Here is a 114,724-nt window from a genome sequence, read left to right as displayed (position 1 = left end):
AACCAGTGGTACGTCGCCGCCTACAGTCACGAGGTCGGGCGGGAGTTGCTCGGACGGACGATCCTCGGTGAGACGCTCGTGCTCTACCGGACGGCGGAGGAGGGCACGCCGGTCGTGCTGCACGACCGGTGCGTGCACCGCCGGTACCCGCTGTCCGAGGCACCGACGCGCCTCGACGGCGACCGGATCGTGTGCGGGTACCACGGGTTCACGTACGACACGACCGGTACGTGCGTGTACGTCCCCGGGCAGAAGCGGGTGCCGCGCACGGCCCGGGTCGCCTCCTACCCCGTCGTCGAGCAGGACTCGTTGATCTGGGTGTGGATCGGCGACCCGGCGCTCGCCGACCCGCAGGGCATCCCGCGGGCCAGGCACCTCGACTCCCCCGGCTGGGTCACCGTGCGCGGCATGGAGCCGATCGACTGCGACTACGGTCTGCTCGTCGACAACCTCCTGGACCTGTCCCACGAGACGTATCTGCACGGCGGGTACATCGGCACCCCGGAGGTCGCCGAGACGCCGATCACGACCGAGGTCGACGAGGGCGCCGGGATCGTCCGGGTGAGCCGGCACATGGACGACGCCGAGTGCCCGCCGTTCTACGCCAGGTCCACCGGCATCGAGGGCCGGATCACCCGCTGGCAGGACATCGAGTACCACGCCCCCTGCCTGTATCTGCTGCACAGCAGGATCGCTCCGGCCGGTGTGCTGCCGGAGGCGGACGGCAGCGACCCGAACGGCTTCCACACCGAGATCACGTACGCGATCACGCCCTCCGGCGACGGCGAGGTGTACGACTTCTGGGCGGTCTCGCGTGACTGGGCGACGGACGACGCCGAGGTCACCGAGTTCCTGCGGGGCAACAACCACACGGTCGTGATGCAGGACGTCACCGCTCTCAACCTGCTCCAGAAGACGCTCGGCACCGAGCGCACCGGCTACCAGGAGCTGAGCATCAACATCGACACCGGCGGTCTGGCCGCCCGCCGTATCCTCGCCCGGCTGGTGGAGCAGGGCGACAAGCCGGTGGAGAAGGTCCAGTGACGAGGCTCGGCTCATCGGCAGGGCCGCGCGAGATCTACCGCATCGACTGGCTGCCCGGCACCGACGTGCTGCACGGCACCTGCCACTGCGGCCGTGAGCACACCGCGCAGGACCCGGTCGAGATGTGGGAGTGGATGCTCGCCCACCCGCAGGGGCACCACGTCGAGGAGCCACGAGGGAACAGCTCATGAGCGGGTACGAAGAAGAACTGGTGGTCGAGCGGAGGGAGTTCGCCGCCGACGGTGTGCTGGCCCTCACCCTGCGCCACCCGCTGGGCGAGGAGCTCCCGGTCTGGGAGCCGGGCGCCCATATCGACGTCGTGCTCGGCCCCGGGCTGGAGCGGCAGTACTCGCTGTGCGGAGACCCGGCGGACCGGTCGGCCTGGCGGATCGCGGTGCTGCGCGAGCCGGACGGGCGGGGCGGCTCGGCCCATGTGCACGAGCAGGTGGGACGGGGGGACAAGGTCCGGGTGCGCGGGCCCCGGAACAACTTTGCCCTGGAGCCGGCCGCCCGCTACCGCTTCGTCGCGGGCGGCATCGGCATCACCCCGATCCTGCCGATGCTGGCGGCGGCCGAGGCGGCGGGCGCCGACTGGACGCTGCTGTACGGCGGGCGCACACGCCGGTCGATGGCGTTCGGCGAGGAACTGGGACGGTACGGGGACCGGGTGACGATCACGCCCGAGGACGAGTCCGGGCTGCTGGACCTGCCTTCGGTGCTGGACGACGTCCCCGACGGCACGCTCGTCTACTGCTGCGGCCCGGGGCCGCTGCTGGACGCGGTCGAGGAGCGCTGCCCGTCCGGAGTGCTGCGCGTCGAGCGGTTCCGGCCCAAGGAGCAGGAGGCCGGCGACACCACGGAGTTCGAGGTGGAGCTGGCGCGCAGCGGCAGGACGGTGACGGTCGCGCCGGACGTGTCGGTGCTCGACGCCGTGCGCGCCGCCGGGGTCGAGGTGCTCTACTCCTGCACCGAGGGCACCTGCGGCACCTGTGAGACGGACGTCCTGGACGGCGAACCGGACCACCGCGACTCGGTGCTCACCGACGACGAACGCGCGGCGGGCGAGACCATGCTGATCTGCGTCTCCCGCTGCCGTGGGAAGCGGCTGGTGCTGGACCTGTGACGGTGGGTCAGGGCGCCGCCCACAGGCCCCGGACATGCCCGAGGTGCCGGGTCATCACGGACCGTACGGCCTCCTCGTCGCGGGCGAGCAACGCGTCCAGGATCTCCAGGTGTTCCTCGGCCGACGCCTCCAGCCGCCCCTGTTCCACCAGCGCGGTCAGCCCGTACAGCCGGGAGCGGCGCCTGAGATCGCGGACGACGTCGACGAGATGGTCGTTGCCGGCGAGGGCCAGCAGGCCCAGGTGGAAGCGCAGGTCGGCCTCGACGTAGGCGATGAGGTCACCGGCCGCGGCGGAGGTGACGATCTCCCGGGCGACCGGGCGGAGCGCCTCCAGCGCCACCGGGTCGGCCGTGCGGGCGAGGGCCGCCGTCGTGGGGATCTCTATCAGCGCCCGGACGTGGGTGTACTCGTCGAGTTGCTTCTCGGAGACGGCGGTGACCCGGAAGCCCTTGTTGGGCACGGTGTCGACCAGGCCCTCCTTGGCGAGGTCGAGCATGGCCTCGCGCACCGGGGTGGCGGAGACGCCGAACCGGGCGGCGAGGCCGGGGGCCGAGTAGACCTCGCCCGGGCGCAGTTCACCGGCGATCAGGGCGGCCCGCAGCGCGTCCGCGACCCGCTCCCGGTGGCTGGGCTTCCTGCTGCCCAGCCGGGGCAGGGCCGGGGTGTGCTGCGGGGCCATGGCGGTCGGGGTTCCTCTCTGGTGCGCAGGGTCCGGCTCACAGGACGAACCCCGCGGGGAAGGGGTCCTCGGGGTCCAGCAGGTACTGGGCGGTGCCGGTGATCCAGGCGCGTCCGGTGAAGCTGGGCAGCACGGCCGGGCGGCCGGCCACCTCGGTGGTGCCGAGCAGTCTGCCGGTGAACCGGGTGCCGATGAAGGACTCGTTCACGAACTCGGTGTGCAGCGGGAGTTCGCCGCGCGCGTGCAACTGTGCCATGCGGGCGCTGGTGCCCGTGCCGCAGGGCGAACGGTCGAACCAGCCGGGGTGGATGGCCATGGCGTGCCGGGAGTGGCGGGCGTCCGAGCCGGGGGCGGCCAGGTAGACGTGGTGCAGGCCGTGGATGGACGGGTCCTCCGGGTGGACGGGCGGCTCCTCGGCGTTGACGGCGGCCATGAGGGACAGGCCGGCGTGGAGGATCTCGTCCTTGCGGGACCGGTCGAAGGGCAGGCCGAACCGCTCCAGCGGCAGGATGGCGTAGAAGTTGCCGCCGAAGGCGAGGTCATAGGTCACCGTCCGCCCGTCGGCGAGGGTTGCCTTGCGGTCGAGGCCGACGGCGAAGGAGGGGACGTTGTGCAGGGTGACCGCCTTCGCGGCCCCGTCCTCCACCGCCACCTCGGCGACGACCGGCCCCGCCGGGGTGTCGAGCCGGATGGTGGTGACCGGCTCGACGGCCTCGACCATGCCGGTCTCGACGAGGACGGTCGCGACGCCGATCGTGCCGTGCCCGCACATCGGCAGATAGCCGGAGACCTCGATGTAGACGACGCCCCAGTCGCAGTCGGGCCGGGTCGGTGGCTGGAGGATCGCGCCGCTCATGGCGGAGTGCCCGCGCGGCTCGTTCATCAGCAACTGCGCGATGTCGTCGCGGTGTTCGCGGAAGTACAGCCGCCGCTCGTTCATGGTGGCGCCCGCAATGGTGCCGATGCCCCCGGTGATCACGCGGGTCGGCATGCCCTCGGTGTGCGAGTCGACGGCGTGGACGACGAGTCTGCTGCGCATGGTCCCTACGCCAATCCGGCCGCGACGGCCTTCTCCGTGGCTGCCCGCACCGCCGCCTCCTGCTCGGGCAGCAGGGGCACGCGCGGGGGGCGGCACGGGCCGCCGTGGCGGCCGACGATGTCCATCGACAGCTTGATGGCCTGGACGAACTCCACCCGCGAGTCCCACCGCAGCAGCGGATGCAACTGCCGGTACAGGGTCCGTGCGGTGTCGAGGTCGCCGTCGACGGCCGCGTGGTAGAGCTCGACCGACGCCTGCGGCAGGGCGTTCGGGTAGCCCGCCACCCAGCCCTTCGCGCCCGCGACGGCCAGCTCCAGCAGGACGTCGTCGGCGCCGATCAACAGGTCCAGTTCCGGGGCGAGTTCGGCGATGCGGTAGGCCCGGCGGACGTCCCCGGAGAACTCCTTCACGCCCTGGATGTGTCCCTCGCCGTGCAGCCGGGCGAGCAGTTCCGGCACGAGGTCGACCTTGGTGTCGATCGGGTTGTTGTACGCCACGACCGGCAGGCCGGCCTTCGCGACCTCGGCGTAGTGGGCGACGACGGACCGCTCGTCGGCGCGGTAGGCGTTCGGCGGCAGCAGCATCACCGCCCGGCAGCCCGCCTCGCCCGCCTGCTCGGCCCAGCGCCGGGACTCGGCGGATCCGTACGCGGCGACGCCGGGCATGACGCGCTGCCCGCCGATCGCGGCCACGGCCGTCTCCACGACCCGGGCGCGCTCCTGCGGGGTGAGCACCTGGTACTCGCCGAGGGAGCCGTTCGGCACGACACCGTCGCAGCCGTTCTCGACCAGCCAGGCGCAGTGCTCGGCGTACCTGTCGTGGTTCACGGAGAGGTCGTCGTTCAGCGGGAGCGCGGTGGCGACGAGGACGCCGCGCCAGAGGCGGTGATCGGTCATGACAGTCCCTCCTGGGGGTGGTGCCGGGCGAGGACGCCGAGCGGCACGGGACGGGCGAACGGCCTTCTGGACGGGGTGGGCGGGCATCCGGTGAGCCCCGCGACCGCGGTGGCGCACATCCGGCCCTGGCACCAGCCCATCCCCGCGCGGGTGAGCAGCTTCACGGTGCGCGCGTCGCCCGCTCCGAGGTCCAGGGCGTCGCGCACGGCACCGGCGGTGACTTCCTCGCAGCGGCAGACCACGGTGTCGTCGGTGACCTGCTCGGGCCAGTGCGCGGGCGGCGCGTAGGCGGATGCGAGGGCGGCGGCGCTCCTGCGGAGCCCGGTGCGGGCCTTGAGTGCGGCGGGGGCCGGGGCGGGTTCGGTGCCGTGCAGGCGGGCGGCGACGGAGCACCCGGCGATGTGTCCCTCGGCGAGGGCGAGGGCAGCGCCACCGATGCCGGTGGCCTCGCCGGCCGCCCAGACACCGGGTACGTCGGTGCGCTGCTCGGCGTCGACGGCGACCGTGTGCCCGTCGAGGCGGCAGCCGAGCCCCTCCGCCAGGTCGGTGTGCGCAAGCATGCCGTGGCCGACGGCCAGGGTGTCGCAGGGCAGGTGCCGCTCGCTTCCGGGCCGGACGCGTCCGGCGGCGTCGGGGGCGGCGACCGTGACGCCGGTCAGCCGGTCGTCGCCGTGGCGCGGACGACGGTGTGCCGGGCGAGGAACGGCACGCGGTGGCGCAGCAGCCGGGCGGCTTACGCGGCGCCCTCGGGAAGTTTGCCGGCAAGGCCGGGCCGTGGTCGTGGGGGGCGAGGCGCCCCGGGCCGGTGAACTCGACGAGCGCGGCGACCTCGACACCGGTTGCCGCGAGCCCGGTCGCCACGGGCAGCAGCAGGGGCCCGGTCCCGGCCACGACCGCCCGGCGCCCCGGCACCACGAGCCCGCCCTTGAGCATGGACTGGGCTCCTGAGGCGGTGACGACGCCGGGGAGGGTCCAGCCGGGGAAGGGCAGGACGTGCTCGTAGCCGCCGGTGGCCAGGAGCACGGCGTCCGCGTGCACCTCGGCCGGCTCCTCCTGCTCCGGGCCGAGCAGGGCGTGCACGGTGAAGCCGCGGGGTCGTGGTTCCACGCACCACACGTGGTGATCCGTCAGCACGCGTACGGCACTGGCGGCGAGTCCGTCGCGCAGCCGTTCCCAGGTGCGCCACCCGTGGTGCAGCGCCTCGGGGCGCCCGGCGCCGAGCCCGGCGGCGGGCTGCCGGTAGAACTGCCCGCCCGTCTCCGTCGCCCCGTCCACGAGCGCGACCCCGGCGCCGCGTGCGGAGGCCGCCAGGGACGCGGCCAGCCCGGCGGGCCCGGCCCCGATCACGACGAGGTCAGTCCGCACGGCCCGTCCCCTCCTGCGTGCCGATCACGTCGCCCGGCCGCGCCGGCACCAGGCAAGCCCGCTGGCCGGTACGGCCGTTGACGGTGACCAGGCAGTCGAAGCAGACGCCGATCCCGCAGAACACCCCGCGTGGGCGGCCCTCGCCCCGGGTGGTGCGCCAGGCCGTGACGCCCGCGGCCCACAGCACGGCGGCGATCGTCTGGCCGGGCAGGGCCTCGACCGGCCGGCCGTCGAACGTGACCGTGAAGGCGGGGCCGGGCCTGGCGCGTGCGAGTTCCAGCGGATTCACGCGGCCTCCTCGGGGAAGCGGTCGGGCCGGAACGGGGTGAGGTCCAGGTCGGGTGCCCGGCCGGTCAGCGCCTGGGCGATCAGGTGCCCGGTGCCGGTGGCCAGTCCGATGCCCGCGCCCTCGTGCCCGCAGGCGTGCAGGAGGCCGGGCGCCCGGGGGTCGGGACCGATCGCCGGCAGGTGGTCCGGCAGGTACGGCCGGAAGCCGGCGTACGACCTCATGGCCCGGACCCCGGCGAGGAACGGGAAGAGCCGTGTCGCGCCGGCCGCGAGTGCCCGCAGCGCCGGGAGCGACACCGTCCGGTCGAACCCGACCCGTTCGCGGCTGGCGCCGATGAGGACCGGCCCGGCGGGCGTGCCCTCCACGACCGGGGAGGTCTGCAGGCCCGCCGAGTCGCTCGCGACGTCGGCCACGTAGTCCGCGGCGTAGACCTTGTGCCGGACGCGCGGCGGCAGCGGCTCGGTGACCAGGACGAAGCCGCGCCGGGGCAGCACCGGCAGCGACACCCCGGCGCGGGCCGCCATCTCGCCGCCCCACGGACCGGCCGCGTTGACGACCGCCGGCGCGTGGATGTCGCCACGGGCCGGGTACGCACCCCGCGCACCGCGCCGCCGGTGCCGGTCAGCACCCCGGTCACCTCCCGGCCGGTGAGCAGCCGTGCCTTCGAGGCGCGCAGCAGGTGCGCCGCCGCGAGGGCGGGCATCACCTGGGCGTCCTGCGGGTAGTGCATGCCGCCCGCGAGGCCGGGCGTCAGGTACGGCTCGAGATCGGGGAGACGGTCGGGCGGCACCGGGACCGCCTCGACGCCCGCCGCGCGCTGCCCGGCCGCGAGTCCCTCCAGCCCTGCCAGCGCTCCGTCGGTGCCGGCGACGACGAGACCGCCCTTGGCCTCGTACTCGACCGCCTCCCCCAGCCCCTCCCGGGCCAGCTCGGCCCACAGCCGGGCGGAGAGCAAGGCCAGTTCGAGCTCCGGTCCGGGTTCCTTGTCGGAGACGAGGAGGTTCCCCTCCCCCGCGCCGGTGGTGCCGCCGGCCACCGGGCCCCGGTCCACCACGACGGCGTCCAGGCCCGCGCGGGCCGCGTACAGGGCGCATGCGGCGCCCACCACTCCGGCTCCGATCACCACGACATCGCAGGTCAGCGACTCGCTCACAGTAGTACTATGTCACACACCACACCCGGTGGGAATGGGACGGACAAGGGTCGGACGGAAGCGCGGATGCGGTCAGTCGACCGCCGGGACGACCCTCAGATGAGAGGCGGTACGGCGCGGGCGGCGATCGCGGGAGAGGGCGCGGCGGGTCTCGCGCAGGACGAACGTGAGCCGGGTGCAGCCCAGTTCGCCGAGTGTCCTGGACGTCTCGGCGACGATCCGGCAGTCGGTGGCTCCCCAGCGCGGGTCCGGGTGCAGCAGCGGCCGTACGGCGCCGTCCTGCTCGACGGCGGCCTCGCCGACCGAGCGGATCCAGTGCGGCAGGCCGTGCCGGTAGGCGGCCTCCATGATCGGGTCCTGGGCGATCTCGCGGCGGATGGCCTGGAGCCCGTGGTCGGGACCGTGGCTCTCCACGGTTCGCGCGAGGTGCGCGAGCATCGGCAGGCACCAGCTCGACTCGTGCTCGCCGAGTACCGCGGGCGCTTCGGGGTGGAACAGTACGAACCTGAGGAAGTTGTCTCCCGGCATGGCCGTCGGGTGCGGGCCGACGCCACCGAAGAGTGACCGGAAGGCGCTGTTGGTCAACACCACGTCCCAGCAGCGGTCGACGACGAGCGAAGGGGAGGACACGGCCTCCATGAGCGCGGCGTAGTCCTCCAGGTAGGCCTGGACTTCGGGAGTCTCGGGGACGGGCCGCGGTGCCGGCCGCTGCCCTCCTGCCTGAAATGCCATCGGGAGGTCACCCCTCTTGCCTGTGCGGCCTTGACGCGGCGCCCCGATCCTGCTGCCCGGGGCTGAGGCGTGTCAACTATCGTGGCATTCTGAGGCTGTTGACGGCTGAAATTGGCCACAGTTGTGGCGAGACCTGGATGTGAGTTCGAAGCACCGGCTACGCTCCGGGAAGTTCACGCCGGGGTAGGTCACGGCATCCACTTGTGAGAAGCCTGTGAGAGACGTAGGAGATCTGTCGGTGACGGGTGGCTTCGTCGAGGGTCCTGGCGCCACGCCGACGGCCGTGCTACTGGCCGTCGTCGCCCGTGTCACCGCACTCACCGACCGGCTCGGCGTGCCGCACGCCGAGGTCTTCGACACCGGGCGTCTGTCCGTCGCGTCCGGGGTCCCGGAACCCGTGGTCAAGGCCCTGCTCGGCGGCCGGCCGGCGGGCGAACCCGACGTGCAGGCCCGATTCCTGCAGCGCCTGGACCTGCTGCGCAGGACCCGGCTCAAGCCCAACGGCCGCAGATACACCCAGCAGGAGATCGCCGACGGCGCGGGCATGTCCCGGCAGCAGGCCGGCGCCCTCATCAACGGTGACCGGCGGCCGACCATGGAACACTGCGACGCGCTCCAGCGGTTCTTCCGGGTCCACGCCGGTTTCCTCACGGCCGAGGACCCCGAGGCACTCGTGAGCGCCCTCCAGCACATCGAGCAGGAGCTGCTGCAGCAGCTCGCCGACCGCGAGCGGGAGGCGGCCGCGGCGGCCGACGACCCGCTGGAGCGGCTGCTGCAGGACCACGGCGTGCGCGGCATCGCCTGGCGGGCCGCGCAGCTGCCCACCGACCAGCACCGCGACAAGGTCGCGGAGTGGCTGGACATGCTCCTGGAGAGCGTCAAGCGGCCCGAGTCGTGACCGTGGGGAGAACTGTGGGCATCGGTAAGGAAATGCGCCGCCTGTGCGGCGAGCTGGTCGCGGAGCTGACCCTTCCCGTGCCGGCGCGGCCCGACGAGCTGTACGCCGCGCTGTGCGACGCCATGAGCAGACGCCGTGGCCGCCCCGTCCGCTTCCGTACGGCCGCCTTCCCGCCCGGGACCGCGAGCGGGCTGTGGCTCGACATGGCCGATCAGGACCTCGTCGTCATCGAGGAACGCACGGCTCCCGATCACCAGTTGGTGATCCTTGGACACGAGCTGTGGCATATGAAGGCCGGGCACTGCTCCCACCACGTCGAGGGCGCGGCCGTCGCGGCCCGGCTGCTCGACGACGACGCCGATCTCCAGGCCACCGTGCTGAAGGTCGCCGCCCGCACCCGCTTCGACCTGGACGACGAGAAGGAGGCCGAGACCTTCGGCCTGCTGCTCGCCAGCAAGTGCCGGGCGTGGCTGGCGGGTTCGACGGCTCGGGGTCCGGTGCAGCGGGACCATCTGGCCGGGCGGATCGAGGCGTCGCTGGGGTATCCGGGGCCGCAGAGCTGACCGGCCGCCCGCAGGGGCTGACGTGCCGTTCCGTGTGCGCCGAGCGGGCGAACCGCACGGCGCCGGGGCCGGATTGTCAGTGGTGGGCGGCAAGCTGGGGGTGCGCCCTCTCTGTGCGGGGGTGTGCGCGCCGCGAGGCGCGGGACCGACGACGCCGACACGGGGAGAGCCGACCGATGCCCACCGCCGTACTGACCGACCGTGAACGCACCGCCGTCCAGGCCTATCTGCGCCTGCTGCACACGGTCCGGGCCGCCTTCGACCTGGAGACGGGCCCGTCCGGCTCCGGGCGGCCCCCGGTCGTCCCGCCCGCCGTCCTCGCCGAGGCGGAAGCGGCCCTCGAACAGGCGGGCCTGACCGGCAACGAGGAGGCGTTCTTCCGGCTGTTGCGGAGCTGGTGTCCGGAGCCGGGGCCCTGAGCCGGCGGAGAACCCGGGTGCTGCGGGTGGCCGTCCGTCCGCGGCTTGCCCGTGGCTGTTCGCGCCGTTCCCCTCGCCCCTTCGGGCGCGGGGTCCGCGTCAGGCGTGCGGTACGGCGATCGCCGTCGCGACCAGGCCCCGCTGCGCGGTCCAGCGGCCGGCGAAGTGGTCGAGGCGGCGGCCGCCGACCAGCGGCCCGGGGACGAGGAGCGCGGCGCGGAAGGCGCCGTCCTCGGTGAGCTCGATGTCGGCCTCCATGAAGTCCAGCCACTGCCCGGTGAGGGGGAACCACGCCTTATAGACGGACTCCTTCGCACTGAACAGCAGCCGGTCCCAGTGGATGTCGGGGCGCCGGGCCGCGAGCCGGCGCAGGCGTTCCGCCTCCGACGGCAGGGACACCGAGGGCAGGACGCCCTCGGGCAGCGGGCCGTGGGCCTCGGCGTCGATGCCCAGGGAGGCCAGGTCGGCGGCGCGGACCAGCGCGGCGGCGCAGTAGCCGTCGCAGTGGGTCATGCTGCCGGCCAGCCCGGGCGGCCAGCCCGGGGCGCCGCGCTCCCCAGGCAGGATCGGCTGCGGCGGCACGCCGAGCTTCTCCATGGCACGGCGGGCGCAGGAGCGGACGACGGCGAACTCCCGGCGGCGTTTGTCGACCGCCCGCGCCACGAGCGCCGCCTCCTCGGGGAACAGCGGTGTGTCCGCGCCGTCGTGGCCGAACGCCTCGACGGCGACCACGGACTGCGGCAGCAGTTCCTCGATCACTGCTCCTCGTCCTCCCTCGGCAGGATGCGCCGCAGCCGTCCCGGCTCCCCGGGCCGCTTGCGCCACTCGCGGGGGTAGCCCACCGACACCTCCTCGAAGCGCACGCCGTCGTGCCACGTGGTGCGCGGGATGTGCAGATGGCCGTAGACCATCGTGTGGACACGGAACCTGCGGTGCCAGTCGGCGGTCAGGTCGGTGCCGCACCACATGGCGAACTCGGGGTGCCACAGGACGTCCATGGGGTGCCGGTCCAGCGGGTAGTGGTTGACCGGGATCACGGGCAGGTCCCCGGGCAGTTCGGCGAGTCTGCGTTCGGTCTCGGCGATCCGGGCCCGGCACCAGGCCTCCCGGCTCGGGTACGGGTCGGGGTGCAGCAGGTACTCGTCGGTGCACACGATGCCCGTGCCGTGGGCGTACTTCAGACCCTGTTCCTTGGTGGCGCACCCGGCCGGCAGGAACGAGTAGTCGTACAGCGTGAAGAGCGGGGCGACGGCCACGGGGCCGCCGGGGCCCTCCCAGACCGGGTAGGGGTCCTCGGGTGTCGTCACGCCGAGTTCCCGGCACAGCTCGACCAGGTACTCGTACCGGGCGACGCCGCGCAGGGTGACCGAGTCGCTCGGATGGGTCCACAGCTCGTGGTTGCCGGGCACCCAGACGACCTTGCGGAAGCGGCCCGCGAGGGTCTTGAGCGTCCAGCGGATGTCGGCGACGGTCTCCGCGACGTCACCGGCCACGAGGAGCCAGTCGTCCTCGGTCCCGGGCCGCATCCCCTCGACGAGGGCGCGGTTCTCCGGGTAGCCGATGTGCAGATCGCTGATGGCCAGCAGCTGTCCGGCTCCCCCGGCCGTCGACGTCACCTCTCGCCCCCTCCGCCCCTCCGCGCGCCTGCGCGAACGCACCCACGAGATCACATCCCCGCGTCGGGGACAAGGCGGCCCCACGGGGGTCCCCCCGAAATCCGTAACCCCCGCGTTGCACGAGACGGCCCGCCGAAGCCGTATGATCTGCCCCACCACCACCGCTAGGAACTTCCCCTTTTTCAGGGGCGGTTTGGTGACCCTCCATTTTCCTGCCCGGGCACGGGCTGCTCAGCCCTGCCCGCGAACCGTGAAAGGCGGCCTGCATGGTCTCTCGCGTACGCGTCTGGCTCAACCGCACGTACGCGGAGAACGTGTTCTTCATGGATCAGCTGCGGAGAAATCCCAGCGACCGGGCCGTCGAGATCCATGCCACCCACGGCGACCCCGACTCCCCCGTGCTCGCCGCCGCGGACACCGCCGAGCTGGAGCCCGAGGGCCTGTCCCCGGCCGGGTACGTCGAGTACGCGCTGGACCAGTGCGCGCGGCGGGGTATCGACGTGTTCGTGCCCCGGCTGCACCAGTCGGCGGTCGTGGCCCACCGCGCCGAGTTCGAGGCGGCCGGTACGGCGGTGCTGGCGCCGCCGCCCGAGGCGGTGGCCGTCTTCCACGACAAGGTGATCGCCTACGAGGCGGTTCAGGCGATCGGCGTGCCGGTACCGCCGTGGTACCGGGTCCGGTCGGGCGAAGAACTCGTCGCCGCTGTCGAGGAGCTGGAGGCCGACGGGCACAGGGCGTGCTTCAAACCGGCGTCCGGGGCGGGCGGGGTGGGCTTCCGCGTGATCACGCGCACGCCCTTCTCGCTGACGCAGCTGAGCGGGTTCCCCAGCCCGTACGTGCCGCTCGACCTGGTGCTTCAGGCGCTGCGGCAGGCCGAGGAGCCGGTCGACTGGCTGGTGATGCCGCGTCTGGAGCAGCCCGAGGTGTCGGTGGACTGCCTGACCGGTCCGGACGGCCGGGTCCGGCTGGCCGTGGGCCGCACCAAGAACGGGCGCCGCCGGGGCTTCACGCTGCACGAGCAGTGGCTGGACCCGGCCCGGCGGATCGCGGAGGGCTTCGGCCTGCACTACCTGTCCAACATCCAGTTCCGGATGTTCGGCGACCGGCCGGTCCTCATGGACGTCAACACCCGCCCGGCCGGCGGCCTGCACCAGCTGGCGCTGTGCGGGGTCAACGCCCCCTGGGCCGCCGTGCAGCTGGCGCTCGGCGAGGACCCCGGCGAGATGGCGCCGCCGTTCCTCGGCCAGGACTACACGGTGGTGTCGGGGCTGCGTCCGGTGCGGCCGGTGTCGCTGCCGCAGCAGCGGTCGGAGCCGACGGAGCCGCTGCCGGCGATGCCGGTCGACTCCGTCGGGGCCGCCGTGCGGGGCGCGGTCGAGGCCGTGCGGCTCTAGGCGCCGTAGCCCCACGCCCGGGCCAGTTCCTCCAGGCGTGGGGGCAGGTCGACGTCCGGGGCGGCGGTGCGGGCCGACTGGATGCGGCCGGACTTGATGGTGCTGGACCAGTCGCCGAGCTGGGGGCGGAACGTGCCGTGGTCCTTGCTGCCGTAGTCGAGCATCCCGGGCTCCCAGGGGACGCCGAGGTACTCGCAGACGCCCCTGGTGGCCCGCTCCGGTGCGGCGGTGAGCTCCTCGTACGTCATCACGTGGGGGTCGAGGTTCTGGCGGGCCTCCTCCAGCTTCTCGCTGTAGTCGAGGACCTCGGCGCGCACGGCCTCGTGATCCGGGTCGGTGCGGCGGGCGGTCAGGGACGTGACGACCGCGCCGGGGTGGCGGAGCAGCAGGATGTAGCGGGCGTGCGGCCAACATCGGCGCAGCCGGGGCCAGATGAGGGTGTTCGGCGGGGTCTTGTCGACGATGAGGTCCTTGCCGCTGCGGATGAGTTCGAGGTGCAGCACCCGGTCCCACAGCACGTGTTCCAGCTCGTCCTTGTCGAGGTCGAGGGCCCGCATGGCCTCCGCGGTGAAGTCGCGGGACAGGTTGACGTGCACGGTGCGCAGGTGCATCTCGTGCGGGGCGCGGATGCGGCTGTGGCTGTTGAGCAGGACACGCAGCAGGGTCGAACCGGAGCGCACCGACGACAGGACGAAGACCGGAGCTTCCACCAGCCGGGGGGCGAGCGGGGCGGTGTAGGTGTCGGGGGCCGGGCGGGGGCCCGGGATGGCGTCGAGATCCCGGCGCGGTGGACTGACCGCCTGCATCACCAGCCTTCCGCGACGCTTCAGTCCCTTGCCGATCGCAGCCATACGCGGGTCTCGCACGGTGACACCTTTCTTTCGAGTTGTGCGTTCCGCATCCCAGGGGGACCGGGCGAACTGAAGGTGTCGGGAAGGCGAACCGGCCTGCTCACGGGCGTCCACATACCGCCGTGAGCAGGCCGCTTACCGCTTTCCTAAACTTTCGTCAGAACCGTCCGGCTCCGCGGTACAGCTCCAGCTCCCCTTCCAGTTCGACGGCCAGGACCGTGGCGTGCGGGTCGAGGTCCGGCGCCGCCGGCGGGTCGATCCAGAGGATGCCGGGGGTCTCGTGGAGGCCGCCGGTGACACGGTGGCCCAGTTCCGTTCCGCTGCCGAGGACCGAGACCCTGCGGACCTTGCTCAGCAGGCCGCGGACGTTGATCTCGGCGCGCGGGGCGTCGAAGAGCACGAGGTAGAGGGTGCGGCGGTCCTTCGACAGGGTGCTCGGGCCGTAGTGGTGGCCCTGCGGGAGTCCCCGTACCGTGCCGTACACCGCCTCCGCGTGCTCGGCGATCCAGTCGCCGAGCCCGTGCAGCCGCTCCGCCTGCTCGGCCGGGATCGTGCCGTCCTCGCGCGGGCCGACGCTCAGGAGCAGGTTGCCTCCCCCGCCGATGGTCTCGGTGAAGTAGCGGATCAGCTGGTCGGCCGACTTGTGGTTGTGGTCGTGGTGCTGGTGGCCCCAGGAGTCGTTGATGGTCAGGCACAGCTCCCAGGGGCCCTCGGGCGGTATGACGGGCGCGCCCTGTTCCGGCGTCGCGTAGTCGCCCTCGCTGAGCATCCGGGCGTTGAAGACGACGTCGGGGACCTCGGAGCGGATCATGGCGGCCAGCTCGGGGATCCGCCACTGCTCCTCGCTGCGGTCCCACTCGCCGTCGAACCACATCAGGTCCGGCTTGTAGCGGGAGGTGAGTTCGCGGATCTGGCCGTCCCGGTAGGCGAGGAACCTCTCCCAGGCTTCCAGGTCCTCGTGCTCGGCGGCGACCTCCGAGTAGCGGTTGTCCTCCAGCTCCGGCGGGCGGCCGGGCTTGCGGGTGGAGGCGTAGTCGGGGTGGCTCCAGTCCGAGTGCGAGTAGTAGAGGCCGACCTTCAGGTCCTGCTCGCGCAGGGCCTCGGCGTAGCCGGCGATCAGGTCGCGGCCCACGTTCAGGTCGCCGTGGGCGGTGTCCCACAGGGCGACGCCGTCGTGGTGACGGCTGGTCAGCACGGCGTACCGGGCCCCGGCCCGCGCGAAGAGCTTCGCCCAGTCGCGCGGGTCGTAGCGGGATGCCGTGAAGCGGTCGAGCTGGGACATGTACTGGTCGTAGGGGACGATGTCGTCGTAGAACGACCAGGACTCCTGCACGCCGTCGACGGCGTAGACGCCCCAGTGGATGAAGATCCCCAGCTTGGCGTCCTCGAACCACGGTTGCACGGCCATGGGTCAGCCCCTGCGCAGACGCAGCGTCAGGATCTGGAAGGGCCGCAGGGTGACGCGGACGCCGCCGTCGGCGATGTCGGCGTCCTCGAGCGGTCGTTCCAGCAGATCGGTGATCTGCGCGCCCGCGAGCGGGAAGCCGGTGCGCAGGACGCCCCGGGCCCGGCCGCCGCGTGACTCGTAGAGCCGTACGACGACGTCGCCGGAGGTGTCGTCGGCGAGCTTGACCGCCTCGACGGTGATGCCGTCGCCCTCGACGGAGACCACGGGCGCGGGCGCGCCCGCCGCTTCGGCCGTTCGGAGCGGGAGGTTGAGGGCGTAGCCCTCGGCGACCGCGTCCTCGATCGTCGCGCCGGGCAGCAGCGCGTAGGTGAAGCGGTGGCGGCCCTGGTCGGCCTCGGGGTCCGGGATGCGCGGGGCGCGGACCAGGCTGAGGCGGACGGTGGTCGTGGTGCCGCCGTCCTCACGGACCGTGCGGGAGACGTCGTGGCCGTACGTGGAGTCGTTGATGACGGCGACGCCGTAGCCGGGTTCGCCGATGTGCACCCAGCGGTGGCCGGAGACCTCGAAGCGGGCCGCTTCCCAGCTGGTGTTGGTGTGGGTGGGCCGCTGGATGTGGCCGAACTGGATCTCGGCCGAGGAGTGCGGGGCGCGGATGTCGACCGGGAAGGCGGCCTTGAGGATCTTCTCGGTCTCGTGCCAGTCGATGTCCGTCTCGATGTCGATCCGGGGGCTGCCCGCGCGGACCGTGATCGTCTGGGTGATCTTCGAGCCCTTGCCGAAGTCCCGCTCGACGCGGATCGCGCCGATCAGCGGGTCCTGCTCGACGACCGTGACGGACGAGGCGTCGAGCAGGTCCGTGTAGCGGTTCTTGTAGTGCTTGTCGATGTCCCAGGCGTCCCAGTAGTTGGGCAGGTCGGTGTGCAGGCGGAGCAGGTTGCCCGGCTCGGCCAGGACCTCGCGGCCGGCGCGCAGGTCGCGGACGGAGGACAGGGTGCCGTCCTCGGCGATCTCGACGCGGACCAGCCCGTTGTCGAGGACCCGGCCGTTCACCGTCACCGGCTGCGGGGGCCGGGCGTCGGCGAGGGGCGCGGAGCCGCTCGCGGGCACCTCCACGAACACCGGTGCGCCGTCGGCGGTGCGGAGCACTTCGGCGCGGTCGTAGGGGCTGGTGTTGAAGACGTGTGTTCCGCCGTCGCCCAGCGCCGCCACCGCCGCGTCCGTCAGCTCCTTCAGCTCGCCGGCCACGCGGGCGTACTCCGCCTCGGCCTCGCGGTGCACCCAGGCGATGGAGGAGCCGGGCAGGATGTCGTGGAACTGGTGCAGCAGCACCGTCTTCCAGAGCCGGTCCAGCTTCTCGTACGGGTACGCGTAGCCCGGCGCGTGCAGCGCGGCCGTGGTCGCCCACAGCTCCGCCTCGCGCAGGAGGTGCTCGGAGCGGCGGTTGCCCTGCTTGGTGCGGGCCTGGGAGGTGTAGGTGGCGCGGTGCAGCTCCAGATAGAGCTCGCCGACCCAGACGGGGGCGTCGGGGTACTCCTCGCGGGCCTTGGCGAAGAACTCGTCGGGGTGTTCGACGACGACCTTCGCGGAGCCCTCCAGGTCGGCCAGCCGGCGGGCGCGTTCCATGATCTCGCGGGTGGGGCCGCCTCCGCCGTCGCCCCAGCCGAAGGGGGCCAGGGAGCGGGTGGCGCCGCCCTTCTCCTGGTAGTTGCGGACCGCGCGGGACATCTCCTCGCCGCTGAAGCGGGCGTTGTAGGTGTCGACCGGCGGGAAGTGGGTGAAGATGCGGGTGCCGTCGATGCCCTCCCACCAGAAGGTGTGGTGGGGGAACCTGTTGGTCTGGTTCCAGGAGATCTTCTGGGTGAGGAACCACTCGTTGCCGGCGAGCTTGGCGATCTGCGGGTAGGCCGCGTTGTAGCCGAAGGAGTCCGGCAGCCACACGCCCTTGGTCTCGATGCCGAAGTGGTCCATGAAGAACCGCTTGCCGTGGATGAACTGGCGGGCGACGGCCTCGCCGCCGGGCAGGTTGCCGTCGGACTCGACCCACATGCCGCCGACCGGCGCCCACTGGCCCTTCTTGACCGACTCCTGGATGCGGGACCACACCTTGGGGTAGTTGTCGCGCACCCACTCGTACTGCTGGGCCTGGGAGCAGGCGAAGACGAAGTCGTCGTACTCGTCGGCCAAGGACGTGACGTTGGAGAAGGTGCGGGACGTCTTGCGCTTGGTCTCGCGGATCGGCCAGAGCCAGGCGGAGTCGATGTGGGCGTGCCCCACACCGGAGACGGTGTGCGCACTGGCGTGCGCGGGGCGGGCGAGGACCGGCTTGAGCGCCTCGCGGACGGCGGGGGCGGAGCCGGAGACGTCGTCCAGGTCGAGCAGGTCCATCGCCCGGTCGAGGGCGTGCGCGATCTCGTGCCGGCGCGGGTCGTGTTCGCCGAGCTCCAGCATCAGCTCGCGCAGCACCTGGACGTCGAGGTCGAGGTGCCAGACCTCCTCGTCGAGGATGGCGATGTCGGCGCCGCGGAAGGTGTAGAGCGGCTTGTCGCCGGCGGTCAGCTTGTCGCCGAGCGGGGTGACCTTCGAGAAGTTGTCCGCGAGGATGTCCGGGTTGGAGGCGGCCTCGACCAGGTAGTCGACCGTCTCCCCGCCCGTCGCCGCCTTGGCGATCGCCACGTACTGGTTGAGCGGGTTGACGGCCTTCAGCGGGGTGCCGTCCGGGAGGTGGACCAGCGCCTCGGCCTGGTTGCCGGGCCAGTCGCCGACGAAGCCGAGGTCGATGACGGCCTCGACGCGCCGGCCGGCCCAGTCCTCGGGCACCCGGCCGCGCATGCGGAACCAGGTGGTGCCCCAGGGCGGGCCCCACGGGGTGCCCATGGCGAAGGGCTCGTAGGAGGCCGCCGCCGCTTCCTCGAAGGGCACCGGCTCTCCGGGAGCCTGCCATGCCTCTACCTCGAAGGGGACGGTGGCCGCGTAGATCGCGGTCTTGATGCGCTGGTCGTGGAGGCGCTGTACGCGCTCTTCGATCCGGCGGCGTTCGTCGTGCATGAAGAGTCTCCAGGAAGCGGGAAGAGCGGGGGAAAGCGCTTACCGATCGGGGCTCACCTAAGGTACGCCAGCCCAGGATGGACGTCGGTGTAGCCCTCGACCAGCCTGCGGGCCACGTGGACGGAGTCGACGAGCGGATGCAGGGCGAAGGCCTTCACGGCGGTCGTGCGGGAGCCGGAGTCGGCCGCCGCCAGCACCTCGCGCTCGACGGCCTTGACCGCGCAGACCAGGCCGGTGGCGTGGCCGGGCAGCGGGTCGACGGTGACGGGGTGGGCGCCGTTGGCGTCGACGAGGCAGGGGACCTCGATCACGGCGTCCGCGTCCAGGACCGACAGGGTGCGCTGATTGCGGACGTTGAGGATCAGGGTGGTGCGTTCGTCCCGGGCGATGGCCCGCATCAGCGCGAGGGCGACCTTCTCGTAGCCCCCGGACAGGTCGTCCTCGTCGCGTTCGCCGGCGCCGGCACTCTCGCGGTTCTCGGCCATGTAGGTGGCCTCGCGCTCGGCCCGGGTCTGGTCCCAGACCTTGAGGGCGGGCGCGTCCGGGTTGCTCATCTCGGCGTAGAAGCGGGCCTGCTGGTCGTGCAGGAAGGCGCCGCGGGTCTTCTCAGCCTGCTGGTAGGCGCGGACGGCCTCCCGGTTGAAGTAGTAGTAGTGCAGGTACTCGTTGGGGATCGCACCCAGGGACCGCAGCCAGTCGACGCCGAAGAGCTTGCCCTCCTCGAAGGAGCCGAGCAGGTCGGGGTCGGCGAGCAGGCGCGGGAGTTCGTCCCGGCCGGCGACCCGCAGCCCGCGTACCCAGCCGAGGTGGTTGAGGCCGACGTAGTCGATCCACGCCTCCTGCGGGTTCGCGCCGAGCACCCGGGCGATGCGGCGGCCGAGGCCGACCGGGGAGTCGCAGATGCCGATGACGCGGTCGCCGAGGTGGCGGGACATGGCCTCGGTGACCAGGCCGGCCGGGTTGGTGAAGTTGATGACCCAGGCGTCGGGCGCGAGGCGGGCCACCCGCCGGGCGATGTCCACGGCGACCGGGACGGTGCGCAGGCCGTAGGCGATACCGCCGGCGCCGACCGTCTCCTGGCCCAGCACACCCTCGGCCAGGGCCACCCGCTCGTCGTCCGCACGGCCCTGGAGGCCGCCGACGCGGATCGCGGAGAACACGAAGTCGGCGCCCCGCAGTGCCTCGTCGAGATCGGTGGTGGCGGTGACCTCGGGGGCGTCGAGGACACCGTCCGCCTGCTCGGCGAGCACACGCGTCACCGCCGACAGTCGCCCGGCGTCCAGATCGTGCAGGACGACACGCGTCACCCGGCCCTCGGCGTGGTCCTGGAGGAGAGCCCCGTACACCAGCGGCACGCGGAATCCTCCGCCGCCCAGAATCGTCAGCTTCACCGGGTTCCTCCGAATCGGAAGGTCGCGCTCAGAGCATTGCGAGAACCAGGCACGCGCCACCTCCTTGAACGTGCTTCGAGACCCGGGCTGGTTCCGGCCCGGCTGGTGTCGAGGGTGTGGGACCTTGCTGTGCGCCGGGCGGCGGGGCGGCCCGCGCCGGGAATCCCCGCGCCCCGGCCGGAGGAGGGTTCATGTCCGCACCCTTCCCGCCACGACGACCTCGACGCCCGCCTCCGTGAAGGAGGCCCGCGTCGCCGGGTCGACCGGCTCGTTCGTCACGACCGCGTCCAGGTCCTCGGGACCGCAGACCTTCGCCATCCCGTGTCCGGGGAACTTCGCCGCGTCCGCGAGCAGCACCACCTTCTCGCTCGCATTGATCATGGCGCGTTTGACCGGCACCTCCACGACCGTGGTGTCCATGACCTGGCCGCCGGGGCGCACGCCGCTGGTGCCGAGGAAGAGCCAGTCGGCGTGCAACTGGCGCAGGTTGTCCTCGGTGAGGAAACCGACGAGGGAGCGGTACTCGCGGCGGACCATGCCGCCGAGCAGGACCAGCTCGATGCCCTCGTCGTCGGCGAGTTCCTCGTAGACCACCAGGTTGCTGGTGATCACCGTGAGGCGGCGGCCGTGCAGCTGCCGGGCCAGGCGGTAGGCCGTCGTCCCGATGTCCAGCAGCACCGACTGACCGTCCCTGATCATTTCGGCGGCGCGTTCGGCTATGGCGTCCTTCTCGGAGACCCGCACCTCGGCGACCTCGGCGAAGGGCTGGTCGCCCTCCTCCACCACGGCGCCGCCGTGGACACGCGTCAGAAGGCCGTCCTCCTCGAGTTTCACCAGGTCACGCCTGATGGTGGCCGGGCTCACGCCCAGCTGTTCGGAGAGGTCGGTCACAGCCGCGGGGCCGCCGGAGCGCAGGGCCCGGAGGATGAGTTGGTGTCGTCGTTCTGCCAGCACGGCCGGAACACTACTCGTCATCTTCAATCATTTCCATGCTCAGTTCTGCTCGGGTATTGACCAATCTCTCGGAGCAGCGCACGATTCCGGTCACAGAAATGAAGAGTTTTGACGATCTCCGTCAAACTCGAGCGAGAGGACACCTCCGTGGACGACGACCGGCCCGATGTGCTGCTGACCGGGCTGCTCTTCTACGACCTCGTCCTCACCGGGCTCGGGAAGCCGCCGACACCCGGCGAGGAGATCTGGACCCGGGGCATGGGCTGCGGCCCCGGCGGCATCGCGAACCTCGCGGTGGCCGCCTCCCGCTTCGGCCTCAGGACCTCACTGGCCACGGTATTCGGCGACGACTTCTACGGCGAGCACTGCCGGGACGTCCTGTGCGACCAGGAGGGCGTCGACCTCTCGCTCTCCCGTACGGCGGACGACTGGCCGACCCCGGTCACCGTCTCCGTCGCCTACGGCCACGACCGGGCCCTGCTCACCCACGGCCAGGAGCCGCCGTACTCGCAGGACGTGCTGATGGGCGACCCGCCCGGGGCGCGTACCGCCCTGGTCCACCTGGAGGCGGAACCGCGCGAGTGGCTCGCGAAGGCCGCCGCGAACGGCACCCGGGTCTACGCCGACGTCGGCTGGGACCCCACCCAGGAGTGGTCGACGACCCTCCTGGAACAACTCGCCCTGTGCCACGCCTTCCTCCCGAACGAGGCGGAGGCCATGGCCTACACCCGTACGGACAGCGCGCTGGCCGCGCTCGGCACGCTGTCCGAACTGGTGCCGGTCGCGGTGGTGACGCGGGGCGGGGACGGTGCCCTCGCCGTCGACCAGATCACCGGCGAGTACGCGGACGTACCCGCCCTCGACGTCGACGTGCTCGACGCGACGGGTGCCGGGGACGTCTTCGGCGCCGCGTTCGTCACCACCTCGCTCGGCGGCTGGCCGCTCGTGGAACGGCTGCGGTTCGCGGTGCTCGCGGCCGGGCTGTCCGTCGCCCATCACGGCGGGGCCCTCGCGGCTCCCGGCTGGTACGGCGTCGACCGCTGGTGGCGCACCCTGACCGACCCCGAACTGAAGCGGGCGTACGGCTTCCTGGCCCGCCGGCTCCCGGAGAACCCCGGGCCGGCTGTCGCGTACGCCCCCGTCACCCCGCCGGCCCCTCACACGTCCGTCGGCCCACGCGCCTGCGAACGGCGGCACTGACCCTCGAACCCCTCGGCACGTCGAACAGCAACAGCAGGAGTGACCCGTGGACCTTTCCCGTAGAGGCTTCCTCCAGGCCGCCGCGCTCACCGCGGCCGCCTCCGGTCTGACCGTGGCCTGCGGCAGCGGCTCAGGATCGGCCGGCAGCAAGAACGGCAAGAACCTCACCTTGTGGTACTGGGGAGGCGCGCTCAGCGACAAGGTGGTCGCCGAGGCGAAGACGCACTTCAGCAAGGACGTGAAGCTGACCGTCGCCTCCATCGGCGGCGACTTCAAGTCGAAGCTCACCACCACCCTCGCGGCGGGCACCTCGGTCCCCGACATCACCGGCATCAAGGGCGAGGACATGGCGTCCTTCCTGCCCAACGCGGGCCGCTTCCTCGACCTGAACGACCTGGGCTTCAAGGACATCTCGTCCCAGTACCTGGACTGGAAGACCAAGCTCGCCCGGACCGAGGACGGCAAGCAGATCGGCTTCCCGATCGACATCGGCCCCACCGCGCTCTTCTACCGCGCGGACCTGTTCGACAAGGCCGGGCTGCCCACCGACCCCGACAAGGTCGCCGAGCGGGCCGGGACCTGGGAGGACTACTTCGCGCTCGGCACCGAACTGAAGAAGCAGGTGCCCGGCACCTACCTGGTCAACAACATCGGCTCGGTGTTCAACATGGCGGTCGGACAGGGCACCGAGCGGTTCATCGACAGGGACAACCACTTCATCGGCGACCAGGACCACATCCGCAAGGCGTGGACCACCGCGGTCCGCCCCTACACCCTCGGCCTCGACGCCAAGATCAACGACAACAGCTGGAACGCCGCCGTCGGCAAGAGCCTGAGCACCGAACTCGGTGCGGCCTGGCACGCGCTGGACATCGAGCAGGCGGCCCCGAAGACCAAGGGCAAGTGGCGGGTCTGCGCGATGCCCGGCGGACCGGCCAACCAGGGCGGCTCCTACCTGGCCCTGCCCAAGCAGTGCCGGAACCCCGAAGAGGCGTTCAAGATCATCAGCTGGATCCTGAGTCCGAAGAACGACGCCCGCGGCTTCGCGGACGCCGCGATCTTCCCCGCCGCACCGGCGGCGTACTCCGATCCGGCCATGACCGGTGGCGACCCCTTCTTCGGCGGGCAGAAGATCATCGACGTGTTCGGCCCGGCCGCCAAGTCCATACCGGCCGCCTACGAGGCACCCGCGGACGCCGCCGTCATGGCTCCTTTCATGACCGAGCTGACCAACATCGAGGCCAAGGGCAAGAAGCCCGACGCCGCCTGGCACGACGCGGTCGGCCAGGCCAAGCAGATCGCCCGTCGCCAGGGGGTGAGCTGAGACATGTCCTCACCTCCGGTCACCGGTCCCGCCGCGGTGCCCCGGCACCACGGCGGGCCCGGCCCGGCCCGCCTCCGCCCCCGGCGCACCCCGCCGGCGGGCGCCGTGCGGCCGAGGCGTCGTGGGGTGCTGGCCCACTGGCGGCAGTACCTGGCGATCTCGCCCTTCTTCCTGATCTTCGGCGCCTTCTCGTTCTTCCCGGTCTTCTACTCGCTGTATCTCGCCTTCCAGCGCTGGGACGGCATGGGCACCGTCCAGTTCGTCGGTTTCCAGCAGTTCCGGTTCCTGTGGGACGACCCGGTCTTCTGGATGTCGATCCGCAACACCCTGGTGATCTGGGTCCTGTCCACCGTCCCCACGCTGTTCGGCGCCCTGGTGCTGGCGACGCTGCTGCACTCGGTGCGGCGCTTCAGGGGCTTCTACCGCATCGCCCTCTACATACCGAACGTCACCTCGATCGTCGCCGTGTCGATCTTCTTCGGCGCGGTGTTCAGCAACAACTTCGGCCTGGTCAACGCGATCCTGGGCACGGTCGGCATCTCACCGGTGCCGTGGCTGAGCAACCCGTGGCTGATCAAACTGGTCATCGCGCTGCTGATGACCTGGATGTGGACCGGCTACAACATGATCATCTACCTGGCCGGCCTTCAGGCCATCCCCACGCAGATCTACGAGGCGGCCAGGCTGGACGGGGCCGGGCCCATCCGCACGTTCTTCCAGATCACCATGCCGATCATGCGGCCCATCATCCTGTTCACCGTCGTCATCTCGACCATCAACGGCCTGCAGAGCTTCAGCGAACCCCAGGTCCTGTTCGGCAGCAACGCCGCCAACCCGAACCTCGGCGGTCCCGGCCAGGCGGGTCTGACCACGCTGCTGTACTTCTACCAGTCGGCCTTCGTCAACAACGACTACGGCTACGGCGCGGCCATCGTGTGGGCCTTCTTCGTACTGATCATGGTGCTGGTCGTCGTCAACTGGCGCGTCGTCCAGCGCGGGAGGAAGTCATGACCGCAGCGGTCAAGAGGCGGTCACGGCGTCCCAAGGGCCTGACCGCGCACATCGTCCTCGGCCTGGCCGTCCTGATCTCGGTCTTCCCGTTCGTGTGGACGGTCGTCATGGCGACCAACACCACCGAGGACATCTACAAGAGCCCGCCGAAGCTGACCTTCGGTTCCCATCTGCTGGAGAACGTCCGGCACGTGTTCGACACCATCGACTTCTTCGGGTCGATGCTGAACACGCTCGTCGTCGCGTGCGTCACGACCGTCCTGGTCCTGTTCATCGACTCCCTGGCGGCGTTCACCTTCGCCAAGTTCGACTTCCCCGGACGCAGGGTGCTGTTCGCCATGCTGGTCGGGTTCATGATGCTGCCGCTCCAGCTGGCCGTGCTCCCACAGTTCATCCTCATGTCCGACATCGGCTGGGTCGGCACGCTCAAGGCGCTGGTCCTGCCCGCCCTCGCCAACGCCTTCGGCATCTTCTGGCTGCGGCAGTACATCCACAACGGTGTGCCGGACGAACTCCTCGACGCCGCGCGCATCGACGGCGCCGGGTTCTTCCGCCAGTACTGGAACATCGTGCTGCCGATGATCAGGCCCGCGCTGTCCTTCCTCGCCATCTACGCCTTCGTCGGTGCCTGGAACGACTACATCTGGCCGCTGGTCGTGCTCACCGACCCCGGCCACCTCACCCTCCAGGTGGCGCTCGCCCAGCTCCACGTCGGGCACACCACCGACTACAGCATGGTGATGGCGGGCGTGCTCATGGCGTCCGTGCCGCTGGTCGTGGTCTTCACCCTCTTCGCCCGCGGGTTCATCGCGGGCGCCACAGAGGGAGCTGTGCAGGGAACCTGACCGGGACAACCGCGCCCCGAAAGGGGGCGCGGGGCTGTGCCGATATGCGGCTCCGCCGCGTGGGCGCGACCAGCCACAGGGGACGCGCAGCCGAGAGCGGCCGGTCCCGGCCCGAGCTCGTAGCAGCCACACAAGAGAGGCACCCAGTGACGGACGTCAATTCCGAGGCCCCACGCGCCAAGGTGCTCGTCGTCGGCATGGACGGGCTGCGCTTCGACCGGCTGGTCCTCTCTTCGTCCGCGGCACCCGTGCTGCACAGCCTGATGGCCGCGGGCGCCGTCGGCACCAGCCTGCTGCCTTACGGCGAGGCGGACGGCCAGGCCGCGAACGGTCCGTCGACCAGCATGGCCTACACCGACTCCGGGCCCGGCTGGTCGAGCATCCTCACCGGGGTGTGGCCCGACCGCCACGGGGTGACCGGCAATGACTTCAAAGGCGCCGACTACACCCGCTACCCCGACTTCCTGACCCGTGCCGCCACCGCCCGGCCCGGTCTGCGCACGGCGGCCGCGGTGTCCTGGCCGGCGCTGGTCCGCCGCGGCACCCTCAGCCGGGCCATCGGCCGACGGGTGCGCCACAACGGCGAGTCCAGGGGGTATGAAACCGCGGACCGCCGCGTCGCCCGCACCGCCCTGCGCTGGCTCACCACGTTCGACCCGGACGTCCTGTTCGCGTACTTCGGCGCCACCGACGAGGCCGGCCACGCCACCGGGCCCCTCTCCCCCGCCTACGACCAGGCCCTCCTCGCCCAGGACACCCACCTCGGGCGGCTGCTGGATGCGATCGACGCCCGGCGCTCGGATCCGCGGCGCGCCGAGGAGCGCTGGACCGTGCTGGTCACCACCGACCACGGTCATCTCGACTCCGGTGGCCACGGCGGCGACTCGCGTGCCGAGCGGGAGGTCTTCGTCGTCCTCGCCGAGCCCGGCATGCCCGGGGGCCTCCGGCTCGACGCTCCCCGCCTCATCGACATCGCCCCCACCGTCCTGGACCGTCTCGGCATCCCCGTCGACCCCGACTGGGGCCTGCCGGGCCGTGTCCTGCCCCGCCCCACCCCACCGACTTCGGAATGGTCATGACCGACGCACCCTTCGACCCCCTGACCGCCCTGCGCCCCTGGGAGGCCCCCGAGGTGACCTCCTGGGGGCGGCTGCCGATGCACGCCGTCGACCGGCGGGCCGGGGCCGTATCCCTGGACGGCGACTGGCGCTTCCAGCTGCTGCCCGCGCCGGACGCCCCGCTCGGGGAGGTCTGGTCGTCGTCGTACGTGCCCGGTGTGTGGACCGTGCAGGGCACGGACGATCTCCCGCGGTATCTGAACATCCGGATGCCGTTCGCCGAGTTCCCGCCGGAGGTGCCCGCCGCCAACCCGACGGGCGTCTACGAACGGGCGGTGGACGTGCCGGCCGAGTGGGCCGAGCGGCGGATCGTGCTCCAGGTCGGGGCCGCCGAGAGCGTGCTGCTGGTGCATGTGAACGGGCGGCCGGCCGGGATCTCCAAGGACTCCCACCTGGCCGCCGAGTTCGACCTGACGCCGGTGGTACGCCCCGGGGAGCGGGCCACGGTCCGCCTGACCGTCGTGAAGTGGTCGGACGCCTCGCACATCGAGGACCAGGACCACTGGTGGCACGGCGGGATCACCCGCTCGGTACTGCTGTACGCGCGGGATGCGCTGCATCTCGCGGACGTGACCGTGCGCGCCCGGCGCGACGGCGACCTGAGGGTGGACTGCCGGGTGCGGGACGCCGGCGGGGCGCTGCCCGAGGGCTGGTACGTCAGCGGGGAGCTGGACGGACACCTCCTCACGCAGGACGCGGAGTTCGACCGGACCAACGCCGAGGACGAGCGCGTCTCCGACTTCCTCGGTGAGGCCCGGCTGCGGGCCGCCGTACCGGATGTCCGCGCCTGGACGGCCGAGACGCCCGAGCTGTACGGCCTGACCGTCCGGCTGCACCGCGCCGACGGCACCGTCGCCGACACCTCCCGGCACCGGATCGGCTTCCGCGACGTCGAGATCGACGGGCGGGACCTGCTGGTCAACGGTGAGCGCGTGTTCATCCGGGGCGTCAACCGGCACGACTTCCATCCGCTGACGGGTCGCACGGTGTCGTACCACGACATGCGCGCCGACCTCGTCCTGCTGAAGCGGTTCGGCTTCAACGCGATCCGCACCGCGCACTACCCGAACGACCCGGCCCTGTACGACCTCGCCGACGAGCTCGGCTTCTACGTCGTCGACGAGGCGGACATCGAGTCCCACGACCACGCCCACGAGATCGCCGACGACCCGCGCTACCTGAACGCCTTCGTCGACCGGGTCTCACGGATGGTGCTGCGGGACAAGAACCACCCGTCCGTCATCATCTGGTCGCTGGGCAACGAGTCCGACTACGGCGCGAACCACGACGCGGCGGCGGGCTGGGTGCGCCGGCACGACCCGACCCGGCCGGTGCAGTACGAGGGCGCCGCCAAGCGCGGCTGGGCCGATCCCGGCGTGGCCTCCGACATCGCCTGCCCGATGTACGCGCCGCTGGAGGAGTGCCTGGCGCACGCCATGTCCGGCACCCAGACCAAGCCGCTCATCCAGTGCGAGTACTCGCACGCCATGGGCAACAGCAACGGCACGCTGGCGGACCATTGGGAGGCCATCGAGACCACCCCGGGTCTTCAGGGCGGGTTCATCTGGGAGTTCTGGGACCACGGCATCCTGCAGCGTGTGAACGACGGCAGACCGGCCGGGCGTGGGGGCGCCGGGCTGTATGACAACGGTGTCGCCGCGCCCGGTCATCGCTGGGCGTACGGCGGCGACTTCGGGGAGACGGACCACGACGGCGCCTTCATCGCCGACGGTGTCGTCTTCCCCGACCGCACGCCCAAGCCGGTGATGTTCGAGCACCGGGAGATCGCCGCGCCGGTGCGGATCGACTGCTTCCGGCACGAGGGCGTCGTCCTGAGCAACCACCAGCACTTCCGGGGCCTGGACTGGCTGGCCGGCGAGTGGGAGCTGTCCCTCGCCGACGGCGCCACCCGGACGGCTCCCGCCGAACTGCCCGATCTGCGCCCCGGTGAGACGGCCGCGGTGCCGCTGCCGTTCGAACTGCCGGAGGACGGTGGTGAGGCATGGCTGACCCTGCGGGTCACGACGGCCGGGGACGAGCCCTGGGCGCCGCGCGGCACGGTCGTGTGCCTGCCGCAGGTCCGGCTGCGGGCGGCGCCCCCGGTCAGGCACACCCCGGTCCCGGGCCGTCCGGTGGAGGTCGGCGAGGACGGACTGCTGGTCCATCCGCTGCTGACGGCCGCGCCCACGCTGTCCCTGTGGCGGGCGCCCACCGACAACGACGAACTGGGCGGCATGGCGGCACGCTGGCGGGACTGGGGGCTTCACGCACCCGCCCGGAAGGTCGTCGCCGTACGGCGTGACCCGGGACGGGTGGCCGTGGTGTGCGACTACCTCTGCACGGGCGGGGCCGTCCGTCACGAGCAGGTCTTCACGGCGGTCGAGGGCGGACTGCTCGTCGAGGAGTGCGCCGAGCTGCCCGAGGCGCTGCACGACGTGGCCCGGGTCGGTTCGGTCTTCGAGACGGCCGCGGGGCTGAATCTGCTGGAGTGGTTCGGGCAGGGTCCCTGGGAGTCGTATCCGGACCGGGAAGCGGGCGCGCCCGTGGGGCATCACTCACTGCCGGTGGACGAGCTGTTCACCCCGTACCTGCGGCCTCAGGAGAGCGGCGGGCGGCACGGCGTGCGGCGGTTCACGCTGTCCGCTCCGGACGCCACCGGCCTCGCGGTGCGGCTGGACCGGCCCCGCCAGGTCTCCGTGACCCGCCATCGCGCTGCCGATCTCGCCGCTGTCACCCATCACGACGAACTGGTGCCGCGGGCCGGGTGCGTGGTGCACATCGACGCGGCGCACCGCGGGCTGGGCACGGCGTCGTGCGGGCCCGACACCTTCGCTTCCTACCTCGTCGCGGCCGGCGTCCATCGCTGGAGCTGGACGCTGCGCGTCCTCTGAGTCCCTCCCCTCTCAGCCACCCCGTTCTCAGTCACCCCATGGAGCACCCGTGTGCATTGCGCATGACCACGACCTGGGCGAGGCGCCCCAGGCCGGTGCCGGAAGACGCGGTTTCCTCCGGGCCACCGCGCTGCTCGGCGCCACCGCCGCCGCCGTGACCGCGCTGCCGGCCGTCACCGCGGAGGCGGCCTCGATGGCGAGGTGGCGTCCCGACCCGCGCAGCCGCCGCTTCACGCTCGCCGTGATGCCGGACACGCAGTACCTCTTCGACGGGCCGAGCATCGACAGGGCTCCGGTCGAGGCGTCGCTGCGCTATCTGCTGGAGCACGGCCGGGAGGAGAACATCGTCTTCCTGTCGCATCTCGGGGACCTCACGCAGAACGGCGCGAAGGAGGAGTTCGCGGCGATCGGCGAGGCGTTCGGGCTGCTGGACCGGCGGGGCGTCGGCTACAGCGTCCTGGCGGGCAACCACGACGTGAGGCCGTCGACGACCGACCAGCGTGGCGCGACACCGTACCTGGACGCCTTCGGGCCCAAGCGGTTCGAGGGGAAGCCGACGTTCGGCGGTGCCTCCCCGGACGGCTACAACACCTTCCACCGGTTCGCGGCGGGCGGGCGGGAGTGGCTGGTGCTCGCGCTGGACTGGCGGCTCTCGCCGCAGGGGTACGCGTGGGCGAAGGAGGTCCTGGCGAAGCACCCGAAGACGCCGGTGATCCTCACGACGCACGAACTGGTCGTCGAGGACGACACGTTGTCGGACTACGGGCAGCAGCTGTGGGACCAGCTGATCGAGGACCACGACCAGATCTTTCTGGCCCTGGGCGGGCACTACTGGCCCGCCGGCCGCGCGACGCGGAAGAACGCGGCGGGGCACGACGTCCAGCTGCATCTGACGAACTACCAGAACCGCTACTTCGGTGGCGCGGCGATGATCCGCCTGTACCGGTTCGACCTGGACCGCGGCGTCATCGACGTGGAGACGCTCTCGCCGTGGATCCTGGGCCGGGCGTCGAAGGGGCTCAACGAGCTGGAACGGCAGGAGATGGAGCTGAGCGGCGACGCCGACCGCTTCTCCGTCGAGATCGACTTCCAGAAACGATTCTCCGGCTTCGCTCCCGTGCCCGCCCGGCCGTCCCGGCCCGTCTCGACGATGCTGCTGCCGGGCACGGTGGCGTACTGGCGCTTCGAGAAGCCCGTCGACGGCACGAAGGGAACGGTCCGCGACCTGTCCGGGCGGGGCAACGACCTGTCCCTGGTCACGGTCGGCAAAGGCACGCTGGGCTGGTCGGCGGACCACCACCCCGACCAGCCGGGGCACGGCAGCCTGGAGTTCCAGGGCTTCAAGTCGCCGCTGAAGGGCGCGTACCTGCGCACGGTCGACGGCGCCCCGCTCAGCAAGGCCACCTTCGAGGACGGCTACACCATCGAGGCGTTCTACCGTCTGCCCGCCGACTGGGACCCGGACCACCACGCCTGGTCGGGCCTGGTCGGCCGCACCGGCACGGGCGGCGCCGCGGGCAAGACCGCCGACGACCCCGACGAGCCGCTCGCCACGCTGTCATTGTCCAACGACCGCGAGCCGCAGTGGGCCGTGCGCCCGCTCAACCAGGAAGGGATCGCGACCAACTGGGGTCAGGAGACCCCGCTGGAGACGTGGTGGCACCTCGCGGTCGTGAACGACGGCACGCACACCACGCTGTACGTCGAGGGCTGCCCCGTGGTCCGCAACCCGAAGGCGGCCGCCGTGGGCCTGACCTCGGTGGGGCTGCCCTGGCTGCTGGGCGGCTACGAGTACGCCGGCAAGATCGACCAGATCCTGCACGGCCGGCTCGGAGACGTCCGGATCGTCGCACGGGCGCTGCCCGTCACCAGCTTCATGAACCACTGACCCAGTGAGACCCAGAGGATCGTCATGACCGAACAGCAGCTGCCCGCCTGGGCCGACCCGGCCGTCTCCCCCGCCCTCCTGGACGCCCAGGGCGTCTCCCGCCGTCAGCTCCTGCGCCGGGCAGGTCTGTTCGGCGCCGCGTTCGCCCTCGGCTCGGCGGCGATGCCCGAGGCGGCCGCTGCCGGCGGCTACGGCGGCACCGATCCGAAACTCGCCTACCTCGTCGGCGACCACCACGTCCACAGCGTCTACAGCCACGACGCGAAGTACACCTTCTCCCAGCTGGCCACCGCGGCCGCCAAGTACGGCCTTGACTGGATGGTGTTCAACGAGCACTCCAACTTCGGGCACGCCTACCACGGCGCCGCCATGGAGCACAAGGAGATCCTCAAGGCTCGCGCCGAGAACCCTCGTCAGCTGATCTTCCAGGGCCTGGAGTGGTACATCCCGGCCGCCGAGCACTGCACGATCTTCGCCGCGCCCGGTGCGCACGAGGTCGACCTCCTCACCCGGTTCGAGCTGGCCTACGACGGCAAGCTGTTGGGCTACACGGACGGTGCCCCGGACAACCCGAACACGGCGCGCAACGAAGCGCACGCGGTCAAGGCCATCCAGTGGCTCGCCGAACAGCGCCGTACCGGATACGTCGACGACGTCCTCGTCTTCGCCAACCATCCGATGCGGCTGGGCATCGACTCCCCCCATGAGATGCGCAACTGGCGGGACGCGGCACCCGAGATCATGATCGGCATGGAGGGCGCGCCCGGCGCGCAGGGCGGTGGCATCCCCGGCTGGGAGGGTCCTGACTCGCAGCGCGGTGAGTACACCAACAAACCGTCCGTGAACTCCTGGGCCGGCTACCCGGAGAACGCGTACGTGCTGTACGGCGGCTTCGACTGGATGACGGCGACGGTCGGCGGCATGTGGGACGCGATGCTCGCCGAGGGCAAGCTGTTCACGATCACCACCAACTCCGACGTTCACCGGGTCGTCTTCGACACGTGGAAGAACGGCGACTGGCTGCCGGGGCAGAACTTCGACAACACCGGCAAGATCCCCGACCCGGTGAACACGGACTCCCCGCAGCCCGGCGGCGACTTCTGGCCCGGCCAGTTCAGCCGCACCCACGTCGGCGTGACCCGCTACGGCTATCGCGCGGTCATGGCGGGCCTGCGCGCGGGCCGGGTCTGGCTCGACCACGGGCATCTGCTCGACGGGCTCGACGTCCGGCTCAAGCGGGACCAGGACCAGGGCCGGGGCGTGGCCCTCGGCGGTCAGCTGCGGGTCCGCAAGGGCGAGAAGCTGACCCTGGACATCACCGTGACGACCGCCTCGCGGCCCAATCCGCAGGGCATCCTGCCCGGACTGGCGCACGTGGACGTCATCCGCGGCGCGGTGCGCGGCCCGGTCACCGACCGCGACACCTGGAAGGCCCCCGACACCCGGGTCGTGCGGTCGCAGAACGTCTCCGGCCGCACGGGCACCTACACCCTGCGCGTCCCGCTGACCGCGGGCGGCGAGTCCTTCTACGTCCGGCTGCGCGGCAGCGACGGCAAGCGCAACGGCACCGGTTACCTGGGAGCCTCGGTCGACCCGCACGGGCCGATCCCGCACGCGCCCGGGGACGGCGACCCGTGGGCGGACACGTGGTTCTACACGAACCCGGTCTTCGTCGACGTGGAAGGCGCCTGATCGGGCGGAGGTACGGTGGGCCGCGTGACCGGTGAAGAGTCGCTGCGGCCCCAGTCCCTCATGCTGACGTTCCTGGGCGACCAGGTGCTCGGGCGTGACGTGTGCGTGTACTCGGGCAGCGTCATCGACGTGTTCGCCCGCGCCGGCGTCGGCGAGCAGGCGACCCGCTCGACACTGGCCCGCATGGTCAAGCGCGATCTGCTGCGCCGCCAGCGGGAGGGCCGCCGCATGTACTTCGGGCTGACCGAGCGCTCGGAGGCGGTGCTGCGCGACGGCGAGCGGCGCATCTGGCAGGCCGGTGCCGTCAACCGGCACTGGGACGGCACCTGGACCCTGCTCGGCTTCTCCCTGCCGGAGTCCTGGCAGCGCCAGCGTCACGACCTGCGCTCCCAGCTGACCTGGAGCGGTTTCGGCCCGCTGTTCAACGGCCTGTGGATCGCCCCGGGCGAGGTCGACGTGTCGGCGCTGGTGGCCGAGCTCGGGCTGTCCGCCCACGTGAAGGTCTTCCGGGCGCACGCGGACGTCGGCATGGACATCGGCCAGATGATCGAGGAGACCTGGGAACTGTCCGACCTGGCGGGCCGCTACGAGGGGTTCGTACAGCGTTGGCAGCCCTGGGAGGAGGACCTGCCGGACGCCGACGACGCCCTCGTGCTGCGCCTGCGGCTGCAGACCGAGTGGCTGCGGATCGTCCGGCGCGATCCGCGCCTGCCGGTCAAGCACCTGCCGGACGACTGGCCGGCGGAGCAGGCCGAGAAGACGTTCCGGACCGTGCACGACCGGCTCTCGCCGCTCGCGCACGCCTCGGCGCAGCGCCTGCTCGACCTGGTGCCGGCGCGGTCTCAGACGTAGAACCGCGACAGGCTCTGCAGCACCGCGGCCGGCTTGGTGCCGCCCTCGATCTCGATGGCTCCGTCGACCGTGATCTGCACGCCGCCCGGCACGTCCTCGACCTCGGCGAGCTTCGCCGTCAGCCGGATGCGGGATCCCACCTTCACCGGGGAGGGGAAACGCACCTTGTTGAGACCGTAGTTGACCTTGGTCGTCACGCCCTGGACGTCCAGCAGCTCGGTGAACAGCGGGATGAAGAGGGAGAGCGTGAGATAGCCGTGCGCGATGGGGGCGCCGAAGGGGCCCTCCTTGGCCCGCTCGGGGTCCACGTGGATCCACTGGTGGTCCCCGGTCGCGTCGGCGAAGGTGTCGATGCGCTCCTGGGTGACCTCGATCCACTCGCTGGTGCCGAGGTCGCCGCCCGCGAGCTTCCTGAGTTCGTCGAGACCGTTGACGGTGATGCTCATGCGGCTGTCCTTCACTGGGAGTCGGACCCGTAGCGCTTGCGCACACGGGACTTGAGGAGCTTTCCGGAGGCGGTGCGGGGCAGTGCGTCCGCCAGCACGACCGACTTCGGGATCTTGTACTTGGCGAGGCGGCCCGCGAGCGACGCGAGCACCTCGTCGGGGTCGAGTGCGGCGCCCTCGCGGGGCACGACGACCGCGCGGGGTACCTCGCCCCACTTGTCGTCCGGGACCCCGATCACCGCGCACTCGACGATGTCCGGGTGGGCGAGGAGCTGGTCCTCGATCTCGGCGGGGTAGATGTTCTCGCCACCGGAGATGATCATGTCCTTGATGCGGTCGACGATGTGGACGTAGCCGTCCTCGTCGACCTGGGCCGCGTCGCCGCTGCGGAACCAGCCGTCCGCGAAGGACGCGGCCGTCTCCTCGGGCAGCCCCCAGTAGCCGGGCATGACGTGCGGCCCGCGGACGACGACCTCTCCGACCTCGCCCACGTCGACCGGCGCGAGGTCCGGCCGGACGACCCGTACGTCGCTGAAGAAGTGCGGCACTCCCGCCGACCCCGCCTTGCCGACGGCGTGTTCGGCGTCGAGGAAGAGCGTGCCGGGGGCGGCCTCGGTCATGCCGTAGCCCTGGAGGAAGGTCAGGCCGCGCTCCTGGTACGCGGCGATCAGCGGGGTCGGGACCGGGGAGCCTCCGCAGGTGAGGATGCGGAGCGAGGAGAGGTCCGCGTCCGGCCAGCGCGGGTGCCTCGCCACCTGGTCGAACATGGTCGGCACGCCGAACATGAAGGTGATGCGGTGCCGTTCGACGAGGTCGAAGGTGGAGTCCGGGTCGAAGGCCTCGACCAGGACGCAGGCGCCGCCCTTCAGCAGGACCGGGAGCGTCAGCATGTTCAGGCCGGCGGTGTGGAACAACGGGGCGCAGACCAGGGCGCGTTCGTCGGCGATCAGGTCGGTGTCGACGAGGACGTTGATCGCGTTCCAGGTGAGGTTGCCGTGGGTGAGCATGGCCCCCTTGGGGCGGCCGGTCGTACCCGAGGTGTACATGATGATGCAGGTGTCGTCCGGGGCGACCGGCGCGTCGACGGGCTCCGTGCCGGCCGCGGCGAGCGCCTCCTCGTACTCGGCGCCCACCTCGACGTAGGTCCGGACGTCGGTGCTGCCCGGCAGTCCCGCGACCAGGCCGGCGTGCGTGGGTCCGTAGACGAGGGCCTTGGCTCCGGAGTCGGCGAGCTGGTAGGCGATCTCGGGCCCGGCCAGGCGCGTGTTGAGGGGGACGAACACCGCGCCGAGGGTCCCGGCCGCGAACAGGGTCTCCAGGTAGGAGGGGTGGTTCGGGCCGAGGTAGGCGATGCGGTCGCCGCGGCGGACGCCCCTTTCGCGCAGCGCGTGGGCCAGGCGGGTGGTGCGCTCGTACAGGTCGGCGTAGGTGCGGGTGGTGTCGCCGTGGATCAGGGCGGTGCGGTGCGGGGTCTTGCGGGCCCGGCGTGCGGGCCACGACCCCAGTCCCTCGTTGCGCATGTCACGCCCCTTACGGTTTCGTCAGCCCGAGCAGGCGGGCGGCGTTCTCCTTGAGGATCTTCGGCCGGACCTCCTCCTTGATCGTCAGCTTGCCGAAGTCGGCGAGCCAGCGGTCCGGGGTGAGGACGGGGAAGTCGGAGCCGAAGAGCACCTTGTCCTTCAGCAGGGTGTTCGCGTACTGCACGAGCTGCGGCGGGAAGTACTTCGGGGACCAGCCGGACAGGTCGATGTGCACGCCCGGCTTGTGCGTGGCGACGGCGAGGGCCTCGTCCTGCCAGGGGAACGACGGGTGGGCCAGGATGATCTTCAGGTGCGGGAAGTCGGCCGCCACGTCGTCCACGTGCAGAGGGTTGGAGTACTTCAGCCGGATGCCGCCCCCGCCGGGGACTCCGGCGCCGATGCCCGTCTGGCCGGTGTGGAAGAGGGCGATGGCGCCCGTCTCCTCGATCACCTCGTACAGGTCGTACGCCACCGACCGGTCGTTGGGGAAGAACCCCTGGATGCTGGGGTGGAACTTGAAGCCCTTCACCCCGTACTCCTCGACCAGGCGGCGGGCTGCTTCACGCCCGCCTTCCCCGGAAGGGTCGATGAGCGAAGGGGATGAGACGTCGCGTGCGCGCGCCTCGGCGACCTCCTCGTTGGGGACGGGCGGGGTGCCGGTGGCGGACTCGGCGTCCACCGTGAAGATCACGGCGGCCATCTTCCGCTCGCGGTAGTACGCGGCGGTCTCCTCCAGGGTCGGCTTCCGCTTGCCCTCGACCTTGAAGTAGGCGGAGGAGGCGTCGTGGAGATCGTCGTCCAGGGAGGAGTGTCCCTTGGAGGACACCTCCGCATGGGTGTGGACGTCGATCGCGACCAGCGACTCCAGGTCCATCACGGGGTCCATCACGCCTCCGGGAGCTTCGGCGCCGGGATGCCGACCGACTGGGGCTCGGCACCGACCGAGGTGGGCCAGGCGTCGGCCAGGGCGGCGGGGGTCCAGCCGCCGTCGGCGTACGCCGTCCTGATCTCCTGCGGATGCGACCAGAGTGCCACCTTGTCGCCGCCGATGCCGATGGCCTGGCCGGTGACACCCCGGGCGGCCTCGGAGGCGAGGAAGGGGACCAGGGCCGCGCAGTCCTCCGGGGTGCCGAAGCCCTCACCCTTGCGCAGGAGGTCCGGCAGCGGCTCGCCGCCGCGCATGGCCTCGACGTACGGGGCGAAGGCCGGGATCGTCTCGGTCATCGCGGTGGCGGCGACCGGCACGATCGCGTTGACGGTGATGTTCGCGCGGCCCAGCTCCATGGACCAGGTGCGGGCCATCGCGGCGATCCCGGCCTTGGCGGCGGCGTAGTTCGTCTGGCCGAAGTTGCCGCGCTGGCCGGCCGGGGAGCCGACCAGGATCAGCGAGCCGCCCTCGCCCTGCTCGCGCATCCGGACGGCGGCGGCGCGGGCGCAGGTGAAGGTGCCCCTGAGGTGGGTGGTGATCACCGCGTCGAAGTCCTCGTCGGTCATCTTCCACAGGACCTTGTCGCGCAGGATGCCCGCGTTGGTGACGAGGACGTCCAGTCGCCCGAACTCCTCGACCGCGCGGTTCACCAGCCGCTCGGCGGCCTCGGTGGTGCCGACCGGGACGACCTCGGCGACGGCCCTGCCGCCCGCTTCCTCGATGGACTTCACGGCCGCTTCGGCCACGGCCTCGTCGACGTCGTTGACGACCACGGACGCCCCGTGGGCGGCCAGGGCGTGGGCGTAGGCGAGGCCGAGGCCCCGGCCGCTGCCGGTGACGACGGCGACCTTGCCGGAGAGATCGATGCTGGGCACGGGTGGGTCCCTTCACACGGGGTTCGGCTGCGAGATCGAAGCTAAGAGCAATAATTGTTGACGTCAATAGTTGTTGATGGCCCACGGGTACGAGATGCTGGAATCTCCAGCCGTACCGAGCGCAGGACGCACCGAGCACAGGGAGCCCGCCATCACACGCCAGAACGTCACCCCGAGGGCCATGGACGCGGACGAGCCGTGGATGCGAGGGCTGCACGCGGACACGGGCTACCTCCTGTACCGCCTGGGCCTGCGCTCGGGACAGCTCTTCAACACCTTCCTCCAGGAATCGGGGCTGCGCCTGCGCCACTACGCCGTGCTGCGTTTCCTCGCCACCTCCGAAGGGGCCCTCCAGCGCGAGCTGAGCGCCCGGCTGGGCTACGACCCGAGCGCGATCGTCGGCCTGGTCGACGACCTGGAGAAGCAGGGCTTCGCCGAGCGCCGCCCCGCCCCCGACGACCGCCGCAGCCGGATCGTCGTCCTGACCGAGAGCGGCCGCGCGTTCCTGCGCGACACCGACGAGGCCGGCCAGCGGGTCACCGGCGAACTGGTGGGCCCACTGGACGCGGCCGAGCGGGAGTCGCTGCACGCGCTGCTGCTGAAGATCGCGGCCGACGGCCTGAACTGATGTTGTGCAAGTGATTGACGGCTGCACGATGGATGCATAACTTCACGGACCAACCGCGCCCCGTCCCCAGGGAGCCCACCGTGCAGCCTTCCCCCTCGACCGCCCAGCCCTCCCCCGAAGCACGGCAGTTGCGCCGCGTCGCCGTCTCCGGACTGCTCGGCACGACCGTCGAGTTCTACGACTTCCTCGTCTACGGCACAGTCGCCGCGCTCGTCTTCGGCGACCTGTTCTTCCCTCGGGCCGACCCGGCGGTCGGCACCATCGCGGCGTTCGGCACCTTCGCCGCGGGCTATCTCGCCCGACCTCTGGGCGGCATCGTCTTCGGCCACTTCGGCGACCGGATCGGGCGCAAGTCGATGATGCTGCTGACCATGGTCCTGATGGGCCTGGGCAGCTTCCTCATCGGGCTGCTGCCTACCTACGACGCGATCGGGGTCTGGGCCCCGGTCCTGCTCGTCGCCCTGCGCGTGGTGCAGGGCATCGCGATCGGCGGTGAGTGGGGCGGCGCGATGCTGATGGTCGTCGAGCACGCCGAGCACGCGCAGGGCTCCCGGCGAGGCCTGTGGTCCAGTTTCACCCAACTCGGCGCCCCGCTCGGCTCCGTGCTGTCGGCCGGCGTGGTCACCCTCGTGGCCGGCCTGCCCGACGACGAGTTCCGCTCCTGGGGCTGGCGGGTGCCGTTCCTGCTGAGCATCGTGCTGCTGGCCGTCGGCCAAATAAAAAAGAAAGAAGGTCGCCGAGAGCCCGCTGTTCGCGCAGGTCAAGCGGGAGCCGGTGGACAAGCCGCCGATCGTGGAGATGATGCGCCGCCCGAAGCCCGTGCTGCTCGCCGCCTGTGTCGGCATCGGCGCGTTCACCACGCAGTCCCTGCTGACCAGCTTCATGATCTCCTACGCCGTCGACGAGGGGTACACCCGCCCGCAGGTGCTGACCGCGGTGACCGTCGCCTCCTGCGTGGCCCTCGCCGTCCTGCCCGCCGCGTCCGCGCTGTCGGACCGGGTCGGCCGCCGGCCCGTCGTCCTCACCGGCGCCGTCGCCTCGGCCGTGCTCGCGTTCCCGGTACTGGCACTGGTCGACTCCGGCTCGCCCGGACTGCTGATCCTCGCGCTCGCCCTCGGCCACGGCGTCGCCCAGTCCACGATGTACGGGCCGTTGGGCGCCCTGCTCACCGAGATGTTCGGCACCCGCGTCCGCTACACCGGCGCCTCCCTCGGCTACCAGGCGGCCACCCTGGTCGGCGCCGGGTTCTCCCCGCTGATCGCCGGCAGCCTCCTCGCCTCGTACGGGGGCGGCAGCGCGCCCGTCTCACTGCTGCTGTGCCTCGGCGCGGCGATCACCGCCGTCACCGTGTGGCGCCTGCGCGAGACCCACACGGACGCCCTGGACTCCCCCGCCGTCACCCCCACTCTGGAAGGAACCCCGCGTTGAGGATCCGCCTCGCTTTACTGACCACCTGCCTGTCCCTGGCAACGGCCCTGCCCGCGCAGGCCGCCGACGCCACCGACAGCCACCTGGAGGGCAAGCTCCCCTCCGGCGCCGCGTACGTGATGGACGTACCCGCGTCGTGGAACGGCACCGTGCTGCTGTACAGCCACGGCTACACCCCGGCCGGAGCCCCCAACCCGGCCCAGAACACGCCGGGTACGGCCGCCCGTGACAAGCTGCTGGCGCGGGGCTACGCCCTGATCGGCTCCTCGTACGCGACGAACGGCTGGGCGGTCACGGAGGCGGTGCCCGACCAGCTCGCCACACTGGACCTGTTCACGGAGAAGTTCGGTTCGGCCCGGCGGACGCTCGCCTGGGGCACCTCCTACGGCGGCTTCGTCACCAGCATGCTCGCCGAGCGGCACGCCGACCGGTTCGACGGCTCGCTGTCGATGTGCGGACTGGTCCAGGGCGGCGTCGCCAACTGGAACAGCACGCTGGACCCGGTGTTCGCGCTGCGGACGCTGCTCGCGCCCGGCTCCGGGGTGCGGCTCGCGGGGTTCGCGGACCAGACGGAGGCGGTCGCCGCTTCGAAGACGCTCTCCTCGAAGGTCGAGGCCGCCCAGCGGACGCCGGACGGCCGGGCCCGGATCGCCCTGGCCGCCGCCCTGCACAACATCCCCGGCTACAACGACTCCGCGCAGACCGAGCCGGGCCCGACCGACTGGGCGACCCAGCAGTCCAACCAGTACGCCGCCGTCCGGGGCCTCCTCCAACTGCCCGCGTTCAGCTGGCGGCAGGAGGCCGAGAGCCGGGCGGGCGGCAACCCGTCCTGGAACACGGGCGTCGACTACACCGCGATGCTCGCCCGGTCCCCGCTGTACAAAGAGGTGACCGAGCTCTACAAGGAGGCGGGACTGTCCTTGCGCACCGACCTCTCGGCCCTGGGCCGGGCACCCCGGGTCTCCGCCGATCCGCAGGCCGTGCGGTGGATGCGGAACACCAGCGTGCTCTCGGGCCGGCTCACCGACCCGCAGCTCAACATCCACACGACCGGTGACGCGCTGATCCCCGTGCAGGCGGAGAACGCGTACCACCGGGCGGCCACGGGGGCGGGCTCCGCGGGGCTCCTGCGCCAGGCGTACGTCGAGGGCCCGGGCCACTGCACCTTCACCACGGGCGAGACCCTGGCCGCGCTGCACACCCTGGAAAAGCGCCTCGACACCGGCCGCTGGGACGTACGGCCCGGCACCCTCAACGCGACGGCGGCCACGGAGGATCCGGCGGCCGAACCCCGCTACATCCCCTACCGCCCGACCGCCTACCCCCGCCCCTACGACCTCGCCCACCCGGGAGACGCCCGGCCATGACCGGAACAGGGGGCGCCCCCACCGCACCCGAACGGCTGCTGTCCGTGCTCGCGGCCTTCGACCACGAGCACCCGGCCCTGTGCCTGACGGACATCAGCCGGCGGGCCGGGCTGAGCCTGACCACCGCCCACCGGCTGGTGGGCGCGCTCACCGAGTGGGGCGCCCTGGAACGCGACGAGTCCGGCGTCTACCACGTCGGGCTCCGGCTGTGGGAGCTCGCCGCACTGGCTCCGCGCGGCCTCGCCCTGCGGCAGATCGCGCTGCCGTACCTGGAGGACCTGTACGAGGCGACGCACGAGAACGTACAACTCGCGGTGCGGGACGCCTCGGACGTCGTGTACATCGAGTGGCTGTCGGGCCGGTCGGCGGTCGGCGTGCACATCCGGGTCGGCGCCCGCTGGCCGCTGCACGCCACCGGCGTCGGGCTCGCCCTGCTCGCCCACGGCGGTCCGGAGTTCCAGAAGGAGTACTGCGCGGGCGAACTCGCGTCGTTCACGCCGTACACGATCACCGACCCGGTGCGGCTGCGGCGCGCACTGGCCGAAGTGCGCCGCACCGGGGTCGCGGTGAGCGACCGCCAGGTCACGGAGGACGCGCTGTCGGTGGCCGCGCCGGTGCGCGGGGCCGACGGGTCGGTGACCGCGGCCGTGTCCGTCGTGGTGCCGCAGGCGCACGCCCAGGTTCCGGTGCTGGTCCCGGCGGTCCGGGTGGCGGCCCGGGGAATATCGAGGGCGCTGGGGTGGCAGCCCGAGCCGGGCTGAACCGCGCGGCGCCCTGTCGGGGCCGCGCGGTCCGAAGCCCGTGCCCCGTTCAGCAGTCGCCCGGCATCGGCTTGCCGGCGAAGCGGTCGCCGAGCCGAAGCTCAGATACGGCAATTGCCTCCTTCGGCGATGCCCGCGGTCGCCACCACGGCCGAGGGGCGCCCGAGGGCGGCCCGGATCGTGCCGGCCGCGTCCTCAAGGGCCGCGGGATCGGTGATGTCGGCCTCGACGGCCGGCGCCGGGCCCGGCAGGGACGCGGCGACCTCGTCCAAGGCGGCCTTCTCGTGGCCGAGGAGCGCTACCCGGGCGCCGTGCCGGGCGGCCTCGCGTGCCATGGCCGCGCCCAGGCCGCGGGTGGCCCCGATGATGACGACCGTGCGCTCGGCGAGCGGACTGCTGCGCATGGGCTGCCCTTCCTTCCGGCTCCGAGCGGGCGTCTCGTCCGTTGCCCGCTCCACTCGGACCCTTGCGCTTCGTCGTCCCGGGCTCCCGCGGAGGGTCGGGCCGCGCCGTTGCCGGGCGGGCCGGGGGTCTTCAACTGCTGCTCTTCGGAGTCGCCTCGGTCGTGGCGCACGGCGCCGCCCGGCTCGGGCTGCTCCTCCAGCACCTCGACGCCCCACCCGGCGTCCGCCGGCAGGTTCGCGGCCACCAGGCCGTTGGGCCCCGCGCCGATCACCACGGCGTCAGGCACGGCGGGCTCCGCCCGTGCCGGGCCCCGCCGTCACCTGGCCGAGGGCGCGGCGGGCTCCCCCCGTGTCCGTCACCTCGTTTTCGCACAGCCTGGCCAGCCGGGCCAGCATCGCGCGGTGGCGCAGCTGGATCAGTACCTCGAAACCGGCGTTGTGCAGTCGGCCGCCGGCCCCCAGGAGGGGGTGCTCGTCCACGATCACCAGGCAGTGCTCGCCCCATGGCCGCAGCTCGATCGCGATACGGGCCGTGCCCAGCACGCCGGCGTGGGCCTCCAGCTCCAGCCGGGTGCCTTCCTCGTGGTGGCGGACGACCGTCTCGTTGTCGAGCCGCACCGGTCCGAGCCGGATCTGGTAGCGGATCGCGGCGCCGGTACGCGGCCATTGGCCGCGCAGCGGGTGGGACTCCGAGGTTCCCACCACCCACTCCGCGTAGCGGTTCCCGTCGGCGAGGACGGCCCACACGTCGCGCGGGCTGACTCGGATCAGGCGATGGCGAACGGCCACGGACACCTCCAGTGCTGGGCCGGACCGGCTGGTCCGTCGTCCCGCCCGAGTGCCCCTGCGTCGCCTGTTCAACAGCGGGTGCGGTGGCATCACCCTCTTGACGTGTGACGTCCCCCGTCCTGACGTCACACGGAGCGCACAGTGCGCGCCAGAGCCGGTTGAGAGCGCTCTCGCCCCGCCTCCGGGGGCGTGGCCTTCAAGCTCTGCACTCATCGACCGCCTCGCACATTTCCCGGCTTTACCTCTTGACGACCCGGGTGCCGTGGAGCACATTGACGGCACTCTGAGAGCGCTCTCAACCACCCCACCCCGCAACCGAGAGGCATCCCCACATGAGTGACACCTCTGGCAGACTCCGCGCTCGGCACCCCTTCCGGCGGGCGTTCGTCGCCGTGGTCAGCACGCTCGGCCTCGCGGCGGCCGCCACCACCGCGGCGACCCCGTCCGCGAGCGCCTCCGCTCCGCCGCCCCCGTCGGGCTGGAACCAGCTCTTCCTGGACGACTTCACCGGGCCGGCGGGCAGCGGCGTCAACACGTCCAACTGGCAGTACGCGACCGGCAAGGGCTACCCGGGCGGCCCCGCCAACTGGGGCACCGGCGAGATCGAGACGATGACGAGCAGCACGGACAACGTCTCGCTCGACGGCAACGGCAATCTGCGCATCACCCCGCGACGCGACGGCGCCGGCAACTGGACCTCCGGCCGCGTCGAGACCAACCGCGCCGACTTCCAGCCCCCGGCAGGCGGCAGGCTCCGGGTCGAGTCGCGCATCCAGGTGCCGAACGTCACGGGGGCCGCGGCCAAGGGCTACTGGCCCGCGTTCTGGATGCTGGGCGCCCCCTACCGCGGCGACTACTGGAACTGGCCTGCCGTGGGCGAGCTGGACATCATGGAGAACACCCAGGGCATGAACACGGTGTTCGCGACGATGCACTGCGGCACCTCGCCGGGCGGCCCCTGCAACGAGACCAGCGGCATCGGCAGTTCGACCACCTGCCAGGGCACCACCTGCCAGGCCGGTTTCCACACCTACCGGATGGAGTGGGACCGCTCGACGAGCGTCGAGGAGATCCGCTTCTACCTCGACGGCGTCAACTTCCACACGGTGCGCGCCAACCAGGTCGACGCGACGACCTGGCGGAACGCCACGGACCACGGCTTCTTCATCATCCTCAACGTGGCGATGGGCGGCGGCTTCCCCGACGCGTTCGGCGGCGGTCCTGACGCCGGGACGCAGCCCGGCAGCCCCATGGTCGTCGACTACGTCCAGGTCCTGTCGTCCGGCGGCGGCACCACACCACCCCCGACCGGCGGCCGCGACGCCTACTCCACCATCCAGGCCGAGTCCTACGACGGCCAGTCCGGGGTGAGCACCGAGTCGACGTCCGACTCCGGCGGCGGCCAGAACGTCGGTTCCCTGGCCGGCGGCGACTGGCTGCACTTCAAAGGGGTGGACTTCGGTTCCTCGGCGGCCCGGCAGTTCAACGCCCGGGTCGCGAGCGGCGCGGCGAGCGGGGTCAGCGGGCTGGTCGAGGTGCGACTGGACAGCCGGAGCAACGCCCCCGTCGGGAGCTTCGCGGTGGGCAACACGGGCGGCTGGCAGTCGTGGCGGACGATTCCGGCGAACATCAGTTCCGTGACGGGCACGCACGACGTGTACCTGACCTTCAGCAGTGGACAGCCGCAGGACTTCGTCAACGTCAACTGGTTCACGTTCGGGCACTGATTCGGGCCGGCCCGTCCCCGACCGGGGCTCCACGCGCGCGTGGGGCCCCTTCCCACTGCCCTCAGCGCAACTCCGCCCGGAACACCGCCGGGGTCTGGTCCGTGTGCTGGTGGAAGAACTTGGAGAAGTTCGCGGCGTCGGGGAAGCCGACCGCCGCGCCGACCCGGCCGATCGGCAGCTCGGTGTGGGCGAGGAGCCGCTTGGCCTCCAGGACGACGCGCTTGTCGATGAAGGCCTTGGGGGTGTCGCCGGTGGCGGCGCGGACCGCGCGGACCAGGGTACGGCGGGAGTAACCGAGGGCGTCGGCGTAGGCGCTGACGCTGTGGTTGGTGGCGAAGTCCCGCTCCACCGCGTCCCGGAAGCGGGTGAAGGTGGAGTCGGACCGCCGGCTGACGGACTCCGCGCTCGCGGCCAGGTGGGCGAGCCGCAGCAGGAACGCCGTCAGCGAGTGGCGCAGCACGGCGATGTGCAGGCTGAGCGGCAGGGTGGACGTGTCCTCGTACTCGCGACGCAGCTGGCCGAGCGAGTTCCGCAGACCGGCGAGCCCAGCCGGGTCGGGTCTCAGCAGCGGCGGCAGATCGTAGCGGTACAGGCCGGTGGCCTCCACGGTCGCGCGGGGCAGGAAGCCCGGCTGCATGGTGAGCACGGTTCCGCGGTACTCGCTGGTCGGTGAGAAGCGGTGGACCTGCCCCGGGCGGATCCACAGCAGGTCACCGGACGTGGCCTCGTACTCGGTGAAGTCGACCATGTGCCGGACCGGGCCCTCGCCGAAGAGCATCACGACATGGAAGTCGATGCGGTGCACGCGCTCCAGCGGCGCGTCGGCATGCCAGGTGCGGCCGGTACCCATCGGGCCGACCTGCATGCCGACGCCGCCGACGCTCAGCTCGACCGGGAAGGGGAAGGTATCGATCCCGTCGCCGCCCTGGAGTCCTCTGTCCGCGATATCCGCCATATCCACCATGCCCGCCTCGTACCGCCCCGTTCGCGCGCCGCGCTGCCGCCCGCTGTCCCACTTTCACCACAGGCTGGCACACGGCGACCTTCCTTCCAATAAGTCAGACTTTTAGTTTTGTACGCGTCAGACCAGCCACTTCGCTCCCATCGAGGACTTCTTGAAGATGAGCACGCAGACAGCGGACACCTTCGAATGGACCGAACTCGACCGGCGTGCCGTCGACACCGCCCGGCTGCTGGCCGCCGACGCCGTCCAGCGGGTCGGCAACGGCCACCCCGGCACCGCGATGAGCCTGGCACCGGCCGCCTACACGATCTTTCAGAAGATGATGCGGCACGACCCCGCCGACCCGGAGTGGGCCGGCCGTGACCGCTTCGTCCTCTCCCCCGGCCACACCTCGCTGACCCTCTACACGCAGCTGTACCTCGCGGGCTACGAGCTGGAGCTGGACGACCTGAAGGCGTTCCGTACGCACGGCTCCCGGACCCCCGGGCACCCCGAGTACGGGCACACCGCGGGCGTGGAGACCACCACCGGCCCGCTCGGCCAGGGCGTCGCGAACGCGGTCGGCATGGCGATGGCCGCCCGTTACGAGCGTGGCCTGTTCGACCCGGAGGCCCCGGAGGGCGAGTCGCCCTTCGACCACACGATCTGGGCGATCGTCTCCGACGGCGACCTCCAGGAGGGCGTCTCCGCGGAGGCCTCCTCGCTGGCCGGCCACCAGAAGCTCGGCAATCTTGTCTTCCTCTACGACGACAACCACATCTCCATCGAGGGCGACACCGCGACCGCGTTCTCCGAGGACGTGCAAAAGCGCTACGAGGCGTACGGCTGGCACGTGCAGCGGATCGAGCCGCAGGACGACGGTGACGTCGACGTGCGCGCGCTCCACGCGGCGCTGAAGGCGGCTCAGGCCGAGACCGGACGGCCCTCGATCATCGCGATGCGCACGATCATCGCCTGGCCCGCGCCGAACGCGCGGAACACCGAGGCCTCGCACGGCTCGGCTCTCGGCGCGGACGAGGTCGCCGCCACCAAGCGCCTCCTCGGCTTCGACCCGGAGCAGAGCTTCGCGGTCGCCGACGAGGTGCTGGCCCACACCCGCGGGGCCCTGGACCGGGGCGCCGAGGCGCACGCCGCCTGGGACAAGCGGATCGCCGCCTGGCGCGGCGAGAACCCGGAGCGCGCCGTCACCTTCGACCGGGTCAGCAAGGGCGAGCTGCCCGCGGGCTGGGAGGACGCCCTGCCGGTGTTCGAGCCCGGCAAGGCGGTCGCCACGCGCGCCGCGTCCGGCAAGGTGCTCCAGGCGCTCGGCGGGGTCATCCCGGAGCTGTGGGGCGGCTCGGCCGACCTGGCCGGCTCCAACAACACCACGATCGACAAGACCAGCTCCTTCCTCCCCACGGGCAACCCGCTGCCGGAGGCCGACCCCTACGGACGGACGGTCCACTTCGGCATCCGCGAATTCTCCATGGCCGCGGAGATGAACGGCATCGCGCTGCACGGGAACACGCGCGTCTACGGCGGCACCTTCCTGGTGTTCTCCGACTACATGCGCAACGCCGTCCGTATGTCGGCCCTGATGCAGCTGCCGGTGACGTACGTGTGGACGCACGACTCCATCGGCCTCGGCGAGGACGGCCCGACCCACCAGCCGGTGGAGCATCTGGCCGCGCTGCGGGCGATCCCGGGCCTGAACGTCGTCCGTCCGGCCGACGCCAACGAGACCGCCGTCGCCTGGGCCGAGATCCTCCGGCGGCACTCCACCGACCCGGCCCCGCACGGCCTCGCGCTCACCCGCCAGGGCGTGCCGACGTACGAGCCGGACCCGGAGGCGGCGCGGGGCGGTTACGTGCGGTTCGAGGCGGAAGGCGGCGAGCCTCAGGTGATCCTGATCGCCACCGGGTCCGAGGTGCACGTCGCCGCCGAAGCCCGTGAGCGCCTCCAGGCGGCGGGCGTGCCCACCCGTGTCGTGTCGATGCCGTCCGTGGAGTGGTTCGAGGAGCAGCCGCGCGCGTACCGCGACCGCGTCCTGCCGCCGTCCGTGAAGGCCCGGGTCGCCGTCGAGGCCGGCATCGGCCTGACCTGGTACCGGTTCGTCGGGGACGCGGGACGCATCGTCTCCCTGGAGCACTTCGGCGCCTCCGCCGACGCGAAGACCCTGTTCGCCGAGTACGGCTTCACCCCCGAGAACGTCGTCGCCGCGGCCCGCGAGTCCCTCGCCGCCGCGCGTGACTGATCCGAACGCCCGAAAGAAGTTGATCATTGTGACCGAAGCGACCGCGCACGCGGGAGCACTCAAGCGCCTGTCCGACGAGGGCGTGTCGATCTGGCTGGACGACCTGTCCCGCCGGCGGATCGAGTCCGGCGACCTGGCCGAGCTCGTCGCCACGAGGAATGTCGTCGGCGTCACCACCAATCCGTCCATCTTCCAGACCGCCATCGGCTCCGGCGAGGGCTACGAGGCGCAGCTCGCGGACCTGGCGGTGCGGGGCGTCACCGTCGACGAGGCCGTCCGCATGATGACGACCGCCGACGTCCGGGCCGCCGCCGACGTCCTGCGGCCGGTGTACGACGCCACCGGCGGCCGGGACGGCCGGGTGTCCATCGAGGTGGACCCGCGCCTGGCCCACGACACGACGGCGACCGTCGCCGAGGCCCGGCAGCTGGCCTGGCTGGTGGACCGCCCCAACGTGATGATCAAGATCCCGGCGACGAAGGCCGGCCTGCCGGCGATCACCGAGGTGATCGGCGCGGGCATCAGTGTGAACGTGACGCTGATCTTCTCGCTGGAGCGCTACCGCGAGGTGATGGACGCCTACCTCGCCGGGCTGGAGCAGGCCCAGGCGGCCGGTCACGACCTGTCCGCCATCCACTCGGTCGCGTCCTTCTTCGTCTCCCGTGTCGACTCCGAGATCGACAAGCGCCTCACGCTGCTGGGCACGGACGAGGCCCTCGCCCTCAAGGGCAGGGCGGCGCTGGCCAACGCCCGGCTGGCCTACGAGGCGTACGAAGAGGTCTTCGCCGGAGCACGCTGGCAGGCCCTGGGAGGCGCCCGGGCGAACCGGCAGCGCCCCCTTTGGGCCTCCACCGGTGTGAAGGACCCCGCCTACAAGGACACCCTGTACGTGGACGAGCTGGTCGCCCCCGGCACGGTCAACACGATGCCGGAGGCCACACTGAACGCCGTCGCCGACCACGGCGGCGTCCAGGGCGACACCGTCACCGGCGGTTACGCCCAGGCGCGCGCCGACCTGGCGGCCGTGGCCCGGCTCGGCATTGCATACGACGAGGTGGTGCGGCAACTGGAGTACGAGGGCGTGGCCAAGTTCGAGGTGGCCTGGCAGGACCTGCTGGACGCGGTCACCAAGTCCTTGAACAGCAAGGGAGTTGACGCGGAATGAGCGAGCAGATCCCCCAGACGGCCGAGCAGGAGACCATCGGCACCAAGGAGGACAAGGAGGCCCGGGCCGCCCAGGAGGCGGCCGGGGTGGAGCAGACCGGGGTGAGCGGCCACGCGGCCCCGCCCGCGGAGCACGGCGACCCCGACTTCACCAACCCGCTGCGCGATGCCCAGGACCGCCGTCTGCCCAGGATCGCCGGCCCCTCCGGGCTCGTCATCTTCGGCGTGACCGGCGACCTGTCCCGCAAGAAGCTGATGCCGGCCGTGTACGACCTGGCCAATCGCGGTCTGCTGCCGCCGGGCTTCTCGCTGGTGGGCTTCGCCCGCCGCGACTGGGAGGACCAGGACTTCGCGCAGGTGGTGCACGACGCGGTCCGTGAGCACGCCCGGACCCCGTTCCGCGAGGAGGTCTGGCAGCAGCTCTCCGAGGGCATGCGGTTCATACCGGGCGACTTCGACGACGACACGGCGTTCAAGCAGCTGCGCTCCGCCGTGGACGAGCTGGACGCCTCCCGGGGCACCGGCGGCAACTACGCCTTCTACCTCTCGGTGCCGCCCAAGTTCTTCCCCAAGGTCGTCCAGCAGCTGAAGAAGCACGGGCTGGCCGACGCCGGGGAGGACTCCTGGCGCCGTGCGGTCATCGAGAAGCCGTTCGGGCACGACCTGAAGTCGGCCGAGGAGCTCAACTCGCTCGTGCACGACGTGTTCGATCCCGAGCAGGTCTTCCGCATCGACCACTACCTCGGCAAGGAGACCGTCCAGAACATCCTGGCGCTGCGTTTCGCCAACCAGATGTTCGAGCCGATCTGGAACCGGTCGTACGTGGACCATGTGCAGATCACGATGGCCGAGGACATCGGCATCGGCGGCCGGGCCGGGTACTACGACGGCATCGGCGCCGCCCGGGACGTCATCCAGAACCACCTGCTCCAGCTGATGGCGCTCACCGCCATGGAGGAGCCGGCCGCCTTCGACGCGGCGTCGCTGCTCACCGAGAAGCTGAAGGTGCTCCGGGCCGTGCGGCTGCCGGAGGACCTGGGCAGGCACACCGTGCGCGGACAGTACGCGGACGGCTGGCAGGGCGGCACGAAGGTCAGCGGGTACCTGGAGGAGGAGGGCATCGACCAGGCCTCCACGACCGACACGTACGCCGCGGTCAAGCTCCAGGTCGACAACCGCCGCTGGGCGGGCGTCCCGTTCTACCTGCGCACCGGCAAGCGCCTGGGCCGCCGCGTCACCGAGATCGCGGTCGTGTTCCAGCGGGCCCCGCACTCCCCCTTCGACTCCACCGCGACCGAGGAGCTGGGCTCCAACGCGATCGTCATCCGCGTCCAGCCGGACGAGGGCATGACGGTCCGCTTCGGCTCCAAGGTCCCCGGCACGTCGATGGAGATCCGGGACGTGACGATGGACTTCGCCTACGGCGAGTCGTTCACCGAATCGAGCCCCGAGGCGTACGAACGACTGATCCTTGACGTGCTCCTGGGCGACGCCAACCTGTTCCCCCGTCACCAGGAAGTGGAAGAGTCCTGGAAGATCCTCGACCCGATCGAGCAGTACTGGGCCACGCACGGCCGGCCCGCGCAGTACGCCTCGGGCAGTTGGGGACCCGCGGAAGCCGACGAGATGCTCACACGAGACGGACGGAGCTGGCGCAGGCCATGAAGATCGACCTGACCGACACCACGGCAAGCAAGATCAACAAGGCGCTGGTGCAGGGCCGCCGCGCTATCGGCACACCGGCCGTGGGCATGGTCCTGACGATGGTGATCGTCACGGACGAGGAGAACGCCTACGACTCGATCAAGGCGGCCGAGGAGGCCTCGCACGAGCACCCCTCGCGCACCCTGGTCGTCATCAAGCGCCAGGCCCGCACCCCGCGCGACCGCACCCAGTCCCGGCTGGACGCCGAGGTCCGGGTCGGCGCCGACGCGGGCACCGGCGAGACGGTGGTGCTGCGCACCTACGGCGAGGTGTCCGACCACGCCGACTCGGTGGTACTGCCGCTGCTGCTGCCGGACGCGCCGGTGGTGGTCTGGTGGCCGGTGGAGGCACCCGAGGTGCCCTCGAAGGACCCGCTCGGGGCACTGGCCCAGCGGCGGATCACCGACCTGTACGCGGTCGAGAACCCCCTGGAGGCGCTCCAGACCCGGGTCCGCTCCTACGCGCCCGGCGACACCGACCTCGCCTGGACCCGGCTGACGCCCTGGCGTTCGATGCTTGCGGCGGCGCTGGACCAGGCCCGGGAACGGGTCATCTCGGCGGCCGTGGAGGCCGAGGCCGACAACCCGGCCGCCGAGCTGCTGGCCCGCTGGCTGGAGGCCCGGCTGCACGTCCGGGTCGACCGTGTGGTCACCGCCGGGCCGGTCGTGACCGCGGTCCGCCTGGGCACGGAGCGGGGCGAGATCGTCATCGACCGCCCCGAGGGGCCGCTGGCGACGCTGACCCTGCCGGGCCAGCCCCCCCGGACCCTCGCGCTGAAGGTCCGTGCCACCTCCGAGCTCATCGCCGAGGAGCTCCGGCGCCTCGACGCGGACGAGATGTACGCCATCGCCCTGAACGGTGAGGCAACCGAGGAGACCCCCGCTCATGTCTGACCCGCTGTCCGATTCCCCCGAGCTCACGCGGCGGCCCGAGTGGACCGCCCTGGAGGACCACCGCAGGGACGCCCTGCCGCAGCCGGACCTGCGTGACCTGTTCGCGGCGGACCCGGGGCGCGCCGAGCGCTACGTCGTGCACGTGGGCGATCTGCGGATCGACTACTCCAAGCACCTGGTCACGGACGAGACGCTGGCCCTGCTCCAGGAGCTGGCCGCAGCCACCGACGTGTTCGGGCTGCGCGACGCGATGTTCCGCGGCGAGAGGATCAACACCACCGAGAACCGGGCCGTGCTGCACACCGCTCTGCGGGCACCGCGCGACGCGGTGGTCGAGGTCGACGGCGAGAACGTCGTCCCGAGGGTGCACGCCGTGCTCGACAAGATGACCGCCTTCGCGGACCGGGTCCGCTCCGGCGAGTGGACCGGCCACACCGGCAAGCGCATCCGCAACGTCGTCAACATCGGCATCGGCGGCTCGGACCTGGGCCCGGCGATGGCGTACGAGGCGCTGCGGCCGTTCACGGACCGTTCGATGACGTTCCGCTTCGTGTCGAACGTGGACGGCTGCGACCTGCACGAGGCGGTCCGCGACCTGGATCCGGCGGAGACGCTGTTCATCGTCGCGTCCAAGACCTTCACCACGATCGAGACCATCACCAACGCGACCTCGGCGCGCTCCTGGCTGCTGAGCGGTCTGGGCGGCGACGACGCCGCCGTCGCCAAGCACTTCGTCGCCCTGTCGACGAACGCCGAGAAGGTCGCCGCGTTCGGCATCGACACCGACAACATGTTCGAGTTCTGGGACTGGGTCGGCGGCCGCTACTCGTACGACTCCGCGATCGGCCTGTCCCTGATGATCGCCATCGGCCCGGACCGGTTCCGGGAGATGCTGGACGGCTTCCGCATCGTCGACGAGCACTTCCGCAACGCCCCCGCGGAGGCCAACGCCCCTCTCATCATGGGTCTGCTGGGCATCTGGTACGGCAACTTCCACGACGCCCAGTCGCACGCGGTGCTGCCGTACAGCCACTACCTGTCCAAGTTCACCGCCTACCTCCAGCAGCTCGACATGGAGTCCAACGGCAAGTCGGTGGACCGTCAGGGGCGTCCCGTCCGGTGGCAGACGGGGCCGGTGGTGTGGGGCACGCCCGGCACCAACGGGCAGCACGCCTACTACCAGCTCATCCACCAGGGCACGAAGCTGATCCCGGCCGACCTGATCGGCTTCGCCCGGCCGGTCGCCGAGCTGAGCGACGAGCTCAAGGCGCAGCACGACCTGCTGATGGCCAACCTGTTCGCCCAGGGGCAGGCGCTCGCCTTCGGCAAGACCGCCGAGGAGGTGCGGGCCGAGGGCGTGCCCGAGGAGCAGGTCCCGCACCGCACCTTCAAGGGCAACCACCCCAACACGACGATCCTGGCCACCGAACTGACGCCGTCGGTCCTGGGCCAGCTGGTCGCCCTCTACGAGCACAAGGTGTTCGTGCAGGGCGCGGTCTGGAACATCGACTCCTTCGACCAGTGGGGCGTCGAACTCGGCAAGGTCCTCGCCAAGCGCGTCGAGCCCGCCCTGACCGAGGGCGCCGACGTCCCCGGTCTCGACCCGTCCACGGCCGCGCTGGTGGCCGCCTACCGCAATCTTCGGGAAGTGAACTGACATGCAGATCGGTCTTGTGGGTCTCGGCAAGATGGGCGGCAACATGCGCGAGCGCCTGCGCAACGCCGGCCACACCGTCGTCGGCTACGACACCAACCCCGAGAAGTCCGACGTCGCCAGCCTGGCCGACCTCGTCAACGCGCTGGACGCGCCGCGCACCATCTGGGTCATGGTCCCGGCCGGCGGCCCCACCCAGCACGTCATCGACCAGCTGGGGTACCTCCTCAAGCCGTGGGACACGGTCGTCGACGGCGGCAACTCCCGCTGGACGGACGACGAGAAGCACGCCGAGGAGCTGAGCAAGCACGGCATCGGCTTCGTCGACGCGGGCGTCTCCGGCGGTGTGTGGGGGCTGAAGAACGGCTACGCCCTGATGGTCGGCGGCGAGAAGGAGCACGTCGACCGGTTGCAGCCGATCTTCGAGGCGCTCAAGCCCGAGGGCCCGTACGGCTACGTCCACGCGGGCAAGGTGGGCGCCGGGCACTTCGCGAAGATGGTCCACAACGGCATCGAGTACGCCATGATGCAGGCCTACGCCGAGGGCTGGGAGCTGCTGGAGGCCGTGGACTCGGTGGACAACGTCCGCGAGGTGTTCCGCTCCTGGCAGGACGGCACCGTCATCCGGTCCTGGCTGCTCGACCTCGCGGTCAACGCGCTCGACGAGGACGAGCACCTGGAGAACCTCCGGGGATTCGCCCAGGACTCCGGCGAGGGGCGCTGGACCGTGGAGGCCGCGATCGACAACTCCGTGCCGCTGCCCGCGATCACCGCGTCCCTCTTCTCCCGGTTCGCCTCCCGGCAGGACGACTCGCCGCAGATGAAGATGATCGCGGCGCTGCGCAACCAGTTCGGCGGGCACGCCGTCGAGTCGGCGAAGAAGGCGTGACACTGTGGGAGATCTGCTGCTGGTCCGCCACGGCGAGACGGAGTGGAGCCGGAGCGGACAGCACACCAGCTTCACCGACCTGCCCCTCACCCCGCGCGGTGAGGAGCAGGCCAGGTCGCTGGCGCCCCTCCTGGCCGGGCGCGACTTCGCGCTGATCCTCACCAGCCCCCTCGGCCGCGCCCGGCGCACCGCCGAACTGGCGGGCCTGACGGGCGCCGGCCGGGAAGCGGACCTGCACGAGTGGCACTACGGCGCCTACGAGGGCGTCACCACCGAGGAGATACACCGCACCCGCCCCGACTGGAACCTGTGGACCCACGGCGCGCCGCCCGGATCCGACGGCAGTCCGGGCGAGTCCCCGGAGGAGGTCGGCAAGCGCGCCGACCGTGTGCTGGCCCGGGTGACGGCCGCGCTGCCCGAAGGCGATGTGACGCTGGTGGCCCACGGTCACTTCCTGCGCGTCCTGACGGCCCGCCGGCTGGGTCTGACAGCCGCCGAGGGACGGCTGTTCCGGCTGGAGACGGGCACGGTCAGCCGGCTGTCGACCGAGCACGGGCGACCGGTGATCGAGGAGTGGAACACGCGGGCGTGACCGGTCCCTGCCGGGGGCGGGTTGACAGCCCCCGGCCGGGACGCCAGAGTCCCCGCTGATGGAGATCGACAACATGACGCCCGCCGAGGAGCGGGTGTGGCGCGCCTTTCCGCGTGGCCAGGACGTGGACTTCCGGGGGCCGGCGGAGGAGTTTGCGGAGCGAGGCGCGGACTGGGGCCCCGAACGGACCGTACGCGCGTCCGTGTTACGGGCCCTGCTGCTGAGCGCGCCCCAGGAGGACGGTGAGATAGCCGCCCTGAGGCTGGCGGGGGCGCGGATCACCGGGGTGCTCAGCCTCCAGTACGCCGAGATCGGCCACGCCGTCCGCCTGAGCGACTGCTACTTCGAGGACGTCCCCGTGCTGTACGCGGCGAGGCTGCGTCAGCTCAACCTGCGCGGCTCCGTCCTGCCCGGCCTGGACGCCGCCACCGTACGGGTGGACGGGGTCCTGCGGATGACGGACTGTCTGTTCGACGGGCCCGTACGGCTCGGCGGGGCGCAGATCGCCGGGGCGCTGTTCATGGACGGGGCCGGCATCGACGCGCCGCCCGCCGGTCAGCCCGCGCTCCAGCTGAACCACGTGACCGTCGGGGACGGCCTGTCGGCGCCGGGCCTGCGCGCCCGGGGCGAGGTGCGTCTGACGGGAGCGTCGGTCGCCGGGTCGATCACCCTCAACGAAGCCCGGCTGGAGACCGGAGCGGGTGAGGTCGCGCTCGACGCCGAGACGCTCGCGGTGGAGGGCGACGTCCTCCTGCGGGGCGTGGACGTGCGCGGCTGGATAGGCCTGCGCGGTGCCCGTGTCGCGGGCCGCCTCGACCTGTCGCACGCGCGCCTGTCCAACCCCGGGGACGCGGCGCTGCGCGCGAGCAGCTGCACGGTCGGGGAGCTCTGGGTGCGCCGGAGCCCGCCCATGGAGGGCACGCTCAACCTGCGCCGCACCCACCTGGACGTGCTGTTCCTGGAACCGGAAGCGGTACCGGAGGAGGTTCTGCTCGACAGCCTCGTCTACACCTCCCTCTCCCCGCACGAACCCGCGGAGCGCCGCCTGGAGATGCTGGAGCGGGACGGCGAGGGCTATGTCCCGCACGCCTACGAGCAGTTGACCGCCGCCTACCGCCGGATCGGCGACGACCAGGCCGCCCGCCTCGTCCAGCTCGCCAAGCAGCGCCGCCACCGCGGCACCCTGCCCTGGTACGGCAGGGTGTGGGGCTACGTGCAGGACGCCACCGTCGGCTACGGCTTCCGCCCGCTGCGGGCCGCGGCCTGGCTGGTGTCGCTGCTCGTGATCGGCTCCGTCACCTACGCACTGCACCACCCGCAGCCGCTGAAGGCGGACGAGGCCCCGCAGTTCAACCCGGTGTTCTACACGTTCGACCTGCTGCTGCCGGTGATCTCCTTCGGGCAGGAGGGAGCGTTCGCCCCCACCGGGGGATACCAGTGGCTCGCCTATGCCCTCGTGCTCACGGGCTGGCTCCTCGCCACCACCGTCCTCACCGGCATCACCCGGACCGTCAGCCGCCAGTGAGCGCCCGCACCGCGTGCTGGGCCGCCAGCCGTACCGGTGCGTTGGCGGCGCCGTAGCCCCGGTAGCCGTCGTCACGCTGGACCAGCTCGAAGAAGACGCGGCCGACGGTGCGGGTGTAGCAGTGCAGGAAGCCGCCGTCGGCGTCGCGGTCGTAGAGGATGCCGAGGTCGCGATAGGTCTCCAGCGCCCCGTCGGGGAACTCGTAGCGGGCGGCGAGGTCGTCGTGGTAATTCGCCGGGACCGGCAGCAGACCGCCGCCGGCGTCACGGAAGCGGCGGGCCGCGGCGACCACGTCGTCGGTGGCCAGCGCGATGTGCTGGGCGTGCACGGTGTCGTCCGTGGGCGCGGCACCGACGGTGAGGGCGATCCGGACGCTGCAGTCGGCGTTGGTGACGGCGCGGCTGCGCAGCAGGCCGTAGGGGTCGGCGACGTCCACGCTCTCCTGGCCGTGCAGGCCGAGCACACCGCGGTGGAACAGGGCCGCCTCGTCGAAGTGGTGCCAGGGCTGGGTGAGGGCGAGGTGGTCGATGCGGCGGATGCCCTTCGGCGCTGGTTCCTCGCCCGTGTCCACGAAGTCGGCCCGCCAGTCGGGCAGGCCCGGGCGGCCGGTGGCGCAGAAGAACAGCTCCGTGCCGTCGGGGGCGGCGACCGCGTCGAGCGGGACGTCCTCGGGTGCCCGGCGGCGGGGCAGGACGGGAGCCAGCAGCGCCTCGGCGCGCCGGGCCGCCGCGGCGGGGTCCGGTGACTCGAGCCCGATCGCGGCGAGCTGGGTGCCGTCGCGGCGGACGACGGGCCCGGTGTTGACGAGGATCCGGGCGTCCCCCTGCTCCCAGAGGGCGACGGGCTTGCCGCGGTGGCGGGCGGTGCGGGTGAATCCCAGGGCGCCGAGGAGGGCGGTGAGGGGTTCGGCGTCCGGCGTGACCAGCTCGGCGAAGGCGATGCCGGTGGGGACGACCGGCTCGGGCAGCGGTGCCCGGCCCACCGTCTCCTGGAGGACCAGCAGGGAGCGCCGGGCGTCGACGGCGGTCGGACCGGCCTCGGCCTGCCGGAAGACGTCGTTGAACACCTCCAGGGAGAGCGGGCCGTCGTAGCCGGTGGCCAGGACGTGTCGCAGCAGCCCGGCGACGTCGAAGCCGCCCTGGCCGGGGAAGCAGCGGTAGTGGCGGCTCCACTGGAGGACGTCCATGGCGAGCAGCGGGGCGTCCGCGAGCTGGAGGAAGAAGATCTTCTCGCCCGGGATGTCCTCGATGCCCTTCGGGTCCGAGCCGCGGGACAGGATGTGGAAGCTGTCGAGGCAGGTGCCGAGGGCGGGGTGATCGGCCGACTCGACGATGCGCCAGGCGTGGTCGTACGTGCTGACGTGGCGACCCCAGGCGAGTGCCTCGTAGGCCACCCGGACGCCGGAGTCCCGGGCGAGGTCGGCGAGCCGGCTCAGCTGCTCGGCGGCCAGGGCGTCGTCGTCCACCGCCCGCGGGGAGACGCTGGAGCAGACGAGAACCGTGTCGGCGCCGAGCCTGCGCATCAGCTCGAACTTGTGCCGGGCCCGCCGCAGGTTCCTGGCGAACTCGTCCTCGGGGACGGCCTCGACGTCCCGCATCGGCTGGAAGAGGTCGACGGTGAGGCCGAGGTCGGCGCAGCGGGCGCGGATCTCCTCGGGGGTGAGGGGGCAGGCCAGCAGGTCGTTCTCGAAGATCTCCACCCCGTCGAAGCCGGCCCGGGCGGCGGCCGTGAGCTTCTCGGTGAGGGATCCGCTGAGGGAGACGGTGGCGATGGACGTGCGCACGTCGGTACCTCTCTCTAGTGCCGAGCCCCTACGGCCCCGGCCAGTTCGGTCAGGTCCGCCAGCATGCGTGCGGCGTCGGGTTCCCGGCCGGTGAACAGACGGAACGCGTCGGCGGCCTGGAAGGCGGCCATGCCGCCGCCGTCGAGGGTGGCGCAGCCCAGCGCGCGGGCGGTGCGCAGCAGTTCGGTCTCCAGCGGGCGGTAGACCACCTCGGCGACCCAGAGCCCGGGGCGGAGCAGCTCGGCGGGCAGGGGAAGGCCGGGGTGGGCGGCCATGCCGGTCGGCGTGGCGTGCACGATGCCGTCGGCATGGGCGAGCAGCTCGGCCTGCCGGTCCGGGGAGGCGGCGGCCGCGCGCCCCGGACCGAAGGCGCGGTTCAGGGAGTCGGCCAGGGCGGCGGCCCGCTCGGGCAGGGCGTCGACGAGGGTGATCCGCTCGGCGCCGAGGGTCAGCGTGGCGTGTGCGACGGCCGCGCCCGCACCGCCGGCGCCCAGCTGGACGACCCGCTCCAGGGGCGCGTCGGGCAGTCCCCGCGCGAAGGACGCGGCGAAGCCGGTGACGTCGGTGTTGTGGCCGACGGCGCGGCCGTCCTCGAAGACGACGGTGTTGACCGCGCCCAGCGCCTCCGCCTGGGGGGCGAGCGCGTCCAGGTGCTCGATGACGAGCTGTTTGCAGGGGTGCGTGATGTTGAGCCCGTCGAAACCGAGGTCGCGGGCGGCGCGCACCAGCTCGCCCACCGCCTCCGGTGGCACACCGAGCGTCTCGATGTCGATCAGCCGGTAGAGCAGGCGCAGCCCCTGCCGGTCGGCCTCCCCCTCGTGCAGCGCCGGGCTGAGTGACGGGCCGATGCCGGAACCGATCAGTCCGACGAGATACGAGTCCTTGGGCACGCGGGCCTCCCGAGCGGCTGTCTAATGTACGAACTAGTACGTTAGCTATATCAGTCGAGCACGGGCTCGTGAAGACCCCGTGGGCGGACGGGCTCCGGCTTCTACAATCACCGGCACCGGCCCCTCCGCCCGAAGGAACCTGATGACCAGCGTCGAAGAACCGGCACGTCCTGGCGAGCGCGAGCGCGTCCGTGACGCCGCCCGCACCCAGGCCGAGATCCTCGACGTCGCCACGCAGGAGTTCGCCCGGGCCGGCTACGACGGCGCGCGGGTGGACGAGATCGCCGCCCGCACCCGCACCACGAAGCGGATGATCTACTACTACTTCGGCGGCAAGGAACAGCTGTTCACCACGGTGCTGGAGCGGGCCTACACCGTCATCCGCGAGGCCGAGCAAGAGCTCGACGTCGAGCATCTGGACCCGGTGGCGGCCATCCGGCGCCTGGCCGAGGTGACCTTCGACCACCACGAGCAGCACCCGGACTTCATCCGCCTGGTCAGCATCGAGAACATCCACGAGGCGCACCACATCGCGGCCTCCGAGAAGCTCGGGCGGATCGGCTCCCCCGCGCTGGACGTGATCCGCCGCATCCTGGAGGAAGGCCGCAGGTCGGGGCTGTTCACGACCGATGTCGACGCCGTCGACCTGCACGCGATGATCTCCTCGTTCTGCTTCTTCCGGGTCTCCAACCGGCACACCTTCGGCGCGCTGTTCGGCCGTGACCTGGTCGACCCGGCGCAGCGCGCGCACTACCGCACCATGCTGGGCGACATGGTGATCGCGTACCTCACGGCGGAGCGCGCCTCGGACTGAAACATCCGGTGCGCGACCTCTTGACACCGGCGGCACCCGGGCGCAGCATCACTCGCCAACCCCTAGTAACTATCCAGTGGGTTAATTAGCCGCGATCCGACAGTCCCCCTCCGCACCGTCCTTTCGCTCACTCCGCCTATGGTGGAGCCCCCTAAGGAGCCGCCGTGTCCGTCCCCGCCACGCCCCGAGGGGCCGCCGCCCCGCCCGGTCAGCCCAGAAAAGCCGCGACCGCCGCCTGGGTCGGCAGCGCGCTGGAGTACTACGACTTCTTCATCTACGGCAGCGCCGCGGCGCTGATCTTCCCCGAGGTGTTCTTCGACGAGTCCGACCCGGCCACGGCGACCCTGCTGTCGCTGGCCACGTTCGGCGTCGCGTACGCCGCCCGTCCGGTCGGCGCGCTGGTCCTCGGGCACTTCGGGGACAAGCTCGGCCGCAAGAAGATCATGGTCTTCACGCTGATGCTGATGGGCCTGTCGACGTTCCTCATCGGCTGTCTGCCGACCCGGGCCCAGGTCGGCACCCTCGCGCCGGTCCTGCTGGTGCTGTGCCGGGTGCTCCAGGGCATCTCGGCGGCGGGTGAGCAGGCCAGCGCCAACTCCATGACGCTGGAGCACGCGCCGCCGGGCCGGCGCGGCTTCTTCACCAGCTTCACCCTCAGCGGCACACAGGGCGGCCAGCTGCTGGCCACCCTGGTCTTCATCCCGGTCGCCGCGCTGCCCGAGGAGCAGTTGCTGTCCTGGGGCTGGCGGGTGCCGTTCTGGCTGAGCGTCGCGGTCGCCGTCGTCGGCTACGTCATCCGCCGCAAGCTGGACGAGACCCCGGCCTTCGCCCAGCAGGCCGCCGAGGAGGGGGTCGTCAAGCTGCCGCTCGTGGTGCTGCTGCGCGAGCACTGGGCGGACGTGCTGCGGGTGATCGCGGGCGCGCTCATCGCCTCGGTCAGCACGATCTTCACGGTGTGGGCGCTGGCGTACGCCACGAGCGACGCGGTCGGCATGTCCCGCACCGCCATGCTGTGGGTGGGGGCCCTGGCCAACGTCGTCGCACTCGCCGCGATCCCGCTGTGGGCCACGCTGGCCGACCGGATCGGCCGCCGCCCGGTGTTCCTGGTCGGCGCGGCCGGCAGCGCGGTGACGATGTTCCTCTACCTCTGGGCGGTCTCCACCGGCTCCTACCCGCTGACCTTCCTGACCGGCGTCCTCTGCTTCGGCGTGGTCTACAGCGCCGCGAACGGCGTGTGGCCGGCCTTCTACGGTGAGATGTTCAGGACCCGGGTGCGGCTGTCCGGGGTGGCCATCGGCACACAGATCGGTTTCGCGGCGGCCGGCTTCGCGGTGACGTTCGCCGCGCAGATCGCCGGCCCGGACGGCGACGACTGGTCGGCGGTGGCCCTGTTCACGGCGGCACTGTGCGTGCCGCCGGTCATCGCCGCACTGTCAGCCCGTGAGACGCATCGGGTTCCGACGGAGCGGCTCGGGGTGCGCGCGACCCGGGAGGCCGGTCAGCCGGAGAAGGTGACCGCCTGACCTCCCGAGAGCTGCCTGTCGTACCGGTCCGGTACCCGGTTGTACCGGACCGGTCAAGGGCGTCCGTCTCAGGACTTGCTGTGCACGATCTGGATCAGATTGCCGCAGGTGTCGTCCAGGACCGCGCTGGTGATGGGACCCATCTCCAGCGGCTCCTGGACGAACCGCACACCGAGACCGCGCAGCCGCTCGAACTCCGCCCGCACGTCGTCCACGGCGAACGAGGCGGCCGGGATGCCGTCCTCCACCAGCGCCGTCTTGTACGGCTGCACCGCGGGGTGGCCCGAGGGTTCGAGGAGCAGCTCGGTCCCGTCGGGGTCCTCCGGCGAGACCACGGTCAGCCACCGGTCCGTCCCCACCGGGACGTCGTGCTTCTTCACGAAGCCCAGCACGTCGGTGTAGAAGCGCCGCGCCTTCTCCTGGTCGTCGACGAAGACGCTGGTGATGTGGATCCTCATGCGCTGCCCTCCGGTGAGTCGGTCCTGAGCCATCGGTTCATGACGCGCTCAAGGGGTTCGGTGTTCAGGTCGTGGAACTTGTAGCGGCCCTGGCGCCGGGACACGACCAGACCCGCCGATTCCAGCACGGCCAGATGCTGGCTGATCGCCTGGCGCGACAGCCCCAGACCGTGCTTGGTCACCAGCCGCGTGCAGATCTCGAACAGGCTCTGGCCGTCCCGTTCGGCCAGCTCATCGAGGATGCGCCGGCGGGTGGGATCGGCCAGCGCCTTGAAGACATCCTCCGACATGACCTCACGATAGGCAAGTGTCGACTTGCCTATCAAGTCGCGCACCGGCACGAGGTCTGAGGCGGTCCGCGCGGGGTATGCCGGTTCTCACCTCGACGAGCGCGACGGAGGAAGATCGATGGCACAGCTGCGACAAGAGGCCGATCCGGGCGAGGCCGGGCTGGATCCGCAGGTGCTGGGCCGCCTGGACCGGCACTTCGCCGCTCTGGTGGACGAAGAACGTCTGCCGGGCTTCCTCGTCTCCATAGCCCGCGGCGGACGCGTCGCCCACCTCACGACGTACGGCCTGCGCGACATGGCGGCCGGGCTGCCCGTCGAACCCGACACGCTGTGGCGGATGTACTCCATGACGAAGCCGGTCACCGCGGTCGCCGCCCTGCTGCTGGTGGAGGAGGGACGGCTGTCGCTGGACGACCCGGTCGCAGGCCACCTGCCCGCCTTCGCCGACCCTCAGGTGTACGAGGGCGGGTCCGGTGCCGACGTCAGGACCCGTCCGGCCGGCCACCCGATACTCGTCCGGCATCTGATGACCCACACCTCGGGCCTGACCTTCGGCTTCTACCACACCCACCCCGTCGACGCCCTGTACCGCGAGGCCGGTCTGGAGTCGTCGGTGCCGCCGGGCGCGGACCTGGCGGAGACCATCGAGGTGTACGCGAGTCTGCCGCTGCAGTTCGAGCCGGGGACGCAGTGGAACTACTCGGTGGCGAGCAATGTCCTGGGCCGGATCATCGAGGTGGTGTCCGGGCAGCCGCTCGACGTGTTCTGCGCCGAGCGGATCTTCGGGCCGCTGGGGATGACGGACGCGGGGTTCCACGTCACGGACGAGCAGGCGCCCCGGCTGTCCGAGATGTACGGGGAGAAGGAGGGCGGCGGCATCGCGCCGGCCCCGGGGCTGCCGCTGCGCGGCGGCCGGCCGCGGTTCCTGTCCGGCAGTGGCGGCATGGCGGCCTCCGCCCACGACTACCACCGCTTCATGGAGCTGCTGCGCCGCCGGGGCGAGCTCGACGGCGTCCGTCTCCTCGCGCCGGGCACCGTGGACCTGATGACCCGCAACCAGCTGCCCGGCGGCGCCGACCTGCGCGCCTTCGGCAGCCGTCCCGCCCATGACGAGCCCGGGAACGCGGGTGTCGGCTTCGGCCTCAACGTCTCCGTGGTGATCGACCCGTCCCGCACCCAGGCACCGTCCGCTCTGGGCGCCTACGGTTGGAGCGGGGTCGCCACGACGACCTTCTGGGTCGACCCGGGCCGCGACCTGACGGTGCAGTTCATGACGCAGGTACGGCCCAGGTCGTCGCACACGGTGTTCCGCGACCTCAAGCGGCTGGTCCACGAGGCGGTGACGGACTGAGGCCCGTCACCGCTCGGCCCGGAGCGTGAACTCGACCCCTTCCTCGGCGAGTTCACGCAGCCACTGCTCGGATCGTGCCGCCGTCTCCGCGGCCCGGTTCAGGCCCGGCGGCAGGGAGCCGTCCAGGACGTGGCGGACGCCGAGGGCGAGGGTGCGCGAGACGCAGCGGGCCATCGCGCTCTCCCGCGCGTCGCCCACCAGGTCCAGGAGGTAGCCGCCCGACCACGTCCGGCCCGTTCCGGCCCGCACGTCCAGCGACACGGCGAGCACGACCCGGTCGCGGTCGTCCTCCGTGGTGGGGTAGGTGGCGGCCAGCTCCTGGGCCAGGGCGGCGATCCGGGCGTCGTCGCCGGCCTTCAGCTCCTCGAAGACGCCGTCCCAGGCGCGGAGCCAGCCCTCCAGGCGCAGGGTGCCGCGCACGAACGTCCGCGGTGTCCAGGCGTCCGGCAGTCCGTACTGCGCCACGAACGGGACGCTGTCGCGGTTGGGGTAGACCTCGAACGTCTCCCCTCCGACGAGGTGCCGCCGGGTCGCCTCCCAGGGTCGGTCGGCAACCGTCTCGGCACCGTCCTCGATGTAACGGGCCGGGGAACGGAGGGCGTTGAGGACACCTGCGGGCGCCCAGCTGAAGCGGTACGTGAAGTCGTTCGGGACGGCCGGGACACCGCCGCAGTACGAGGTCAGGGTGTACGAGGCGGGCGTCCCGTCGCCGATCGCCTCCCGGGCCCGGGCCACGAGGGCGTGGGCGAAGAGGTGGTCGATACCCGGGTCGAGCCCGGCCTCGGTGAGGACGACGACCCCGGCCTTCTCGGCGGCCGGCACCTGTTCCAGCACCGCCTCGGACACATAGCTGGAGCAGGCGAAGTGCGCACCCCGCCGTACGCATTCGGCGAGCAGCGGCGCGTGCTCCGGCGCGGGCAGCATGGACACGACGACGTCGCCGGGCGCCAGTTCGGTGGTCAGTGCGGCGAGCGTGTACGCGCGGGGCTCGGCGCGTCCGGCGAGGCCGAGCCGGTCGAGGGCGTCGGCGGCGCGGCTCTCGGTGCGGTGCCAGAGCCGTACGCGCTCGGCGGTGTCGCACAGCGCCGCCAGGCCGCTGCCCGTGGACAGGCCGGCGCCGATCCAGTGGACGGTGCCGCTCGCGGGTACCGGGTCACTGGTCATGGAACTTCCCCTCGTCGAGACCGTGTTCACGGGTGGCCTGGCGGAACCGGTCCAGGCAGTGACCCCAGGGACCGGTGACACCGAAGTCGAGCAGGTGGGGCAGCAGGGCGGCCGAGAAGTCGGCGCTGGACTCCAGCGGCAGCAGGGAGGGCAGGTTGTCGATGGCGATCAGGTCGAGCGGCGGTTCCTTGCGCAGCCGGCGTACGGGCTCGTCCCAGTCGGTGGTGTCGTCGTAGACCGGGAGGACGTTGAGCGGGGAGCCGACGTCGCACGTCACGTCGCACAGGGTGCGCAGGCGGCGGTCCGGGCTGTCGAGGTCCTGCTCCCGAAGGAAGGGCGGGACGGGGCTGGTGGCGAGCACCGCGTTGACCATCACGTCGTGCCGCAGCAGGGCGGCGCGGTCCAGGTCGCGGGTCTCGTCGAGGTCCCAGCAGGTGGGGTCCACACCGGCGGCGGCGAAGGCCGTGCGGGCGCCGCGGCCGCTGCGGCCCAGGGCGCCGATGACGAGGCCGGTGAACGCGGCGTCGCCGGGGGCCGGCCGCAGCGTCTCGTCCAGGTCCTCCTTCGTCGTGGGCACGAGCGGTGCCCGCAGCTGGCCCCGGTGCTGGAGCACCGCCAGGGCCGCGCCCAGATAGCCGGCCCAGAACCCGAAGGCGGCGAGGCGCCGCCCGGTGTCGTCCACCAGGTATTCGAGGTCGAACAGCGTCCCGCCCCCGGCGGCGAACCGGCGCAGCAGGTCGCCCGCCCCGGGCTGGCCCTTGTAGGCGTGGCCGAAGAAGATGTGCCGGTGGGTCAGTTCGGCCGGCTCCGCCGGCAGTTCCTTCAGGCCGAGCACCACGGCGTCCCGCGGCGCCGACACCCAGGAGCCCGCGGGGGCGACACGGCAGCCGGCCGCCTCGTACTCCTGATTCGGGAACACGCGCTGCGGCGACTCCTCGACGGTCAGTGTCACGCCGCTCTCGACGAGTCGCCGGGCGTCGTCGGGCACGATCGGTGTGCGTCGCTCGGTCGTTCGGGCCTCGTGGCGCAGCCACAGATGGAGCTCGGTCATCCCGGGTGGGCCTCCGGACGTGAGGCGCCGGCCGCTGGCGGGCCGGCGCTCAAGGGGCGGACGTCCACGAAGCGTACGCGGCCCACCCACGGGTCGCGTACGAATTCGCCCAGGTCACGTCGCGGGAAACCGGAATCGGCCCCGGGGTTTCAGGAGAGCGTCTCAGGAGGAGCTGACCACCGCGTCCAGGTGGGGCAGGTGGTGGTCGAGGCGCTCCCGCTTGGTCCGCAGATACGTGATGTTGTTCTCGCACGGCGGGATCAGCAGCGGCACCTGCTCGGCGACGCTGATGCCGTGGCTCACCAGTGCCTCGCGCTTGCGCGGGTTGTTGGACATCAGGCGGACGGACTTCACGCCCAGGTCGTCCAGGATCCGGGCGGCCACCCCGTAGTCGCGGGCGTCGACCGGCAGGCCGAGCGCGAGGTTGGCCTCGACCGTGTCCAGGCCCTCCGCCTGCAGGGCCATCGCGCGCAGCTTGGCGAGCAGGCCGATGCCGCGGCCCTCATGCCCTCTGAGGTAGACGACGACGCCGGCTCCCTCGGAGACGACCGCGCGCAGGGCCGCGTCCAACTGGTCACCGCACTCGCAGTGCTGGGAGCCGAAGGCGTCGCCGGTCAGGCACTCCGAGTGCAGCCGGATGAGGACGTCGTCCGTGCCGATCTCGCCGTAGACCAGCGCGACCTGTTCGTCACCGCGGTCGTGGTCCATGTAGCCGATCGCCTGGAATTTCCCGTAGACGGTGGGCAAGGGGGCATTCACGACGCGTTCCACGCCGGTCCGCTGCGGTGCCTTCTTGCCGAGTACGCCAATGTTGTCTGTCATGATTCTCGAGTTCCTAAGCAGAGACGAAAGGCCGTGACGATATGAGTGATCTGGTGCCGGCGGACACCACGGAAGACGTACGGACGCGAAGTGCCGGCGTCTCACGGCAGGTCGCGGTGCTTCCCGTGGGGAGCTTCGAACAGCACGGCCCGTATCTTCCGCTGGCGACCGACACGCTGGTGGCCTGTGCCGTCGCGCGGGAGATAGCCGGCGCGTACCCGGTGCACCTCCTTCCTCCGGTGACGATCTCGTGCTCGCACGAGCACGCGGGCTGGCCGGGGACCGTGAGCATCTCCTCGGTGACCCTTCATGCGGTGGTACGGGACATAGCGGCTTCGCTCCGCCGGTCGGGCGTCGACGCCCTGGTGGTGGTCAACGGGCACGGCGGAAACTACGTTCTGGGCAACGTCGTTCAGGAGTCCTCCGCCCGCGGCGAGCGGATGGCGCTCTTCCCGGCCGCGGAGGACTGGGAGGCGGCGCGTGAGCGGGCGGGTGTGGTCACCTCGCTGCTCACCGACATGCACGCGGGGGAAATAGAAACCTCCATCCTTCTGCACGCTCATCCCGAAATGCTCCGACCCGGTTATGAGACCTCCGATTTCGTCGCTGACGACCGGCGTCATCTGCTCACCCTCGGCATGTCCGGCTATACCGATTCCGGTGTCATCGGCCGTCCTTCGCTGGGTTCGGCGGAAAAGGGGAAGGAACTCCTGGCGAGCCTGGCGGATTCCTTCGGGGCGTATTTCTCGTTGCTGACCTCCGACGCGTAGCCACCCGTCGGCGCGTGGCCGGGTCCCGGGTCCGGTGCGAGGGACCCGGACTCCGCGCGCAGACCCGCGTACCAGCGGGCGACGAGCACGACGAGGCCGGGCAGGCTCGCCGCGAGGCTGAGCACGCCGTAGACGACCGCGACGGCCAGTCCCCGGCCCGCGCCGAGGCCGGCGGCGCCGAACGCCCAGGCGGTGACGCCCTCCCTCGGCCCCCAGCCGCCGACGTTCAGCGGCAGGCCCATCGCGAGCAGCGCGAGGACCGCGAGCGGCATCAGTACGGCCATGGAGGCGGTGACTCCGGCCACGCGGGCGGCGAGTACGAACATGGCGACGTAACCTGCCAGAACGACCACGGAGCTGACAATGACCCCGGGTCCGTTGCGGCGGGACACCAGCCCTTCCCGAGCCTCGGCGAGCGTGCCGCGCAGGGCCCGGCCCCGTCGGGAGGGCGCTGCCCGGTTCATGCGCAGGGCGAGGACGACGGCGAGTGCGCCGAGGGCGGCCAGGACCGCGAGTGGTGCGATGTGCCGGGCCTCGTCGAGCACCGGGGACGGCATCGTCAGCAGGATCACGGCCCCGGCGGCGAACAGCGCGAGCTGCCCGGCGGCCCGTTCGAGCACGACGGCCTTCACGCCCCGCCGCACGTCCCCCTCGCTCTGCCCGTGCCGCACCGCCCGGTGCACGTCACCGAGGATGCCGCCGGGCAGGGCCGCGTTGAGGAACAGCGCGCGGTAGTAGTCGGCGACGGCGGGCCCGAGGGGCAGCCGGATCCGGAGTCCCCGGGCCACGAGCGCCCACCGCCAGGCGCTGCACACGGTGGTGACGAGCCCGATCGCGAGCGCGAGCAGCAGCGTCCCCGCGTCGATCCGCCGCAGCCCGTCCAGGAAGACTCCGGTACCGAGCCGCCAGAACAGCACGCCGAGGATGGCGACTCCGGCGAGCGTCCCGAGGTGCGTACGGACCTTGCGGGAGCCGATCCGGGCCAGGACGGCGCGGACCGGGCCGGGCGACGGGGAAGCGGCGCGGGGGCCGGGGCCCTCCGCGTCGGCCACGGACGGCGGTGCCTCGCAGACGTCGGCGGTTCTGCGCGACGGCTCGGCGGCTGCCGCTGCCGGGGCACCGGGCTCCTCGATGGGACCCCGGTCGCCGCCGGTCTCCGGCAGAAAGGAAGCTCTCGGCGGAGGCCGGTCGTGGACGTGTTCCCGTCGCCTGGGGGCTCATGACGCTCGGCCCGCCGGGCGGACCAGAGCCAGGAGGTCCGTGTGGTGGACGGTGACGCGCAACTCGCCCGCGGCGCAGGCAGCCAGGCGGTCGACCAGGTAGGCGTCGGCCGCGGCGCGCAGATCGGGACGTTGTTCGACGGCGGCGCCGACCCAGCCGCGCAGCCACTGTTCCGTGAGCGCCGCCTGGCCGGGGCCGAGCCGCCAGGGGCTCGGATAAAAACCGTACCGTCGCGCCGTTCTCGGAGAACGCCTCGGCCGCCGCCGTGACCGCGTCGGGGCCGAGCAGGCCGTCGCGGCGCTGGTGGTCGTTGAACGCCTGGCCGATCGCCGCGTCCAGGGGGTGGGAGGGGGTCAGCTCCACGCGCCCGGCGACGGACAGCGTCAACAGGGCGGGGCAGCCGGCTCCGGCGCAGGCGGCGGCGAGGGTGCCTATCTCCTCGCGGGTGAGGACGTCCAGCAGGGCGGACGCCGTCACCAGGGACGCGCCGTGCAGGGCGTCCGGCGTGAGGCGGGCGATGTCGCCGCGCCGTGTCTCCACCGTGACCCGGCTGCCGTCGGCGGCGGAGCGCGGGGAGGCGACCGCGGCGAAGTGCAGCAGGTAGGGGTCCCGGTCGTGCAGGATCCAGTGCTGGGGACCGTCCAGGCAGGGTGCGAGCCAGCGGCCCATCGAGCCGGTGCCGCAGCCCAGGTCGTGGATGACGACGCCGCCCGACTTCCCCGGCAGGTTGGCCAGCCGGATACGCAGCGGGTCGAGCAGGTCGTGCGCCCGCGCGGCGGCGTCGGCGGGCTCCCGCAGCTCCAGCCACTCCGGGGCGTAACGGGGCGGGTCGTCCGGCCCGGCCTCGCGCAGCTTCACGGTGGGGCGCGAGCCGGGCTTGCCGCTGGGGCCGGCGCCCGGGATGACGGCGGCGCCGGCCGGGTCCGAGGCGGTGTCACCCGCCCCCGGTATGACGGCGTCCCCCCGGGGCCCGGGCTGGGCCGGGATCGCCCCGTTCTGCTGGGTCGTCACCGGATTCGTCATGCGGCCCTCCGGGGGTCGGTCGGGAGCCGGCGCAGTACGCCCGCCAGGCTCTGTGCGGTCGTCGCCCAGCCGTCGAGGGCGGAGCGGCGGCTGCGGGCGGCGGCCTTGAGGCGTCGTCGCACGTCCGCCTCACCGAACCAGCCGCGCAGTTCCGCGGCGATGGCGGCGGAGTTCTCCGGCGGGACGAGGATGCCGGGCATTCCGCCGTCGGGGGCGCGGCCGACCGCCTCGGGCAGTCCGCCGACGTCGGTGGCCATGACCGGGATGCCCCGGGCCAGCGCCTCGGTGACGGCCATGCCGTACGTCTCGGCGTACGAGGTGAGGACCATGAGGTCGGCCTTGGCGTAACTGGCGTCGAGTGCGGCGCCGGACTGCGGGCCCGCCAGCTCCAGCCGGTCCTCCAGTCCGTGCTTGCTGATGAGGGACCGCAGATGGGCGACGTACTCCGGGTCCTGGGTGAGGCCGCCGACGCACACGCAGCTCCAGGGCAGGTCGGTCACCGTGGCCAGCGCCTCCACCAGCCGGTGCTGCCCCTTGCGCGGGGTCACCGCGGCCACGCACAGCAGCCGCGAGACGCCGTCGGTGCCGGGGGCCAGGGGTGCGATGTCCGCTCCCGGGGCCGCGACATGGACCCGCTCCGGGGGCAGGCCGTGGTGGGAGACCAGCCGGCGGACCGCCCAGTCGCTGGTGGCGATCACCGCCGGCACCGCCCGCAGCACCGCCCGCTCCCTGGCGTCAAGTTCGGCGGCCACCACCGGGTCGAGCCCCGTCTCGTCACCGAGCGGGAGGTGGACGAGGACGGCCATGCGCAACCGTTCCGCCTCGGGCACGACGATCTCCGGCACTGCACAGGCCACCAGGCCGTCGAGCAGGACGACGGCACCGTCGGGCAAGCCGCTCAGGGCGCGGGCGAGTTCCGTACGGGCCGCCGCTCCCGGCCGGGGCCAGTCACCGGCCACGGCGTGCTTGGTCACCTGCCATCCGAAACCGGGCAGGTCCAGGCACACACGCCGGTCGTAGGCGTTGCCGCCGCTGGGTGCCGCCGGGTCGTCGACGCCGCCCGGCAGCACGAAGTGCACGGTGCGCAGGGACATGGGGATGATCTCGGCGTTCTTCAGGGCGGCGTGCTGCACCGGAACGTAGTTCAGGCGTGCCGGTCCGGTCTGCCCGGGCCGCTCGATCGTCGTGTCGGTCACAGCGCACGCTCGTAACTCGCCCAGGCGATGTGCGACTCGTGCAGGCTGACGGTCAGGCCCGCGAGTCCCTTGGCGCCCTCGCCCAGCGCACCCTTGTGGATCCGCTCGGCGAGCCGGTCGGCGATGACCTTGGCCAGAAACTCCGTGGAGGTGTTCACCCCGGCGAAATCGGGCTCGTTGTCGAGGTTGCGGTAGTTCAGCTCGCTGACGACCGCTCCGAGTTCCTGCGTGGCCAGCCCGATGTCGACGACGATGTTGTCCTCGTCCAGCTGCTCGCGCCGGAACGTGGCGTCCACGAGGAACGTGGCCCCGTGCAGGCGCTGCGCCGGTCCGAAGACCTCGCCACGGAAGCTGTGGGCGATCATGATGTGATCGCGAACGGTGATGCTGAACAACGGACGACCCTCCAGGTGCGGCGCGTCTGCTCCCCCGCCGTTTGCTGCCGGGGATGCCGGGTAATACGGCTCCTTTCCTTCCCCTGTTCAGCCTCGGGTACGTCTTTTCTCAGGTCAGGCGCTCTTGTCGGGGACGATGTCGTACCGGATGGAACGAATCGTCAGCCGATGTGCCGATCGCTCCCGTCGTGCGCGTCAGTCGTTCGCGTCGTGCGCGTCAGGCGTTCTCGTCGTAGCGGACGCGGTGGCACAGTGCGGGGATCTCGCCGGAGGCCAGCTTCGGCAGCACGTCGGGCAGGTCCTCGAAGGCGGACTCACCGGTGACGAGGGCGTCGAGCGCCGGGTCGGCGAGCAGGTCGAGAGCGACGGCGAGCCGGTCGGCGTAGGTGCGGTGCGGTCGGGCCGGGGAGACGGTGCCGACCTGGCTGGAGCGGATGACGAGCCGCCGTGAATGGAAGGCCTCGCCGAGGGGCACACTGACCTGCCGGTCGCCGTACCAGCTCAGTTCGAGCACGGTCCCTTCGGAGGTGAGCAGTTCCAGGGACCTGGCGAGGCCCTGTTCGGTGGCGCTGGCGTGGACGACCAGATCGCAGTCGCCCCGGGCGTCGCCGGGGGTCGCGAAGTCGACGCCCAGGGCCTTGGCGACCGAGGCACGGGAGGGGTCGGCATCGACCAGCTGGACGCGGACACCGGGGAACCGGGCGAGCAGCGCGGCCACCGAGCAGCCGACCATGCCGCCGCCGACCACGGCGATCCGGTCGCCGACCAGGGGCGCGGCGTCCCACAGGGCGTTGACGGCGGTCTCCACGGTCCCGGCGAGCACGGCCCGTTCGGCGGGCACGGTGTCGGGGACGGGCGTGACGGCGCTCGCCGGGACGACGTAGCGGGTCTGGTGCGGGTAGAGGCAGAAGACGGTACGGCCGGCCAGCGCTTCGGGTCCCTCCTCCACCACACCGACGTTGAGGTAGCCGTACTTCACCGGGCCCGGGAAGTCGCCCTCCTGGAACGGTGCCCGCATGGCCGTGTGCTGACTGACGGGTACGCCCCCGCGGAAGACGAGCGTCTCCGTGCCGCGGCTCACTCCGGAGTAGAGCGACCGGACCAGCACCTCGTCCTCGCCGGGTTCCGGCAGGACGACGTCCCGGATCCCGCCTCGACCGGGCGAGTCGACCCAGAACGACCGTGCCGTCTGCTTCATCGAAGTCCTCCTGAACGATCGGGAAGCGGCTTGCGTACCGAGGGGTGCACAGGCCGCGCACAAAGTAGCGGCGTTGATCGACTCTGTCACACGGCCGGAGGGTGTTCGGTGGCCCTGAACAACACTTACGACGCGAGGCTCGTACAGCAGGAGACCGCCCTGGGGGCGGGCGTGCAGGTCCTGCTGCTGGCCCTGATCGGCACGGCGATCGGGATGGGCCCGGCGGGCTGGCTGAGCGGCCTCGCGTTCGCGTTCGCCACCTGGGCGGTGCTCTCCCGGGCCCTGCACCGCTCCCGGCTGCGCAGCTTCGGCGCGGCGAACCGGGTCACCCTCGGCCGGGCCACGCTCGTCGGCGGGGTCACCGCGCTGGTCGCGGACTCCTTCCAGAGTTCGCCGCCGGTGTCGCTGTTCGTCGGCCTGACGGCGGTGGCCCTGATCCTCGACGGCGTCGACGGCAAGGTGGCCCGCCGCACCGGCACCTCGACCCCGCTGGGCGCGCGCTTCGACATGGAGGTCGACGCGTTCCTGATCCTGGTGCTCAGCGTGTACGTGTCGATGCAACTGGGCCTATGGGTGCTGCTGATCGGCGGTATGCGGTACGTCTTCGTCGGCGCCGCCCGGGTGTGGCCCTGGCTGACCGCGGCGCTCCCGCCGAGCACCGCCCGCAAGACGGTCGCGGCGCTCCAGGGCGTGCTCCTGCTGCTGGCGGGCGCCGACCTGCTGCCGTACGCGGTCAACTTCGGGGTGGCGGCCCTGGCTCTGGGCCTGCTGGTGTGGTCGTTCGGACGGGATGTGCTGTGGCTGTACCGGACCTCGCGGGTCGAGGAAGCCCCGTCGCCGCGGCAGGTGCGGGAGCTGGTCGCGGGCTGACGCCCGGCCGGTCAGCTGCCGAACCGCCCGCGCGCCGCCTCGATGTGACCCAGGTACTGGTTGGTCCAGCCGCAGAGCAGATCCACCGTGGCGCGCAGGGCCCGGCCCGGCTCGGTCAGCGTGTACTCGACCTTCGGCGGCACGGTCGGGTGCACCTTCCGGTCGACGAGGCCGTTGCGCTCCAGCATCCGCAGGTTCTGGGTGAGCATCTTGTGACTGACGCCCTCGACCTCGTCGCGCAACTCGCTGAAGCGCAGGGTGCGTTCGCCGAGGGCCTCGATGATGAGCAGCGCCCACTTGTTGGCCACGTCCGAGAAGATCTCCCGCGCCAGGGAGTCCGCCCTTCTCAGGTCCGCGTCCTCGGGCAGCCCGCTCAGTTGCTGCTTGGTCACCATCTGGTTCCCCTGTCACCGAAAAGTGCGTTCTTCCAGCTCGGCGCCCACTCTCCTACGGTTTCCGAGTAACCACAAGAGAGCACGCCCGTGCATGCTCGACGGAAGGACAGGAACGGTGACCACTCCCGATGTCTACGACCATGCCATCCCGGCCGAGAGCCATTTCGGCTACGCGCAGGCGATCAGGTCCGGCGATCTGATCCACGTCTCCGGGCAGCTCGCGTTCGACGAGGCGGGCACCTTCCGTCCCACGGACGACTTCGCCGCCCAGCTGGAGCGGACCCACGCCAACATCGACAGGGTCCTGGCCCACTACGGCGTCACACGCAACCAGATCGTCTCGCAGACGCTGTACGTGGTGGGCCTGGTGAAGAACGCCGGCGCGGTGGCGGAAGCCAACCGGGCGTACTTCGGCGACCACCGCCCGGTCAGCACGGCCCTCGGGGTCACCGAACTGACCTTCCCCGGACAGGTCGTGGAGATCAGCTGCGTGGTCGACACGAAACTGCCCGCCTGACCCGCAGGTCAGCGACGCGTGCCGGCATTCACGAGGGTCCGCTCGTACGGGTCGAGCACGACGCCCCTGACCTTGGTGGAGACACCCGCGATGATCCGCTGGTGGGCGAGCGGCACGACCGCGTCGGTGCCGAGGATCTCGGCCTCGGCGGCCATGGCCGCGTCCTGCCGCTCGCCGGTGCCGTCGGTGGCGTCGGCCTTCTCGACGGCCCGGTCGACGTTCTTGTCGCACAGCAGCGCCAGGTTGTAGCCGCCGTCGCAGGTGTAGTCGCCGGCGAGGATGCCGACGGGGTCGCCGGTGTCCAGGAGGCTGTTGCGGGCGCCGATGAACGCGTCGAACTTCCCGGCCAGCGCGTCGCTCTCCAGCCGTGAGTACTCGCGCACTTCGAGCTTCACCTCGAAGCCGGCCTTCTCGAGTTGCTGTTGCACCACCTGGGCGACTTCGGGGAGCTCGGGCCGGTTGTCGTAGGTGGCGAGGGTGATCCGCGCACCGTCGGGCCGGGCCGCGTCCGCGCGTCCGGTCGGCTTCACGCGCTTGCTCTCGGCCCAGGTGACGGCGGGGCCGTAGAGGCCCGCGCCCGGGTCGGCGTAGCCCTCGAAGACGCCCTTGACGAGGGTGGAGGTGTCGACCGCCTCGCGGGCGGCGGCCCGCAGCTTCGGGTCCTGGAAGGGCCCGGAGCGGGTGTTGAGTTGCAGGCTGGTGGTGCGGGTGGTGCCGGCTTCCTGGAGGGTGGCCTTGTCGAGCGTGGCGGCCTGGGCGACGGGGAGCGCCTCGGCGATGTCGACGTCGCCGGTGCGCACCGCGTTGGCTCGCGCGGTGCCGTCCTTGACGAAGCGCGCGTCGATGCCGGAGGCGTGGGCGCGGCCGCCCCAGTAGTCGTCGAAGCGGTCGAGGGAGGCGGAGCCGCCGCCGCTCACCTTCGTGATCTCGAAGGGCCCGATGGCGGTTCCGACCGGGTCGGGGTTGCCCTTGCCGTACGCCTTCGGGGAGAGGATCGCCAGGCTCGGGCTGGACAGCCGCATGGGCAGGACGGGGTCGGCGGCGGCGGTGGTGGTGATGCGTATGCCACGGTCGCCGTCGGGCTTCGCGGTGAGGCGGACACCGGCGAGGGCGGCGGGCGCGGGCTTCGCCTTCGTGGCGCGGGTGAGCGCCTCGGCCACTGCCGACGGGGTGACGTCCGTGCCGTCGTGGAAGGTGGCTTCGCGCAGGGTGAACCGCCAGGTGCGGTCGCCCTCCCGGTGCCAGGACCGGGCGAGCGCGGGGCTCGCGCCTCCGTTGGCGTCCAGGGCGGTCAGCCCCTCGGTGACGCCGAGCCGGCTCAGCAGGGTCGCGTCGGCTCCGTACGGTGAGAAGTTCTCGGCGGGCGGGAAGGCGAGGGCGACACGCAGCCGGGAGCCGAACGGCCCGCCGTCCGGCGACGACCCCCCGCCCGGGGAGGCGAAGCAGCCGGTCAGGCCCGGGACGAGGACGAGGGCGGCGAGGAAGCGGAACGGACTCTTGATGCTCATGACACGCACTTGCACAGCATATGCATCAAGGTGATTACATCAAGGCGACCCCTAACGGCCCAAGGAATTTGACAGTGGTGACGATCACTCCCTAAACCTAACTACATGACATCCATTTTCAAAAAGGCGGGACGGTCGTGAGGGTCGCGTTCGTCGGCAAGGGTGGCAGCGGCAAGACCACGTTGTCGGCACTCTTCTCCCGTCACCTGGCGCGCTCCGGCGCCCCGGTCCTCGCCATCGACGGCGACATCAACCAGCACCTGGCCGAGGCTCTGGGCGGCGAGGAGCGGCCCGCCACTCCCCTGGGCGAGCATCTGGACGCGGTCAAAGGCCTTCTGCGCGGCACGAACCCCCGCATCGCCTCCCCCGAGGTGATGATCAAGACGACCCCGCCGGGACGGGGCTCCCGCCTGCTCCGCCCGCTCGGCGACGACGAGCTGCACGCCCGGCACGTCGGCCGCGCGGGTGGTGTCCCGCTCATGGTCACGGGCGAGTTCGACGAGTCCGACCTGGGCGTGGCCTGCTACCACTCCAAGCTCGGCGCGGTCGAGCTGTACCTCGGTCACCTCGTGGACGGGCCCGGCGAGTACGTCGTCGTCGACATGACGGCGGGCGCGGACGCCTTCGCCTCGGGCCTGTTCACCCGCTTCGACCTCACCTTCCTGGTTGCTGAACCCACCCGCAAGGGTGTTTCGGTCTACCGCCAGTACCGTGACCACGCGGAACGGTTCGGCATCCGCATCGCGGTCATCGGCAACAAGGTGACCTGCGAGGACGACCTGCTCTTCCTCAAGGAACAGGTCGGTGACGACCTGTTGACCCACCTGGTGCACTCGCCCTGGGTCCGCGCGGCGGAGCAGGGCCGCACCGAGTCCGGCCCGGACGCGCTGGCGTCATTGGAGCCGCACAACCGGCACGCCCTCACCGTCCTCCGCGAGGCCGTGGACTCCCGCCCCCGCGACTGGGACCGCCTCCACCGCCACGCGGTCGAGTTCCACCTGCGCAACGCCCGGGCGTGGGCGGATGCCCGCACGGGGGAGGATCTGGCGGCGCAGGTGGATCCGGACTTCGTCCCGGGGCCGGCCGCTCTCCTGCCCTGAGGCGCACCACACCGCCAACGGGGTCAGGGACCGCTGATCCACCCCACCGGCTACTCGATCCCGGTGGCATCGAGTAGCCGGACCACGTCCTTGCGCCGATACCCGAGCAGTCGGGCGCGGTCAGCGGCCATCAGCACCAGGTGCGCGACGATCTCCGCCGCGTATCCGTTCTTGTTGTCCGCGTCGAACCACTCCTGGGGCTTCTCGACGCCCAGGCTGTTCATCACCAGCCCGTGCTCCCGGCGAACCTCCGCGACGGTACCGGCGACCGCGTCCATGAGCGTCTTCCCCGGCCGCTCGCACTCGAGGGCGAAGCATCCCCAGTCGACCGCCACGCACCCCTCCGGCGGACGCGCCCGCAGCCCCGCATACCTCTCGTCCCCGAACCCGGAGGACCGGAACTCGTCGTGCACCAGAGAGAATCGATAAAATCCGGGCGGAACAGGAGGCGGTGGAGGCGTGTACTCCCACCCGGCGTCCTCGTACAACTGCCGCTTCACCTCTTCTTCTTCGGCGTGCGTCACGGTGAAGCCGTTGGCCTCGTTGCGCCCGGTCGTGGTGCCGTCCGGGTTGCGGTGGAAAGTCAGGCCCATGGTGTGCTCCGGCTGTTGTCGTGATGGCGATGGACGAGAACCCCCCGTCACCAGCTCGAACGGCCCGCGGTCCCAGCCCGTGCCCGCTTCTCCGCAGCCTCACCCGATCGCGTGAAAACAGACGGCGTGGGAACTGGCCGACCGTGCGGGACCGGTGGTTGTTACGCTCCCCCGGTGAGCATTCCGGGCCCCGCAGAGATCCGAGCGCTGCACGAGAAGCACGCGCCCACCGCCGAGGCGTTCACGCTCGTCCACACGCACTGCGAGATCGTCTGGGGGATCGCCGAGCAGCTCCTCTCCGCGCCCCGCTTCGCTCATCTCGATGCCGAACTGGTCCGCGCCGGCTGCCTCCTCCACGACATCGGCGTCTACCGCCTCTACGGGGACGACGGAAGGCTGGACCACGAGAACTACATCCGGCACGGACTGCTCGGCCACGAGATCCTCGAAGCGGAGGGCTTCCCCGTGGCCCTCCGCCGCTTCTGCTCCCACCACACCGGCGTGGGACTCACGCGGCACGACATCGTGAGTCAGGGTCTGCCCCTCCCTCCCGCCGACTACCTGGCGGTGACGGAGGAGGAGAGGCTGGTGATGTACGCGGACAAGTTCCACACCAAGTCCCGGCCGTCGGCATTCCTCTCCCCCGACGAATACGCCGCCCACGTCCGCCGCTTCGGTGCGGACAAGGTGACCCTCTTCCAGGCCCTGCGCGCGGAGTTCGGTGACCCCGATCTCACCCGGCCGGTACCGTGCGGCGGCAGCATCCTGCGGGTGGCCGGTACGTAGGTGACTCGTGGCGCCGGCTGGGGCGAGTTGTCCGGAGGACGCCCCACCCAGCCCGTCGCGGCCTCTCGCTCCGGTCGAGGCTCATGACGGTGAACACGGCAAAGTCACCTGTCCCGTCATCGTCCTGGTGGTGACGGGACTGCGAAGCGAGGCGCGAACCGAGCTGCCGCCCGCTACCGAATGCTCTGCAGCAGTTGCCCCGTGGCCGTGACGATCCAGAACGACCAGCCGTTGCGGTTCGGATTGACGTGCGGGTTGAGGGCGTGCACCACGGCGACTAACGGGGAAGGCCCAGCAGCTCATTGAGGAGTTCACTGACCGCTGACGCTACCCGGCCTCGTCCAGAAAGGCCGCCAAGGCGCTGACGAACCGTTGCGGACCGTCGAGCCAGGGAAAATGCCCGGCCCCGTCCTGCACGGCCAGTTCAGCCCTCGGGAAGAGGCCCGCGTACTCCTTCATCACTCGCGCGGGCCCCGCCACGTCGTACTCCCCGGCGAGGACGAGTACTGGCGAGGAGAACGAGGCGAGGGCGGCCCGGGTCGCGTCGTGATCGAAGGCGCCGTCGGAGGCGTACAGGGCCGCGGCCTCGTCGTTGCGCTGGTGCTCCTCCGCCGCGCGGAACGCCCGCGCCGCGTCGTCCCAGCGGCCGTACCAGAACGGGGCGACGGCGCCCCAGTCGTCCGCCGTCGCCCGGCCGGACGTGATCGCCTCCAGGGACGCGTACGCCGGGGCGAACCAGGGTTCGTCCCGGCGCAGGCGTGCCGTCTGCAGCCGGTCCTCGGCCGTGATGCCGAGGCCGACGGCGAAGACGCTGGGCGTGACGAGGGCGAGCCGCGCCACGCGGTCCGGGTGGCGGGCCGTGTACAGCGCGGCCAGGTTCGCACCGGCCGAGTGAGCGAGCAGGTCCATCCGCTCCAGCCCCAACTCCTCGCGCAGCGCCTCGACATCCGCGACCTGCCGGTCGCAGCGGTACGACGCCGTGTCCCCCGGTACCGCGGACCGGCCGGTGCCCCTGAGGTCCAGCCGAATCAGGGTGCGGTGGGCTGTCAGGCCCCCCAACTCCCCCAGATACACGGAGTCCTGCATGGGACCCCCTGGGAGGCAGACCAGGGGCGGGCCGTCGCCCGTCACGTGGTAGGCGAGGGTGGTGCCGTCGGAGGCGGTGAAGGTGGGCATGATCGCGAGGTTGGCACGAGGCGGTGCCCGGGGCAACCGGAATTCCACCGGGGCGGAGTACGGCGTGCCGTCCACGGTGTGTCGGCCCCCTGAGGGACACCGGCCCCTCCTCTTCCGGAGGGGCCGGTGCCGTACTACCGCACCGGTGTCACGACCGGCGCCGGCGCATAGCCGGTGGGCCGGGCCGTGAAGGTGCCGCGGCCCTGGGTGCGGCTGCGCAACCGGGTCGCGTAGCCGAACAGTTCGGCCAGCGGCACGGTGGCGGTGACGACCGCGGCACCCGCCCGGGTGTCCGAGCCGGTGACCTTGCCGCGCCGGGCGGCGAGGTCGCCGAGCACTCCGCCCACCGCGTCCTCGGGCACGGTGACCGTGACCTCGACCACCGGCTCCAGCAGGACCATCGCGCAGGCGCGCATCGCCTCCCGGAGGCCGAGCCGGCCGGCCGTGCGGAACGCCGTGTCCGAGGAGTCCTTCACATGCGTCGAACCGTCGGTGAGCGTGACCCGCAGCCCGGTCACCGGGTGCCCGCCGAGCGGCCCCTCGGTGAGGGCGTCCCGGCATCCGGCCTCGACCGCCCGGACGTACTCCTGCGGCACGCGCCCGCCGACGACGGCCGAGCGGAACTCGAAACCGCCGTCCGCGAGCGGCTCCACGTCGAGCACGACATGGGCGAACTGCCCCGCCCCGCCGTCCTGTTTGACGTGCCGGTACACCAGTCCGGACACGCCCCGGCCGACGGTCTCGCGGTAACTGACCCGGGGGCGCCCTACGTTGACCTCCAGCCCCAGCTCGCGCCGGAGCTTCTCCACCGCCACCTCCAGGTGCAGTTCGCCCATGCCCGACAGCACGGTCTGCCCGGTCTCCGGATCGGTCCGTACGACCAGCGAGGGATCCTCCTCGGTGAGCCGCGCCAGCCCCGTGGCCAGTCGGTCGGTGTCACCGGCCCCGCGGGGCTCGACCGCGACCGACACCACCGGCTCGGGCACACCCGCAGGCTCCAGCACGAGCGGGGCGTCCGGCGCGCACAGGGTCGAGCCGGCGCGGGCCGACTTGAGCCCCACGACGGCGACGATGTCCCCGGCGACGGCCCGGTCCAGCGGTGCGTGCCGGTCGGCCTGGACGCGCAGGATCCGTCCGATCCGCTCGGTGCGTCCCGCGCTCGCGTCCCACAGGGTGTCTCCCTTCTCGATGGTCCCGGAGTAGATCCGCAGGTAGGTCAGCCGTCCCGTCGGGGTGGCGTGCACCTTGAACGCGAGGGCGGCAGGCGCAGCCGCCGGGTCGGCGGGCCGCTCCTGCTCGTCACCGTCGTGGGCGCCCCGGACCGGCGGCACGTCCAGTGGCGACGGCAGGTAGGCCACGACCGCGTCGAGCAGGGGCTCGACCCCGCGATTGCGGTAGGCGGAGCCGCACAGCACGACCACTCCGGCACCGTCCCGGGTCAGCTCCCTCAGCGCCGAGGAGAGCGTCCGCTCGGAGAGCGTGCCGGTGTCGCAGAACTCCTCCAGGGCTCCCGGATGGAGTTCCGCCACAGCCTCCTCCAGCGCCCGGCGGCGTGCGAGGGCTTCGCCCCGCAGGCCGTCCGGCACCGGCGCTTCCTCGAAGGCGTCGCCGTCGGACCACACCAGGGCGCGCATGCGGACGAGGTCGACGACACCGGCGAAGGTGTCCTCCGAGCCGATCGGCAGCTGCACCACCAGCGGGGCCGGATGGAGTCGCTCCCGGATCGACGTGACGGCCGCGTCGAGGTCGGCACCGGCGCGGTCCATCTTGTTGACGAAGGCGATCCTCGGAACGCCGTGCCGGTCGGCCTGCCGCCACACCGACTCGCTCTGCGGTTCGACCCCGGCCACCGCGTCGAACACGGCCACGGCCCCGTCGAGGACGCGCAGCGCACGCTCGACCTCGTCGGCGAAGTCGACGTGCCCAGGGGTGTCGATCAGGTTGATCCGGTGACCGTCCCAGGCGCAGCTCACCGCCGCGGCGAAGATGGTGATGCCCCGGTCCCGTTCCTGCGGGTCGAAGTCGGTGACGGTCGTGCCGTCATGGACCTCGCCGCGTTTGTGCGTGGTTCCGGTGGCGAACAGGATCCGTTCGGTGACGGTGGTCTTGCCGGCGTCCACGTGGGCGAGGATGCCGAGGTTGCGGACGGCGGCGAGCGGGTTGTGGTTGATGCGCACGGCCCATGGCCTTTCGAGGCGATCGGGAGAGGGGCAGCGCGATTTCCGGGCGGGAAGGGCAGGGCGGCACAGGACCCTGACGTGGCGTCAGCATCCTGTGCCGGTCCTGTGGTGTCAGACGTTCGTCCCGGTCATCCGGTGCCGGCCGCGCAGCGGGCACCGGAACGACGAGGACACGAGGATCACCTCGTAGCGCTGCGGGGAGACGGCGACAACGGTGTGGTCACGCATGGCCCTCTCCCCTCGTTCGTCACGGCAGTTCGCGCCCGCTCACGTCGTGGGCGGCGCTGGATACCCGGTGAGTGTAGGGAGGCGAGGCGGAACGGGGCCAGGGATTATTCCGGCGGGGTCGGGGTGTCGTGGGTGCGGTACATCGCCTGGACGTCCAGCTCCAGTTGGACCGTCGGGCCGACCACGGCGATGCCCCGGGCCAGCATGGAGCGCCAGTTCAACGTGAAGTCCTCGCGGTGCAGTTCCGCCGTCGCCAGGGCCGCGCAGCGCAGTTCCTGCCCGTAGCCGCCGTTCACGGTGCCGAGGTACGTCGTGTCCAGTGAGACCGAGCGGCTGACACCGTGCATGGTGAGGGAGCCCAGCAGCGACCACTTGCTGCCGCCCCGGTAGGCGAAGCGGGTGCTGTTGAAGTCGATGTACGGGAAGCGTTCGACGTCCAGGAAGTCACCGGACCGCAGATGGTTGTCGCGGGTGGTGTTTCCGGTGGTGATGCTGGAGGCGTCGATACGGACGCTCACCCGGGACTCGGACATGTCCTGGGCGATCTGGATCCCGCCGTCGAAGCGTTCGAAACGGCCGTGGACATGGGCCATGCCGACGTGCTTGGCGATGAACCGGATCGCGGTGTGCGGCGGGTCGAAGAGCCAGTTTCCGGGCGCCGGCAGCTGGAGGGCCTCGGCCGGTCGCAGCCAGACCCGTTCGGTGGGCGTCGGCACGCCCATCGAGATCTCGATCGTCTCGCGGTGCGGCTGGAGGCCCTGCGCCGCGATCATCAGGCTGTACCGGCCGGGCGGCAGCGCCGCGAGGAAGTAGCCGTACGGGTCGGTTATCCCGCGGGCGGCCACCCGGTGGGTGTCGAGTGCGGTGACGGTGACGTCCGCGGCGGCGAGGGGCGTGCCCATCGGGTCGACGACCTCGCGGGTCACGGCGCCGGCGCCGGACGGGAGGGGGAGGGCGAGGCCCGCCGCTGCGGCGGGGGTGCCTTTGAGCCACCGGCGCCGGAGCAGTGCGAGGGCCATGTGGTTCACCTTTCATCGGGTGGCACGGCCGCACGGCGCGGTCCGCCGACGGCCGCACCCTGTTGCGGTCACACCCCCTTTGTCCATCGTGCCGCACCGGTCTCGGGCACGGGTGTCTCAATACGAGACAGTCAAGAGGGTTTACGGCCTGAAGGCGTCGGCGTGTGCGGCGGCCCACTGGGCGAAGGTCCGGGCCGGGCGGCCGGTGACCTTCTCGACGGCGTCCGAGACGGTACGGCCCACCTCGGGGGTGTTCCCGTACGCCTCCAGCAGGAAGTCGATCACGTCCTCCGGCAGGTACGCCGCCCGCCACCGCGCGAGGGCCTGCTCCTCGGTCAGCTCTACCAGGGCGATCTCCCGGCCGACGGCGGCGGCGAGGGTCGTCACCTTGTCGCCCACGGTGAGCACTTCGGGGCCGGTGATCACGTACTCCTGGCGTCCGTGCCCCTCCTCCGTGAGCGCGACCGCGGCGACGGCCCCGATGTCGCCCTCGTGGACCATGGCGCTCAGCCTCGTGACGAACGGCTCCCGCACCTCACCCGAGGCGACGATCCCGTCCACCCACTCCAGTGCGTTGGCCATGAACTCGACCGGCATGAGCACCGTCCAGTCGACGGTGTCGTCGGCACGCACCGCGTCCTCCAACGGGGTGGGCCCGCCGCCGTGCAGCACGGTGATCCGGCGGACACCGGCCGAGCGGGCCGTCTCCAGGATCCGCGGGCCGGTCTCCAGCGGGGTGAAGGCGGCCCCGCCGAAGGTGATCAGATGGAGGCCGGTGACGCCCTCCAGAGCCGGTGCCAGGGTGCCGGGTTCGGTCAGATCCCCCTCGACGACCTCCACTTGGGCCGGGAGACCGGCCTTCGCGGCGTCCCGTGTGAGGGCGCGGACCTCGTGGCCCCGGGCGAGCAGTTCGGCGACGACGTGGCGGCCGACGGTTCCGGTGGCACCGGTGACGAGGATCTTCTGCGTCTGTGTCATGCCTCGACCGTAGGAGGGCTTGCGGTCAGCCAGTGTCCGCGAACGGGAGCCCAGTGGTCTGCGGTGGGCCTCCGCCATAGGCCGCGAGCAGCACGGCCCGGGCCCCCTCCGCCGTCACCGGGCGGGGGTTGGCGTACGGCTCGCCCGCGACGCGGTCCGCCGCCGGTGTCACGTCGCTTTCCCTCAGGCCGAGTTCGGCGAGCGAGCGGGGCGCGCCGAGGCGTCCGGACAGTTCCCACAGGGCGCCCGGCACGTCGTCCGCGTCGAGCGCCCGGCGCAGCACGGTCAGCGCCTGAGGGACGGCGGGAGCGTTGTGGGCGAGCGCGTACGGCAGTACCACGGTGTGCGTCTCGGCGTGCGGCAGTCCGTAGCTGCCGCCCAGCACGTGGCACAGCTTGTGGTGCAGTCCCATCGTGGTCGCGCCGAGACAGGTGCCGCACAGCCAGGCCGCGTACAGCGCCCGGCCGCGCGCGTCCAGGTCCTTCGGGTCGGCGGCCAGTCGCGGCAGCGCCTCGGCCATCGCCCGTACGCCCTGCTCGGCCATGACCGAGACCAGCGGCGAGGCGTCCGGCGCGTAGAGCGCCTCCACGGCGTGCGCGAGCGCGTTGACGCCGCTGGTCACGGTCAGCGGTACGGGCAGGGAGAGGGTGAGCCGGGGGTCGTAGACGACACTGCGCGGCTGCACGACCGGGTCGCGGCCGGTGCGTTTGGCGCCGTGCTCGGTCAGGCCCCAGACCGGGGTCATCTCGGAACCCGAGTAGGTGGACGGCACGGCGATCAGCGGCAGCCCGGTGCGCAGGGCGATCGCCTTGCCGAGCCCGATCGCGGAGCCGCCGCCGACCGCGACGCACCCGTCAGCCCCTGCGGCCCGCACCACAGCGACGGCCCGGTCGGCGTCTTCGACGGGTACGTGCATGCGGGCCTCGGCGTGCAGTCCGGCGCAGGAGTCGCCGAGCGCGTCCGCGACCGCCCGGGCGACGCGCTCGCCGCGGCTTCCGCACACCACGAGCAGCCGCCGCAGACCGAGGCGCGCGGCCTCGCCGGGAGTCGCGGTGACGGCCGCGCCGGGCCGGAAGACGACGCGTACGGGCCGGGTCTCGTAGGAGAAATCACCCTGGAAGAAGTCGCCCCGGAAGATGTCCCCCTGGGAGATGTCACCCTCGGAGGTCATGACGCCCGCTCCAGGACGAGGTCGAACCGCGCCTGCCGGAAGGGGTTCCGCACGCCGAACTCCCGTGCCAGGGAGGCGTCGTCGGTCGTCGCGAAGTCCTGGACGAGGCTGCGCCGCACGGCGAACACCGCGTCGGAGTCGAGGTAGTCGCCCCCGGACACGAAGATGTGCGTGGTGACGGGCGTGTGTCCCTCGGCCGCGGCGATGAAGTGGATGTGCGCGGGACGGTAGGGGTGCCGCCCGGTCGCGCGCAGCAGGTCGCCGACCGGGCCGTCGGTGGGGATCGGGTACGGCGCCGGGACGCAGGTGCGGAACCAGAAGCGGCCCTCGGTGTCCGCGGTGAACAGTCCGCGTCCGTTGCCGGCGGGCTGGACGCCGGGCTGCTGGACGTCGTAATAGCCCTTGTCGTCCGCCTGCCAGACGTCGACGGCGGCGCCCGGCAGCGGTGTGCCGTCCTCGGACAGGACCCGGCCGCTGACGACGCACGGCTCGCCGCCGCCGACCAGGTCGATGTCGTCGCCGAGGGCGCGGGCCGGGGACTCGGTCATGTGAAAGGGCCCGAGCACGGTCGACTCGGTGGCTCCGGGCGCGTCGTGGCCGTCGAGGGTCTCCAGCAGCATGGACAGGCCGAGTACGTCCGACAGCAGGATGAACTCCTGCCGGGTGTCGGTGCAGGCCTGCCCGGTGGCCGTGAGAAAGGCGATCGCGCGCTCCCACTCCTCCTGGGTGAGCCGGGTCTCGCGCGCGAAGTCGTGCAGATGGCGGACGAGGCCGGTGAGCAGTTCGCGCAGCCGCGGGTCGGCGGTCGTGCCGAGGCTGGCGACGGCCTGCTCGGTGACGCTGGTCCCGGTCGCGTCGGTGGTCATCCCGGCTCCTCGTCGTCGGCGTCCGCGGCTTGCTTTTCCTCTTCCATGATGGCGCGCTCAGGCGGGTCCGAGGATCCGCCTGAGGGCGTCGGCGAGCAGTTCTCCGGCGTCCGGGGCGGCGGAGGCGTGCCGGAACGCGACGAAGCCGTCGGGGCGTACGAGCAGGGCGCCCGCGTCGGAGATCTCGCTCAGCCGCGCCCAGTCCCCGTACGGGTCCTCGTACTCCTGCCCCGGACCGATCACGACGGTGGCGATCTCCAGCTCCTGGGCCTCTGCGGCCCGCACCCATGCCTCTCCCCCGATGCCGGTCAGCAGGGTGAAACGGCCCTGGGCGACGGTGTCGAGGGTGGAGAGCGTGCGGGTGCCGGAGGTGATCCAGGCGTGCGGGAGACGGGCGCCGGGGCGGGAGGACGGCTGGTGGTGCAGCTCGGGGTCACGGGCGAAGCCGGGGTCGGGCGTGCCGTCCGGGACGATCGCGTCGGAGGCGTAGCGCTGGTTGAGGTCGACGCCGTGGGCGTTGAACTCGTACACCTTGAAGGCGATCGCCTCGCGCAGTGCGGCGCGCTGCTTCTCGGCCGCCTCGCCGGTGTCCTTCCGGGCGGCGATGTTGGCCCACAACTGCTCGGGCGTCTGCGGGGAGAGTCCGTCGAGCGCCTCGAAGACGGGGGCGGTCTCGCGGATGGACTGGTTGGCGCGGGTGACGATCTGCCGGCCGACGGGCGCGCGTTCGGCGGTGTAGCTGTCGAGCAGGCGGGGGTGTGCCGTGCCGTCGAGGACGAGCTTGAGCTTCCAGGCGAGGTTGTACGCGTCCTGGATCGAGGTGTTGGAGCCGAGGCCGTTGGACGGCGGGTGGCGGTGCACGGCGTCGCCGGCGCAGAAGACGCGGCCGTTGGAGTACCGCTCGGCGTACATCTCGTTGACGGTCCACGCCGAGGACGACTTCACGGTCACCGGGATCCGGTCGTCCCCGACGAGCCCCCGGACGATCTCCTCGGCGTACTCGGTGGTGAGGTCGGGGGCGCCCGCGGTGACGTCGTAGCCCCACACGATCAGCCACTCGGTCCACGGTCGGACACAGCGGACCAGGCCCGCGCCGATGCCGCCGACGGTCGCGCCGGGGGCGAGGACCCAGTACAGGGTGGAGGGGCGGTGGGCCGTGTACCGGGTGAGGTCCGCCTCGAAGACGATGTTGATGCTGCCGGCCACGCCCATCTGGCCGCCCATCGGCAGCCCGGCGTCCGCGGCGACCTTGGACCGGCCGCCGTCGGCGCCGATCAGGTACTTGGCGCGGATCTCGTACGTGTCCCCGCGCAGCCGGTCCCGGACGGTGGCCGTGACACCGTCGGCGTCCTGGCTGTGCGACAGGTACTCGGTCTCGAAGCGCAGCCGGGTGCCGCGGGCGACGGCCGCGTTCACGAGGACCGGTTCCATGAGGTGCTGGGGCATGTCGCACATGCGGGTGGGGCTGGCGAGTTCGTGCGCGGCCTGCACCAGCGGGTCGTTGCCCCAGGAGCGCACCCGGCCCAGTTCCTCGCCCGCGAGGCTGGTGCAGAACGTCGTGTTGCCCATCAGGTGCTGCGGGGTGGCCTGCGCGACGACGTCCTGTTCCACGCCGAGGTCGCGCAGCACCTCCATGGTGCGCTGGTTGGTGATGTGCGCGCGGGGCGTGTCGGCGAGTCCGGCGTAGCGGGTCACCACGATGTTGGGCACGCCGTAGGTGCTCAGGGCGAGCGCGGCCGAGGCACCGGCGGGGCCGCTGCCCACGATCAGGACGTCGGTCTCGACGACGGTGGACACGGGGATGCTCCTGCGGGGGGAAGTCGGGGCGGGCATCGAGCGTTCATGATCATGTGACGGTTGGGCACGCCGCGGGTGTCTCATTACGAGACACCTTCCACGGAAGTCGACGTTCCGCATCTGGGGGCAGTAGTTGTTGGCCGTTCAACCGGACCCGCTACGGTGTGCATGCCGTGACCACGACAGAGCCCTCCCCCGCTGCCACCGCCCGGCCCTCGCTGCGTCTCGCCCGCGAGCGGTTCCTGGCGGGGTGTCCGCTGCCCGGCGGCGTCCCGGAGGAGGTCGTCGCGGCGTGGCGGCGGGCGCGGTTCTTCGGCGTGCCGCACGACTTGAAGGAACCGGCCGCCGCTCCCGTCCGGCCGCCGGAGTCGGCGCTGCTCGGTGCCGCCCGGCCGGTGCTCGACAGAATCGTCCCCGCCCTGGGCGCGGACCGCTCGCTCCTCCTGCTGACCGACGAGCGGCTGCGCGTGCTGTGGACGGCGGGGAGCACGCCCGGGCTCGACGCGTGCTCCGTCCTGGCGGAGCAGGAGGTCGGCCACAACAGCGCGGCCCTCGCCCTGCGCACTCGGCGGCGGGCCGAGGTGCACGGGCCCGAGCACTTCCTCGACCGGTGGCAGGAGGTGTCCGCCGTGAGTGCCCCGGTGCTCGGGCCGGAGAGCGGACAGGTGCTCGGCACGGTGACCGTCGCGTCGCGGTTGTGCGCGGAGCGTGCGCCCCACCCGCAGGCGGCCCTCGCGGAGGCCGCCGCCGCGGCGGTCGAGACGGAGTTGCGGGCGCGGGCGGGGCGGGCGGAACGGGTCCTGCTGGACGCGTATCTGCGCACGGCCGGGCCGGATGGGACGGGGCGTGAGACGGACGGGGCCGACCGGGGCACGAGTGGGGCGGACGGGGCTGTGCGCGGGGCCGAGAGGGTCGCGCCTGAGGCCGAGAGGGCCGCGCCCGGGGCCGAGGGGGCCGCGCGTGCGGCCGAGAGGGCCACACCCGGGGCCGAGAGGGTCGCGCGCGGAGCGGGACGGGCGGTGGCCGCCGTGGACGGCCGCAACCGGCTGGTCAGTGACGGAGCCCAGCGGCTCCTGACGCCCAAGGTGCTGGAGGCGCTGGAGCGCGTGGCGGTGAACGCGCGCCGTGGGGACGGTGTGGGTGAGGCGGGGTTGCCCGAGGACGCCGGGTGCACGGCGCAGGTCACCCCCGTGCGTCTGGACGACGGCACGGTCATCGGGGTCGTCGCCGTCCTGGAACCGCTCGGAGATCCCATGCCGTCGGCATCGGCCCCGCCGCGCCCGCCGGTCGGACTCACCGGCTCCTCGGTCCCGTGGCGGCACGCCGTCGGGCGCGCGGTCGAGCTGGTGCGGTCGCCGGAGCCGCTGCTGCTGACCGGTGAGCGCGGCACCGGCAAGTCAGCGCTGGGCCGGGAGCTGCTCGGCGCGGAGACGGTCCAGGTCGTCGACGCCGCGCAGGACGCCGGACTCGACCGGACCCTGCCCGCGTGGCTGGCAGATCGGCCGCTCCTGCTCCGGCACGCCGAGCGTCTGGCGCAGCCCGGCGTGGCCGCGCTCAACTCCTTGCTCGACACGCACCCGGACACCCGGCTGCTGATCACGTACACGCCCGGCACTCCGGTCGGCCCGTGCCTGCAACGCCTGCTGGACAAGCTGTCCGCACGTTCGGTGACCCTGCCCCCGCTACGGGAACGCACCGAGGACATCCGGGAGCTGCTCCCGGCCCTGGCCCCTCGGCCGGCCCTCGGGCAGCCGCCGCTGACCTGGACACTGGACGCCCTGCGCGCCCTCGAGCTCTACGCCTGGCCGGGCAACGTCACCGAGCTGGCCCATGTCGTCCGGGCTCTGGCGGAGCACCGGCGGGTTTCGGGGCCGGTCCGCCGGCCGGAACTGCCGGACGCCGTGCGAGAAGGGCCGGCCGCACGCCCGCTCAGCCCGATGGAACACGCCGAGCGCGCCACCATCCTGGAGGCACTGCGCCGCCACGGCGGCAACAAGGCACGCGCGGCGGCGGCCCTGGGGATAGGCCGGGCGACGCTGTACCGCAAGCTTCGGGGGTACCGGGGGTGAGCGGCCACGCCCCCGGCCCCCTCGCGACGGTCTGTCCACGCCGCCCCCGCGCGTCCCCGGCCACCCGGCCGGCCGCCCAACCCCTGCCACGAAAGAAGGGCGTTACCGCGACCGCATCCGCGGCCCCTCCAGGCGACGAGACAGTGTGATGCCCGAATGAACTGCCCGGCCCCACGGAGGGCGTCACACAGCAGGAAAGGTGCCGCGCGTCGACGAAATCATCCTCGACGTGTGTCGGTCTGGCGCGCCCGGGACGGCTGGGGCGGCGAGGTCGTCGGCACGGCGCTCGGAGGGTGATCCGCTCCGTTCCCTTCCCACAGCGCCGACCTGCCGGGGAGCATCGACGCGTCAAGTGGCGCGGATGAGTCGGGCCGTAGCGCACGAACAGCCGTCACCCGTCGCCGGCACCAGCATCCGGGCGTTTCCGCGCCGTCGGGCCGCTCCCGCGGGTGCTCGCATGTACCGGGCCCTGTACCCGAAGGGGCCCGGCCGGTTGAAGCCGGGCAGCGAGATCCCGCTCGGGCGGACCGTGCCGGCGTACGACGTCGTCCAGGCCTTCAGCGGCCTGACCGGCCACCAGCGAGAAGGCCGACACTGACCGGCTCGCGAAGGCGCTGGACACGATCTCCGTCACGTTCCAGGACGACCCGGGCCCTGTACGACGGAGCGGCCGCCCGGTCGCACCATGCACTCCCACGCCGTTCGACATCGAACGACATGGGGTGTCTGACCCGCTCGCCCGCCCGCTTATCGACGGCCGTTTCCCGGAACTTGCGGCTCACAGACCATGGGTGGGTCATGCAAATTCCGGCAGCGCTGGTCAGGTGCGGCGGCGCGCCGACTCCTCGAGTCGTTCGACCAGTTCCGCAGCCATGGACTTGATGGTTTCCAGCCCCTTGCGCCCCCATGGTTGCGGGTCCTGGTCGACTACACAGATGGTGCCGAGCACCACGCCGGTGCTGTCTATCAGCGGTGCGCCCAGGTAGGAGTGGATGCCGATCGCGTCGACCACCCGGTTTCCGGCGAACCGCGGGAAATCCCGGATGTCCTCCAGCACCAGCGCCCGGCGACGCTTGACCACGTGCGGGCAGATGCCCATGTCGATGTCGCGGGGCATGACGCGGCCGGGCACCGGGTCCTGAAGCAACGGCGATCCCACGTGCACCGGGGTGTCCTGTGCGGCGCTGTACAAGCCTGCGAAGTACTGGCGGTCGGCGTCGAGGAAGAAGTTGACCCCGGCATAGCAGCCGCCGGTGCGCTGTGCCAGCTCCCGTGCGAAGGCGTCGAGTTCCGTGTCCGGACGGGCTTCGATGCCCAGCGCGCGCAGCCGCTCGGATCGGGTACGCACCTGTGGGTCCTCCGGGGGGAGGAGCAGGTGGCGCACGGCGATCCCGGACTCAGGTCCGGAGGAGGGGTGGGGCGGTGTCGCTGCCATGAGAACTCCTTGTCGTGATCAGGTGCTGGATCAGTTCGAGCAGCACGCGGATGCCCGTTCTCTGGACGCGGGCGTCGCACAGCGCCACCGGCACCTCCTGCCTGAGGTCGAGCGCGGTCCGCACCTCCTCCGCGTGGTAGCGGTGCGCGCCGTCGAACTCGTTGACGGCGACGACGAAGGGGATGCCGCGCCGCTCGAAGAAGTCCACCGCCGCGAAGGAGTGCTCCAGCCTGCGGGTGTCGGCGAGGACCACCGCCCCGAGCGCCCCCTCGGAGAGTTCGTCCCACATGAACCAGAAGCGCTCCTGTCCGGGTGTGCCGAACAAGTACAGGACATGGGACGGACTGAGGGTGATCCGGCCGAAGTCCAGGGCCACGGTGGTGGTGGCCTTGTTCTCCACTCCGTCCAGTCGGTCCGTGGCCGCGCTGACGGCGGTCAGCATCTCCTCGGTGCTCAGCGGCTCGATCTCGCTGAGCGTGTTGACGAAGGTGGTCTTTCCCACGCCGAACCCACCGGCGATGAGCACCTTGATTCCCACCGGCAGGGCTTCGGCGGGCAGCGCGTCACAGTCGTTTGAGGAGGGCATCGCGCACCGCTTCCAGGAGGTCTCGATCAGGTAGTGCGTAGTGGTCCGCGGACGGCGGGCGCGCCTGGCCTGCGACCACCGCGCCGCCCTCAGCCAGATCGGACAGCAGCACCTTGACCACGGCGGCCGGCACCTGCATCCGGGCCGCGACCTCGGCGACGCTCACAGGGCTCTCGCACAGCGCCAGCACCTGCGCATGCTCCAGGCCGAAGGTGCCCTGCGTCTGGACACCCGTGGCCCGCACCACGGTCACGAGCGTGAAGTGGGACGTGGCCCTGGTCCGGCCGTCGCTCACGGTGTAGGGACGGACCAGCCGCCCGACCGCTTCGTCGGTCAGCGGTCCCTCGGGGAGGACCGGAGGCATCGGTTACCCCACCACGTGCCGCGGCGGCGTGGCCAGGTGCGGGCGCACGCTCTTCACCATCATGCCCATCTCGTAGCCCAGCACCGCCGCGTCCGCCTCGCGTCCGGCCAGCACCGCCAGCACCGCGCCGTGCCCGGCGGACGAGACGAACAGCATCGAGGTGCTGAGCTCCGTCACTATCTGCCGCACGTCGCCGCCGTCGTCGAAGCGCCGGCCCGCGCTGCGCGCCAGTGAGTACAGCCCACTGGCGAGCGCGGCCAACTGGTCGGCGGCGTCCACGTCGAGCCCCTCCGCTGCCTTCACCAGTCCGTCCGAGGACAGCAACAAGGCGCTTCGGGTGTGCGGCACCCGGTTCACCAGACCTGTCAACAGCCAGGAAAGGTCTTCGCTCGCCACGATCGTGTACTCCTCTTTCGGCAGAAGGAAATGGCTTGGTGGACGGGGCCCCGGGCCTTCAGCGTGGCCTTCGGGTGTCAGGGCGTCTCCGTTTCCTCGGCCCTGCGCAGTCCGGTCTGGAACGCGGCCATGAGGCCCGGGTCGTGTGCGACGTCCTCGGAAGAACTACCGGCGCTGGGGACCGGGTGCGGCTGTTCGGCGGCCTGGTCCCGGCGTCGCCGAGGCAGCTGCGGACGGTCGTCCTCGCCGTCGGAGGGCATCGGGGCGGGCTGCGGTTCGGGATCGGACACGGGCGGATCCGCGACGACGGTCGTCCCTGTCGCCGGGGGGTCCGTCGCATCGGGCTCCACTGGGTCCTGCGGCTCCGCGTCAGGGGGCGCGACAGCGGGGTGCTCGGGCGCGGGAGCTGCCAGCTGCGGGCCGAGCAGTGCCGTGGGCAACACCATGACGGCCTGAGTGCCGCCGTACACGTTGCTCTGCAACTGCACGGCGATGTCGTGCCGCTGGGCCAGAACCGAGACCACGTACAGGCCGATCCGGCCGTCCTGCAGCAGTTCGCCGAGGGCGACCTTGTCGGGTGCACCCAACACCGTGTTCATTTGGTTGCGCTCGGCTGCCGACATGCCCAGGCCCCGGTCTTCGACCTCGATCGCCACCCCGGCGGCGACGGGTTCGACCCGCACGTGCACGGTCGTCTGGGGCGGCGAGAAGACCGTCGCGTTCTCCAGCAGTTCGGCCAGCAAGTGGACGACGTCGACCACGGCGTGGCCGCTCACCGTTCCGTCAATGGGGGGGACCAGTTTGACCCGGGCATACTGGTCGATCTCGGCGACGGCGGAACGCAGCACGTCGGTCAGGCCGACCGGACGCGTCCACTGGCGGTGGGTGTTCGCGCCGCCGAGCACGGCCAGGTTCTCGGCGTAGCGGCGGATCCGGGTGGACAGGTGGTCGACCTGGAACAGCCCCTTGAGCAGGTCGGGGTCCTCGACCTCGTTCTCCAGGCTGTCCAGCAGACCTATCTCGCGGTGCACCAGTGACTCGAGCCGGCGCGCCAGGTTGGCGAACACCTCGAACTGCTCCAGCTTGGCACTGTGTTCCGCCCCGAGCGCACCGGCGGCGGTCTCCAGCAGGGCTGCCTCCGCCTCGTGCCGGGCGGCGGCGATCTCGAATCCGAGTCGGGAGAGTTGGTCCGGGCCGGTCTGCGGGGGCAGTTCCGGCCGGCGCCGCACAGGGGGCTCCCCGGCCTTCAGCCGACGGAACAGCGACTCCAGTTCGGCTCTGCCCTCGGCCGTGGTACGGATCAGCTCGGCCAGCTCGGCACGGTCCCGGTCGGCCGCACGGGACAGCTCCGTCCAGTGCTTGGTGACTGCTCGTGCCTCCGCCGAAGCCCTTGCACCCGCGATTCCGGCCGCCATGGCGCCGATGAGGACCACGCTGCCGGACATCGCCACCTGGTCCGCCCGGTCCAGGTGGCCATCACTGACCAGCGCGGCGGCTACCGCACCGGCCACGGCGACCACGCTCGGTGGCAGCACCGACCACAGCATCTGACGCCGCCTCAAGGATCCGGCTCGCGACTCGGCCGTCACACGGGCGGTCACCGGCGCTACCGACCGGTCGTCCGGTGGCGTAAAAGGATCGGGCATGACAGTCCCTGGACAGTGCGATGATCAAGTTGAACGCGCACGTTACCCCGCACCAGAGCTCCGGTGTGAGCCTCTGGCACGCACAGTGATCGAACCGTTGCCCTTATTTTCACACCACGGGCACCGACCCCGGTCCGGCCGCCCGGCCGGCTTCCCTCAGTGCGTCTTCTGATCCGCCGCGGGTGCGACCGCTTCCGACCGATCAGGTCGAGCCTCCGCCACGCGAGTGACACACCTCCGCCGCGCTCCACCCCCTGAAAACCCCACATGCCTACGCCACGGCTACCAGCCGTCGCGTAGGCATGTCCTGTTTCCGCAGGTGAGAGGCGCAGTACCTGGACCGCCACCGCCTCACCCTCATCGAGCCGAACACGAGGCTCGAGGCCCCAGAAACGACAAAATACCGGCGAGTCACATGACTCGCCGGTAATCCGTGAACGCTTCGGACGGTCTCGTGAACGTCCCTGCAAGTGTCCGAGGGGGGACTTGAACCCCCACGCCCGATAAAGGGCACTAGCACCTCAAGCTAGCGCGTCTGCCATTCCGCCACCCGGACCAGGTGTCCGTCGCCCTGCCGGGGCTGTTCCCGGCGGCGACATGGACAACCATACCAAGGTTTCGGAGTGCCTTTCACCTGCGTTTCCTTCCCCCTGGCGGGGGTCCGGTACCTCACCCGCCGATACCCCTAAGGTCACACCATGAGCGACGGGATGGTTACGCAGAGCCCTTCTCCGGGTCGTCGCCCGCGTGCGCTGTCGCCGCTCAGGGAGCATCTGCGGGACACGTTCTGGTTCGCCCCCACCGTGGCGATGGTGAGCGTCTTCGTGGTCTGGGTGGGGGCAGAGGCGCTGGACACGGCCGTCGTCGACGCGCTCCGGGAGGACGGCGACTACGAGACCCTCGACGAGCTGCTGCGGTTCGCGGAGGACGCGCGGGCCGTGGTGAGCGCGGTGGGTTCGGCGATGATGACCTTCATCGGTGTGGTCTTCAGCATCTCTCTGGTGGCCGTGCAGATGGCGAGCGGGCAGTCACCCCGCGCGTCGTGCGGCTCTTCGTACGGAGCCGGATCACCAAGGCGACCTTCGCCGTCTTCCTCGCCACCTTCGTGCTGACCCTGCTGGTGCTGACCTCCTTCGACAGTACCGACGACCCCCGCTCCGTCACGTCGGTGCCGCTGGTGCAGCCGGTCCTCACCCTCTGCATGGTCGCGCTGAGCCTGTTCCTGTTCGTGCTGTACGTGAACACCACCCTGCGCCTGATGCGGATCAGCCATGTGATCGCGCGGATCGCCACGGAGTCCTTCCGAGTGACCGCCTCGATGCCCGCGCCGGCGAGCGAACAGGACGTCCCCGCCTCGATTCCCCGACCGCGTGGGTACCGCACGAGGGCCGGGCAGGGGTGCTGCGGGACGCGCACATCGCGCGGTTGGCGCGGGTGGCGCGCAAACACGGGGTCGTGCTGTGGCTGATCCCGCGGATCGGGGACTTCGTGGTGCCCGATACGCCCGTACTGGCCGTCCACGGCGGCCCGGCTCCGCCCCCGCAGGTCCCTGCGCTACACGATCTCGGTGGGCGTGGAACGGACCTACCACCAGGATCTCGGCTTCGGACTGCGGCAGTTGTCCGACATCGCGCTGCGCGCCCTGTCACCCGCGATCAACGACCCGACGACCGCCGTCCAGGCGATGGACCGCATCGTCCAGTTCCTGGCGTCGCTGAGTCGACGCCCACTGGACGCCGTCCCGCACCGGGACCGGCGCGGTGCGGTGCGGCTGGTGCAGCCCGTGCCGGGGTGGACCGAGCTGGTGGATCTCGGGTTCACCGAGGTGCGGCGGTGCGCCACCGGGAGCCCGCAGGTGTCGCGGCGCATGCTGGCCGGACTGGACGACCTGCTTCTGCTCGCGCCGCCGGAACGACGGGAGCCGCTGCTCCGCCACCGCGAACTGCTCCGGCAGGCGGTCGCCGAGACCGCGGCGACTCCGTCGGACCGCGCGTTCGCCCTGCGTCCCGACCGTCAGGGCATCGCCTGAGCGACGCCTCGGCGGTGCCCGACGCCGGCCGTCCACGCGGGAGATCCCATGGCGAACCGGCGTCGGGCACGGCAGTCCCTCTTCAGGGCAGGAGCTGGTACTCCGGGAAGTTCCCCGGCAGCCGCTCCCCCGCGGGCCCCCGCGTCACCGCGCGCACCAGCAACTCACCGCCGACGAACGCGCCGCGCCAGGACGCCCCGAGTCCGCCGAACAGCTCGTCGCGGTCGCCGCGGGAACGGGGCCTGCCGTTGCCGACCTTGAACGAGCGGATCTGCGGTGCGAGCCGCTCGTAGGTCGCCAGGTCGTCCGTGGACAGCGAGGCGACGAGTGCGCCGTTCGAGGCGTTCATCGCGGCCAGCAGCTCCGCCTCCGTGTCGACCAGGACGATCGTGTCGACCGGGCCGAAGGGCTCCGCGTGGTGCAGCGGAGAGGACCGGGGCGGGTTGAGGAGCGTGACCGGCTGGACGTAGGCGGAGGTGTCCTGGCCGGGCAGGAAGCGGGCGTCGGACGGACTGCCGCGGTGCAGCGGTACGGCGCCGCGCTCGATCGCCTCGGCGACCTGGTCCTGCAACTCCTTCGCCTTGGCCGCGTTGATGACCGGCCCGAAGTCCAGCTCCGGGTACGAGTCGTCCTGTTGCTGCACGGCGAGCGGGTGACCGACCCTCAGCGTGCGCACCGCCGGGAGGTACGCCGCCAGGAACGCGTCGAACAGCTGCCGCTGGACGACGAAGCGCGGGTACGCCGTGCAGCGCTGCTTGCCGTAGTCGAAGAGCTTCGGGATCACCGCGGTGAGCGCGTCCCAGTCCGAATAGTTCCAGATGCCCCAGGTGTTGAGTCCTTCCTGCTCGAGTACGTGTCGTTTGCCGAGGTCGGCGACGGCCGTGGCCACCGCGGCACCGGTGTCGCGGCCGCCGACGAAGGAGACGCAGCCGATCTCGGGCGCCCGCACCAGCGCCTGGGACAGCTCGCCCCCACTGCCGCTGAGGAGGGTGACGGGAATCCCCTCGCGGGCGGCGAGCGCCGAGGCCAGGGTCAGGCAGGCGACACCGCCGTCGGTCGGGGTCTTGGCGATGACCGCGTTGCCTGCCAGTGCCTGCACCAGCATTGCGTGAACGAGCACGCTCATCGGGTAGTTCCAGCTGGCGATGTTGGACACCGGGCCGTCCAGCGGAGCCCGGTCGGCGAGCATCGGTTCGATGCCGTCGACATACCAGCGGACCCCGTCGATGGCCCGGTCGACGTCCGCCTGGGCGAGCCGCCAGGGCTTGCCGATCTCCCAGACGAGCAGGAGTGCCAGCAGTCGGCGGTGTTCGGCGAGAGCGTCGAGGGTGGCCGCGACGCGGGCCCCGGCGCTCCGGCAGGGGGACGTGCCGCCAGGCGCGGTGCTGGTCGAGGGCGGCGCGCACGGCCCGGTGGGCGGTGGCCCCGTCCAGGCGCGGCGGGCCGGCGATCGGACTGCCGTCGACGGGGCTGACGCCGGGCAGGACCCGGCCGTCCGCCTGCCAGGCGGCGTTCCAGAGGTTGAGGACCCGGTCGTCGCGGAAGGCCTCTGGGGCGACGGTGAGGCAGCGCTGCCACGCATCGGGCCAGGACGTGCCGGATTTGAGGGTGAGGGTGGGTGCCATGGGGTTGCTCCGCTCTCGGTGCACAGTCGGGGGCGGGAATCGGCGGTGGTGGCCTGCTGGCGGACTTGGAGGCGCACGGCCGCTGTCGGCCTTGGAGTGTGGTGGCCCGCTGTCAGGCCTTGGGGTGCAGTAGCCGCTGTCGGCCGTGGGGTGCGGCGGCCCACTGTCGGCCCTGGGGTACAGCGGCCCGCCGTCAGGCCCTGGGGTGCGGCGGCCGCTGTCGGGCCTTGGAGCGCGATGGCCTGCTGGCGGTCTTGGAGGGCGAGGGCCCTCTATCGGCCTTCGAGTCGTGCGAGCACCAGCCGCGCCGTCTCGGTCGGTGTGCTGCCCACGCTCACCCCGGCCGCCTCCAGTGCTTCCTTCTTCGCCTGTGCCGTGCCGGACGAGCCGGACACGATGGCGCCCGCGTGCCCCATGGTCTTGCCCTCGGGTGCGGTGAACCCGGCGATGTAGCCGACGACGGGCTTGGTGACGTGCTCGCGGACGTGGGCCGCCGCGCGTTCCTCCGCGTCGCCGCCGATCTCGCCGATGAGGACGATCAGTTCGGTGTCGGGATCGTCCTGGAAGGCGGCGAGGCAGTCGATGTGGCTGGTGCCGACGACCGGGTCGCCGCCGATGCCGACGCAGGTCGAGAACCCGATGTCGCGCAGCTCGTACATGAGCTGGTACGTCAGTGTGCCCGACTTGGAGACCAGGCCGATCCGGCCCGGTTTGGCGATGTCGGCCGGGATGATGCCCGCGTTGGACTGGCCGGGCGTGATGAGGCCCGGGCAGTTGGGGCCCACGACGCGCGTGCCCTGCCGCTCGGCGTACGCGGTGAAGGCGACGGAGTCGTGGACGGGGATGCCCTCGGTGATGACGACGGCGAGGCCGATGCCGGCGTCGGCGGCCTCGGTGACGGCCGCCTTGGCGAAGGCGGGCGGCACGAAGACGACGGTGACGTCCGCTCCGGTCGCGCGCATCCCGTCGGCGACCGTGCCGAAGACGGGCACGGCCCGGTCGTCGAAGTCGACGGTACGGCCGGCCTTGCGCGGATTGACGCCGCCGACGATGTTCGTGCCGGCCGCGAGCATGCGCCGCGTGTGCTTCATGCCCTCGCCACCGGTCATGCCCTGGACGAGGACCTTGCTCTCCTTGGTGAGGTAGATGGCCATGGTGTTCCGTCTCCTCAGGCTGTGGTGGCGAGTGCGGCGGCACGGCGGGCGGCGCCGTCCATCGTGGTGACCTGCTCGACCAGCGGATGCGCGTGCTCGTCGAGGATGGCGCGCCCCCGGGGCGCGTTGTTGCCGTCGAGGCGCACCACGAGCGGCTTGGTGAGGCGGACGGTGTCCAGGGCCTGGACGATGCCGTCGGCGACCGCGTCGCAGGCGGTGATGCCGCCGAAGACGTTCACGAAGACGGATTTCACGGCCGGGTCGGAGAGGATGACCGACAGTCCATCGGCCATGATCCGGGCGCTCGCTCCGCCGCCGATGTCGAGGAAGTTGGCGGGCCGCGCACCGCAGCCCGCGACCACGTCGAGGGTCGACATGACGAGGCCGGCGCCGTTGCCGATGATGCCGACCTCGCCGTCGAGCTTGACGTAGTTGAGTCCCTTGGCGGCGGCCGCGGCCTCCAGCGGATCGTCGTGCCCGGTGTCCTCCGCGCCCCAACGGACTTGGCGGAAACGGGCGTTGTCGTCGAGTGTCACCTTGCCGTCGAGGGCGAGGAGCTGGCCCTGCCCAGTGCGGACGAGCGGATTGACCTCGACGAGGAGGGCGTCCTCGCGGACCAGGATCTCCCAGAGCCGTACGAGGACGTCGACGCTCTGCGGTGGCAGTCCGGCCGCCTCGGCGATCTCGCCCGCCTTCGCTGAGGTGACGCCCTGGGCCGGGTCGACGGGGACGCGGGCCACAGCCTCGGGCCGGCTCGCGGCGACCTCCTCAATCTCCATGCCGCCTTCGGCTGAGGCGATCGCGAGGAAACGGCCGGCCGCCCTGTCGAGTACGTAGGACACGTAGAACTCGGCCTCGATGTCGACCGGCTGGGCCAGCATCACCTTGCCGACGGTGTGACCCTTGATGTCCATACCGAGGATCTGACGGGCGGTGAGCTCGGCGGCGGCCGGGTCGGCGGCGATCCTGACCCCGCCCGCCTTGCCCCGGCCACCGGTCTTCACCTGCGCCTTCACCACCACACGGCCACCGAGCCGGCGTGCGATCCCACGGGCCTCCTTGGGTGAGTCCGTCACCTCGGCCCGCGGCACCAAGATGCCGTGTTCCTCGAAGAGTTCCCTTGCCTGGTGTTCGTACAGGTCCATTTCGGCTCCTGACTGAAAGTGCCGCACGCCCCCTGGACACCACCCACCGGATGCGGGATAACAAGCTTCATACAGTATCCGTCGACTGTATGCAATGTACCGCGAGCCGTTCCAACCCCCTACGAAGGGACAGGACTTCGCCATGCCCGACGACACCCAGGACGTCATTTCCGGTGGTCATCTCGTAGCCAAGGCTCTGAAGGCCGAGGGGGTCGACCGCATCTACACCCTGTGCGGCGGCCACATCATCGACATCTACGACGGCTGCGTCGACGAGGGCATCGAGGTCGTCGACGTACGCCACGAACAGGTGGCCGCCCACGCCGCCGACGGCTACGCCCGCATCACCGGCAAGCCCGGCTGCGCGGTGGTCACCGCGGGCCCGGGGACGACCGACGCCGTCACCGGTGTCGCCAACGCCTTCCGCGCCGAGTCTCCGATGCTGCTGATCGGCGGTCAGGGGGCCCTCACCCAGCACAAGATGGGGTCTCTCCAGGACCTGCCGCACGTCGACATGATGAACCCCATCACCAAGTTCGCGGCGACCGTGCCCGACACGGCGCGCGCGGCGGACCTGGTGTCCATGGCGTTCCGCGAGTGCTACCACGGTGCGCCCGGGCCCTCCTTCCTGGAGATCCCGCGCGACGTGCTGGACGCCAAGGTGCCCGCCGCGAAGGCACGCGTGCCGCGGGCAGGGGCCTACCGCGCCTCGACCCGCTCGGCCGGCGACCCCGAGGCGATCGAGCGGCTCGCGGACCTGCTGGTGCACGCCGAGAAGCCGGCCATCCTGCTCGGCAGCCAGGTCTGGACGACCCGGGGCACCGGGGCGGCCGTCGAGCTGGTGCGCACGCTGAACGTCCCGGCGTACATGAACGGCGCCGGCCGCGGCACCCTCCCGCCCGGCGATCCGCACCACTTCCAGCTCTCGCGCCGGTACGCCTTCTCGGGCGCCGACGTCATCGTCATCGTCGGTACGCCCTTCGACTTCCGCATGGGCTACGGCAAGCGGCTGTCGCCGGAGGCGACCGTCGTGCAGATCGACCTCGACTACCGCACGGTCGGCAAGAACCGCGACATCGACCTCGGCATCGTGGGAGACGCCGGGCTGGTGCTGAAGGCCGTGACCGAGGCCGCCTCGGGACGCGTCAACGGAGGCGCGTCCCGGCGCAAGGAGTGGCTGGACGAGCTGCGCGCGGCGGAACAGACCGCCCTGGAGAAGCGGCTGCCGCAGCTCAGGTCCGATGCCTCGCCCATCCACCCCTACCGCCTGGTGAGCGAGATCAACGACTTCCTCACCGAGGACTCGATCTACATCGGCGACGGCGGCGACATCGTCACCTTCTCCGGCCAGGTCGTGCAGCCCAAGTCACCCGGGCACTGGATGGACCCGGGGCCCCTGGGCACGCTCGGCGTCGGCGTCCCCTTCGTGCTCGCGGCCAAGCAGGCGCGGCCCGACAAGGAGGTCGTCGCGCTCTTCGGCGACGGCGCGTTCTCCCTCACCGGCTGGGACTTCGAGACCCTCGTCCGCTACGACCTCCCCTTCGTCGGCATCGTCGGCAACAACTCCTCCATGAACCAGATCCGCTACGGCCAGGCCGCCAAGTACGGCAAGGACCGCGAACGGGTCGGCAACACCCTCGGCGACGTCCGCTACGACGAGTTCGCCCGCATGCTGGGCGGTCACGGCGAGGAGGTCCGCGACCCCGCCGACATCGGCCCGGCCCTCCGGCGTGCCCGCGAGTCCGGCAAGCCGTCCCTGATCAACGTCTGGGTCGACCCCGACGCGTACGCCCCCGGAACCATGAACCAGACCATGTACAAGTGAGGTGCCCCCGATGACTGCACCGTCCACCAAGGCCCTCGAAGGCATCCGTGTCCTGGACATGACCCACGTCCAGTCCGGCCCCTCCGCGACCCAGCTGCTCGCCTGGCTCGGCGCGGACGTCGTCAAGCTGGAGGCGCCGACCGGCGACATCACGCGCAAGCAGCTGCGTGACCTGCCGGACGTCGACTCCCTCTACTTCACGATGCTCAACTGCAACAAGCGGAGCATCACCCTCAACACCAAGACCGAGCGCGGCAAGGAGATCCTCACCGAGCTGATCCGGCGCTCCGACGTCATGGTCGAGAACTTCGGACCGGGCGCGGTCGACCGGATGGGCTTCACCTGGGACCGCATCCAGGAGATCAATCCACGGATCGTCTACGCCTCCATCAAGGGGTTCGGCGAAGGCCCATACACCAACTTCAAGGCGTACGAGGTCGTCGCGCAGGCCATGGGCGGGTCGATGTCGACCACCGGTTTCGAGGACGGGCCGCCGCTGGCGACAGGGGCCCAGATCGGGGACTCGGGGACGGGCGTGCACGCCGTGGCGGGCATCCTCGCCGCGCTCTTCCAACGGGAGCGCACCGGGCGCGGGCAGCGGGTCAACGTGGCCATGCAGCACGCCGTACTGAATCTGTGCCGGGTGAAGCTGCGGGACCAGCAGCGCCTGGCACACGGGCCGCTCGCTGAATATCCCAACGAGGACTTCGGCGACGAGGTTCCCAGGTCCGGGAACGCGTCAGGCGGCGGCCAGCCCGGCTGGGCGGTCAAGTGCGCGCCGGGCGGCCCGAACGACTACGTGTACGTCATCGTGCAGCCCGTCGGCTGGCGGCCGATCAGCGAGCTCATCGGCCGGCCCGAGCTGGCCGATGACCCCGAGTGGGCGACGCCCGAGGCGCGGCTGCCCAAGCTGAACAAGATGTTCCAGCTGATCGAGGAGTGGTCCTCGACGCTGCCCAAGTGGGAGGTGCTGGAGCGGCTCAACGCCCACAACATCCCGTGCGGGCCGATCCTGTCCACGCGGGAGATCATCGAGGACAGTTCACTGGTCGCCAACGAGATGGTGGTCACCGTGCCGCACCCGCAGCGCGGCGAGTTCGTGACCGTCGGCAGCCCGCTCAAGCTGTCGGACTCCCCCGTGGCCGTGACCAGTTCGCCCCTGCTCGGTGAGCACAACGAAGAGGTCTACGTCGGCGAACTCGGCCTCGGCGACGAGGAAGTGCGCCTGCTCAAGTCGAACGGGGTGATCTGACGTGATGGCCGAAGACCGGATTCTGCGGGTGCGGTCCCTCCTCGACTCCGTGCGGGCCGAGGGCCGGACCGCGCTGACCGCGCCCGAGGGCAAGGTGATCGCCGACGCGTACGGGATCGCCGTACCGGGCGAGGAACTGGCGACCGACGTCGACGAGGCCGTGGCGTTCGCGGCGCGCTTCGGCGGACCCGTCGTGATGAAGATCGTCTCGCCGGACATCCTGCACAAGACCGACGCCGGCGGGGTGATCGTCGGCGTCGAGGGGGCCGCGGACGTACGGGCCGCGTTCCACACGATCATCGACAACGCCCGCGCCTACGACGCCGCCGCCCGCATCTCGGGCGTGCAGGTGCAGGAGCTGCTGCCGAAGGGGCAGGAGGTCATCGTCGGGGCGGTCACGGACCCGACGTTCGGGAAGGTGGTCGCCTTCGGGCTCGGCGGAGTGCTCGTCGAGGTCCTCAAGGACGTCACCTTCCGGCTCGCCCCGGTGAAGCCCGACGAGGCGCTGTCCATGCTGGACTCGATCCGGTCGGCGGAGATCCTGCGCGGAGTGCGCGGCCAGGCGGGCGTCGACCGGTGGGCCGTGGCCGAGCAGATCCGCCGGGTGTCGGAACTCGTCGCGGACTTCCCGGAGATCGCCGAGGTGGACCTCAACCCGGTGATCGCGACGGCGGAGGGGGCCGTCGCGGCCGACATCCGGGTGATCCTCGCCGAGTCACAGCCCACGCCGCGCAGGAAGTACACGCGGGACGAGATCCTCGCGTCGATGCGCCGGCTGATGCAGCCGCGCTCGGTCGCCGTCATCGGCGCGTCCAACGAGCAGGGCAAGATCGGCAACTCCGTGATGCGCAACCTCGTCGACGGGGGCTTCGCGGGCGACATCCACCCGGTGAACCCCAAGGCCGATGACATTCTGGGCCGCAAGGCGTACAGGAGTGTCACGGACGTTCCCGGTGAGGTGGATGTGGCGGTCTTCGCGATCCCCGCCAGGTTCGTGGCCTCCGCCTTGGAGGAGGTGGGACGCAAGAAGATCCCGAACGCCGTGCTGATCCCCTCCGGTTTCGCGGAGACCGGCGAGCACGAACTCCAGGCGGAGATCGTGACGATCGCCGAGCGGCACGGCGTGCGGCTGCTGGGACCGAACATCTACGGCTACTACTCGACCTGGCAGGACCTGTGCGCCACGTTCTGCACCCCGTACGACGTCAAGGGCGGGGTGGCGCTGACCTCGCAGTCGGGCGGCATCGGGATGGCCATCCTGGGCTTCGCGCGCACCACCAGGACGGGCGTGTCGGCGATCGTCGGGCTCGGCAACAAGTCGGACCTGGACGAGGACGACCTGCTGACCTGGTTCGGTGAGGACCCCAACACCCAGTGCATCGCGATGCACCTGGAGGACCTGAAGGACGGGCGTGCCTTCGTGGAGGCCGCCCGGGCGACCGTGCCGAAGAAGCCGGTGGTCGTGCTGAAGGCGGGCCGTACGGCGGCGGGCGCGAAGGCGGCCGGTTCGCACACCGGGGCCCTCGCGGGCGACGACGCCGTGTACGACGACATCCTGCGGCAGGCCGGGGTCATCCGGGCGCCGGGGCTCAACGACATGCTGGAGTACGCGCGCGCGTTGCCGGTGCTTCCCGCCCCCAAGGGCGACAACGTCGTGATCATCACCGGGGCCGGTGGCAGCGGGGTGCTGCTGTCGGACGGCGGCCCGCCTCCTCCGGCGAGCGCCCACCAGACTAGAACCTGCCGCTGACGGGTGAGCTCGTGAGGTAAGGCTCAGTGGCGGCGGGCAACCCGGTGGACATCACCGGGGGCGAGCCACCGTCGACGTACGAGGCGACGATCCGGCTGGGCCTGGAGGATCCGCGCATCCACTCCCTGGTCCTCGGCTACTGGCACACCATCGTCACTCCTCCGATGGTCTTCGCGGAGCTCACCGCGCGCGTGGTGGCCGAGTTCCGGGAGCGCGGGATCGAGAAGCCGGTGGTGGCGTCGCTCGCGGGCGACGTGGAGGTCGAGGAGGCCTGCCAGTACCTCTTCGAACGAGGGGTCGTGGCGTACCCGTACACGACCGAGAAGCCGGTGGCCGTGCTCGGCGCCAAGTACCGCTGGGCGCGGGAGGCGGGTGTGCTGGGGGGCGGTACATGAGGTGAGGGAGCGGGGGCCGGCCGACGGTGCGCGTCGGCCGGCCCCGGGGCCCGTACGCGCACGAAAGGCATGGGACAGGGGGCGCTGGCCAGATCTTTCGACGCAAGGGGTGCAACAACGTGACAACCACCGACGTTCCACGGGTCGCCGCGTATCGCGAGGTGACCGACAAGAACGGACGCGTCTACCGCGTCGGCGAGTCCGACATCGACATCATGGGGCGCAAACGCAAGTGGATGGTGATCCTGCCCTGGGTCGGCATGATGGGCATCTCCTCCGCCGAGTACGCCTTCGCGTCCGCCGAGGACACCCTGCACACGGCGCACCAGTGGGACAGCATGCACATCTTCTGGATGATGACCGTCTGGGTCTTCTTCCAGGCCGCGGTGGCCTTCCCCGCGGGCAAACTGCGTGAGAGCGGAAAACTGCCGGCCCGCTGGGCGATGATGCTCGGCGCGACGGGCACGCTGATGGGCTATCTGTCGCTGGCCTTCGCGCCGCACGTCGTCTTCGCCTACATCGGCTTCAGCATGTTCAGCGGTATGGGCGCGGGCATGGTGTACGCCACCTGCGTCAACATGGTGGGCAAGTGGTATCCGGAGCGCAAGGGCGGCAAGACCGGGTTCGTCAACGGCGGTTTCGCCTACGGTTCGGTGCCCTTCGTCTTCCTCTTCAACGGCTACATGGACCTCACCAACTTCCGCTGGGTGCTGGTCTCGGTGGGTGTGTTCCTGGCCGGGATCGTCGCGTGCTCCGGCTACTTCTTCAAGGACCCGCCGAAGAACTGGTGGCCCGCCTCGATCGACCCGCTCAACCCGCCGAACGACCCCCGCGCGGCCCGCTCGCTGCGGATGAACCCGCCGGCGGTCCGCCAGTACTCCCCCAAGGAGGCGTGGAAGACGGGCCGGGTGGCCCTGATGTGGTTCTGTCTGGCGTGCACGTCCGGCGTGAACATCTTCGGTATCGCCTTCCAGGTGGACATCGGCGAGGAGGCCGGGTTCGCGGGCGGCATCGTGGCGACGGCCATGTCACTGAAGGCGGTCGTCAACGGAACCGGCCGTGGCGTCATCGGCTGGCTCTCCGACCTCTACGGCCGCAAGCGGTGCCTGCTCGCCGTGTGCGTCATCCTGGGCCTCGCCCAGTACGGCATCCTCTGGTCGGCGGACAGCAAGAACCTGCCCCTGTTCCTGATCTTCTCCGCGATCTCCGGCTTCGGCGGCGGCGCCATCTTCCCGATGTTCGCGGCGCTCACCGCCGACTACTTCGGTGAGAACAACAACGCCTCCAACTACGGCATGGTCTACAGCGCCAAGCTCGTCTCCGGTCTGGGCGCGGGCATGGGTGCCGTGGTCGTCAGCGCCTGGGGACACTCCGGTGCCTTCATCCTGGCGGGCTCCATCTCGCTCTTCGCCGGCTGTGTGGCGCTGTTCCTGACACCGCCGGGACGCGACACGGAAAAGCGCCGCATCTCCCCCAACCCGCAACCGCTCGGCGAGGACACGGCCTGACATGACGGCAGATCCGTACGAAGCACCCACCGCCCCCTCACCCGCCGACGCCGCACACCGTCGCTACCGCGAGGTGACCGACTCCCACGGCCGTGTCTACCGCGTCGGCGAGACCGACCGGGACCTCCTCGGCCACTCCCGCAAGATCATGGTGTATCTGCCGTGGATCGCCATGATGGCCATCAGCGTCTTCGAGTACGCGTACGGCTCCGCGGAGGACACCCTGTCCCACGCGCACGGCTGGACACAGAGCAACACCTTCTGGATCCTCAGCGTCTGGGTGTTCTTCCAGGCCGGCATCGCCTTCCCGGCGGGCTGGCTGCGGGAGAGAGGCCACCTGTCGGCCCGCTCGGCCATGTACATCGGGTCGGGCCTGTGCCTGCTGGGGTTCCTGGCCCTGTCGCACCTGAACAACGTGCTGCCGGCGATCCTCGGCTTCGGCGTGGTCGGCGGGATCGGCGCCGGGCTCGTCTACGCCACCTGTATCAACATGGTCGGCAAGTGGTTCCCGGAGCGGCGCGGCGCCCGCACGGGGTTCGTCAACGGAGGGTTCGCGTACGGGTCACTGCCGTTCATCTTCATCTTCAACTACGGCTTCGACACGGCGAACTACCATCGCGTCCTGGACCTCATCGGCGCTTACGTCATGATCGTGGTCGTGGTCTGCGCGTTCTTCTTCAAGGACCCGCCGAAGAACTGGTGGCCGGCGGAGATCGACCCGCTGTCCTTCTCCGGGGACCGCGAGAACGCGGCGAGCCTGGCCAAGAACCCGCCCGCTGTACGGCAGTACACCCCGAAGGAGGCCATCCGCACGGGCATGCTGCCGCTGATGTGGCTCTCGGTGGTGATGACCGCCGGAGTGTCGATCTTCGGCATCTCGTTCCAGGTCGACTTCGCCAAGGAGGTGGGCTTCGGCCCGCTGGTGGCGGCGTCGTCGATGGGCGTGATGGCGGTGGTCAACGGCGTCGGCCGCGGTGTGGTGGGCTGGCTGTCCGACCGGTGGGGCCGCAAGTCCACCCTGGTCTTCGTCATCGTCGTGCTGGGCCTCGCCCAGTTCGGTGTGATCTGGGCGGGCGGCCTGAAGAGCGAGTGGCTGTTCCTGTTCTTCGCGTTCCTGTCCGGCTTCGGCGGCGGCGCGTTCTACCCGCTCTTCGCGGCGCTCACCCCGGACTATTTCGGGGAGAACTACAACGCCACCAACTACGGGCTGGTCTACAGCGGCAAACTGATCAGCGGTCTGTTCGGCGGCGGACTGGGCTCGATGGTGGTCGGGGCCTGGGGCTACAACGGCGCGTACGCGCTCGCCGGTGGCGTGTCGATGCTCGCCGCTCTGGTGGCCCTGCTGCTGCGCCAGCCGGGTCGCGCTCCGGCCCGGACACGGACCGCGGGCTGACGACCGCGGGACCCATGAGGAGGCCCCTCCCTGTTCGGGGAGGGGCCTCCTCATGTCCGGACAGCGGTCAGCACTTCTCCCGCAGCGAGTGCAGGTGCGCGCTGGAGCGGCGCGCGAACGTGAAGGACTCGGCCGGGTTGTCGTGCTCGGCCTGCCAGTGGTGGGCCAGGCGGTGGCCGCGCAGCCGGGTCACCGCGGAGATGAACCGCTGGTAGTCGATGTCGCCGTCGCCGACGTCGGTCATGCGGTAGCCGTACGGGTTCGCCGGGTCGCTCACGCCGTCCTTCACGTGGAACAGCGGATAGCGGTCGGGCCGCTTGAGGACGTAGTCCAGCGGCTCGAACGGTGCGGGCGTGCCGTCCGGCCGCTTGGAGAAGCGGAACTGGCCGACGTACGCCCAGTAGATGTCCATCTCCAGGTGGACGAGGTCCGGGTCGGTCTCCTTGAGCAGGACGTCGTAGAGGCGGACCTTGGGGTTGTCGGTGGCGAAGGAGAACTCCTCGGAATGGTTGTGCTGGTAGAACTTCATGCCCCGGGCCTTCGCCGCCGCGCCGTAGGTGTTGAAGTCGTCGGCGGCGCGCTTCCAGGCGTCGACGGTCGAGCCGTAGCGGAACGGGCCGGAGGCCGTGCCGATGTGCTTGAGGCCGAGGGCCTGGGCGTCGTCGAGGACCTTGGTGAGGTTCTGGGCGAAGGTGTAGGCGTTCGGGTCGTCGGCGTAGTAGCCGACGTGGCTGCCGATCGGGTTCAGGCCGTGGTTCCGTGCCAGGCGCTTGAGTTGGGCGAGCGTGATGGGGCCCGCGGAGCCCTGGGTGTAGCCGGCGAACTCGACCTCGTCGTAGCCGTACCTCTCCAGTTCCGCGAAGACGGGGCCGAAGCCGAGGGTGGAGACCTTGTCGCGGAGGCTGTAGAGCTGGATGCCGAGGCGGCCGGGCGGCAGGACGGGACGGCCGCGGCCCTTGGCGCCGGAGGCGGCGGCTGTGGCGGCCGACGCGTTGCCGGTGGCGGCGTTCGCGGGGGCGGCGGCACCGAGCAGGGCGGCGGCGGTGGCTCCGGCGGCCACGCCGAGCATGCCGCGTCTGCTGAGGCGGTGGGTGAGCTCGGGGTCGGGCTGGGAGAAGCGGCTCATGCGGGGAACTCCTCGTGATCGCGGGGCGTTGTCAGTGGTGAGTGCTTCACTTGTGACCAGTCGGAACCGAGGGCTACGGCCTCAGGCGAGACCGGCGAGTCGGAGCAGCAGTGACTTCACATCGGTGGCCGCGAGGCGGTCACCGACAGCACGGGGGGTGGAGCAGATGAGGAGCGGACCGTCGTCGTCGCTCTCCGGAAGGCGGCCGTGGCTGCCGCGAATAGGTGAGGGATCCAGGGGCACGACCGCCATGCGGTAGCGCATGCCGAGTTTCTTGCGCGCCAGTGCGGTGGCCGCCTTGACCTTGACGTAGGGATCGAGGGGATCCATGAAGAGCTCGACCGGGTCGTAGCCGGGTTTGCGGTGGATCTCGACGAGCTGCGCGAAGTCGGGCGCGTGGGCGTCGTCGAGCCAGTAGTAGTACGTGAACCAGGCGTCCGGTTCCGCCACGGCGACGATTTCGCCCGCGCGGGGATGGTCGAGATGGTGGGTCTTCTTGCCCTCGTCATCGAGGAGCTGGCCGATGCCGGGCAGGCCGTCGAGTGCTGCCCGGGTGGCGCCCAGGTCCTCGGGGCGGCGCACATAGACGTGGGCGATCTGGTGGTCGGCGACCGCGAAGGCACGGGACGCCATCGGGTCGAGGTACTCCATGCCGTCCTGCGTGTGCACCTCCAGCAGGCCGGCGCGGCGCAGGGCGCGGTTGATGTCGACGGGCCGGTTCACCCGGGTGATGCCGTACTCGGACAGGGCGACGACCGTGCGGCCCTCGGCGCGGGCGTCGTTCAGGAGCGGGGCCATGGCGGCGTCGAGGTCGGCGGCCGCCTTCAGGGAGCGCGGGTCGTCGGGGCCGAAGCGCTGCAGGTCGTAGTCGAGGTGAGGGAGGTAGCAGAGCGTCAGGTCGGGGTGCCGGGTGCGGATGATGTGGCGGGTCGCGTCGATGATCCACCGGCTGGAGACGAGGTCCGCTCCGGGGCCCCAGAAGTGGAACAGGGGGAACGTGCCGAGTTTCTCGGTGAGTTCGTCGTGGAGAGCGGCCGGTCTGGTGTAGCAGTCGGGTTCCTTGCGGCCGTCGGCGTAGTAGACGGGGCGGGGGGTGACGGTGATGTCGGTGTCCGCGCCCATGGCGTACCACCAGCAGATGTTGGCGACGGTGTAGCCGGGGTGGACGCGGCGGGCGGCGACCCACAGTTTGTCGCCGGCCACGAGTCCGTTGTGCTGGCGCCACAGCAGGACGTCGCCGAGTTCGCGGAAGTACCAGCCGTTGCCAACGATGCCGTGCTCCGAGGGCATGGTGCCGGTGAGGAACGTGGACTGGGCGGCGCAGGTGACGGCCGGCAGGACGGTACCCAGCGGGGCGCGGGAGCCGGACCGGCCGAGCGCCTTGAGATGGGGCATGTGCTCGAGGAGACGGGGGGTGAGGCCGACGACGTCGAGGACGAGGAGCGGGGTGGGGCGGCCTGGAGTGTCGGGGGCCGGGTGCTCAGGGGTGCTCATGGCAGCTCCTTCAGGCCGAGGTCCGTCAGCAGGTCGCGGGCGAGGGCGAGTTCTGCGGCGATGCCCTCGGCGAGCTGGGCGCGGCCCTTGGGGCGCAGCTCGGGCGGGAGGGCCTGCCAGGTGTAGGTCTCGACCTCCAGGTGGCGGGTGAGCGGGGCCGGGCCGCCGACGAGCCGGGTCAGTGCGGATTTCAGGACCGGGAGTGTGGAGGTGAGAGGTGCGGCGGGGGCCGCGTGCAGGGGGACGTGGAAGTGGGCCCGCCAGGGGGCGGCGTCCGGCAGGGCGTGGCCCGCGACGGCCTCGTCGAGGTCATCGGTGGCGCGCAGGCCGGCGGCGGTGGCGGTGCGGGTCTGGTGCAGGAAGCGGGGTTCGGCGAAGGCGGCGAGGGCTTCACGGACCTCGGGGAGATGGGGGTGTTCGGCGTGCAGTGCGGCGGAGAGCTGGGATTTGACGACGGGGACGCGGGCCGCGGTCAGGGCGTCCAGGGCCGCGTGCGGGTCCTCGAAGGAGGTGGCGAGGTGGCAGGTGTCGACGCAGATGCCGATGCGGTCGTGGTCGATCGCGGTGAGCGGGGCGATGGCGTCGCGGGTGGTCTCGACGACGCAGCCCGGTTCCGGTTCCAGCCCGACGCGGATGGAGCGGCCGGTCAGTTCCTCTATGGCGTCGAGGCGTTCGGCGAGGGTGCGCAGGGCGGTGCGGGCCGTCTCCGCGCGCTCCTCGTCGTAGGCGGTGCGCCAGGCCAGGGGCAGGGTGGAGATGGTGCCGTCGGTGACGTCGTCGGGGAGGAGCCCGGCGAGGACCCGGGCCAGGGCGGTGGTGTGGTCGAGGCGTTCGGGATCGGCCCAGTCCGGTTTGTAGACGCGGTACTTGACCTCCTCGGCACCGAAGCCCTCATAGGGGAAGCCGTTGAGGGTGACGACCTCGAGGCCGCGCCGGTCGAGCTCTCCGCGCAGGCCGCGCAGTGCGGACGGGTCGGTGTGCAGGGTGTGGGCGGCGTCCTTGGCGAGCCACAGCCCGATGCCGAGCCGGTCGCGGCCCAGGCGGCGGCGCACGGGTTCGCAGTGGTCCCGGAGCTGGGCGAGGACACCGTCGAGGGTTTCCGCGGGGTGGACGTTGGTGCAGTAGGCGAGGTGGACGGTAGAGCCGTCGGGGTGGCGGAAGCGCATGGGTCACGCCTCCGTGGCGGGGACGCGGGCCGGCGCCCCGGAGGCTGGGTCCGGCTCGTGCGGGTCCTTCGGGACGCCACGGAGGATGGAGTTGCCCTCGTGGGTGGGCTCCGTGCCGGTGACGTCCAGGTTCAGCCGGCCGCTGAGCCCGTAGAAGGCGACGGGGTTGCGCCACAGCACCCGGTCGACGTCGTCCTCGCCGAAGCCCTCGGCCAGCATCAGGTCGGCGACCTTGCGGGTCTTGAGCGGGTCGCTCTTTCCCCAGTCGGCGGCGGAGTTGACCAGGACCTGTTCGGGCCCGTAGGCGCGCAGGATCGCCACCATCCGCTCCTCGTCCATCTTGGTGTCCGGGTAGACGGAGAAACCCAGCCAGCAGCCGCTGTCCTTGGCCTCCTTGACGGTGGTCTCGTTGAGGTGGTCGACCAGGACGCGTTCGGCGGGGAGCGCGGACTCCCGGACGACGTCGAGGGTGCGGCGCAGACCGGCGAACTTGTCGCGGTGCGGGGTGTGCACCAGGGCGGGCAGGCCGTGGTCGGCGGCGAGCTGGAGCTGTGCGGCGAGGGCGGTGTCCTCGGCGGGGGTCATGGAGTCGTAGCCGATCTCGCCGACGGCCACGACGTTGTCCTTGACGAGATACCGGGGCAGTTCGTCGAGGACGGGCGCGCAGCGCGGATCGTTCGCCTCCTTGGGGTTGAGGGCGATGGTGCAGTGATGGGAGATGCCGTACTGGGCGGCGCGGAAGGGCTCCCAGCCGAGGAGGGAGTCGAAGTAGTCGCGGAAGGAGGCGGGGGAGGTGCGGGGCTGGCCGAGCCAGAAGGAGGGTTCGACGACGGCGCGGACGCCGGCGGCGTGCATGGCCTCGTAGTCGTCGGTGGTGCGGGACGTCATGTGGATGTGGGGGTCGAAGATGCGCATCAGGACTCCTTGCCGTGGGGGTGGTCCGTGCCGGGGGCGGGGGGTACGGACTCGGTCAGGTCCAGGACGCGGTGCAGGTCCTCGGGGACGGGGCGGCCGGCGGCGGTGCGTTCGGCGGCGTAGTCGGCCAGCATGCGGGCGAGTTCGCCGTCGCCGCGGGAGCGTTCGTCCAGGTCCGCCACATGGTCGACGGGCACGCCGGTGAACAGGCACTTCAGCACGGCGTGACGCCAGTCGTGGGGCGCCAGGTGCCGGGCCGCGTACGGGCCGACGGCGACGCCGAGGAGCCGGGTGTCGTTGGTGCGCAGGGCGTCCTCGACGAGCGGGAGGGCGCCGGGGCCGGACACGAGGTGGGGCAGGGCGTGCAGGACGGCGCGGCGCTCGTCGGCGGTGCCCTGGAAGTACACCCGGGTGAGGGCGTCCGTGTCGGCGCGGGCCGCGTCGAGGATGAGGACGCGTGCGGCGTCGGCGTGCGCGGCTCCGCAGCGGCGGCCGGCCTCGGCGAGGCGCAGTTCCCACGCGGAGATGGGTCCGTGGAGGCCGGGGTGGGCGGTGGCCTCGTCGAGGGCGTGCTCCAGCCAGGCGCGGGCGGCCGGTTCGAGCTGGGTGGTGAGGTGATCGCGGAAATCGGTGAGCGAGGGGGTGCGGGCGGTGCCTGGACGGGGTCGGCCGGTGTGGGTGGTGCTCTCCGTCCTCGCCGGGGGTGTGGCGCGGGGGTGGGTCATCTGGTGCTGCTCCCTTCAGGGGTGGCGGAGGGAGCGCCGTGGGGTGGCGCGGCCTGCTGGAGGGCCGGAGCGGGGGACCGCGTCAGGGCGGCCGCGGTCCGCTCGGCGTGCTGGAGGAACGGGAGGGAGTGCTCGGCGTAGTGGGGACCGGCGTGGGAGTGGCGGGGCAGTTCGACGACGGTCAGGCCCTGGTAGCCCGAGGTGGCGAGGGCCTCCAGGACCGGCGGGAAGTCGATCTCGCCGTCCCCGAAGGGAAGGTGCTCGTGGACGCCGCGCCGCATGTCCTCGATCTGGACGTGCCGCAGCCAGGGGGCGGCGTCGCGCACACAGTCGGCGGGAGAGAGGGGTTCGAGGCACTGGCAGTGGCCGAGGTCGAGGGTGAGACCGAGGGGCTCGGGGTCGCCGAGGACGCGGCGGAGGTGGTGGAAGTCGGCCAGGGTGGCGAGGAGGTGGCCCGGTTCGGGTTCGACGGCGAGCGGTGTGCCGGCGGACGCGGCGGCCTCCAGGACGGGCGTGAGGCTCTCGGCGAGGCGCTTCCACGCGGTGTCGGTGTCGGTGCCCTCCGGGACGATCCCGCTGAAGCAGTGCACCGCGTGCGCGCCGAGGTCGGCCGCGACCCGGACGGCTCGCAGGAGCAGGTCGACGCGGCGGGCCCGGTCACCGGGGTCCGGGTCCAGCAGGGACGGGCCGTGTTTGCGGCGCGGGTCGAGCACATAGCGGGCGCCCGTCTCCACGGTGACGCCGAGACCGAGCTCGTCCAGTCGGTGCGCGACCTCGCGGGTACGGGTGGCGAGGTCGGGGGCGAGCGGGTCGAGGTGCATGTGGTCGAGGGTCAGTCCGACGCCGTCGTAGCCGAGGTCGGCGAGGAGGGAGAGCGCGTCGTCGAGCCGGAGGTCGGCGAGACCGTTGGTGCCGTAGCCGAAGCGCAGACGCCGGTGGGCGGCAAGAGAAGGGGTCCCTGGGGTCACGTCACGCTCACCTTCTTCGCGAACCTCGCTCCCAGCGGTGCCAGGGCCGCGATGAGGAGGGCCCTGGCCGGTCCTTTGGAGCGGGCGGCCAGGGTGGCCTGGAGGGGGATCGTGGCGCGGATGCCGGCGCCGACGGCTCGTTGGGTGAGAGGAGGTGAGGGGTTGAGGGCGGCGTGGAAGTAGGGCCGTGCGGTGGTGGCGGCGTAGGCGGCTGCGAGGACGGTGGTGACGTGTGCCGCGGGTTTCCGGCCGGGCGCGGGCTCTGGAGGCCGAGTTGCCCGCGGGCCGGGAAGGTCATGGGGGGCTGCCCCTCGGTGGTGTGGACGGCGGTTGGTCACCGCACGGGTCAGCAGGGCGGTCGTGGCGAGCGCAGCCAAGGGGGCCAGGGGTGAGCCGCCCTGGGCTTCCTGGCGGGAGACGGTCGTGACGGCCAGGGTGTGGGTGCCGAGAAGGG

At 71.6% G+C, this 114,724-nt stretch carries 94 protein-coding genes, 1 tRNA gene and 10 pseudogenes (1 of these 105 only partly in view); 45 read left to right on the top strand and 60 right to left on the bottom strand.

All coding sequences use genetic code 11. The features are described 5' to 3' along the window. The 3 genes in view from SSQG_RS32915 to SSQG_RS32905 are tightly spaced (each overlapping or abutting the next) and all read left to right on the top strand, a layout consistent with a single transcriptional unit that may run on beyond the window. Positions 1-1,044 carry the 3' portion of an aromatic ring-hydroxylating dioxygenase subunit alpha gene (locus SSQG_RS32915; protein WP_003994289.1) on the top strand. Its footprint begins 27 nt before the window's first position, so only the last 1,044 of its 1,071 coding nucleotides appear in the window; its start codon lies beyond the left edge, outside the window; it ends in the stop codon at positions 1,042-1,044. Beyond that, positions 1,041-1,235 carry a hypothetical protein gene (locus SSQG_RS32910; RefSeq protein WP_003994288.1) on the top strand — a complete coding sequence of 65 codons (195 nt, stop codon included), beginning with the start codon at positions 1,041-1,043 and terminating at the stop codon, positions 1,233-1,235. The genes SSQG_RS32915 and SSQG_RS32910 overlap by 4 nt, the downstream gene beginning before the upstream one ends. Beyond that, positions 1,232-2,167 (top strand): PDR/VanB family oxidoreductase, encoded by a 936-nt coding sequence (locus SSQG_RS32905; RefSeq protein ID WP_003994287.1) that lies wholly within the window; start codon positions 1,232-1,234, stop codon positions 2,165-2,167. The genes SSQG_RS32910 and SSQG_RS32905 overlap by 4 nt, the downstream gene beginning before the upstream one ends. Before the next feature lie 7 nt (positions 2,168-2,174). Here the strand turns inward: SSQG_RS32905 and SSQG_RS32900 are convergent, their stop codons facing one another. The 7 genes and pseudogenes from SSQG_RS32900 to SSQG_RS32870 all read right to left on the bottom strand — a co-directional run bounded on the left by SSQG_RS32900 (position 2,175) and on the right by SSQG_RS32870 (position 8,320). Beyond that, positions 2,175-2,846 carry a GntR family transcriptional regulator gene (locus SSQG_RS32900; protein ID WP_003994286.1) on the bottom strand — a complete coding sequence of 224 codons (672 nt, stop codon included), beginning with the start codon at positions 2,844-2,846 and terminating at the stop codon, positions 2,175-2,177. A gap of 37 nt (positions 2,847-2,883) precedes the next feature. Continuing rightward, on the bottom strand, positions 2,884-3,885 hold the full coding sequence (locus SSQG_RS32895) for a proline racemase family protein (RefSeq protein ID WP_003994285.1): 1,002 nt from the start codon (positions 3,883-3,885) through the stop codon (positions 2,884-2,886). Positions 3,886-3,890: 5 nt separating this feature from the next. Next, positions 3,891-4,781, bottom strand: a complete 891-nt coding sequence (locus tag SSQG_RS32890; RefSeq protein WP_003994284.1) for a dihydrodipicolinate synthase family protein — start codon at positions 4,779-4,781, stop codon at positions 3,891-3,893. Next, positions 4,778-6,146: pseudogene (locus SSQG_RS32885) on the bottom strand (FAD-dependent oxidoreductase). Before SSQG_RS32885 ends, SSQG_RS32890 begins: the two are co-directional and overlap by 4 nt. Continuing rightward, positions 6,136-6,435 (bottom strand): (2Fe-2S)-binding protein, encoded by a 300-nt coding sequence (locus SSQG_RS32880; protein WP_003994282.1) that lies wholly within the window; start codon positions 6,433-6,435, stop codon positions 6,136-6,138. The pseudogene SSQG_RS32885 and the gene SSQG_RS32880 overlap by 11 nt, the downstream one beginning before the upstream one ends. Continuing rightward, positions 6,432-7,588, bottom strand: a pseudogene (locus SSQG_RS32875) (NAD(P)/FAD-dependent oxidoreductase). Before SSQG_RS32875 ends, SSQG_RS32880 begins: the two are co-directional and overlap by 4 nt. Before the next feature lie 72 nt (positions 7,589-7,660). After that, on the bottom strand, positions 7,661-8,320 hold the full coding sequence (locus SSQG_RS32870) for a hypothetical protein (protein ID WP_003994280.1): 660 nt from the start codon (positions 8,318-8,320) through the stop codon (positions 7,661-7,663). Between the two features lie 238 nt (positions 8,321-8,558). Between SSQG_RS32870 and SSQG_RS32865 the strand changes: the two genes are divergently transcribed. The 3 genes from SSQG_RS32865 (at position 8,559) to SSQG_RS32855 (ending at position 10,200) form a co-directional block, all read left to right on the top strand. Next, positions 8,559-9,218: a helix-turn-helix domain-containing protein gene (locus tag SSQG_RS32865; RefSeq protein ID WP_003994279.1), complete on the top strand. Its 660-nt coding sequence runs from the start codon at positions 8,559-8,561 to the stop codon at positions 9,216-9,218. A 32-nt stretch (positions 9,219-9,250) separates the two neighbouring features. Beyond that, the gene (locus SSQG_RS32860) at positions 9,251-9,781 is read left to right on the top strand and encodes a hypothetical protein (protein ID WP_003994278.1); all 531 of its coding nucleotides are present in this window, start codon (positions 9,251-9,253) and stop codon (positions 9,779-9,781) included. Between the two features lie 176 nt (positions 9,782-9,957). Then, positions 9,958-10,200 (top strand): hypothetical protein, encoded by a 243-nt coding sequence (locus tag SSQG_RS32855; RefSeq protein ID WP_039934148.1) that lies wholly within the window; start codon positions 9,958-9,960, stop codon positions 10,198-10,200. A gap of 99 nt (positions 10,201-10,299) precedes the next feature. On the opposite strand, the gene SSQG_RS32850 is transcribed toward SSQG_RS32855, so the two are convergent. Then, positions 10,300-10,959: a 4'-phosphopantetheinyl transferase family protein gene (locus SSQG_RS32850; RefSeq protein WP_039934146.1), complete on the bottom strand. Its 660-nt coding sequence runs from the start codon at positions 10,957-10,959 to the stop codon at positions 10,300-10,302. Next, positions 10,956-11,816: a metallophosphoesterase family protein gene (locus SSQG_RS32845; RefSeq protein WP_039934145.1), complete on the bottom strand. Its 861-nt coding sequence runs from the start codon at positions 11,814-11,816 to the stop codon at positions 10,956-10,958. The genes SSQG_RS32850 and SSQG_RS32845 overlap by 4 nt, the downstream gene beginning before the upstream one ends. A 266-nt stretch (positions 11,817-12,082) precedes the next feature. Between SSQG_RS32845 and SSQG_RS32840 the strand changes: the two genes are divergently transcribed. Further along, positions 12,083-13,210: an ATP-grasp domain-containing protein gene (locus tag SSQG_RS32840; RefSeq protein ID WP_003994275.1), complete on the top strand. Its 1,128-nt coding sequence runs from the start codon at positions 12,083-12,085 to the stop codon at positions 13,208-13,210. Here the strand turns inward: SSQG_RS32840 and SSQG_RS32835 are convergent. The 5 genes from SSQG_RS32835 to SSQG_RS32815 form a co-directional block, all read right to left on the bottom strand. Continuing rightward, on the bottom strand, positions 13,207-14,076 hold the full coding sequence (locus SSQG_RS32835) for a sulfotransferase family protein (RefSeq protein ID WP_003994274.1): 870 nt from the start codon (positions 14,074-14,076) through the stop codon (positions 13,207-13,209). The genes SSQG_RS32840 and SSQG_RS32835 overlap by 4 nt on opposite strands. A 142-nt stretch (positions 14,077-14,218) precedes the next feature. Continuing rightward, entirely contained in the window at positions 14,219-15,469 is a 1,251-nt protein-coding gene (locus SSQG_RS32830) for an alpha-L-fucosidase (RefSeq protein WP_003994273.1), read from the bottom strand. A gap of 3 nt (positions 15,470-15,472) precedes the next feature. Further along, positions 15,473-18,514 carry an alpha-mannosidase gene (locus SSQG_RS32825; protein ID WP_003994272.1) on the bottom strand — a complete coding sequence of 1,014 codons (3,042 nt, stop codon included), beginning with the start codon at positions 18,512-18,514 and terminating at the stop codon, positions 15,473-15,475. A gap of 53 nt (positions 18,515-18,567) precedes the next feature. Further along, positions 18,568-19,905, bottom strand: coding sequence for a 6-phospho-beta-glucosidase (locus tag SSQG_RS32820; protein ID WP_039934141.1), 1,338 nt, complete (start codon positions 19,903-19,905; stop codon positions 18,568-18,570). Between the two features lie 189 nt (positions 19,906-20,094). Then, positions 20,095-20,859 (bottom strand): DeoR/GlpR family DNA-binding transcription regulator, encoded by a 765-nt coding sequence (locus SSQG_RS32815; protein ID WP_003994270.1) that lies wholly within the window; start codon positions 20,857-20,859, stop codon positions 20,095-20,097. Between the two features lie 147 nt (positions 20,860-21,006). On the opposite strand from SSQG_RS32815, the gene SSQG_RS32810 reads away from it, so the two are divergent. From SSQG_RS32810 to SSQG_RS32770, 9 genes are all read left to right on the top strand, one after another. Further along, on the top strand, positions 21,007-22,059 hold the full coding sequence (locus SSQG_RS32810; protein WP_003994269.1) for a carbohydrate kinase family protein: 1,053 nt from the start codon (positions 21,007-21,009) through the stop codon (positions 22,057-22,059). Positions 22,060-22,105: 46 nt separating this feature from the next. Beyond that, positions 22,106-23,383 carry an ABC transporter substrate-binding protein gene (locus tag SSQG_RS32805; protein ID WP_003994268.1) on the top strand — a complete coding sequence of 426 codons (1,278 nt, stop codon included), beginning with the start codon at positions 22,106-22,108 and terminating at the stop codon, positions 23,381-23,383. 126 nt (positions 23,384-23,509) lie between these two features. After that, positions 23,510-24,394, top strand: coding sequence for a carbohydrate ABC transporter permease (locus SSQG_RS32800; RefSeq protein WP_039934140.1), 885 nt, complete (start codon positions 23,510-23,512; stop codon positions 24,392-24,394). Continuing rightward, the gene (locus tag SSQG_RS32795) at positions 24,391-25,239 is read left to right on the top strand and encodes a carbohydrate ABC transporter permease (protein WP_039934137.1); all 849 of its coding nucleotides are present in this window, start codon (positions 24,391-24,393) and stop codon (positions 25,237-25,239) included. Before SSQG_RS32800 ends, SSQG_RS32795 begins: the two co-directional genes overlap by 4 nt. Before the next feature lie 44 nt (positions 25,240-25,283). Continuing rightward, entirely contained in the window at positions 25,284-26,318 is a 1,035-nt protein-coding gene (locus SSQG_RS32790) for an alkaline phosphatase family protein (RefSeq protein ID WP_003994265.1), read from the top strand. Then, complete coding sequence (locus tag SSQG_RS32785; RefSeq protein ID WP_003994264.1) at positions 26,315-29,248, top strand: glycoside hydrolase family 2 TIM barrel-domain containing protein; 2,934 nt, start codon at positions 26,315-26,317, stop codon at positions 29,246-29,248. Before SSQG_RS32790 ends, SSQG_RS32785 begins: the two co-directional genes overlap by 4 nt. Before the next feature lie 49 nt (positions 29,249-29,297). After that, positions 29,298-31,136 (top strand): LamG-like jellyroll fold domain-containing protein, encoded by a 1,839-nt coding sequence (locus SSQG_RS32780; RefSeq protein ID WP_039934135.1) that lies wholly within the window; start codon positions 29,298-29,300, stop codon positions 31,134-31,136. Between the two features lie 24 nt (positions 31,137-31,160). Next, entirely contained in the window at positions 31,161-32,828 is a 1,668-nt protein-coding gene (locus SSQG_RS32775; protein ID WP_003994262.1) for a PHP domain-containing protein, read from the top strand. A 24-nt stretch (positions 32,829-32,852) separates the two neighbouring features. After that, the gene (locus SSQG_RS32770) at positions 32,853-33,680 is read left to right on the top strand and encodes a PaaX family transcriptional regulator (RefSeq protein ID WP_039935595.1); all 828 of its coding nucleotides are present in this window, start codon (positions 32,853-32,855) and stop codon (positions 33,678-33,680) included. Here the strand turns inward: SSQG_RS32770 and SSQG_RS32765 are convergent. From SSQG_RS32765 to SSQG_RS32750, 4 genes are read right to left on the bottom strand one after another with little or no spacing between them, the layout of a single operon-like run. Next, positions 33,671-34,126, bottom strand: a complete 456-nt coding sequence (locus tag SSQG_RS32765) for a MaoC family dehydratase (RefSeq protein ID WP_003994260.1) — start codon at positions 34,124-34,126, stop codon at positions 33,671-33,673. The two genes, SSQG_RS32770 and SSQG_RS32765, sit on opposite strands and share 10 nt — an antisense overlap. 11 nt (positions 34,127-34,137) lie before the next feature. Continuing rightward, positions 34,138-35,646, bottom strand: coding sequence for an acyl-CoA synthetase (locus SSQG_RS32760; RefSeq protein ID WP_003994259.1), 1,509 nt, complete (start codon positions 35,644-35,646; stop codon positions 34,138-34,140). Positions 35,647-35,656: 10 nt separating this feature from the next. Then, positions 35,657-36,520, bottom strand: coding sequence for an amidohydrolase family protein (locus tag SSQG_RS32755; RefSeq protein ID WP_039935594.1), 864 nt, complete (start codon positions 36,518-36,520; stop codon positions 35,657-35,659). Between the two features lie 11 nt (positions 36,521-36,531). Beyond that, positions 36,532-37,449, bottom strand: a complete 918-nt coding sequence (locus tag SSQG_RS32750; protein ID WP_003994257.1) for an SDR family NAD(P)-dependent oxidoreductase — start codon at positions 37,447-37,449, stop codon at positions 36,532-36,534. Positions 37,450-37,543: 94 nt separating this feature from the next. On the opposite strand from SSQG_RS32750, the gene SSQG_RS32745 reads away from it, so the two are divergent. The 4 genes and pseudogenes from SSQG_RS32745 to SSQG_RS32730 all read left to right on the top strand — a co-directional run bounded on the left by SSQG_RS32745 (position 37,544) and on the right by SSQG_RS32730 (position 41,633). Further along, complete coding sequence (locus SSQG_RS32745; RefSeq protein ID WP_425315007.1) at positions 37,544-38,077, top strand: MarR family winged helix-turn-helix transcriptional regulator; 534 nt, start codon at positions 37,544-37,546, stop codon at positions 38,075-38,077. Positions 38,078-38,205: 128 nt separating this feature from the next. After that, positions 38,206-39,505 (top strand): annotated as a pseudogene (locus SSQG_RS32740) (MFS transporter). Then, entirely contained in the window at positions 39,502-40,872 is a 1,371-nt protein-coding gene (locus SSQG_RS32735) for an alpha/beta hydrolase family protein (RefSeq protein WP_039934133.1), read from the top strand. The pseudogene SSQG_RS32740 and the gene SSQG_RS32735 overlap by 4 nt, the downstream one beginning before the upstream one ends. Continuing rightward, entirely contained in the window at positions 40,869-41,633 is a 765-nt protein-coding gene (locus tag SSQG_RS32730; RefSeq protein ID WP_003994252.1) for an IclR family transcriptional regulator, read from the top strand. The genes SSQG_RS32735 and SSQG_RS32730 overlap by 4 nt, the downstream gene beginning before the upstream one ends. 101 nt (positions 41,634-41,734) lie before the next feature. Here SSQG_RS32730 and SSQG_RS32725 read toward each other — a convergent pair whose 3' ends face one another. The 3 genes and pseudogenes from SSQG_RS32725 to SSQG_RS32720 form a co-directional block, all read right to left on the bottom strand. Beyond that, positions 41,735-42,037, bottom strand: a complete 303-nt coding sequence (locus tag SSQG_RS32725; RefSeq protein ID WP_039934132.1) for an SDR family NAD(P)-dependent oxidoreductase — start codon at positions 42,035-42,037, stop codon at positions 41,735-41,737. Between the two features lie 152 nt (positions 42,038-42,189). Then, positions 42,190-42,324 (bottom strand): annotated as a pseudogene (locus SSQG_RS39965) (NAD(P)-binding protein); the annotation flags it as partial. Next, positions 42,317-42,826, bottom strand: coding sequence for an SRPBCC family protein (locus tag SSQG_RS32720; protein ID WP_003994250.1), 510 nt, complete (start codon positions 42,824-42,826; stop codon positions 42,317-42,319). The pseudogene SSQG_RS39965 and the gene SSQG_RS32720, both read right to left, overlap by 8 nt. A 332-nt stretch (positions 42,827-43,158) precedes the next feature. On the opposite strand from SSQG_RS32720, the gene SSQG_RS32715 reads away from it, so the two are divergent. Continuing rightward, positions 43,159-44,553 (top strand): glycoside hydrolase family 16 protein, encoded by a 1,395-nt coding sequence (locus tag SSQG_RS32715; RefSeq protein WP_003994249.1) that lies wholly within the window; start codon positions 43,159-43,161, stop codon positions 44,551-44,553. A gap of 61 nt (positions 44,554-44,614) precedes the next feature. Here SSQG_RS32715 and SSQG_RS32710 read toward each other — a convergent pair whose 3' ends face one another. Beyond that, a complete protein-coding gene (locus SSQG_RS32710) occupies positions 44,615-45,508 on the bottom strand; it encodes a helix-turn-helix domain-containing protein (RefSeq protein ID WP_003994248.1) in 894 nt (297 codons plus the stop codon). Between the two features lie 166 nt (positions 45,509-45,674). On the opposite strand from SSQG_RS32710, the gene tkt reads away from it, so the two are divergent. From tkt to SSQG_RS32670, 8 genes are read left to right on the top strand one after another with little or no spacing between them, the layout of a single operon-like run. Further along, complete coding sequence (tkt, locus tag SSQG_RS32705; RefSeq protein ID WP_039934130.1) at positions 45,675-47,750, top strand: transketolase; 2,076 nt, start codon at positions 45,675-45,677, stop codon at positions 47,748-47,750. A gap of 19 nt (positions 47,751-47,769) precedes the next feature. Then, on the top strand, positions 47,770-48,915 hold the full coding sequence (tal, locus tag SSQG_RS32700; RefSeq protein ID WP_003994246.1) for a transaldolase: 1,146 nt from the start codon (positions 47,770-47,772) through the stop codon (positions 48,913-48,915). Continuing rightward, positions 48,912-50,579: a glucose-6-phosphate dehydrogenase gene (gene zwf, locus SSQG_RS32695; protein ID WP_003994245.1), complete on the top strand. Its 1,668-nt coding sequence runs from the start codon at positions 48,912-48,914 to the stop codon at positions 50,577-50,579. Before tal ends, zwf begins: the two co-directional genes overlap by 4 nt. Next, on the top strand, positions 50,576-51,511 hold the full coding sequence (opcA, locus tag SSQG_RS32690) for a glucose-6-phosphate dehydrogenase assembly protein OpcA (protein WP_003994244.1): 936 nt from the start codon (positions 50,576-50,578) through the stop codon (positions 51,509-51,511). The genes zwf and opcA overlap by 4 nt, the downstream gene beginning before the upstream one ends. A 4-nt stretch (positions 51,512-51,515) precedes the next feature. Further along, on the top strand, positions 51,516-53,168 hold the full coding sequence (gene pgi / locus SSQG_RS32685) for a glucose-6-phosphate isomerase (protein WP_003994243.1): 1,653 nt from the start codon (positions 51,516-51,518) through the stop codon (positions 53,166-53,168). A gap of 1 nt (position 53,169) precedes the next feature. Beyond that, the gene (gene gnd, locus SSQG_RS32680) at positions 53,170-54,054 is read left to right on the top strand and encodes a phosphogluconate dehydrogenase (NAD(+)-dependent, decarboxylating) (protein WP_003994242.1); all 885 of its coding nucleotides are present in this window, start codon (positions 53,170-53,172) and stop codon (positions 54,052-54,054) included. Between the two features lie 4 nt (positions 54,055-54,058). After that, positions 54,059-54,646, top strand: a complete 588-nt coding sequence (locus tag SSQG_RS32675; RefSeq protein WP_003994241.1) for a histidine phosphatase family protein — start codon at positions 54,059-54,061, stop codon at positions 54,644-54,646. 58 nt (positions 54,647-54,704) lie between these two features. Further along, on the top strand, positions 54,705-56,171 hold the full coding sequence (locus SSQG_RS32670; protein ID WP_003994240.1) for a hypothetical protein: 1,467 nt from the start codon (positions 54,705-54,707) through the stop codon (positions 56,169-56,171). Here SSQG_RS32670 and SSQG_RS32665 read toward each other — a convergent pair. Further along, the gene (locus SSQG_RS32665; RefSeq protein WP_003994239.1) at positions 56,158-57,954 is read right to left on the bottom strand and encodes a bifunctional sugar phosphate isomerase/epimerase/4-hydroxyphenylpyruvate dioxygenase family protein; all 1,797 of its coding nucleotides are present in this window, start codon (positions 57,952-57,954) and stop codon (positions 56,158-56,160) included. The two genes, SSQG_RS32670 and SSQG_RS32665, sit on opposite strands and share 14 nt — an antisense overlap. Before the next feature lie 14 nt (positions 57,955-57,968). Then, entirely contained in the window at positions 57,969-58,844 is an 876-nt protein-coding gene (locus SSQG_RS32660) for a shikimate dehydrogenase (protein ID WP_003994238.1), read from the bottom strand. Between the two features lie 142 nt (positions 58,845-58,986). Here SSQG_RS32660 and SSQG_RS32655 point away from each other — a divergent pair, with 142 nt between their 5' ends. Beyond that, entirely contained in the window at positions 58,987-59,658 is a 672-nt protein-coding gene (locus SSQG_RS32655) for a TetR/AcrR family transcriptional regulator (protein WP_003994237.1), read from the top strand. A gap of 164 nt (positions 59,659-59,822) precedes the next feature. Further along, a complete protein-coding gene (locus SSQG_RS32650; protein WP_003994236.1) occupies positions 59,823-61,181 on the top strand; it encodes an MFS transporter in 1,359 nt (452 codons plus the stop codon). 68 nt (positions 61,182-61,249) lie between these two features. Here the strand turns inward: SSQG_RS32650 and SSQG_RS32645 are convergent, their stop codons facing one another. Together SSQG_RS32645 and SSQG_RS32640 are read right to left on the bottom strand one after the other, a co-directional pair. Next, positions 61,250-61,639: a VOC family protein gene (locus tag SSQG_RS32645; RefSeq protein WP_003994235.1), complete on the bottom strand. Its 390-nt coding sequence runs from the start codon at positions 61,637-61,639 to the stop codon at positions 61,250-61,252. After that, on the bottom strand, positions 61,636-61,929 hold the full coding sequence (locus SSQG_RS32640) for an ArsR/SmtB family transcription factor (protein ID WP_003994234.1): 294 nt from the start codon (positions 61,927-61,929) through the stop codon (positions 61,636-61,638). Before SSQG_RS32640 ends, SSQG_RS32645 begins: the two co-directional genes overlap by 4 nt. 118 nt (positions 61,930-62,047) lie before the next feature. Between SSQG_RS32640 and SSQG_RS32635 the strand changes: the two genes are divergently transcribed. Next, positions 62,048-63,280 (top strand): serine hydrolase domain-containing protein, encoded by a 1,233-nt coding sequence (locus SSQG_RS32635; protein ID WP_003994233.1) that lies wholly within the window; start codon positions 62,048-62,050, stop codon positions 63,278-63,280. 6 nt (positions 63,281-63,286) lie between these two features. Here the strand turns inward: SSQG_RS32635 and SSQG_RS32630 are convergent, their stop codons facing one another. From SSQG_RS32630 to ribA, 3 genes are all read right to left on the bottom strand, one after another. After that, on the bottom strand, positions 63,287-64,444 hold the full coding sequence (locus SSQG_RS32630) for a saccharopine dehydrogenase family protein (protein WP_003994232.1): 1,158 nt from the start codon (positions 64,442-64,444) through the stop codon (positions 63,287-63,289). Continuing rightward, positions 64,434-65,495 (bottom strand): saccharopine dehydrogenase, encoded by a 1,062-nt coding sequence (locus SSQG_RS32625; RefSeq protein ID WP_003994231.1) that lies wholly within the window; start codon positions 65,493-65,495, stop codon positions 64,434-64,436. The genes SSQG_RS32630 and SSQG_RS32625 overlap by 11 nt, the downstream gene beginning before the upstream one ends. A 162-nt stretch (positions 65,496-65,657) precedes the next feature. After that, positions 65,658-66,317, bottom strand: a complete 660-nt coding sequence (ribA, locus tag SSQG_RS32620) for a GTP cyclohydrolase II (RefSeq protein WP_003994230.1) — start codon at positions 66,315-66,317, stop codon at positions 65,658-65,660. Between the two features lie 41 nt (positions 66,318-66,358). On the opposite strand from ribA, the gene SSQG_RS39960 reads away from it, so the two are divergent. Beyond that, positions 66,359-67,087, top strand: coding sequence for a creatininase family protein (locus tag SSQG_RS39960; protein WP_003994229.1), 729 nt, complete (start codon positions 66,359-66,361; stop codon positions 67,085-67,087). A 161-nt stretch (positions 67,088-67,248) separates the two neighbouring features. Here SSQG_RS39960 and SSQG_RS43780 read toward each other — a convergent pair. The 5 genes and pseudogenes from SSQG_RS43780 to SSQG_RS32595 form a co-directional block, all read right to left on the bottom strand. After that, positions 67,249-68,004: pseudogene (locus SSQG_RS43780) on the bottom strand (lysylphosphatidylglycerol synthase transmembrane domain-containing protein); the annotation flags it as partial. 300 nt (positions 68,005-68,304) lie between these two features. After that, a pseudogene (locus tag SSQG_RS43200) lies at positions 68,305-69,331 on the bottom strand (class I SAM-dependent methyltransferase). Then, complete coding sequence (locus SSQG_RS32605) at positions 69,328-70,527, bottom strand: glycosyltransferase family 4 protein (RefSeq protein ID WP_003994226.1); 1,200 nt, start codon at positions 70,525-70,527, stop codon at positions 69,328-69,330. The pseudogene SSQG_RS43200 and the gene SSQG_RS32605 overlap by 4 nt, the downstream one beginning before the upstream one ends. Then, the gene (locus SSQG_RS32600; protein WP_039934123.1) at positions 70,524-70,922 is read right to left on the bottom strand and encodes a 6-pyruvoyl trahydropterin synthase family protein; all 399 of its coding nucleotides are present in this window, start codon (positions 70,920-70,922) and stop codon (positions 70,524-70,526) included. Before SSQG_RS32600 ends, SSQG_RS32605 begins: the two co-directional genes overlap by 4 nt. Positions 70,923-71,139: 217 nt before the next feature. Next, a complete protein-coding gene (locus tag SSQG_RS32595) occupies positions 71,140-72,120 on the bottom strand; it encodes a zinc-dependent alcohol dehydrogenase (RefSeq protein ID WP_003994224.1) in 981 nt (326 codons plus the stop codon). Positions 72,121-72,228: 108 nt separating this feature from the next. On the opposite strand from SSQG_RS32595, the gene SSQG_RS32590 reads away from it, so the two are divergent. Then, positions 72,229-72,990, top strand: a complete 762-nt coding sequence (locus tag SSQG_RS32590) for a CDP-alcohol phosphatidyltransferase family protein (protein ID WP_003994223.1) — start codon at positions 72,229-72,231, stop codon at positions 72,988-72,990. An 11-nt stretch (positions 72,991-73,001) separates the two neighbouring features. On the opposite strand, the gene SSQG_RS32585 is transcribed toward SSQG_RS32590, so the two are convergent. Continuing rightward, positions 73,002-73,385, bottom strand: coding sequence for a winged helix-turn-helix transcriptional regulator (locus SSQG_RS32585; RefSeq protein ID WP_003994222.1), 384 nt, complete (start codon positions 73,383-73,385; stop codon positions 73,002-73,004). 115 nt (positions 73,386-73,500) lie between these two features. Between SSQG_RS32585 and SSQG_RS32580 the strand changes: the two genes are divergently transcribed. Then, on the top strand, positions 73,501-73,902 hold the full coding sequence (locus tag SSQG_RS32580; protein WP_003994221.1) for a RidA family protein: 402 nt from the start codon (positions 73,501-73,503) through the stop codon (positions 73,900-73,902). 8 nt (positions 73,903-73,910) lie between these two features. On the opposite strand, the gene SSQG_RS32575 is transcribed toward SSQG_RS32580, so the two are convergent. Then, on the bottom strand, positions 73,911-75,410 hold the full coding sequence (locus SSQG_RS32575; protein ID WP_039934122.1) for an ABC transporter substrate-binding protein: 1,500 nt from the start codon (positions 75,408-75,410) through the stop codon (positions 73,911-73,913). 137 nt (positions 75,411-75,547) lie between these two features. Here SSQG_RS32575 and SSQG_RS32570 point away from each other — a divergent pair, with 137 nt between their 5' ends. Continuing rightward, the gene (locus SSQG_RS32570; RefSeq protein ID WP_003994219.1) at positions 75,548-76,510 is read left to right on the top strand and encodes an ATP-binding protein; all 963 of its coding nucleotides are present in this window, start codon (positions 75,548-75,550) and stop codon (positions 76,508-76,510) included. Positions 76,511-76,560: 50 nt separating this feature from the next. Here the strand turns inward: SSQG_RS32570 and SSQG_RS32565 are convergent, their stop codons facing one another. Beyond that, complete coding sequence (locus SSQG_RS32565) at positions 76,561-77,103, bottom strand: hypothetical protein (protein WP_039934121.1); 543 nt, start codon at positions 77,101-77,103, stop codon at positions 76,561-76,563. Positions 77,104-77,277: 174 nt separating this feature from the next. Between SSQG_RS32565 and SSQG_RS32560 the strand changes: the two genes are divergently transcribed. Beyond that, a complete protein-coding gene (locus SSQG_RS32560) occupies positions 77,278-77,889 on the top strand; it encodes an HD domain-containing protein (RefSeq protein ID WP_039934120.1) in 612 nt (203 codons plus the stop codon). A 327-nt stretch (positions 77,890-78,216) separates the two neighbouring features. Here SSQG_RS32560 and SSQG_RS32555 read toward each other — a convergent pair whose 3' ends face one another. The 7 genes from SSQG_RS32555 to SSQG_RS32525 all read right to left on the bottom strand — a co-directional run bounded on the left by SSQG_RS32555 (position 78,217) and on the right by SSQG_RS32525 (position 87,340). Continuing rightward, complete coding sequence (locus SSQG_RS32555) at positions 78,217-79,065, bottom strand: alpha/beta fold hydrolase (RefSeq protein WP_003994216.1); 849 nt, start codon at positions 79,063-79,065, stop codon at positions 78,217-78,219. A gap of 134 nt (positions 79,066-79,199) precedes the next feature. Next, positions 79,200-81,242: an elongation factor G gene (gene fusA / locus SSQG_RS32550; protein WP_003994215.1), complete on the bottom strand. Its 2,043-nt coding sequence runs from the start codon at positions 81,240-81,242 to the stop codon at positions 79,200-79,202. Between the two features lie 335 nt (positions 81,243-81,577). After that, entirely contained in the window at positions 81,578-82,492 is a 915-nt protein-coding gene (locus SSQG_RS32545) for a YceI family protein (RefSeq protein WP_003994214.1), read from the bottom strand. 141 nt (positions 82,493-82,633) lie between these two features. Further along, positions 82,634-83,470, bottom strand: a complete 837-nt coding sequence (locus tag SSQG_RS32540) for an NAD(P)H-binding protein (protein WP_003994213.1) — start codon at positions 83,468-83,470, stop codon at positions 82,634-82,636. Positions 83,471-83,495: 25 nt separating this feature from the next. Further along, complete coding sequence (locus SSQG_RS32535; protein ID WP_003994212.1) at positions 83,496-84,641, bottom strand: maleylacetate reductase; 1,146 nt, start codon at positions 84,639-84,641, stop codon at positions 83,496-83,498. Further along, positions 84,638-85,507, bottom strand: coding sequence for an intradiol ring-cleavage dioxygenase (locus SSQG_RS32530; protein WP_003994211.1), 870 nt, complete (start codon positions 85,505-85,507; stop codon positions 84,638-84,640). Before SSQG_RS32530 ends, SSQG_RS32535 begins: the two co-directional genes overlap by 4 nt. A 57-nt stretch (positions 85,508-85,564) precedes the next feature. Beyond that, a complete protein-coding gene (locus SSQG_RS32525) occupies positions 85,565-87,340 on the bottom strand; it encodes an FAD-dependent oxidoreductase (RefSeq protein WP_003994210.1) in 1,776 nt (591 codons plus the stop codon). A gap of 137 nt (positions 87,341-87,477) precedes the next feature. Between SSQG_RS32525 and SSQG_RS32520 the strand changes: the two genes are divergently transcribed. Beyond that, positions 87,478-89,373, top strand: coding sequence for a helix-turn-helix domain-containing protein (locus SSQG_RS32520; protein WP_039934118.1), 1,896 nt, complete (start codon positions 87,478-87,480; stop codon positions 89,371-89,373). Positions 89,374-89,830: 457 nt separating this feature from the next. After that, positions 89,831-89,971, top strand: a complete 141-nt coding sequence (locus tag SSQG_RS44120; protein ID WP_425315006.1) for a hypothetical protein — start codon at positions 89,831-89,833, stop codon at positions 89,969-89,971. A 222-nt stretch (positions 89,972-90,193) separates the two neighbouring features. Here SSQG_RS44120 and SSQG_RS32515 read toward each other — a convergent pair whose 3' ends face one another. From SSQG_RS32515 to SSQG_RS32490, 6 genes are all read right to left on the bottom strand, one after another. Beyond that, positions 90,194-90,808, bottom strand: a complete 615-nt coding sequence (locus SSQG_RS32515) for a GAF domain-containing protein (RefSeq protein WP_052310375.1) — start codon at positions 90,806-90,808, stop codon at positions 90,194-90,196. Further along, positions 90,771-91,394 (bottom strand): GTP-binding protein, encoded by a 624-nt coding sequence (locus SSQG_RS32510; protein WP_003994207.1) that lies wholly within the window; start codon positions 91,392-91,394, stop codon positions 90,771-90,773. The genes SSQG_RS32515 and SSQG_RS32510 overlap by 38 nt, the downstream gene beginning before the upstream one ends. Beyond that, on the bottom strand, positions 91,372-91,758 hold the full coding sequence (locus SSQG_RS32505) for a DUF742 domain-containing protein (RefSeq protein WP_003994206.1): 387 nt from the start codon (positions 91,756-91,758) through the stop codon (positions 91,372-91,374). Before SSQG_RS32505 ends, SSQG_RS32510 begins: the two co-directional genes overlap by 23 nt. A 3-nt stretch (positions 91,759-91,761) precedes the next feature. Beyond that, positions 91,762-92,154, bottom strand: coding sequence for a roadblock/LC7 domain-containing protein (locus tag SSQG_RS32500; protein ID WP_003994205.1), 393 nt, complete (start codon positions 92,152-92,154; stop codon positions 91,762-91,764). Positions 92,155-92,231: 77 nt separating this feature from the next. After that, positions 92,232-93,689, bottom strand: coding sequence for a sensor histidine kinase (locus tag SSQG_RS32495; protein ID WP_244299323.1), 1,458 nt, complete (start codon positions 93,687-93,689; stop codon positions 92,232-92,234). A 582-nt stretch (positions 93,690-94,271) separates the two neighbouring features. Then, a tRNA-Leu gene (locus SSQG_RS32490) sits at positions 94,272-94,356 on the bottom strand. Between the two features lie 142 nt (positions 94,357-94,498). Between SSQG_RS32490 and SSQG_RS32485 the strand changes: the two are divergent. Next, a pseudogene (locus SSQG_RS32485) lies at positions 94,499-95,829 on the top strand (DUF2254 domain-containing protein). Between the two features lie 82 nt (positions 95,830-95,911). On the opposite strand, the pseudogene SSQG_RS32480 reads toward SSQG_RS32485, so the two are convergent. From SSQG_RS32480 to sucC, 3 genes and pseudogenes are all read right to left on the bottom strand, one after another. Further along, positions 95,912-97,454, bottom strand: a pseudogene (locus SSQG_RS32480) (aldehyde dehydrogenase family protein). Between the two features lie 272 nt (positions 97,455-97,726). Then, complete coding sequence (gene sucD / locus SSQG_RS32475) at positions 97,727-98,608, bottom strand: succinate--CoA ligase subunit alpha (RefSeq protein WP_003994201.1); 882 nt, start codon at positions 98,606-98,608, stop codon at positions 97,727-97,729. Positions 98,609-98,622: 14 nt separating this feature from the next. Beyond that, positions 98,623-99,753: an ADP-forming succinate--CoA ligase subunit beta gene (gene sucC / locus SSQG_RS32470; RefSeq protein ID WP_003994200.1), complete on the bottom strand. Its 1,131-nt coding sequence runs from the start codon at positions 99,751-99,753 to the stop codon at positions 98,623-98,625. Between the two features lie 142 nt (positions 99,754-99,895). On the opposite strand from sucC, the gene SSQG_RS32465 reads away from it, so the two are divergent. The 5 genes and pseudogenes from SSQG_RS32465 to SSQG_RS32445 all read left to right on the top strand — a co-directional run bounded on the left by SSQG_RS32465 (position 99,896) and on the right by SSQG_RS32445 (position 107,876). After that, entirely contained in the window at positions 99,896-101,578 is a 1,683-nt protein-coding gene (locus tag SSQG_RS32465; RefSeq protein WP_003994199.1) for a thiamine pyrophosphate-binding protein, read from the top strand. A 10-nt stretch (positions 101,579-101,588) separates the two neighbouring features. Then, a complete protein-coding gene (gene frc / locus SSQG_RS32460) occupies positions 101,589-102,830 on the top strand; it encodes a formyl-CoA transferase (protein WP_003994198.1) in 1,242 nt (413 codons plus the stop codon). A gap of 4 nt (positions 102,831-102,834) precedes the next feature. Continuing rightward, positions 102,835-104,975 (top strand): annotated as a pseudogene (locus SSQG_RS32455) (acetate--CoA ligase family protein). Between the two features lie 119 nt (positions 104,976-105,094). Next, a complete protein-coding gene (locus tag SSQG_RS32450; RefSeq protein WP_039934116.1) occupies positions 105,095-106,483 on the top strand; it encodes an OFA family MFS transporter in 1,389 nt (462 codons plus the stop codon). 1 nt (position 106,484) lies between these two features. Further along, the gene (locus SSQG_RS32445; RefSeq protein WP_003994195.1) at positions 106,485-107,876 is read left to right on the top strand and encodes an OFA family MFS transporter; all 1,392 of its coding nucleotides are present in this window, start codon (positions 106,485-106,487) and stop codon (positions 107,874-107,876) included. Between the two features lie 67 nt (positions 107,877-107,943). Here SSQG_RS32445 and SSQG_RS32440 read toward each other — a convergent pair whose 3' ends face one another. From SSQG_RS32440 to SSQG_RS43195, 7 genes and pseudogenes are all read right to left on the bottom strand, one after another. Continuing rightward, complete coding sequence (locus SSQG_RS32440) at positions 107,944-109,002, bottom strand: sugar phosphate isomerase/epimerase family protein (protein WP_039934114.1); 1,059 nt, start codon at positions 109,000-109,002, stop codon at positions 107,944-107,946. Between the two features lie 81 nt (positions 109,003-109,083). Then, entirely contained in the window at positions 109,084-110,496 is a 1,413-nt protein-coding gene (locus tag SSQG_RS32435; RefSeq protein ID WP_003994193.1) for a nucleotide pyrophosphatase/phosphodiesterase family protein, read from the bottom strand. Then, the gene (gene eboE / locus SSQG_RS32430; RefSeq protein ID WP_003994192.1) at positions 110,493-111,662 is read right to left on the bottom strand and encodes a metabolite traffic protein EboE; all 1,170 of its coding nucleotides are present in this window, start codon (positions 111,660-111,662) and stop codon (positions 110,493-110,495) included. Before eboE ends, SSQG_RS32435 begins: the two co-directional genes overlap by 4 nt. A 3-nt stretch (positions 111,663-111,665) precedes the next feature. Continuing rightward, positions 111,666-112,577: a TatD family hydrolase gene (locus SSQG_RS32425; protein ID WP_003994191.1), complete on the bottom strand. Its 912-nt coding sequence runs from the start codon at positions 112,575-112,577 to the stop codon at positions 111,666-111,668. Beyond that, positions 112,577-113,302: an EboA domain-containing protein gene (locus SSQG_RS32420; protein WP_003994190.1), complete on the bottom strand. Its 726-nt coding sequence runs from the start codon at positions 113,300-113,302 to the stop codon at positions 112,577-112,579. The genes SSQG_RS32425 and SSQG_RS32420 overlap by 1 nt, the downstream gene beginning before the upstream one ends. Continuing rightward, complete coding sequence (locus SSQG_RS32415) at positions 113,299-114,270, bottom strand: sugar phosphate isomerase/epimerase family protein (RefSeq protein ID WP_039934112.1); 972 nt, start codon at positions 114,268-114,270, stop codon at positions 113,299-113,301. Before SSQG_RS32415 ends, SSQG_RS32420 begins: the two co-directional genes overlap by 4 nt. Next, positions 114,267-114,724 (bottom strand): annotated as a pseudogene (locus SSQG_RS43195) (SCO3242 family prenyltransferase); the annotation flags it as partial. The pseudogene SSQG_RS43195 and the gene SSQG_RS32415, both read right to left, overlap by 4 nt.

The sequence above is a fragment of the Streptomyces viridochromogenes DSM 40736 genome, from assembly GCF_000158955.1.
GTDB lineage: Bacteria > Actinomycetota > Actinomycetes > Streptomycetales > Streptomycetaceae > Streptomyces > Streptomyces venetus.
Note: the sequence above shows the minus strand (reverse complement) of the source record. Positions and strands in the feature narration are given on the sequence as shown.

What these genes read in the sequence shown, in the direction of transcription:
- SSQG_RS32715 (WP_003994249.1), top strand. Translation starts at nt 43,159, where the DNA reads ATGAGTGACACCTCTGGCAGACTCCGCGCTCGGCACCCCTTCCGGCGG.
- SSQG_RS32795 (WP_039934137.1), top strand. Translation starts at nt 24,391, where the DNA reads ATGACCGCAGCGGTCAAGAGGCGGTCACGGCGTCCCAAGGGCCTGACC.
- SSQG_RS32900 (WP_003994286.1), bottom strand. Translation starts at nt 2,846, where the DNA reads ATGGCCCCGCAGCACACCCCGGCCCTGCCCCGGCTGGGCAGCAGGAAG.
- SSQG_RS32895 (WP_003994285.1), bottom strand. Translation starts at nt 3,885, where the DNA reads ATGCGCAGCAGACTCGTCGTCCACGCCGTCGACTCGCACACCGAGGGC.
- SSQG_RS32855 (WP_039934148.1), top strand. Translation starts at nt 9,958, where the DNA reads ATGCCCACCGCCGTACTGACCGACCGTGAACGCACCGCCGTCCAGGCC.
- SSQG_RS32565 (WP_039934121.1), bottom strand. Translation starts at nt 77,103, where the DNA reads ATGGGCCTGACTTTCCACCGCAACCCGGACGGCACCACGACCGGGCGC.
- SSQG_RS32435 (WP_003994193.1), bottom strand. Translation starts at nt 110,496, where the DNA reads ATGAGCACCCCTGAGCACCCGGCCCCCGACACTCCAGGCCGCCCCACC.
- SSQG_RS32530 (WP_003994211.1), bottom strand. Translation starts at nt 85,507, where the DNA reads ATGACCACCGACGCGACCGGGACCAGCGTCACCGAGCAGGCCGTCGCC.
- frc (WP_003994198.1), top strand. Translation starts at nt 101,589, where the DNA reads ATGACTGCACCGTCCACCAAGGCCCTCGAAGGCATCCGTGTCCTGGAC.
- zwf (WP_003994245.1), top strand. Translation starts at nt 48,912, where the DNA reads ATGAGCGAGCAGATCCCCCAGACGGCCGAGCAGGAGACCATCGGCACC.
- SSQG_RS32440 (WP_039934114.1), bottom strand. Translation starts at nt 109,002, where the DNA reads ATGAGCCGCTTCTCCCAGCCCGACCCCGAGCTCACCCACCGCCTCAGC.
- SSQG_RS39960 (WP_003994229.1), top strand. Translation starts at nt 66,359, where the DNA reads ATGAGTGATCTGGTGCCGGCGGACACCACGGAAGACGTACGGACGCGA.
- SSQG_RS32585 (WP_003994222.1), bottom strand. Translation starts at nt 73,385, where the DNA reads ATGGTGACCAAGCAGCAACTGAGCGGGCTGCCCGAGGACGCGGACCTG.
- ribA (WP_003994230.1), bottom strand. Translation starts at nt 66,317, where the DNA reads ATGACAGACAACATTGGCGTACTCGGCAAGAAGGCACCGCAGCGGACC.
- SSQG_RS32765 (WP_003994260.1), bottom strand. Translation starts at nt 34,126, where the DNA reads ATGAGCATCACCGTCAACGGTCTCGACGAACTCAGGAAGCTCGCGGGC.
- SSQG_RS32755 (WP_039935594.1), bottom strand. Translation starts at nt 36,520, where the DNA reads ATGGACCTGGAGTCGCTGGTCGCGATCGACGTCCACACCCATGCGGAG.
- SSQG_RS32710 (WP_003994248.1), bottom strand. Translation starts at nt 45,508, where the DNA reads ATGGCGGATATCGCGGACAGAGGACTCCAGGGCGGCGACGGGATCGAT.
- tkt (WP_039934130.1), top strand. Translation starts at nt 45,675, where the DNA reads ATGAGCACGCAGACAGCGGACACCTTCGAATGGACCGAACTCGACCGG.
- SSQG_RS32515 (WP_052310375.1), bottom strand. Translation starts at nt 90,808, where the DNA reads ATGGCAGCGACACCGCCCCACCCCTCCTCCGGACCTGAGTCCGGGATC.
- SSQG_RS32595 (WP_003994224.1), bottom strand. Translation starts at nt 72,120, where the DNA reads ATGAAGCAGACGGCACGGTCGTTCTGGGTCGACTCGCCCGGTCGAGGC.
- SSQG_RS32425 (WP_003994191.1), bottom strand. Translation starts at nt 112,577, where the DNA reads ATGCGCATCTTCGACCCCCACATCCACATGACGTCCCGCACCACCGAC.
- SSQG_RS32725 (WP_039934132.1), bottom strand. Translation starts at nt 42,037, where the DNA reads ATGCGCAGCAGTCCGCTCGCCGAGCGCACGGTCGTCATCATCGGGGCC.
- SSQG_RS32655 (WP_003994237.1), top strand. Translation starts at nt 58,987, where the DNA reads ATGACCAGCGTCGAAGAACCGGCACGTCCTGGCGAGCGCGAGCGCGTC.
- opcA (WP_003994244.1), top strand. Translation starts at nt 50,576, where the DNA reads ATGAAGATCGACCTGACCGACACCACGGCAAGCAAGATCAACAAGGCG.
- SSQG_RS32555 (WP_003994216.1), bottom strand. Translation starts at nt 79,065, where the DNA reads ATGCCCACCTTCACCGCCTCCGACGGCACCACCCTCGCCTACCACGTG.
- SSQG_RS32785 (WP_003994264.1), top strand. Translation starts at nt 26,315, where the DNA reads ATGACCGACGCACCCTTCGACCCCCTGACCGCCCTGCGCCCCTGGGAG.
- eboE (WP_003994192.1), bottom strand. Translation starts at nt 111,662, where the DNA reads ATGCGCTTCCGCCACCCCGACGGCTCTACCGTCCACCTCGCCTACTGC.
- sucD (WP_003994201.1), bottom strand. Translation starts at nt 98,608, where the DNA reads ATGGCCATCTACCTCACCAAGGAGAGCAAGGTCCTCGTCCAGGGCATG.
- SSQG_RS32635 (WP_003994233.1), top strand. Translation starts at nt 62,048, where the DNA reads ATGGCACAGCTGCGACAAGAGGCCGATCCGGGCGAGGCCGGGCTGGAT.
- SSQG_RS32420 (WP_003994190.1), bottom strand. Translation starts at nt 113,302, where the DNA reads ATGACCCACCCCCGCGCCACACCCCCGGCGAGGACGGAGAGCACCACC.
- SSQG_RS32540 (WP_003994213.1), bottom strand. Translation starts at nt 83,470, where the DNA reads ATGACACAGACGCAGAAGATCCTCGTCACCGGTGCCACCGGAACCGTC.
- SSQG_RS32890 (WP_003994284.1), bottom strand. Translation starts at nt 4,781, where the DNA reads ATGACCGATCACCGCCTCTGGCGCGGCGTCCTCGTCGCCACCGCGCTC.
- SSQG_RS32645 (WP_003994235.1), bottom strand. Translation starts at nt 61,639, where the DNA reads ATGAGGATCCACATCACCAGCGTCTTCGTCGACGACCAGGAGAAGGCG.
- gnd (WP_003994242.1), top strand. Translation starts at nt 53,170, where the DNA reads ATGCAGATCGGTCTTGTGGGTCTCGGCAAGATGGGCGGCAACATGCGC.
- SSQG_RS32630 (WP_003994232.1), bottom strand. Translation starts at nt 64,444, where the DNA reads ATGACCAGTGACCCGGTACCCGCGAGCGGCACCGTCCACTGGATCGGC.
- SSQG_RS32505 (WP_003994206.1), bottom strand. Translation starts at nt 91,758, where the DNA reads ATGCCTCCGGTCCTCCCCGAGGGACCGCTGACCGACGAAGCGGTCGGG.
- SSQG_RS32535 (WP_003994212.1), bottom strand. Translation starts at nt 84,641, where the DNA reads ATGACCTCCGAGGGTGACATCTCCCAGGGGGACATCTTCCGGGGCGAC.
- SSQG_RS32670 (WP_003994240.1), top strand. Translation starts at nt 54,705, where the DNA reads ATGGAGATCGACAACATGACGCCCGCCGAGGAGCGGGTGTGGCGCGCC.
- SSQG_RS32830 (WP_003994273.1), bottom strand. Translation starts at nt 15,469, where the DNA reads ATGGCCGTGCAACCGTGGTTCGAGGACGCCAAGCTGGGGATCTTCATC.
- SSQG_RS32730 (WP_003994252.1), top strand. Translation starts at nt 40,869, where the DNA reads ATGACCGGAACAGGGGGCGCCCCCACCGCACCCGAACGGCTGCTGTCC.
- SSQG_RS32625 (WP_003994231.1), bottom strand. Translation starts at nt 65,495, where the DNA reads ATGACCGAGCTCCATCTGTGGCTGCGCCACGAGGCCCGAACGACCGAG.
- SSQG_RS32510 (WP_003994207.1), bottom strand. Translation starts at nt 91,394, where the DNA reads ATGCCCTCCTCAAACGACTGTGACGCGCTGCCCGCCGAAGCCCTGCCG.
- SSQG_RS32745 (WP_425315007.1), top strand. Translation starts at nt 37,544, where the DNA reads ATGCTGGAATCTCCAGCCGTACCGAGCGCAGGACGCACCGAGCACAGG.
- SSQG_RS32870 (WP_003994280.1), bottom strand. Translation starts at nt 8,320, where the DNA reads ATGGCATTTCAGGCAGGAGGGCAGCGGCCGGCACCGCGGCCCGTCCCC.
- SSQG_RS32525 (WP_003994210.1), bottom strand. Translation starts at nt 87,340, where the DNA reads ATGCCCGCCCCGACTTCCCCCCGCAGGAGCATCCCCGTGTCCACCGTC.
- SSQG_RS32775 (WP_003994262.1), top strand. Translation starts at nt 31,161, where the DNA reads ATGACCGAACAGCAGCTGCCCGCCTGGGCCGACCCGGCCGTCTCCCCC.
- SSQG_RS32445 (WP_003994195.1), top strand. Translation starts at nt 106,485, where the DNA reads ATGACGGCAGATCCGTACGAAGCACCCACCGCCCCCTCACCCGCCGAC.
- SSQG_RS44120 (WP_425315006.1), top strand. Translation starts at nt 89,831, where the DNA reads ATGTACCGGGCCCTGTACCCGAAGGGGCCCGGCCGGTTGAAGCCGGGC.
- SSQG_RS32825 (WP_003994272.1), bottom strand. Translation starts at nt 18,514, where the DNA reads ATGCACGACGAACGCCGCCGGATCGAAGAGCGCGTACAGCGCCTCCAC.
- SSQG_RS32575 (WP_039934122.1), bottom strand. Translation starts at nt 75,410, where the DNA reads ATGAGCATCAAGAGTCCGTTCCGCTTCCTCGCCGCCCTCGTCCTCGTC.
- SSQG_RS32905 (WP_003994287.1), top strand. Translation starts at nt 1,232, where the DNA reads ATGAGCGGGTACGAAGAAGAACTGGTGGTCGAGCGGAGGGAGTTCGCC.
- SSQG_RS32545 (WP_003994214.1), bottom strand. Translation starts at nt 82,492, where the DNA reads ATGGCCCTCGCACTGCTCCGGCGCCGGTGGCTCAAAGGCACCCCCGCC.
- SSQG_RS32790 (WP_003994265.1), top strand. Translation starts at nt 25,284, where the DNA reads ATGCGGCTCCGCCGCGTGGGCGCGACCAGCCACAGGGGACGCGCAGCC.
- SSQG_RS32760 (WP_003994259.1), bottom strand. Translation starts at nt 35,646, where the DNA reads ATGCGCAACGAGGGACTGGGGTCGTGGCCCGCACGCCGGGCCCGCAAG.
- SSQG_RS32840 (WP_003994275.1), top strand. Translation starts at nt 12,083, where the DNA reads ATGGTCTCTCGCGTACGCGTCTGGCTCAACCGCACGTACGCGGAGAAC.
- SSQG_RS32640 (WP_003994234.1), bottom strand. Translation starts at nt 61,929, where the DNA reads ATGTCGGAGGATGTCTTCAAGGCGCTGGCCGATCCCACCCGCCGGCGC.
- sucC (WP_003994200.1), bottom strand. Translation starts at nt 99,753, where the DNA reads ATGGACCTGTACGAACACCAGGCAAGGGAACTCTTCGAGGAACACGGC.
- SSQG_RS32465 (WP_003994199.1), top strand. Translation starts at nt 99,896, where the DNA reads ATGCCCGACGACACCCAGGACGTCATTTCCGGTGGTCATCTCGTAGCC.
- SSQG_RS32860 (WP_003994278.1), top strand. Translation starts at nt 9,251, where the DNA reads ATGCGCCGCCTGTGCGGCGAGCTGGTCGCGGAGCTGACCCTTCCCGTG.